The organism is Variovorax rhizosphaerae, from assembly GCF_037889975.1.
Lineage (GTDB): Bacteria > Pseudomonadota > Gammaproteobacteria > Burkholderiales > Burkholderiaceae_C > Variovorax > Variovorax rhizosphaerae.
Genome location: NZ_JBBKZT010000012.1, coordinates 1 through 113558 on the forward strand (window position 1 = coordinate 1; position 113558 = coordinate 113558).

Consider the following 113558-nt stretch of genomic DNA (forward strand, 5'->3'; position numbering starts at 1 on the left):
CGAGACCGGTCGCATGGCGCGCTCGCTGGTGTTGTTGTCCGCTTCCAGCATCCCGTGCTCCAGGAATGTCGTCAACGCTGCCCAGTTGCTCATCGTGTAGCCGAAGGCCTGGCCCAGAGGCGACTTCGGCAGCAGCGTCGGCGCGTGATGGTCCAGCCAGCGCCGCATGTCCTGGAGCAGCGGAAGCGTTCTGGCTTGCCGCTGCCTGCATCGCTCATCGGGATCGTCGTCGCGTATCTCTTCCTCGATGCGGTACACCTCGCCGAAGAAGCGCATGGCCTCGTGTGCCAAGCCCGGGGACGTCCCGCGCGGTGCGTCCTTGACGATCTTCGCAAAGCGCCGCCTCGCATGCACCAGGCAGGCTGCGTGCGTGACGCCCGAGCGGAAGCTCTCGGCGTAGCCCGAGAAGTCATCGGCTTGCAGCAGCCCGCGCCAGGCGCCGAGAATGCGCCTTGGATGAGTGCCCGAGCGGTCGGTCGTGAAGTCGTACAGGGCTGCCGGCGCGATCTTCTGCCATCGACCCTCCTCGTTTGGCAGCCAGCCGCCCGAGAGATAGACCCACAGCCTGGCGGTGATGGTCCGCCCGCGTGGCGGACCATCGCGCGGGGCCTTCAACGCGAGCGTCGTGTCGTCGGTGAAGATCACCGGACTGGCCAGCACATGACGGTGCAGCGGCGCCATCAGGCGCTGCAGCAGTTCAGCCCCCGACAGCGCCCAGTCGCACAGCGTCTGGCGAGCGATGCGCGCACCGTGCCGCGCGAAGATGCGCTCCTGGCGGGCCAGGGGGCAATGGTCCTGGTACTTGGAGACCATCACCTGCGCGAGCAGGCCAGCGCCGGCGTTGCTCCTGGGCAGCGGCGAGGCCTGGGCCGACGCCGTGCGAACGGTGCTCATGCCGCGCTCGTCCTCGCAGCGGTACTTCATGCGCGCATGCTGGATCACCACGAGCCTGGCCGGCGTGTACTCCAGCATCTCGCTGAGTTCCTCGCCGATGCACTCCACGCGTCGGAACTGGGTCTTCTCCTGATCGCTCAGGTCGTGTTCGACGCGCTGTCGAGGAACATCGGCATCGATGGCCGGACGGCCGTTGCGGCGTCTCTTGTGGCCGGCGACATCACGATGCTCCTCGGGTGGCACAGGGACTTCGACCGTGTCCTGCCAGAGCTCGGGCTGCAAGGCCTGCAGCACTTCCGCGCGCGGGCCGAACAGGCGGCGCTTGAACTCGGCCAGTTGGGCTGCCAGCGAGGCCATCTGCGCATCGGCTTGGGCACGCACGGCAACGAGCGCCTGCGCGAACTCCACCACCAGATCCTTCAGCGGCTCCACCGCATCGGGCAGTGCAGCGCGGTCGATGGGGGTGGCCAGAAGCATGGGCCAATGATCGCAGCCCGCGCTCTTGCGGGCATTCGGTGAAGTGCCGATTGCCTCGCGGCAACGCTCCCACGCCGTCAGATCACGGCACTGGCCTCAACGCTTCTCAGTCGTCTTGTTCGGCTTAGGTCGATGCCTTCGAGCCACGCGATCAACTCGCTCATCGCGATGCCCGAGGTTGCCAGATGCGAGGGGTCCGTGAAGCGGCCCGCCTCGAGACGCTTGTAGAGGACCCAAAATCCGTGGCGATCCCACACGAGCAATTTCGCGCGGTCGCGGCGTCGCCCGATGAAGACGAAGACCTGGCCCGACAACGGGTTCATGCCCATCGCCGAGGCAACCATCTGCGACAGGCCGTCGATCGACTTCCTCATATCCACCGCCTCGCTGCAGACGTAGGCGCGGATCGCTGAGGACAGGATCACGCCAGCCTCGCCATCACGCGCTCGAGCACTCGATCGGCGGCCTTGCCGTTCAGGCGCAAGGTCATTCCACCCAACGAGATCTCCAGCGACTCGGCCTCTTGCGCGACTGACGCCGCCGCCTTGGGTGCCGCTGGTGCGCGCAGGGCAACGAAGGAGATCGGCTGCTTGGTTGTGGCAGTTGTCGCCGTCGTCCCTGTCGCGACAGCATTACCTCCGCGTCGTCGACCGCTGACGCGATGGCGGTATGTCGACAGCGCAAGCTCATGCGCCTCGCAATACTGCGGCACGCTCATCCCCGACTCAAGGCGCAGCCTCTCGTGCTCCTGCCAGAACGCGTCGCCGCGCTCCACCATCGTCTTGCCAGTGCGCCAGTCCACGCGATGCTTCCTTGCCCGTGCACCGCCATCCTTGTCCAGTTCCATCGTCAACATCCTCAATGTGAAGACGTCGACCTTCCTTCATCAAGGATCCATTCGCAAGAACGGGGACGCTCGGACATTTACGCATCACGAGCATGCCTTTCAAGGAAGGCGATCGCTTTCCGAAGGGCGCCACGCTGGTCGCCTTCGACTGCGCCCGCCTCGGTGCCGAACTCAATGCGGCACGTGCCGGCCAGAAGGCCGAAGCGCGCAATGCCGAAGTGCAGAACGCCCTGCTCGGCATGGAGGCCACGGGCCGCGCCGAAGCCGAGATCGCCGGCCTCAAGCAGAAGGAACGCGAAGCGCAGTCGCAAGTCATCGAGGCCCGCATGTCGGGCTGCAAGGTGGTCGCGCCTTTCGCTGGCCGTGTCGTGGAAACGATGGCCCGCGTGCATGAAGCACCGCAAGCCAACGACAAGCTGATGCGCGTCGTGAGCGACGGCCCGGTCGAGCTTCACATGGTGGTGCCGTCGAAGTGGTTGTCCTGGCTCAAGTCCGGCTCCGACTTCGCCTTCAAGGTCGATGAAACGGGTGATGTCGTGCAGGCCAGGGTGCAACGCATCTCGGGTGGCGTGGATGCGGTGAGCCAGACGGTCAAGGTGATTGCCGCGGTGCCGAAGGAGCCTGCGCAAGTCCTGCCCGGGATGAGCGGTCGCGCGACGCTCGGCGGCGCAGCCGCCACGGGTGCGGCGCCCATTGCCGCCGCGCCGGCTGTCGCTGTCGCACCTGTGGCGTCCGCCGTGCCGGTCGCAGCCGCTCCGGCCCCCGCTGCGGCCCCTGCGGCTGCCATGTCCAACAGCACGAAGGCCACCGCCGTCGCGCAATCCACGGCAGCGGTTCGCGCCCGCTGAAGACGTCATGACGAATACACAGAAGATCGAGCCGGCCGTGGCCGCCACGCCCGCCAAACCCTTGCTGCGGCCCCGCCTCGTGGTCCGTGAGAACCGCAGTGCCGAATCGCAACCGGCTGCGCAGAAGAGCGCGGCCATGAAGGCTCCCACGAGCCCCGCCGCGAGCCCGACCGCAGAAGCACCCAGGGCTGTTGCAGGCACCATCGCGCCGGCGCAAGCCAATGCCGCGATGAGCCCCAGCATCGCCCACCTGATCCGCATCGAAGGCGAACTGCGCCGCATCGCCACGCGTGAAGCGCTGTGGCAACACCTGGCCAACGAAGCCGTGGCGCTGCTGCCCTTCGGCCAGGCGCTGGTGCTCGAATCGCGCGAGTCGCTCGCGAAGGTCGCCCAGTCGAAGTACATGGCGAAGTTCAAGGCGCAGCCGCGCACCGAATCGGACGCCACGGCATGGGCCGTCGCCGCCGTCTCCGGCCTGGCCAAGGTCAACCGCGACGCGCCAATGCTGCGCTGGTACGAGAACCTCACCGCCACCCTGTGGCGCCAGGGTGAAGTCGCGCGCATGTCGCACATCTTCAGCCTGCCTTCGTATGCCGACCCTGCGGACCCCTGCACCGAAGAAGCGGCCCTGCGCCACATGCTGTGGGTGCCCCTGGTCGATGGCGAGCAAGCCATCCGGACCGGCTGGCTGCTGGCCCGCGACACCGAATGGGACGAGTCGCACCAGAAGCTGGCCGAGCGCCTGGCCCAGGCCTACGCACATGGCGCCAGCGCCATCGCCGGCCGCGCCAAGCCCGTGCGCAACTGGCGCCAGCATTACCGCAAGGCCGCCATCGGTTCGGCCGTGGCCGCGCTGCTGTTGGCCTTCGTGCCGGTGCCGCTGACGACGCTGGCCCCGGTCGAAGTCACGCCGCAGGATCCGTTCGTCGTGGCTGCACCGGTGGCCGGCGTGGTCGAGCGGATCCTGGTCGCCCCCGGCGCCCAGGTGAAGGAAGGCACACCGCTGGTCCAGCTCGTGGACACCACGCTGCGCAGCGAATTCGATGTCGCGACGCAAAAGCTGGAAGTCGCGCGCGCCAAGATGCTGCGCTTCCAGCAAGCCGCGGTGGACGACCAGAGCGCCAAGCGCGAACTCGCGGTGGCTCAGAGCGAAGAATCCGTGGCCAGCGCCGAACTCGAATTCGCCCGTGCGCAGTTCGACAAGTCGATCATCAAGGCCAGGGAAGCCGGCGTCGCCCTCTATGGCGATCCGCGCGACTGGGTCGGCCGCCCGGTGGCGGTGGGCGAAGCGATCATGCGCGTCGCCAACCCGAAGGAAGTCGAGTTCCAGATCAAGATGCCGGTGGCCGATGCGGTCAACCTGCGCGACGGCGCCGAAGCCAAGGTCTTCCTCGACGCTGCGCCCCTGTCGCCGATCAAGGCGACCGTGGTCCGCGCAGCCTACAAGGCCGAGGCCGATGCGGCCGGCGTGGCCAGCTTCACGGTCACGGCCCGCGGCACGGACCTCCAGGCACCGGCCGAACGCCTTGGCCTGCGCGGCACGGCCCGCGTCTATGGCGAGCCCGTCTCGCTGTTCTATTACCTGATGCGTCGCCCGCTGACGGCACTGCGCCAATGGACCGGAGTCTGATGCCATGGAACACGCAAACGCACTTCACGGTATGCAAGCCGGCATGCCACCCGGCCTGCAAGCCGCCGCGGCACAGAAGCCCAAGCTCGACGACCAGGTGCTGCCGCCGTTGCGGCAAGACCTGCGCCTGATCGAAGGCGGCGCCGGTGGCGCCAAGGCCGGCCATGAAGGACAGTGGAAGATCCACGACCCGATGGCCCAGCGCTTCTTCGAGATCGAACGCGATGCGGTCGACCTGCTGTCCTGCTGGGACGCGAGCACCGTCGGCGCGATGCGCGCGCAGGTGGTCGCCAACACCGGTCGCGAAGTCTCCGACGAGTCGATCGCCGCACTGCTGGAATTCCTGCAACGCCATGAGCTGGTGCGCCCCGCCGCCCAGCAGACCTTTGCGCGCGTGCGCCGCCAGGCCGAGGGCGCCAAGCGCTCCTTCGGCAACAAGCTGCTGCACAGCTACCTGTTCTTCAAGGTGCCTCTGGCTCGGCCCGACGCTTTCCTGCGCAAGACCCAGCATCTGGTGCGCGTGTGCTTCCAGCCGATGTTCTGGTACGTGCTGGCCGGCATGGGGCTCATCAGCCTCTACCTCGTCTCGCGCCAGTGGGACACCTTCCTGCACACTTTCCCCGACATGTTCTCGGTGGCCGGCGTGGCGACCTTCGGCATCAGCCTGGCGCTGGTCAAGACGCTGCATGAACTCGGCCATGGCTACGCGACGGTGCGCATGGGCTCACGCGTCACGACCATGGGTGTGGCCTTCGTCGTGATGACGCCGATCCTCTACACCGACACCACCGACGCGTGGCGCCTGCCGAACCGTCGGCAGCGCGTGCTGATCGATGCGGCCGGCATGGCAGTGGAACTGATCATCGCGGTGATCGCCACCTACCTCTGGATCTTCCTGCCCGAAGGCGCGCTGCGCCATGCGGCCTTCGCGCTGGCGACGACCAGCTGGATCATGAGCATCGCGGTCAACTGCAACCCGCTGATGCGCTTCGACGGCTACTACCTGTTCAGCGACCTGATCGGCGAGCCCAACCTGCAGGAGCGTGCGTTCGCGATGGGCCGCTGGTTCCTGCGCGAGCAACTGTTCGGCTACGGCGACGAGCAACCCGAGCCCGCGGAAGGCCGCCAACGCCTGCTGCTGATCGGCTTTGCGTATGCGACCTGGGTCTACCGCTTCTTCCTGTTCATGGGGATCGCATTCCTAGTCTATCACTTCTTCTTCAAGGTGCTCGGCATCTTCATGTTCGCTGTGGAAATGGGCTGGTTCATCGTGATGCCGATCTGGCGTGAAGTGCAGGTGTGGCTCAAGCGCCGCGCGGAAACGGGTGCGCGCGTGCGTGTCACCGCGGTGGTCACACTGGGCCTGGTGTTCGCCTTCCTCGTGCCCTTCCCGTACATGGTGCGCATTCCCGCCGTGCTGACGGCCGCCGAGCAGGCGCCTTCGTTCGCACCGCGCCCGGCGCGCATCGAGCAGATCCTGGTGAAGACCGGCGACCCGGTGAAGGCCGGACAGGTGATGATGAAACTCTCGGCGCCCGAGATCGAGCAACAGTTGCAAGCCGCCTTCGACCGCGCCGCGCTGCTGGAAGAACGCATGGGCCGCCGCGCCGCGGACTCGCGCGACCTCTCCGACAGCCTGGTGCTGGCGCGTGAACTGCGCCTGGAGCGCGACCGCATCGAAGGGCTGCAACGCGAGAAGGCACGCCTGGTCGTGCAGGCGCCGATGGACGGCGTCGTCATGGAAATCGCACCCGAGTTGCATTCGGGCCGGTGGATCAACGCGACGACCATGCTCGTGCTGGTCGGCAAGCCCGGCACGCTGGAAGCGCGCGGCTACATCGACTCGGAAGACCTGGAACGCATTCAGGACGGCGACAAGGGCACCTTCGTCGACGAGCACCATGTTGCCGCCACGCGTGACATCCAGGTCAAGCGCATCGGCGCCGCGGCCTCGGACACGCTGGACAACTGGCTGCTGGCTTCCACCTTCGGCGGCCCGATCGACGCGCGCGCTGAAGGCAAGAAAGCGCGCTCGGAGCATGCGATGTTCGAGATTGCTGCCTCGGTGAGCAATGCCGATGGTTCCGGACCGCGCACCGAGCTGCGCGGCGAGATGCATGTGCGCGGCGACTTCCAGAGCATGGCCTGGCGCGTGTTCAAGCGCGTGACGCACGTGCTGGTGCGTGAGGGCGCGGCGTAACGCCCGGCCCCCGCCTTTCCCGCTCGACATCAACGGCCACCGCTTCCGGTGGCCGTTTTCATTTTTCCGCTTGGGAAATTTTTGAAGTGTTTTGCAGGAGGTGTAGCCGCAAACACGCCGGATGTCGGAAATTTCCGGGGAGGCAAGGGGACTGAACCCGCAGCCACTGGGCGGGTGTTTCGGTATATTCAGGGTTAACCCTTAAGGGTGTTGGCGCAAAGTGATTTGCGAATTCGAAGCGGCTTTCAGGAGCCGCCGTCGAGGCACCTCCCGAATGCGACTGTGGAGTTTCAAGCGTAGTAAGAGAGCAGCGGCTGATTGGGGATTTCCAGAAGGAAATCGGGTTGTTTTGAATTGAATCGAACGGAAGAAATTGAATTCGACGAAATCTGCGTCGCAATTCATTTCCAGCAGATTCAATTGCCCTCAACGAACGGAGTCCCCATGTTCAAGCGCTATTCGAACCGCCAATCCTCTTCCACCACGCCGGCCCGCAAGCCCGTCCCGAAGATCCGGTTGCAGGCACTCGAATCGCGCGTTTTGCTGGATGCGGCCGCAGCCGCCACCGTCGAGGCGATGGCCGACCAGGGCCATGCCCCGGTCGATGCGCAACCCGATGCTTCCAATGCCGAACTCATGCAGGCGCTGGCCCATGCCAACACGCACCTGGCGCCCGTCGATTCCGGCGATGCCCATCCCGCCGATTCCGCCGACACCGCTGCCCACGCGGCCAACGTCTATTTCATCGATCACTCCCTCGCCGACGTCGACACCCTGGTCAAGGACCTGGGACCGAACGCCGAGATCCACTTCATCGAGCCCGGCCAGGACGGCGTTCAGCTCATCGCCGACACGCTCGCCGGTCGCAGCGACATCGGCGCCATCCACCTCGTGAGCCACGGCGGCGAGGGCCAGCTGCACCTGGGCAGCGCCACGCTCACCCTGGAGAGCATGCAGGGCGAGTACCGCGACGAACTGGCTGCCATCGGCCGCAGCCTCTCCGCCGACGGCGACATCCTCATCTACGGCTGCGACTTTGCTGAAGGCACGGAAGGCCAGCACGCGAGCGAACTGCTCGCCAGCATCACCGGCGCCGACGTCGCCGCATCGACCGATGCCACCGGCGCCGCGGGCCTGGGCGGCAACTGGACGCTGGAAAGCCACACCGGCGCCGTCGAAGCCCGCGCCATCGAGGCGCGCGACTGGAACCACCTGATGGCCGCGCCCACGCTGACGCTGGACGCCAACGGCTCCTCGGGCGGCACGGGCGGCAACTACCGCATCACCTCCGGTCCGGGCGGCTCGGAGCCGACGCACCTGGCCGACGTGGATGCGCTCGTCTCCGATGCCGACAACGACATCCAGTCGCTCACGCTCTCGCTCGGCGGCTTCGCCAACGGCGCGAAGGAAAGCATCACTTTCGGCAGCGGCAACGCCATGCAGTTCGTGCGCATGGACGGCGTGGCGCACGACCCGATGAAAGTGACGGTCGGCGGCACGCAGTTCGACATCCAGTACAACGGCTCCGCCATCACCGTCTCGCGCAGCGGTGGCGGCAACATCAGTGCGGCCGAACTCAACAGCCTGCTGCGCACGGTCGGCTACCTCAACGACGCGACCACCGCGAGCGTGGTCACCGGCAACCGCACCGTGGGCTTCACGGTGAGCGATGGCGCCAGCACTTCGGCCGCCCGCTTCACCACCGTCAACGTGGTTGCGCAACAGCGCTTCGACGACCAGGGCAATGCCTACGTCGTCATCGCCAACACCGCGCCGGTGGTCGGCAGCGACGGCAACACCTACGCGGCCAACCGTTCCAGCCAGCTGGTGACCATCGCCTTCGGCGACGCTGAACTGCAACGCTCCGAATGGTCGGCCGGCATCAACGTCAACGCGATGGGCTTCAACACGGCCGATGGCTTTTCCTACGGCATCAGCGGCAGCAACGTCGTGCGCATCGGCGGCGACGGCTCGATGGTCATCCTCGGCACGGTCGACGGCACCGGCGCGCCCGCATCCTTCGCGGCCGGCGGCTTCACTTCGGGCGACTTCGGCCCGGACGGCCTGCTCTATGTCTACAGCAGCAGCTATCGCACCCTGCAAGCCATCAACGTGCAGACGATGAAGTGGGACCATTCGGTCGACTTCACCGTGCCGACGGCCGGCGCCAACATCGCCGACATCGCCTACAACGCCAAGGACGACAAGTTCTACGGCGTGCTGCCCGCGGCCTCCGGCGGCGGCCTGCTGAGCATCGACCGGACCACGGGCGCGACCCGAGTCATCGGCGCCACCGGCGTCGGTCCGACCGTGGCCTTCGGCGGCATGTTCTCCGACGTCACCGGCAACATCTACGGCTTTGCGAACAGCACCGGACAGGTCTACAAGTTCGACGTGAACACTGGCGCGGGAACGGCGCTGCCGAACTCGTCCGTGGGTATCGTCACCGGCGCGGACGGCTTTTCGAGCCGCGAGTTGCGACTCGTCAACACCGATCCCGTGGCACACGACGACGGGGTCTATCCGGTCACCGTCGACGGCGACGGCGGCTACAGCTTCGACCCGGTCGTGGACTACCACGGCCCTGTGCCCGGCATCACCTACACGGTCGATGATGGCAACGGTGGCACCGCCACTGGCAAGCTCACGATCGTCGTGACGCCGGTCAACGATGCGCCCGTTGCTGTGGACGACACGTTCTCCACGAAGGAAGACACCGCACTGGTGCTGGACCTCGTCGGCAACGACAAGGATGTGGACGGCGACACGCTGCGCGTGGCGTCGATCAATGGCACGGATCTGACCTCGGGCACAGCTCAAGTCATCGATGTGCCGAACGGCAAGGTCAATGTGGCTGCCGACGGCACGATCACCTTCGCGCCGAACCAGGACTACAAGGGCCCGGTGAGCTTCGACTACGAAGTCACCGACCCGTCAGGTGCCCGCGACACGGGCAGCGTCAGCATCACCGTGACCCCGGTGAACGACGCCCCGGTCAAGAGTGGCGACACCCTGGGTGAGCTGACCTTGTCGGTCAAGTCGGTCAACGATGCCCCGGTGACCGGTGACGACACGGTCACGACCGACGAAGACAAGCCTGTCGTGCTGGACCTGCTGGCCAACGACCGCGATGCCGACGGCGACGCGCTGAAGATCACCTCGATCAACGGCACCGCCGTGACGGGTGGCGCGCAGACCATCGACGTGCCGAACGGCAAGGTCAGCATTGCTGCCGACGGCACGATGACCTTCACGCCCAATCGCGACTACAACGGCCCGGTGAGCTTCGCCTATGTGGTCGAAGACACGTCCGGTGCCAAGGGCACGGGCACGGTGAACGTCTCGGTGGCCTCGGTCAATGACGCGCCTGTCATCAAGGGCCCGGCCCAGCCGGGCAACCCGGGTGCGGGCAAGCCAGGCACCCCCGACCAGGGCAAGCCCGGTGAATCCGGCAACGGGACCGACATCGTCACCGAAGACACGCCCCTGGTGGTGCAGCCCGCCGAGGGCCTGCTGAGCAACGTCGTCGATCCCGACGGCGACACGCTGGCCATCAAGGACTTCACGGTCGATGGCGTCAAGGGTCCGATCCTGGCCGGCCGGCCGGCCGACATCCCCGGCGTGGGCGTACTCGTCATCAACGCTGATGGCGGCTATACCTTCACCCCGGCGCCGGACTACAACGGCCCGGTGCCCATGGCCCACTACACGGTGGCTGATGGCCACGGCGGCGAAGTGACTGGCGAGCTGGCCTTGACGGTCAAAGCGGTCAATGACGAACCGGTTGCCAACGACGACGCAGCCACGACCGATGAAGACAAGCCCGTCGTGCTCGACCTGCTCGGCAACGACAACGACCTGGACGGCGATGCCCTGCGCATCAGCTCGATCAATGGCACGGCGCTCACCGGCGGCGTGCAGGACATCGCCGTGCCCCATGGCATGGTCCACATCGCGGCAGACGGCACGATCAGCTTCATGCCGGCACCCGACTACAACGGCCCGGTCCGCATCGCATACGTGGTGGCCGATTCGTCAGGCGGCACGGGCACTGGTACCGTCCGCATCGATGTGGCCGCGGTGAACGACGCGCCGGCGGTGATCGGCGAAACGGTGCCGGGCACGAACGATCGCCCGATCGTTGTCGGTCCGGAAGGCGGCCTGCTGACCAACGACGGTGACCTGGACGGCGACTCGCTGACCATCAAGAGCTTCACGGTTTCCGGCGTGGAAGGCCCGATCGATGCTGGCAAGCCGGTCGAGATCCCCGGTGTCGGCTCCTTGAACATCAACGCCGACGGCAGCTACAGCTTCACACCGGACCGCCACTATTCGGGCACCCTGGTGATCAGCTACACCGTGAGCGACGGCAAGGGTGGCTTGGTCACTGCGGCCCTGACGCTCGACATACGCCAGGCCAACGACACATACCACGACGACTATCCCTTCGTGTTCGAACCCTCTGACGATCTGTTCGGTCGCCACGAAAGCGAACGGCGCCCGGTCGTGGACGCAGTCGGCCCGCGCACTGGCACGCCCCTCGTGCATGCCGAGGGCGCGGTGCTCGACGCCATCAATGGGTTGCAGGGCCTGGGTGGCACGCAGGACCTGAGCGCACGCGGCGCGGTGCTGCAAGCAGTCAATGGCGTGGCGTCGCTGCATGGCAGCTCGCTGGACAGCGCGCATCGCGTGCTGGGTGCGGAGCAGGGCAGCCAGGTCGTCGGCCACGTCGCCAGCGACAACGCGCTGCACGCGCAAGTCGAGGCGATGGCTGGCGTTGACGTGGAAACGCGCTCGATGACTTCGCTGCGCGTCGATTCGGACGTGCACCTGGCGCTGTACTCACGCGGCCAGCAAACCTGGATCGACGTGAGCGACCAGGCGGCACCCGCCCAGTCGACCATCACGAAGATCAGCGCCACGCTGGCCGACGGCAAGGCGTTGCCGAGCTGGATCCGCGTGGATGGCCACGGCCACATCGCGATCGAGCGCCCGGTCGGCGCGGACCTGCAGACCCTGCAGATCACCGTCACGCGCAAGAACGGCGACACCCGCACGCACGTGATCGAGATCGACAGCAACGCCGGCGAGATGCGCCAGATCGGCAAGAGCACGGAGCAGAAGGCAACCGGCAAGGACAAGGCCGCTAAGGACAACAAGACGGCCGCCTCGCTCTTCTCCGCGCAACTGGCGAGCGCCAGCCACCAGGCCACCCGCACGGTCGATGCCGACCTCCTGGCCGCGCTGGGCTGATCGGAACCCACAACAAGAAGCAAGACTGCTGAAGTAAAGACCGGACCACCCGGCCCTGACCCGCCCATCGCACGCCCCACGGCCGCGCGACGGGCGGGTATTTTTTTGCCCCGAAAGTACGCCCAGGCCAGCGCCCGATAATCGATCGATGCTCTTCCTGCTGTCCCCCGCCAAGTCGCTCGATTACGAAACCCCGGTTCCCGCCAGCCTTCCCGCCACGCAACCGGTGTTCGAGGGCGCGAAGGGCCCCTCCGACGAACTGATCGCGCTGATGCGCAAGAAGTCCCCGCAGCAGATCGCCGAGCTGATGCACCTGTCGGACAACCTGTCCGCGCTCAATTTCGCGCGCTATGCCGCCTGGTCCAGCAAGTCCACCGCGAAGAACGCGAAACAGGCCGCGCTGGCCTTCGACGGCGACGTCTACGGCGGCCTCGATGCCAAGACCCTCAAGCCGAAGCAACTCGAATGGGCGCAGGAGCACGTCGTCATCCTCAGCGGCCTCTACGGCGTGCTCCGCCCGCTCGACCGGCTGCAGCCGTACCGCCTGGAAATGGGCACGCCGTTGGCCAACCGACACGGGCACAATCTCTACGACTTCTGGGGCACGCGCATCTCGGAGTACCTCAACGAGCGCGCCGCTGCGGATCGCACGCCGGTGGTCATCAACCTGGCGTCCAACGAATACTTTCGTGCGGTCGATCGCAAGGCGCTGAAGGCGCGCATCGTCGAATGCGTGTTCGAGGAGTGGAAGGGAGACCGTTACAAGGTCATCAGTTTCTTCGCCAAGCGTGCGCGCGGCCTCATGGCGCGCTGGGCGATCCTGCACAAGGCCGCGACGCCGAAGGCCCTCGAGAAGTTCGATCTCGAAGGTTACTCGTTTGACGCCAGCGCATCGAAGCCCGATCGCCTGGTCTTTCGGAGGAAAACGCAATGAGCAATGGGCAAACCATCAGCCCGGAGTTGCGCCAATGGATGGTGGCGCAACTGGCGGCTGGCCATTCGATCCCGGCCCTGCGCATCTCGATGCGCGAGGCCGGCTGGCACGACGACGTGGCCGATGCGGCGCTGTCTGAACTCGGACCTCTGGCGCCGATTGGCGCGGCCGCGGCGCCGGAGCCCCCGCGTGCGATGCCCGGTCCGGACCTCACCAATTCGCCGCTCGAAATCGAGGCCGACGGCCGCATGATCAAGGTGCTGCAGACCATGCAGAACCCGCGCGTGGTCGTGTTCGGCAACCTGCTCACGGACGAGGAATGCGAAGGCCTGATCGCCGCCGCACGTGTGCGCCTGGCGCGCTCGCTCACCGTCGAGACCAAGACCGGCGGCGAGGTGCTCAACGTCGACCGCACCAGCGACGGCATGTTCTTCGAGCGTGGCGAGAACGAGATCGTCAAGTCGCTGGAATCGCGCCTGGCCGCATTGCTGCACTGGCCCATCGAATTCGGCGAAGGCCTGCAGATCCTGCGCTATGCGCCGGGGGCCCAATACCGCCCGCACTACGACTACTTCGACCCCGTCGAGCCCGGCACGCCCACCATCCTCAAGCGCGGCGGCCAGCGCGTCGCCACGCTGGTGATGTACCTGCAGTCGCCGGAGCAGGGCGGCGCCACCACCTTCCCCGATGTCGGGCTGGAAGTCGGTCCGGTGCGCGGCACCGGCGTCTTCTTCAGCTACGACCGTCCCCACCCGGCCACCAAGACGCTGCACGGCGGCGCCCCTGTCCTTGCAGGAGAGAAATGGGTGGCCACCAAATGGTTGCGTGAAAGAGAGTTCAAATGAAAGTGAAAGCGAACGGCCTGCAGATCGAGGTCGACGACAGCGGCGCCGACGGCAGCCAGAACGAGCGGCCGGTGGTGCTGCTCATCATGGGCCTGGGCATGCAGCTCATCGGCTGGCCCGACTATTTCGTGCGGCCGCTGGTCGATGCGGGCTTCCGGGTGATTCGCCATGACAACCGCGACATCGGACTGAGCCAGGGCTTCGAGCATGCGGGCCAGCGCAGCGTCGTGTGGCAGAGCATCCGCCAGCGCATCGGCCTGCGCGTGCAGTCGGCCTATACGCTGCAGGACATGGCCGACGATGCGCTCGGCGTGCTCGATGCGTTGGGCGTGCAGCAGGCCCACATCATCGGTGCGTCGATGGGCGGCATGATCGCGCAGCGCGTCGCGGCCACCGCGCCGCAGCGTGTGCTGAGTCTCACCAGCATCATGAGTTCCAGCGGCGCGCGCGGACTGCCCGGGCCGCGCCCCGAGGTGGCGCGCGGCCTGTTCAACCGGCCCACCAGTCGCGACGAGGACGCGCTGGTCGACTTCAGCGTCAAGTTCGTGAACCTGATCGGCAGCCCGGCCTACCCCAATGACCCGACTGCATTGGCCACGCGTGTGCGCACCGGCATCCGGCGCGCCTATCGCCCGGACGGCCTGGTGCGCCAGATGCTCGCCATCGGCGCTGACAGCCAGCGGCCCACCGTGCTCGCCAAGATCAAGAGCCCGACCCTGGTCGTGCACGGTGACGCCGACAAGCTGGTGCCGATCGAGTGCGGCCACGACACCGCCCGGCGCATCCCGGGAGCGCGCTTCGTCTCCGTGCCGGGGATGGGGCACGACCTGTCGCCGCAGCTGTCGGACATCCTGATGCGGCACATCATTCCGTTCCTGCGGGAGCCGGGGAAGGCGGCATGAGCGACGCCGGGACGCCCTGCGCCTGGACGCCCGCAGGCGCTCGCACCGCAGCGCGAAGCGCGGAGGTTGGAGGATGACCTTGCTGAACACGCCGCAGCAATCGCAACTCGGCAAAAACTCCGCCTACATCGATCAGTACGACGCCAGCCTGCTGTTCCCCATCGCACGCGCGACACAGCGCGAAGCCATGGGCATCAGGGACGGCGCGTTGCCCTTCTTCGGCGCCGACCTCTGGACCGGCTTCGAGCTGAGCTGGCTCAATCCGCGCGGCAAGCCGCAACTGGCCATCGTGCATTTCACGATCCCCTGCGAGACGGCCAACATCATCGAGAGCAAGTCCTTCAAGCTCTACCTCAACAGCTTCAACAGCACCGTGTTCGCGAGCCCTGACGCGGTGCGCGACCGCCTGCGCGCCGACCTGTCCGAAGCCACATGGCGAGGCAGCGAGCGCACAGGAACCATTGGCGTGCGGCTGGTGCTGCCCGATGCCTTCGACCAGGAGCCGGTGCATGAACTCGACGGCCTCAACCTCGACCGGCTCGAGATCGAATGCACGCACTACCAGCCCGCGCCCGAACTGCTGAGTGCCGACCAGGACGAAGTGCATGTCAACGAAACACTGACAAGCCGCCTGCTCAAGAGCAACTGCCTCGTCACCGGCCAGCCCGACTGGGGCAGCGTACAAATTCGCTACAGCGGCGCCCCCATCGACCAGGCCGGGCTGCTGGCGTACATCGTCAGTTTTCGCAATCACAACGAATTCCACGAGCCTTGCGCCGAGCGCATCTTCAATGACATCTGGCAGCGCTGCAAACCGAGCAAGCTGGCGGTGCATGCGCGCTACACCCGGCGCGGCGGCCTGGACATCAACCCCTTTCGCACCAGCTGGCCACAGGCCCTGCCGGCCAACATCCGCACGGCGCGACAGTAGGCACGCTCCTACAGCCGCGCGGCGCCGCTGGGACCATACTTACCGCTTCGATAAATTTCGCTTGGAGGGCCGCCCTTGAACGTCTTGATCGTTGACGACAACGAGTCTGCGGCCGACCTGCTGCAGGAGTTGCTCTCGTTGCAGGACCACACCGCCCGCTGCTGCTACAACGCGCGGCAGGCGCTCGACGCATCGGCCGCCGAACAATTCGACGCGGCGCTCATCGACCTCTCGCTGCCCGATCTTCCCGGCAGCGAGGTCGCCCGCTTCCTGCGCAGAAATGGCGGCGAACAGCCGCTGCTGGTCGCGATATCCGGCTATTCCGAGCAGGACGCCACCGGGGCCAAGGCACGCGACTTGTTCGACCACTACTTGCAGAAGCCGATTGATTTCGACGCGCTCGACCGCATCCTTGCGGCGCCGCGCGTGCGCGCTTCTGCATGAAGGCTTCGCCCAGCGCCAGGAGCTGGATTGCGGCGGGCGTGCGGCACGAGTTGCTGACGCGTGCGCTGCCCGCATTGCGCCACGACATGGTGGCCCCGGTGTCGGTGATCCGCATGGGGCTCCTGATGCTCAAGCGCAACGTTGCGGCCGACCCGATCGATGCCTCGACCTGCGCCCAGCGCCTGGAACTGGTCGAAAGCCAGGTCGGTGCGCTCGTTGCGGGCGTTCGATCGCTGCGCGACTGGGAACTGGCCACCACCGACGAGGGCATCACGCGCTCGGCCCTGGTGGCGCAGTGCGCGTCGCTGATGCGTGCAGCCTATGAGATGCAGGGTATCTCGCTTGAAATCGACCCCGCGCTGGAGCCCGTGGAGGGCGAGACGCATTGGCCGCAATCGGCGGCCTTGCGCTACCTGCTGCTCGGTGGGATGGGCCATCTGCATGACAGCATCCAGGGCCTCGGCGCGGTCCGCATCGCGCCGGAGGGTGAGCGTGCGTTGCGCCTGACCGCAGTCACGCACGACCCGGACAGCGCGCCGCGCGCCAGCGCCGATGCGCACCGCGCGCCACGCGCACTGGCCATCGATGCCATCGCCTTGCAGAGCCTTGCGGACGACCTCGGCTATGCCGTGACGCGGGACGATTCGACCTTGGTGCTGGAGTTCGGCGCGGCCTGACGCGCATTGCGTCGTTCGCGTGACTCCCGGCGCCGTTGCAGGCGCAGGAACGCCAGCAACCGGGTCTCCGCGGCAAGCAGCCGGCGCGCGCCGGATGCGGGGCCCGTGATCTTCTTCCATATCTCGTTCATCGCCCCCGCATCGGCCGCGAGGCTGCCGCCGAGCGCCAGTACTGCGGGATGCACGTAGGACTTCCTGCAGACCGCCGGCGTGTTGCCCAGCCGCGCGGCCACCGCCGCAAGAATCTCCTTGGCGCCCTGGCGTGTGTCGCCGGGTGTGCCGGAGGATGGCGCGCTGCAGGCCAGCCGCGTGAGTTCCAGCGCCTGCACGGTGCCATGCCAGGTGCGGAAATCCTTGGCGGTGAAATGGCCATCGGGTGCGGCTTCGCGCAGGTACTCGTTCACGTCGGTGGACGAGATGCTGCGCGGCGTGCCGTCCTCGTCTTCGTACTGGAAAAGCTCCTGCCCCGGCAGTTGCTGGCAGCGTCGCACCACCCCGGCCAGGCGCGGATCGTCGACGCGGGCCTCGTGCATGACGCCACCCTTGCCCCGAAAGCGCAGCGTCAAGGCGCCGCCACGCACGTCCGCATGCCGGTTGCGCAGGGTCGTCAGGCCGAAGGAGCCGTTGCTGCGGGCGTACTCGTCATTGCCGACGCGCAGGAAGGTGGTGTCCAGCAATCGCACCAGCGTGGCCAGCACCAGCGAGCGTTCCAGCGGCGCGCCGCGGCCAACGCGCAGGTCACGCGCGACGCGGGCACGGATGCGTGGCAACGCTTGGCCGAAGGCTTCGAGCCGGTCGAACTTGGCCTGGTCCTTCATTGCGCGCCAGCCGGCGTGATAGCGGTATTGCGTGCGGCCCCGCGCGTCCAGGCCGGTCGCCTGCAGGTGGCCGTTGGCGAGCGGGCAAATCCACACGCGCTGGTACGCCGGCGGGATGGCCAGTTGGTGGATGCGCGCAATTTGCGCTGCATCTTGCAGCCATGCGCCATGCGTATCCCTGTACCGGAATCGAGTGCCGGCCTTCACGCGCGAGAAGCCCGGCATGTCAGGCCTGACGTAGATCAGGCCCGGACCATCCTCTGTTCGAAGCCTGGAGTCGTCGCGCGTTGCGGGCATGCCGCAGATATTCCGCTGGACATCACCCACCCGTGTAGGACGCGTCAGACAGATGAAGTCCGCAATCTCTCTCCCCGATCCGGCGGTAACGCATAAAAACTAACGAACAATTTTTTTGAATTTTTGCAATAAGCCGTTCGTATTGCCCGTAGTACCAAGGACCCATACCATCGTCGTTCCGAGGTCTGCGGGTGTGTTGGATTTCACATGTTCGAAGATACTTTCAATAAGCATCGGATCAACGTCCGCCGGAGGCAGTAATAAATAATTGTTACTCAGTCGTGGCGTTTCCGTATAAAAATCTAGGGAGCGATTTCATGTCATTGCCAGTGTCACCGCCGCCGCACGCGCGCCTGGTCTCCTTTTGGCCTTGGTGCTGGTGAGGCGGGCGGCGTGCACGCAGCAGCAGACATGGCCAATTCGCCGGAGTCGTTCCGATTCAGTCAACATCCTGAGGGGCCAATGATCGGCATCGCGGGACAGTGTCAGTTGCCGGGCAGCGCAGGCGCGCGGGACGCGCGCCCGGGGGCGAGCCAAGCCGCCATCGCGCCCTCGAAGAACCCGCGGCGTCCCTCGGTAGGTCTGTTCCATTCGTTGAGGACCTGCAGGGCTGTCGCCGCCATCCTGCTGGTGTGCTGTCATCTTGCGGGCACCCTGGCCCTGCCCAAGTACTTCGGTCACGACGCGGAGTACTTGCGGCAGCTGTTCTCCCTGGGCGGGCCGGCGCGCGTGGCGTTCTTCTTCGTCCTCAGCGGTTTCATCATCACGTTCGTTCACCGCCAGGATTTCGGCGAGCCGCACCGGCTGCTGCGTTTCCTGCGCAAGCGAGCGGTGCGCATCTTCCCGATCTACCTGCTGATCTTCTTCAGCGTCTACCTGGTGGCCCTGGCCGTGCCGTCCCTGCGCGATGCCATGCCGAGCGACCTGATGGTGCTGTTGAAGGCGGTGCTGTTGTTGCCGCAGGATCCGGCCCTGGTCGGTGGCACGGGAGCACCCGTCCTCGTCGTGGCCTGGTCGCTGCAGTATGAGATGGTTTTCTATGCGGCCGTGGGGTTGGCCATCCTGCACCGTATGCTTTTCGCAGGGGCGGCCTTGTTGTTCGTGCTGAACATGGCGTGGAGCCTGTACGCGGTTGACCCTGGCTTCCTGGCGAGTTTCTTCGGCCACGAACTGATGCTCCTCTTCGCATTTGGCGCGACGGCGGCACTGATGGTCGGGAATGATCGGTGGTGGGTGCGCAACCCCGTGGCCGTGGCTGTGTGGGCGGGTGTGGTCTTCTTCGCCATCGGGGCGGCGTCCGAAGTCTTGAAGACCTTGCCGGAAGCGCTGGTCAACATCGGCTTCGGGCTGGCAGCAACCGTCCTGATCGTTGCGCTGGTCGGCGTGGAGCGCCTCAAGCCGCAACTGTTCGGGAACAAGTTGCTCGCTGTGATCGGGGACGCGTCCTATGCGATGTTCCTGCTTCATTTCCCGCTGATTGCGGTGCTCTGCAAGCTGGTCACGGGTCTCGGATGGACCGGACCGATCGGCATGCTCGTTGCGTTCGTGGGCATCTCGGTCGCCTGCATCGCCACCTCGGTGGCTTTTCACCTCTGGGTCGAGCGACCGCTGCTCAAGCGCTTGTCGGGCCCCGCGAAGCGAGTGACCGCGCTGCCCGGTCCCGCTGGCCGAGACTCAGGGCTGAGCGGGTTGCAGGTGCCGCACCACGTTGAAGTCGAACGGCGTCCATCGGCTCATCGTGACGCCGGCCAGGCGCAGGCCACGGCCGGTCCAGTTGTTGCAGGTCTCGATCATGCTGTATCGGCCTTCGGCCTCGTAGAAGGCGTCGGTGGCCCCGTAGCGCACGCCAGCGACCAGCGTGGCGCGGCCTTGCGGCAAGGCCGCGCGCACGTAGTCGCCCAGAATGGCGTACTGGCGCTGCGAGAGCGGCAGGCGATGGGCCCGCTTCGCGAATTCGGCGCGGCGCAGGTAGGTGACGTGCAGCACCGACTTGTGGAGGCCCGCGATGGCGCCGAGCGCGCGCCTCACCGTCAGGTCGCCCCAGGTCGGCGTGTACAGGTAGAAGTCGCGGTCGCCCCAGCCGATGGCGATGTAGTCGGCGTCGGGCGGCACGGCGCGGAAATCGGCGGGCGGAAAGAGCCCTGACCAGTCCGTGCCATGGCCGCGCACCGGAAACACGAGGTCGGTGTGTACGCCATTGCTCAGCACCCAGGCGTCGATGCTGCGCTCTTCCGCGGGCGGTGTCGGGTTGGCCGGCCAGAACATCAGGGCGCTCGCCACTGCGACGTACACCAGCGCTGCAAGCACCAGTGCCAGCAGCATCAGCGCGAACCAGAGGAGCACGCGCCACATAGGTTCAGAACAGCGAAGCCGTGGTGGCCGTCGCATCGCTGTCGGCGCGCACCTTCGTGCCGGACGCCGCCGCGGCGCCGGCTGCAAGCGCTTCATCGGCGCGCAGCAACGTGCCAACGCGCACGCCCAGCAGGCGCAGCGGGCGCTCCAGCGGCACGCGCTTGAGGCATTGGCCGGCAACCTGGCGGATCGTCTGGCCGTCGGCGGTGAAGCGGCTCATGGTGTGGTCCCGCGTGGCGGTCTTGAAATCGTCGTAGCGCAGCTTGATGCCGATGGTCTTTCCGACGTAACCCTTGCGCTGCAGGTCCTCGCCGACTTTCTCGCAGAGGTGCGTGAAGATCGCGCCGAGTTCGGCCCGGTCGCGCACGGCATGCAGGTCGCGCTCGAAAGTGGTCTCGCGGCTCATCGACACGGGCTCGCTCTCGGTCACCACGGGTCGGTTGTCGCGGCCCCAGGAGATCTCGTGCATCCAAGCGCCGGAGGCCTTGCCGAAGTGGGCGATCAGCCAGTCGCGCTCCCTCGCGGCGATCTCCCCGACGGTGCGGATGCCGAGCGCCTTGAGCTTCTCGTCCGCCTTCGGGCCGATGCCGTTGACTTTGCGCGCGGCCAGCGGCCAGATCTTCGATTCGAGGTCGCTCTCGTAGACGATCGAGATGCCGTTGGGCTTGTTGAATTCGCTGGCCAGCTTGGCGATGAGCTTGTTGGGCGCCACGCCGATGGAGCAGGTGAGACCGGTGGCCTGCAGGATCGATTTCTGGATCAGCCGCGCCAGCACGCGGCCGCCTTCGCGCTGGCCGCCAGGCACGTCGGTGAAGTCGATGTAGACCTCGTCCACGCCGCGGTCTTCCACCACGGGCGCGATCTCGCGGATGGTGTTCTTGAACAGGCGTGACAGGCGGCGCACCTCGTCGAAGTCCACCGGCAGCACGACGGCCTGCGGACACAGCTTGGCCGCCTTCATCATGCCCATTGCGGAGCCCACGCCGAATTGCCGCGCGGCATAGGTGGCCGTGGTGATGACGCCGCGACCGACGTAGTCCTTCAGCAGCGGAAAGGCTGCGACCGGCACCTCGTGCAAGGGCAGTTCGGCATGGTCGCGCGACAGGATCTCGTCCACCTTTCGCCGGCCGCCGCCAATCACCATCGGCAGGCCCTTCAATTGCGGATAGCGCAACAATTCGACCGACGCGAAGAACGCGTCCATGTCGAGATGGGCGATGCGGCGGATGGGCGGCGTTGATGTATCGGGCGGGGGCACTGCGGGCATTTTCGCGCGATGCCTGGTGTTCCGGATCAGCGCTTCTCGACAGTGACGAGCAAGGGCGATTCGAACATCGCCACCGGGGAAATCACGGGCTCGTCCAGCGGTACCCGGTCGCCGTAGCGCTCGCTCATCTTGGCGCGCACCGTCGGATCGTCGAGCTTGAAGTCGCGGATCTTCGCCAGCTCCCCAATGCGCACGCCGGTGGCGCGCTGGTAGAGCTTCCAGACCAACTCCGAACAATAAATACGCTGATCCGACCATTCGAAAGTGAGGTCGTACCGGCGGCCCGCGAAGGCACTCGTTCCCGCGCGCAGGCGTGCCAGCGCGGCCGGTGTCAGCACCGCGTCGGCGTCGCCCAGGCGCTTGACCACGTAGTGCCCGCCGTTGCCGCGTGCGGTCCATTGCGCCAGCGGGGTGTAACGCACCGTGTCGACCGCTTCGAACACGAAGGGCTTGCCGTCGCGGTACAGCACCATGCCCATGTGGCTGTAGCGAGAGCCGGTGGCGCGTTGCACCGCCAGGCTCTGGGCCGAGCGCGAGGTGTGGAAGATGATGTCGCCGTCCATCAACACGGCCGCGTGGAGGGCGCCGCCGCCGGCGAGAAGCGCCGCAGCGAGCGCAACGGCAGCGGGAATTTGCGATTTCGACATGGGGGATGAATTGTGCGCCGGGTGTCTTGCGCTGCGCGGTGGCTGCGGTCATCATCAACGCATGCAACCCGTTGCCTCCACGCTCTGGCACCGACTCGACCTTCCAGGCCATGATGCCTGCCGGCTCGATCGCCAGGGCGACGCGTGGCAACTCGACGGAACGTCCCTGTTCCGCCAGTCCGACGGGCGCATCGCGCAACTGCACTACCGGGTGCGCTGCGACAAGAATTGGCACACCCAATGGGGCACCGTGCGGGGCTGGATGGGCGGCAGCGCGATCGACTTCTCGGTGGCGCGGGGCGCGCATGGCGAGTGGAAGCTCAACGACGTGCCGGCGCACGACCTGGCGCATTGCGTCGACCTGGACCTGGGCTTCACCCCGGCCACCAACTTGATCCAGTTGCGGCGCCTCAACCTCCAGCCCGGCGAGGCTGCCGACGCGCCGGCGGCCTGGCTGGACGTGGAAGACGGTGGTTTGACCTTGCTGGCGCAACGCTATGAGCGCCGCGACAACAACAGCTACTGGTACCAGGCGCCGCGTTTCGACTACGCCGACCTGCTGCACGTGACGAACGAAGGTTTCGTGCGGGAGTACCCTCGGCTGTGGATGGCCGAGCGCTGACCCTGGCAATTCGCGCTGGCCCTCGCCGCTCCCTCCCCGAATCGCCGCGAGGAACCGTGTCGGCGGCATGGATACTGCGTGCGGCCTTTGTCCAGTGTGCTTGCTGTCCTACGAACAACTGCGCATGAAATCGCGCCTTCCTTGCCATGGCGGCGTTGCAAATTGTCGATACCTGCGGGTAGCGCTCTGGTTTGCGCTTGGCCCTGGCACGGATTGCATCCATTGCATCCAGCGTTCCAGTGCGCGCCCCAACAAGAACGGAATCCATGAAACGAACCGGACCCAGTCTCACCGCACGCGGCGTTGCCGCCAGCCGTGCAGCCCATCAACTGCTCGATCGGCCCGTGGTCATGGACGACCCGATCGCGGTGCCGATCATCGGCCGCGAGGATGCCGACCGCATTGCGCTCGGCGGGCGCTTCTTCGACAACGAGGCGGCGCGCGCGCTGCGGGCCTTCGTGGTGGCCCGCGCACGGTTTGCGGAGACTGAACTCCAGGCGGCGGTCGAGCGGGGTGTCGACCAGTTCGTCGTGCTCGGTGCCGGACTCGACACCTTCGCCTATCGCAACCCGTACAAGGCGGCGCAACTGCGCGTGTTCGAGGTCGACCATCCGAACACGCAGGCCTGGAAGCGCGAGCGCCTTGCGGAGGCCGGCATCGAGGCACCGGCCGCGTTGCGCTATGTGAGCTGCGACTTCGAACACCAGGACCTCGCGACGGAACTGGGCGCCGCGGGCTTCGAGCGCGACAAGCCAGCCTTCTTCTCGTGGCTCGGCGTCTCGATGTACCTGGCGCACGAAGTGGTCATGGACATGATGCGCTTCTTCAGGTCCTTGCCGGCGGGCAGCGGGGTGGTGTTCGACTACCTGGCGCCGGCGGAGAGCCTGGGCCTCGTGCGCCAGATCCTCATGAGCATGCTGACGGTGCAACTCGCGTGGATGGGCGAACCGTGGAAGTCCTACTTCGACCCGGCCCGGTTTGCCGAATCCCTGGAGGCGCTGGACTTCGCCCACGTGAGTGACCTGGGTCCGAACGAACTCAATGCGATGTACTTCCCGGATCGCCCCGACCAGCTCATGGCCGGCGGGCTGGGCCACATGATGACTGTGCGCGTCTGATACCACTTCGCCTTGGAGCGCATCACTGCGTCGGATTCCCTTGCGTGGGACGGCACGGCCTGCGGCGCGCTGCCTTGTCGAGCGCTTGATGGCAGTGGCCCGTGAACGAAATCGTGGCAGGCCGGCGCTTCGTGCATCGCTGCCCACTGTAGCGTGACAGCGGGCGTTTGCGAGCTTAGAACGTCCCGGGCACCAGGATGCTCGAATCCACCTGGTCGATCTGCGTCCGGCCGCAGAAGGCCATCGTGATGTCAAGTTCCTTGTGCAGGATCTGCAGCGCGCGCGTCACGCCTGCCTCGCCGAAGGCACCGAGCGCATAGAGGAAGGTGCGGCCGATCAGCGTGCCCCTTGCGCCGAGGGCGCGGGCCTTCAGCACGTCCTGGCCGCTGCGGATGCCGCCATCCATCCAGACCTCGATCTCGCGGCCCACGGCGTCCGCGATGGCCGGCAGAGCCTCGATGGAGGATTGCGCGCCGTCGAGTTGGCGCCCGCCGTGGTTCGACACGATCAGCGCATCGGCACCGCTCGCGACGGCCAGGCGCGCGTCTTCCACGTCCATGATGCCCTTGAGGATGATCTTGCCGCCCCAGCGCTTCTTGATCCATTCGACGTCCGCCCAGCTCAGGGCCGGGTCGAATTGCTCGGCCGTCCATGACGACAGCGAGGACACGTCGCCCACGTTCTTCGCATGCCCGACGATGTTGCCGAAGGTGCGGCGCTGGGTGCCCAGCATGCCCATGCACCAGCGCGGCTTGGTCGCCAGGTTGATGAGGTTGGCGATGGTCGGCTTGGGCGGCGCGGTGAGGCCGTTCTTGATGTCCTTGTGGCGCTGGCCGAGCACCTGCAGGTCCAGGGTGATCTGCAGGGCCGAGCAGTTGGCCGCCTTGGCGCGGTCGATCAACCGCTCGATGAAGTCGCGGTCCTTCATCACGTAGAGCTGGAACCAGAACGGATGGCCATTGGTGGCCGCCGCGATGTCTTCCAGCGAGCAGATGCTCATGGTCGACAGCGTGAACGGAATGCCGAAGGCCTTGGCGGCCTTGGCGCCGAGGATCTCGCCATCGGCATGCTGCATGCCGGTCATGCCGGTGGGCGCGATGGCCACGGGCATGGCCACTTCCTGGCCGAGCATGGTGGTGCGGGTCGAGCGGCCTTCCATGTTGACCGCCACGCGCTGGCGCAACTTGATCTTCTGGAAGTCGCTTTCGTTGGCGCGGTAGGTGCCCTCGGTCCAGGCGCCCGAGTCGGCGTAGTCGTAGAACATGCGCGGCACGCGGCGTTTGGCGATCACTCGCAGGTCTTCGATGCAGGTGATCTTGGAGAGGTCGGGCACTTCGCGGTTCCTGGCTGGTGTAACGATGCGGCGGGCCATTATCGGCACAGGAGGCAAGTCATGTGCAACCTTGGTCTTATGCGGGTTCAGGCGACTTTGCAATCAAAGCGCAGCGAAAGCCGGCGCGCCCAGGCAGTGCTGTAGCACGACAGGGCGACCCAACGCTGGGGTGCGCTTGAAGAAGAAGCCGTATCAGCGCGCAAGCAGCGACTGCGCCGCCTGCTGCAGCGGCGCGAGCTGGCCGTGGATCAGGCGCAGTTGCTCGGCCACCAGGCTTTGCGGCGCGTCGGCGGTACTGGTGTTCGTGGCTTTCGCCGCCAGCGCTGGGGCGACGTTGCTGGAAGTGGGCGACGCGCCCTGCACCAGGCTGCCGCCCAGCGCCTGCAGGAAGTTCGCGACCTGTTCGGCATCCGCCAGCAGCGCGCTCGACCGCTCGCCCGCAGCCAGTGCCTCGCGGTGCGCGCCCAGGCCCGAGAGGTAGTTGAGCACAGTGTGCGAATGCACCAGGAAGCGCAGGCCGCGTTCGCCTTCCTCCGCGCGTCTCCCGGGCTCGGTCATGAGGTTGTTCAAGGCCGTGGACAGCGCGGCATCGGCGTTGTGCGCATTGCGCCGTGCGAGGCGGTAGGCCAGGTCGTCGACGCGCCCGTCGCGGAACTGCCGGGCCAGCGCGCGCAGGTAGTTGGCCAGCGCCGCCAGCGAGCGGCCAGCCAATGCGTCGAGCCGGCGGCCTTGCCAATCCGGCAGCACCAGGAACACGGCCACACCCGCGAGCGCGCTGCCGATCAGCGTGTCCACCATGCGCGGCACGATCAGCACCTGGCCGTTGCCGGTCTGGTTGAAGCACATCAGCACCACAAGGGTCATCGACGCCGTGGCGATGGTGTAGCGCGTGGTGCGGGTGCTGAAGAAAAGCACCCCGGCCACCACGGTGAACATGGCCTGCAGCAACAGGCTCGGGAACAGGTCGAACAGCGCCCAGCCGATGGCAAGGCCGGCGATGGTGCCCGCCACGCGCTGCAGCATGCGCTGCCGCGTCGCGTTGAAGCTGGGCTGGCACACGAAGATGGTGGTCAGCAGGATCCAGTAGCCCTGGTGGGCGTGGATCGCGCGCATCACGCCATAGCCGGCGGCCAGTGCGAGGCTGAGCCGCAACGCATGCCGCAGCAGCGGCGACGAGAGCCGGAACTGTTCGCGCACGCGGCCCCAGGCATCGCTCCAGGAGCGCGGCGTGCGGTCATAGAGCGCGCCGTCGTTGGCGCCGAGTTGCAGGGCCGGATGGCTCGCGCCGGCGAGTTGCGCGTCGAGCGTGGACAGGTTGTCGGCCAGGGCCAGCAGCGAGGCGAGCAGTTCGGCCTGATGTGCTTCCTGATGCGCCTTCAGATGTGCGATGGCACTGCGCAGGTCGAGGAGTGCCGCGATGCTCTCGCTTCCCTTGGCGAAGGGCACGCGCAGCAGGATCGCACGCCCCAGCTCGCCGCAGGCGCGTCCTTGCACGCGCAGCAGGCGCTGGCATCGGAACAGCACGTCGCTGTGGAAGAAGGCGTCGATCAGCGCGTCGTAGGGCGTGTGCGAGGAGCTGGCCCGCTCATGGATGTCCTGCGCGATGAAGTAGAGGCCCAGGTACTCTTCCATGCGGTGGCTGGCGCGTTCGGCGTCGATGCGATTGAAGATGCCTTCCTTGGCCTGGTTGAGCGCCATGACGACGCGGCCGCTTTGCTGCGCAAGTCGCAGCCGGCGCACCTCGCCCTGGTCGTCGCGCACCGGCTCGAACAGGGTGGACTTGAGCCGCAGGTAGGCTTCGAGCTCGCGCATCACCAGTGCCAGGTACTGCTGCACGGGCTGGTGTACAAACAGCGCGCACCAGATCACCGACAGCAACCCATACCAGCTCGCGCCGGCCAGCAGCAACGCAGGCTCCAGCCAGAAGGCCTGGCCCACGTCGCCGCGCTGGTCCATGCCGATGGCGGTGTACAGCGCCAGGATCAGCGTGGCAAATCCCATGGCCTGGTAGCGCCGGCTGATGGCGCCCAGCATCGTGAGCGTGAAGGTGACCCCCATCAGGCCCAGGACGAACACGAGGCGATGCGCAAACGCGGCCTGCACCGCGAATGCCACCACCGCGAAACACACCAGCGTCCGCAGCAGCGCGCGGGCTCGGCCGCGCCAGTTGTCGTCGGTCTCGGCCAGCGCACTGGCCACCACGCCGAGGAACAAGGGCACGAGCAGCGGCATCTGGTCCAGCGACCAGCAGCCCGCCACCAGCACCGCCAGCGCGATTGCCACGCGAACGCTGTAGGCCAGGCTGTTGAGTGCCCAGAGGCGGCGCAGCGTGGAGGAAAGATTCAGGGAGAACATGGTGGCCTTCTGCCGCAACGATCATGCCGGCCCCGTCGCCGCGTCACAACGTTTCTTCATGCACGCCGCGCGGCGCGCAAGGCCCGGCTGCGCGACTCCAGGCCGCGCAGCACCACGTCGACCCAGGCCTCGAAGCCGCTGTCGAGCGGTTGCGTCTTGCCGCTCGACCAACGCAGCAGGAAAGCGCGGTTGCGCAGCGCGTCGAGATTGCGGCCGAGGTGGGGATGTTGCGCACGGTCCACCGCGTCGATCTGCGCGCGGCAGGCCGCTTCCCAATGGGCCGTGTCGTCCGTGGGCGCGCTCGACAGTTCCAGCGTGGCAAAGCCGCACATCGCGGCGATGACGACGTTGAAGGCGTCGACCAGCGTGTCGCCTTCGAAGCGTGCGTCCTCGAGGGCGGCGACCACGTGCTGCAGCAGGGGCGCATCGAAGGCCGCGTTGAAGGCCAGTTCGCTGGCCACCGCTGGCGCCAGGTTGGGATGCTGCCGCAAGGCCTCGCGAAAGCGCTGCAATACCGCGCGCAGGCGGGCTTGCCAGGTGCCATCGGACAGGCCGTCCGCAACGTCGGCAAGGGCGATCGCGATGGCGCCGGAGACCAGTGCATCGCGGCTCGGAACGTGCCAGTAGATCGCCGCCGGGAACACGCCGAGGTCGGTCGCGAGTTCGCGGATGCTGAAGGCCGCGAGGCCCTTGCGATCGATGAGCGCGAGGGCGGCCTGCAGGATGCGCTCGCGGCCCAGCGCCGGGCTCCCGCCGGCCGCCGCATCCTGCTTGCGCGGACGGCCGGGACGCGGTTTTGCGGGGACCGGCGTCTTCCTGGACGCGGCAGTTTTGCGCGGACTTGGCATCGGCGGATTGTAGTTGCGTTGATCGGTGTTCAATTTTAATTGAACGACGTACAATTATTTTTCGTCACCGTCGTTCCAACGCTTTCAAGGAGATCCACCGTGCCCATTCCCGCTACCCCGCCCGTCGGCCAGTTCGACGGTGGCTGCGTCTTCATCGATGGCGCGTATGCGCCGCTGTCCGAGGCCAAGGTCTCCTTGTTCGACTGGGGCTTCACCCGCTCCGACGTGACCTATGACGTGGCCACGACGTGGAAGGGCAGCTTCTTCCGGCTCGACGCGCACATGGACCGCTTCTTCAACAGCCTGCAGAAGATGCACCTGGCGATCCCGTATTCGCGCGCCGAGTTGCGCGAGATCCTGCACGGCTGCGTGCGTGCGGGCGGCCTGCAGGACGGCTATGTCGCGATGGTTTGCACGCGCGGCGTGCCACCGCGCGGCGCGCGCGATCCGCGCCTGGCGCAGAACCGTTTCTATGCCTACGCGTTGCCCTATGTGTGGATCGCCTCGCGCGAAAAGCAACTTGCCGGGATCGACCTGCACATCAGCGAGCGCCAGCGCATCTCGCCGGCCTCGGTCGATCCAACGGTCAAGAACTACCACTGGATCGACCTGGTGCAATCGATGTTCGACGCCTACGACCGCGGGCACGACACCAGTTGCGTGGTCGATGCGGAGGGCAACGTGACCGAGGGACCGGGCTTCAATGTGTTCGCGGTGAAGGATGGGCAGGTGTTCACGGCGGACTGGGGTGTGCTCGAAGGGATCTCGCGCCGTACGGTGCTGGAGCTGTGCGGGACGCTGGGGATTCCGTTGCGCGTGGGGCCGTTGTCGGTGGATGCCTTGCGTGGTGCGGACGAGGTGTTCCTCACGTCGAGTGGCGGCGGTGTGCTGCCCATCGGCAAGATCGACGGGCAAGCGCTGCCGCCGTTTCCTGGGCTGGTGACGACGCGGCTCCATGACGGGTACTGGGCGCTGCACGATGATCCCGCGTACAAGGATCCGGTCGATTACGGCAGCGGGGCTTGAGTCCGCGGGTGTCGTTTCAGTTCGTTCGGCGTGCTGCGGAGTCCGCCCGGCATGCGGTGCGCGCCGGCTGCCTTCACTGTGCCGGTCGCTTCGCGACTCCCTTGCAGTGCTCGCGTTTGGCGGGGTCCACATGAACTCGCTTCGCTCAAACAGCATGTGGCCCTGATCCGCCAAACGCTGCGCGCTTCAGCGGCACAGAGGCGGCATCCGACGCGCACCGCATACCGGGCTCCGGGGTCGATCAACGGGCGGTGACGTTGCGGGGCGGCACCGCCACGCGCGGCATCACGGCATCACGGCACCACGGCACCACGGCACCACGGCTCCACGGCACTACGGCTCCACGGCTCCACGACAGGCGACAGGCGACAGGTGGCAGGACGGCTGCGGCTGCTGCGGGCTGCAACGGCCACTCAGACCCAAAGCCATTGCAAGGAGCTTTCGGCCTTCGAGACGCTCCAACATCCGATCATCCCCAAGCCCGGTAGACCATGCCCTCCGGTTGCCGCCTCTGTGGCGCCGAGGAGCGCAGCGTTTCGCGGATCAGGGCCACATGCTGTTTGAGCGAAGCGAGTTCATGTGGACCCCGCGAAATGCGAGCACCGGAGGGGAGTCGCGCAGCGACCGCCACAGTGAAGGCGACCGGAGGGCATGGTCTGCCGGGCGCTCCCCGCGAAGTAAAGGAAAGGCCGCTTCAAAGCAGCAGGGCAAGTTCACGCCCGCAGATCCACCGATGCCGCCGGTCAGGATGCCTTCGGCACTTCCCGCATGCTTCCGATCACGCCGCCCTTGGGCAGCATCAGCGACAGCACGATGGTGCCAACGCTGGTCAGCAGCAAGGCGATGAAGGTGAGATGCAGTGCGCCGCCGAGTGCCAAGCGCGTCCCCGCATCGGCAGCCGCCTGCACCGTCGAATCACGAAGCAGATGCCGAAGCTGTTCCTCCGGAATCGCCTGCCCGCCATGCAGCCGTGCCAGCCCGAAGTTGAACACCGCGCCGAAGAACGCCGCACCCAAAGCGCTGCCGAGGTTGCGCGAGAACACGTTCGATGCCGTCGCGATGCCGCGCTGCGCCGGGTCGACGGACTCCTGGATGATGATCAACGAAGAGAGGCTCAACAGCCCCATGCCCAGGCCCAGCACGAACGAACCCACGCCAGCCACCATTGGCGGATGGCCCGGGCCCAGCAGCGCAAACATCGCCGTGCCCAGCGGCAACAGCATGCCGCCCACCAGCATCAAGCGCCAGAGCCCGACGCGCAGGAACATGCGTGAAGCCAGCGTCGCGCCGATCGGCCAGCCCAGCGTCACCATCGTCAGCATCAGCCCAGCGACCACCGGCGTCTGGCCCAGCACCACCTGCACGTACATCGGCACGAAGCTGGTCGCGCCCATCAGCGCCATGCCGCCGAGCAGGGCAGACCCGTTGAGCGTGGCCATGATGCGCGTGCCCCACAGCCGCAGCGACACCATCGGGTCGGCCGCGCGCCGCTCCTGCGCGATGAACAGCAGCGCCACGACAGCGAACAGGGCGGCCCAGGCCCAGCCCGCGCTCGCGTGCCCCAGCCCGAACTCGGTCAGGCCGATCATCAGCGCCGCGATGCCGACCGTGAACAGGATCGCGCCGACGATGTCGATCGATGCACGCCGGACCGTGGGCGCCTCGTGCAGGAAGAACCAGAAACCGGCCGCGGCCGCGATGCCGACGGGCACGTTCATCCAGAAGATCCAGCCCCAGTCGATGTTGGCCACGATCAGCCCGCCCACCAGCGGTCCCAGCACCGACGACGCGGCCCACACGCTGGCCAGGTAGCCCTGCACCTTGCCGCGTTCACGCGCCGAGTACAGGTCGCCGACGATCGTCAGCGCCATCGGCTGGACGGCGCCGGCGCCGATGCCCTGGAGCAGGCGGAAGGCGATCATGGCCGGCATCGACCAGGCGAAGCCGGCGAGCAGCGAGCCTGCCAGGAAGATCGCAATGCCGGCCAACATCACCGGCTTGCGCCCGTACAGGTCGGACAGCTTGCCGAACACCACGGTCATCGCAGTCTGTGCGAGCAGGAAGGACGCGAACACCCAGCTGTAGAGGCTCAGGCCGCCGAGGTCGGAAGCGATGCGGGGCATCACGGTGGAGACGACGGTGGCCTCGATCGCGACCATGGCCATCGAAGCCATGACCGCGGCGATGACCAGCGGGCGGTGGGTGTTCTTGTTCATGAGGTGGGTGTGGCGCCGCGCTGCAATTCCTGGTGTCCCGATGTGCGTCGATTTCCCGGCAGGATGGTTCAGGGAACATCCGATGCGGGGCTCGGATGATCCGCCAACGGCGCCACCTTCGCCGGGGTGGGGCTACTGTCTTGGCGTATTGCTGGCGTTTCCGCCCTTGACACCGGCGCCGCGAACCTCCAGCCGAATCTCGTCCAGCACCGTGCCTTGCGCATCGGTCAACTGGACGACGTGGCGGCCGGGCCAGGGCAGCCACTGGACGCTGTTCTCGCGCGAGAAGGGCTTGCCGTCCATGCGCCAGCGCACTGCGCGGCCGGTGGCTTCGAAGCGCACGCGTTGGCGCTCGGGCGGGATGTCCGGATCAAGCGCGAGGATGGTGCCGTCGGCGGGCGCGGTGATGCGCGCGGATGCCATGCCGCTGGCAAGAGGCTCGATGGCGAACAGCGCCTGCTCGGTGCCCGCCAGGAACCACTCGTTGCGCGCTGCCTCGAGCGGGCCGCCGTCGATGCCCGCACCGAACGTGACCTTTGCCTGAATAAGGCCCGGCGGCGGCGACGGCGCGCGACTGGCTTCGTGCCGGTGCAGGAAGCCCATCACCTCGGCCCACACTGGCGCCCCGCCGCTGGTACCGCTCACGTCCCGCATCGGCGCGCCGCTGGCGTTGCCGACCCACACGCCGACGGTGTAGCGCTGCGACCAGCCAATGGCCCAGTTGTCTCTCATGTCCTTGCTCGTGCCGGTCTTGACCGCTGTCCAGAAGCGCGTGCCCAGCACGCTGTCGAGCCCGAAGGTGCGCGCACGTGCGTTGGGGTCGCTGAGGATGTCGCCAACGATAAAGGCAGCGCCCGCGTCGATGGCCTGCCGGGTACTGCCATTGCCGCCTGCGCTTCCGCTGCCTTGCTGTGCGTGCGTTACGTCCCGAGTCGGACCGTAGCGCCCGCCATTCGCCAGCGTCCGATACCCGTTGGTCAACGACAGCAAGGACACCTCCGCGCTGCCCAGCGCCAGGCTGTAGCCGTAGTAGTCGCCGCTCTCCCGCAGCGAGACGCCCGCGGCCCGCAACTGCCGCGCGAAGGCCTCGGGCGAGACCATCACCAGCGTGCGCACGGCGGGCACGTTGAGCGAGGAGGCCAGCGCGGTGCGCACAGAAACGTAGCCCTTGAACTGCCGGTCGTAGTTCTGCGGGATGTAGAGCCCACTGGCTGTGCTGATCTGCGCGGAGGAATCGTCCAGCAGCGATGCGGCGGTGAGCCTTCGTTCGGCAATCGCCTCGGCATAGAGCAGGGGCTTCAGCGTGGAACCGGGTTGACGCTGCGCCAGCACGCCATCGACTTCGGCGGCCTGGCTCAGCGGCCCCGACGAGCCGACCCATGCCAGTACTTCGCCGGAGGCGTTGTCGAGCACGACCAGCGCGCCGTCTTCCACCTCGCGCCCGCGCAGCTCGCGCAGGTGGCGTCGCAAGGTGCCGAGCGCAAAGCGTTGCAGCGGCGCGCGCAAGGTCGTGCGGATGCTCTCCGCGCCGTCCGCGTTGCGCGCCACGCGACGCCCGAGGTGCGGCGCAATGCCTTCGCTCGGGTCGAACACGCGTCGCTGCAAGGCTGCGCTGGCGAACATATCCATCGCATCGCAATCGGCCTTGCTGATTCCCCAGCCCCCAGGGCCGGGCTGCGCCGGGCCCGTCCTCCGAGGCGTATCCAGTCGCGCTGGCAAAGCCACATCGACTTGCGTCGTTTCCATCGTTCGCAACACCTCGCAGGCCCGCTGCGCCACCTGCGCCGGCTTGGCGTTGGGCGCACGAACCAGCGCAGCAGCGAGCGCGGCCTCACGCGTGTCGAGCCCGCTCGGCGCCTTGCCGAACAGCGTGCGCGACAAGGCGTCGATGCCGACCACCTCGCCGCGAAATGGCACCGTGTTGAGGTAGGCCTCGAGGATCTGGTCCTTGCGCCATGTGCGTTCCAGCCGCTGCGCATCGACGGTCTGCCCGACCTTCTGCGACAGGCTGCGACCACCGGCGCCCTGGCGCAAGTCCTCGTCGAGCAGGCCGGCGAGTTGCATGGTGATGGTCGAGGCGCCGCGCGTGCGCGTGTTCCAGAGGTTGCCCCACGCCGCCGCCGACACCGCGCGCCAGTCCACGCCGCTGTGTTCGTAGAAGCGCTTGTCCTCCGACAGCAGCATGGCGTTTCGCAAGGCCGGCGACACGTCGGGCAGCGCGATCCATTGCCCGCGCCGCACGGTGGCGTCGGTGCGTACGCGTTGAAGCAGTTCGCCGTCGCGATCGAGCACGCGCACGTCGGAGGGATGGAAGTTGCGCCGCACCTCATCGAAGGCCGGCACCGCTTGCGCGCGGGGCAGCGCCGCCGCCCACAGGAGGGCGATCGCAAGGCATGGCAACGCGCGGCGGCGGGGGACAGGGCGCATGGGTCTGGGCCTACTCGAAAAGGGGCATTCGCGGCGCTGTCGGCCGCGGGCCCGCCGGCCATTGTGAAGGCTGTGAAAGAAAAGGAAACACCATGAAGAAAACAGTTCTCTTGCTCGCCGCCGCGGCCGTCACCGCCTTGTCGGGTTGTGTCGCGGTGCCCTACGACGCGGGCTACTCGCGCGCCGAACAGCCGCCACCCCATGCCCGCGACCGCGGTTACCGGGATCGCGACGGCGACGGCGTGCCCAATCGCTACGACCGGGCGCCGAACAACCCGGCCTATCGCTGAAGGTATCAATCTTTCTACTGCGGCCACCGATCTCGGGCCTGCGCTGCTCACCGCACTCAAGTACGGCTGGGCTACGCATAACGGGCCTCCTGGCTGGCGCCCTCGCTGCGACATCTTCACGCCTTCAGGTCCTGTGGTGGAGGTGATCAGTACGCCCTTTCGAGAGTGGAGAAATCGCCCTTCCGCATGCGCTGCGACGCTCGTAGCATTCGACGCAGCGGGAAACCGCTTCGGAAGGAGCAGCCATGTCGTGGAACGAACTCTTCCTTGCCTTGGGCGGCGTTGCGGGCGTCGCCGCAGGGCTCACGCTGTTTGCCAAGCTGGTCGCCGAGAAGAGCGCCGACGCGGCGCTGCGGCGCTTCGAGCACACGCTGAAGCTCGCGGAGGAAAACCACCGCGTGGCGTTGACCCTGGCCAGTACGGTCGACACCGAACTGCGCACGCAACGCAGGGCCGCCTACATCCTCCTGTGGTCCCTGACCGGCAAGCTGCCGCAGTGGCCGCGCAATGACGAACTGCAATACAGCGACCTGCGCAAGCTCTCCGGAGACTTGCGCGACTGGTATTTCCAGACGGGCGGCATCTACCTGTCGGAGTCGGCGCGGAAGGTCTACGGCACGGCGCAGGAGCGCATCCACGCGGTGCTCGCCGAGGGCCGCACGGGCCCGGTCGGCAAGGCCCACTACGAAACTTTGCGCAAGGCCTGCAGCGCATTGCGCACCGAGCTGACCGAAGACCTGCTCTCGCGGCGCGAATCGCCGGCATTGCCCGTGTCCGGACTTGCCACGCCCGGGCGCTGAACGTATCGTGCGGATCCCCCCAACACACCTCACTGATCGGAGCATCCATGCCCAAGGGTTACTGGATCGCGCGCGTCGACGTTTCCGACCCGGAGCAGTACAAGGCCTACATCGCGGCCAATGCCGAGCCATTCCGCAAGTACGGCGCGCACTTCCTGGTGCGGGCGGGTGCGTTCGAGAACCCCGAAGGCATCAGCCGCTCGCGCAACGTGGTGATCGAGTTCCCTTCGCACCAGGCTGCGCTCGACTGCTGGAAGTCACCCGAATACCAGGCGGCCATGAAGCTGCGCACGTCAGTGTCGACCATCGACCTCGTGATCATCGAAGGCTACGAGGGGCCGCAGCCAGCGGATGCGAAGGCATAGGCCAAGGTGCGGAGCCCGCGAACTTTGAAGGTGTGACCGAGGCTTGCCGGGAGTTGTCGACTCGAACCGCCGGTTCTAGCCATCGTCGCCTCCTCCATTGCCTGAAGCACGCCAAGTCCGGGCAGTAAGCGCATCAATGGCTTCATGCAAGTGACGCTGAGCCGCATCGGAATCAGCGTGCTTTGCATTCAAGAGTTCGTAGGCATGGCGAGCCACGATGGACCCGATGGCGTGTATTGCTTCATGACGTGACAAGCCCTCAACTTGCAGGCGCTCAACTGCGTGGCAACTGGGTCCGAACCCCATGGCGATCTGATTTTCCACGATGGCGTGAAATGCAGCGTGGGCTTTCGCATTCGGCATATTGATGCGCGCGGACGTGTGATACCTCTGTACCAGACGAATGCGCTCGCTTTCACTGAGCGCGAGCCATTCGCTCGCAACCGGTGACTTGTCCGGGTTGTAGTACTTGGCTGTCATGTCTTCTCTGGCGTCGCAAGTACTTCGTACCGTCAGGCGCGTGGGCTGTTGCCAAACCTCGCGGCTGACCGCGCCTTGGCTCGCTGCGCCTCGACTTCCCTGTCACGCGGTTCGGCCGTGGTCACCAGCGACGCGATCAGCGTCCGCGCCGTGGCGGCCACTTCCTCCACCGCGCGCTCGAAGGCCTCTGTGTTGCTCTTGGAAGGCACGGTGAAGCCGCTGAGCTTGCGGACGAACTGCAACGAGGCGTCGCGGATCTCCTGTTCAGTGGCCGGCGGCTCGAAGTTGAAGAGGGTGCGGATGTTCCTGCACATGGGCGTGCTCCGGGTGCGTTGGGCGTCTACTGGACGCGCGTCGAGCAATCCGGGCCGGTGAAGCCCGCCTTGCATTCGGTGAGGACCGCTGGCCGCTTGACGGCCGATGGCGTTGACAGGCCGGTGCCGGCCGAACCGGCGGCCGGCACGTAGAGGATCTTGCTCTTGCCGTTGCCGCAGGTGCCGACCACGCGGCCGGGCTCGGTCGATGCGGCATCGGCAATGGTCAAGGTGAAGCTGGCAATGCCGCCCGCCTTGATCTTCTGGTCGATCTCGGCCTTGAGTTCGTCGCATGTCAGTGCGTGGCTGGCCGTCGATGCGGCGAGGAGGGCGATGAGGAGTGCAATCAGCCTGGTCATGGCTTTCCCTGTGGAGTGGTCTGGATGTCATGCACCACGGCGGCGAGACGATCCAGATTCTGCTCGTTCGCCTCCGGCACGACGTGGGCGATGCGATCGCGTTCTTCCGGCGTGTCGAAGACTTGTCGCCAGGTGACCAGCGTGCGCTGGCCCTGGTCGGCCAGTTCGATCGTCAGCAGGAAGTGATGCGGGGAGGCGACGTGCTCGATCACGACGCGCTGCTGCGGCACGATGTCGGCGAAGGTGTTCTCGTTCGGATAGTCGGTGCCGTCCGGGCCATGCAGCGTGAAGCGCCACGCGCCGCCCTTGCGAAAGTCGAAGCCGCGGAAGGTGCTGGAGAAGCCTCGCGGGCCCCACCAGCGCGCGAGATGCTCGGGATGGCTGATCGCGCTGAACACCACCTCGCGCGGCGCGTCGATCAGGCGCGTGTGCAGGAAATAGTTGGGTGCTGGGCGTGCATAGCTGGCCGTCAGCATCTCCCACTGGTGGCCATCGGGCACGTTCCAATAGATCATCCGGCCGCCGTACTCGGTGTTGATCTGGTTGTTCATCGGGCCGGTCACGGTGTTGCGGTACGGGATGCCCGCGGCCTGGATGCGGCCGAGGATCGCGTCGAACTGCGCCTCGCTCACGCGGAAGCAGAAGTGGTAGATGGGGAAGTCTTCATCGGTGTCGATGAAGTCCAGCGTCAGGCCGTCGTTGACGAAGACCGGGGAGAACGGGCCGAGGGATGTTTCCGACCACGGCACGCCGAGCAGGTCGGCGAGTTGCTTCGCCGATGCGAGCTTGTGGTGTGTGGGGACGATGGTGTGGTCGAGTTCGATGGGCATCGTGGGTCTCCTTGGGCGTTGCGGGCCTGCTCAGACCCGTGACCTAGCTTCGTGCGCTCCCGTGACCGGGCCTTCGACGCGGAGGACGTACAAGGAAGGCCTGGGTCACTTGGCAAGTCTTGCCCGAAGTCGCGTCATCGCTTCGTCTGCAGCAACCTCGGACGCAGCGCCCGACGCCAAGGACGCTTCACGACGATCGGCTTCGACTTCGGGGTCGGCGTCAAGGCTGGCGATCAGTCGCTCCAGCAGGTGCGATCTGTCCGCGGGCGCGAGTTTCAGGGCTGCCGCTTCAAGGGCTTCGAGGTGGGGGCTCATTGGGTTCTCCGACGCGAGTGCACTGGACTATTGGTAGCTTGCCACAACACGGGAATCTCGATGAGCCAACGGTGCACTCGGAGGTCTGTGTCAGCCCGCGCCGTCAAGCACCAACTGCGTCTGCGTGATCACCGCGCACAGCTTGCCATCGGCATTCTTGATCGTGGTCTGCCACACCATCGTCGTGCGCCCTCGGTGCAGCGCCAGGCTCTCGCCGGTGACCACTGTTCCGACACGCGCCCCGGCGATGAACTTGGTGCTTGAATCGGTGGTCGTCGTCTTCTTGCCGGGCGCAAGGTTCAACACCGTGCCGACGGCGCCCAGCGTGTCTGCGAAGGCCATGTAGGCGCCGCCGTGCAGGATGCCGCCGGAGGTGCAGAGGTCCGGCCGGACTTCCATCGTCGCGAGCACGCGCTCGGGCGCGACCTCCACGAGCTTGACGCCCATGAGGCCGGGGAACACCGGGTCCAGGAATTTCTGTAGCGTGGCGAGGTCGAGCATCAAGTCTCCTGGGTGGTTGTGAGCAGTCGGGTCATGTAGGCGCTGTGCGGGTCTTCGACATAGTCGCCGAAGGGCGGGCAGTAGGCAAAGCCGAAGCTGGCGTAGAGCTTGTGCGCGGGCTGGAAGGTCGCGATGGGGCCGGTCTCCAGGCTCAGGCGGACATAGCCGCGTCGGCGGGCTTCTTCGATGATGTGCGCGAGGATTGCGCGGCCGGCGCCCTTGCGTCGGCGGCCTTCAGGCGTGCGCATGGACTTGACCTCGCCGTGCGTCGGGCTCAGTTCCTTGAGCGCGCCGCAGCCCACCAGTTCGCCGTCCGACCAGGCGGTCCAGAAGGTGATGTCGGGCTGGCGCAGCGCATCGAGATCCAGCGCGTGCACGCTTTCCGGTGGCGAGAGGGCGCGCATGTTGCGCAGGTGTTCGTCCAGCAGGGCGTGGATCTTCGGGCCGCGAAGGTCGTCGATTTGGATGTGCATGGTTCAGGTGGCGCGCGCTTGCAATCGCTCTTCCAGGTTGCGCCGGACAGCCGGCCATTCGTCGTCGATGATGCTGAAGCGCACCGAGTTGCGCTTGCGTCCATTGGGCATGATCCGCTCGTTGCGCACGATGCCTTCCTGCTTCGCGCCCAGGCGCAGGATTGCGGCGCGCGATGCCTGGTTGGTCTCGTCGGTCGTCAGTTGCACGCGCACGCAGTGCAGTTCCTCGAAGGCGTAGCGCAGCATGAGGAACTTGGCCTCGGTGTTGACGAAGCTCTTTTGCCATGTTGCCGACAGCCAGGTGCTGCCGATCTCCAGCTTGCGGTTCACGCGGTCCACCTTCCAGAAGCGGGTCGAGCCGATGACCTCGCCGGTCGCGATGATCTCGATGGCGAAGGGCAGCACGGTGCCGGCATCGCGGCCCGCGAGTGCGGTGGCGATCCAGGCGTCGACTGTTGCCGCGGAAGGCACCACGGTGAAGAGAAGGTTCCACAGTTCGCCATCTGATGCGGCGCGGACCAGCGCATCGGCATCCGATGCCTGCAAGGGCCGCAAGCGGACGCGCGGGCCAACGAGAGCATGCAAGTCAGTTGTCATCTTCCAGGTAGCCGCGCCGCGACGCCTGCCCTTGGTCCTCGAAGATCGCCATCGCCGTCGTCATGCGCCGGAAGCCAAGCGATCGGTAGAACGGTTCCTTGCCCGGCACCGCGTACAGGATGATCTTCCGATGACCTCTTGAAAGCTCTACCAGCGTCGACATGATCTCCCGCCCGAGGCCCAGGCCCTGGTGGCTCGGCAGCAACGCGACGTCGCAGATGTACGAGCAGTCCGCGCCATCCGCGAGCGCCCGACCCGCGCCGACCAGCCGGCCGTCGTCGCGCACGAAGCAGCGGAACATGCTGTGCGTGAAGACGCCCTTCAGCCACTCGGGCCGTTTGTCGCCGAGCGGTGCGGCGCGGTAGAGCGCCGAGAGTTCATCCCAGTCGATGTCGTCGATCGAATGCGACCATTGCAGTGCCACGAATTGCCTCGATTGAAAGCGTGAGCCAGTTGCGTTTATAGCAACCCGGCTCGCGCGCCGCAGCGAGGCGGCAGCGCGCTACGGTAAGGCCAAGTCCACGCTGAGTTCGTTGGCCGCAATGATGCCCGCCGCCCCCGGGATGCGCGGCGTCGCGACGGGCGATCAGGACGAGCGTGGCCTTGCCGTTTCGGACAGTGGCACAGCCAACTGCCGCAGCCAGCGAACCGGCTCCTCGAAGTCGATGCAGTCCTTGACGGCCTGGAGCATGCTCCCGATCAGCGGACGGTGATCGTCCTTGCGCCAATGAAACGCGTAGCGCAGGGGCTGCATCGGATGCTCGATCTTCAACAGGCGCAGGTCGCCGGAGCGTGTCATGGGAATGGCCCAGCTCGCGGGGAGTATCCCGATGCCCAGGCCTTCAGCCAACAAGCCTGCGACGCCCGCCCAACTGTTGCAACTCAGGCGCTGGCCAATCGTCATGTTGGTGGCGTCCAGCCAGTCGTTCAAGACACGCGTACTGCCGGTCCCCGGGGGAGAGGAAATGACCGGTATGTCAGCGAGCATCTCGGCTGTCACCGTGACCGCCTTGCCTGTCAGCGACCTGGACGCAACCCACTTGAAATGCGCCTCGCCAATGTGTTCGGAAAGGATGGCCGAGCGCGTGGGGCGGCCCGCAATGACCGCGAAATCGAGCACCCCTTCAAACACCTTTTGTTCCAGCGAACCGAGTGAACTGCCCGCATCGACGGAAGGTTCCAGCTTCAGCTCCGGGTAGCGCTCCCGCGCAACGCGAATCACCTTGGGAAGCCAAGTCAACGCAGAGATCTCGCCCACGCCAAAACGACAGACGCCGCGCAGGCTGACGTCCTTGATCACTGCACTTCGCGCTTCTTCCGCCTGCGCCAGCAATGCCTTCGCGCGTGGCAGCAGCAACTGCCCCGCATCGGTGAGGATGGCCTTGTGGCCATCGCGATTGAACAGGGGCTTGCCCAGGTCCAGCTCCAGTTCAGAGATCCGCTTGGACAAGGACGATACCGACAGGTGCACACGCTCCGCCGCCTGGACGAAGCTCGCGCAGTTGGCCGCCCAGTAGAACGCCTCCAATTGCTTGAGCGTCATGTCTTTGAAAAAAAAGAAAAGAGAGCTTCTATTTTATTCGCTTTATTTCCGAACGTACTCCTCCGATGATCCGTTACCGACAACGCAGGAGACACCCGATGACCCCTCACTTCACCAGCAACATCGCAGAGATTCCGTGGCAGGAATACCCCGGCCACTTCGGTGGCGCGCTTTCCAAGGCGCTGGTGCAACCCAAGACCTGCGGGTCGCGCCACATCGACTTCCGGATTTCCTGCTACCAGCCGATGGCCTACGTGGCCGAGCACGTGCACAAGGTGCAGGAGCAGGTCTACCACGTGCTGGAAGGAGAGGGCCTGCTGACGTTGGGCGACGAGCGCCGCGTGATGCGCCGCCATGACTACGCCTTCATGCCGCCGGGCGTGCGCCACAGCTTCACCAACACGGGTCTGGTACCGCTGGTCTTCCTGGTCATTACCACGCCGGTGGATGACGAAGAAGTGCCCTTGTAACGCGCACTTCCGCCCCGCCCAGTCGTCAGATCCTCAAGAAACACCGGAGTCGAACATGAAGCCGAGAACCATTGCCATCGTGGCAGGCGCAGCCGTGAGTGCCGTCTTGTCCACGCCGCTGCTTGCAGCGGACTTCCCAGTCAGGCCCATCACCATGGTCGTGCCCTATCCGGCGGGCGGGCCCAGCGACAACATCGCAAGAGCGCTTGCCACATCCATGGGCAAGACGCTCAAGCAGCCTGTGGTGATCGACAACACCAGCGGCGCCGGCGGCACGGTGGGCACGGCCAAGGTCGCACGCTCACCCAATGACGGCTACTGGATCCTGCTTCAGAACATCGGCGCGGCGACGACACCGTCGCTCTACCGTTCCCTCTCCTACAAGCCCGACGACCTGACGCCCATCGGCCTGGTCGCCACCGCGCCATCCGTGATCATTGCCCGCAAGGACTTGCCCGCCAGCAACCTGACCGAGCTGATGGCGTACATCAAGAAGGACCCTGCCAAGGTCAACATGGGCCACTCGGGCATCGGCTCGGCCTCGCATCTGTGCGGCCTGCTGTTCCAGTCTGCAATCAAGCAGCGCGTCACGTCGATCGCCTACAAGGGCGCGGCGCCGGCGATGAACGACATCATGGGCGGGCAGTTCGACTTCATGTGCGAACAGACTTCGGTTGCATTGCCCTTCATCCAGAGCGGCAGCGTGAAGGCCATGGCTGTCACCTCCAAGAAACGCCTTTCGCAACTTCCCAACGTGCCGAGCACCGTGGAGGGTGGCCTGCCTGCGGTCGACATCGGCGTGTGGCACGGCGTCTATGCGCCCAAGGGCACGCCGAAGGAGGTGATCGACAAGTTGTCTGGCGCCATCGCCGTCGCACTGCGCGACGCCGAAGTGCACAAGCGCTATGCCGACCTGGGTGTCGAGACCGCTCCACCGGAGGACGGTCAGCCTGCACCGCTTGCGAAGTTGCAGGAGGCCGAGTTGGCGCGCTGGACGCCGATCATCAAGGCGGCAGCAGAGTACGCGGATTGAGTCGCATGCAGTGCCGTGCGGATGCGTCATTGCATGCATCCACGCGATCCGGCGCAACGACCGCCGAACCCGATTCCAAAAAGGATAATCATGACCATTCGTCGACATGCTTTGATGGCGCTGGCAGCAGCTTGCTGCGGTGCTGTCCCTCACGCCTTTGCGCAGGCGCCCGCGTTTCCCAGCAAGCCGATTCGTGTGCTCGTATCCGCGGCGCCCGGAGGAATCTCGGACGTGTTGGGCCGGCTGGTCGCGCAACGCTTGGGCCAGATCTACAGCCAACCGGTCATCGTGGAAAACAAGACGGGGGCTGGCGGTCATGTCGCTGGCGCAGAGGTGGCCAAGGCGCCTGCCGACGGCTACACCTTGCTGGTCGGCACGATCGCGCATAACGGCGTGACGTCGCTCTATCCGCATCTCACTTACAGCCCATCCAAGGACCTTCAGCCTGTCATCCTGATCGCTGAGAGCGCGGGCGTGCTGGCGGTCAACCCGGCATTCCAGGCGCGGACTACCGCCGAACTCATTGCGCTCGCAAAAGCGCAACCGGGGACCATTGCGTACGGCTCTGCTGGCAGCGGCTCGGCGGTCCACATGGCAGCCGCTCTCTTCGAGTACATGGCGAACGTCAAGTTGAGCCACGTTCCCTACAAAGGAAGCGGGCCGGCGCTCACCGATTTGATAGGCGGCCAGATACCCGTCATGTTCGACAACCTGTCGAGTGTCTTGCCGTACATCAAGTCCGGGAAGCTGCGCGCCTTGGGCGTGACCAGCCCGCAGCGCCAGCCGAGCCTGCCGGACGTTCCGACGATCGCCGAATCGGGCGTTCCTGGCTATGCGTCGGTGCCCTGGTACACGATCTCGGTCTCGCGCAACGTTCCGCCGGAGATCGTTCGCAAGCTCAATGCCGACCTCAACACGGCCATCCGTGCGCCTGAACTCAAGGCGCGATGGGATTCCATCGGAGTGACGCCGCTGGGTGGCAGCGTGGAAGACGCGCTGAAACGCAACGCCATTGAGACCGAAAGATGGACCAAGGTCATCAAGGCCGCAAACATCGTGGTCGACTGAGGCAACAAGAATGGTCAATCCAGACACGCCAAGGATTGCGGTTTTCACCAAGAACCGCAGCAATCCGGCCTACGAGGCCGCCCGTATCGGTGCCGAGCGAGCCGCGGCCCGCTTGGGCGCCCGGATCGAACACTACGTCCCGGAGATCGCCGACGATCCGGACCAGCAGATTGCGCTGGTGGCGCAAGCCCTTGAGACCCGGCCCGATGCCTTTGTCTTCACCGCGGTACACCTGACGAGGCTAGAGCAGGCGCTCGATTCGATCAAGGAGGCCGGCATCCCTGTTTTCAGTTTCATCGGGCGCCTGAATCCCGGTCGCGCCGTGAGCCACGTCGGTGCGATGGACTACCAGCTGGCCACCGACGTTGCCAACCGCCTGTTCGACCACCTCGGGGGCCGGGGCAAGATCGCCATCATCGAAGGCCCCGCGTCGACGGCGACGAACGTACGGCGATTGCAAGGGTATCTGGACGCCGCTGCGCTGCGTCCGGAGATCGAGATCGTCGCGCGGTGCAGCGGTGCCAACTTGCGCGGGCCTGGCCGGGAAGCGTTTGCCAAGGTGCTTCAACAGCAACCGTGCGTCGACGGGGTCCTGGCCGCCAACGACGACATGGCGATCGGCGCGCTTGCCGCACTGGACGAGGTCGGCCGCCGCTCGGCAATCGTTGGTGTCAATGCGATTCCGGAAGCCATCGCTGCGATACGCGATGGGCGCATGCTCGCCACCGCCGATTTCAACGCGATGCTGCTTTGCCATCTGGCCACTGAGTGCGCGATTCGCCATCTTCGTGGCGAGGCGGTGCCGGCGGAGGTCGAACTCCCGGCGCCGATCGTCGACGCCCAAAACTACAGCGCCTGGGACAGGCCTTACCTGGAGCAACGGCTCCCAACCCTCAACGAGGTCACTCAATGAAGAACCAACACGCGGAAGTCACTTTGGATGTCACGGGCCGTCTGGCGAACTACATGGCGGCTGCGGCAACCACTGCGCTGCCGGAGGAAGTCGCACTGGCGTCCAAGCATCGGATCCTGGACACCATCGCTGCGATCGTCTCCGGCGCCAGAATGAACCCGGGAACGATGGCGATCGACTATGTGCGCGGGTTGGGCGGTGCGCCGCAGGCCAGCGTGCTGGCGTCGTCGATCATGACCACGGCCGCCGACGCCGCGTTGGCCAATGCGATGTGCGCTCATGCGGATGAGACGGACGATTTCGAGCCTGTCACCAAGGCCCATCCCGGATCCTCCAGCGTGCCGGCCGCACTCGCCATGGCCGAAAAGAACGGCGCTTCGGGAGAAGCGGTCATCCGCTCCGTTGCGCTCGGCTATGACCTTGGATGCCGGCTTCTCATGGCCCTTGGCCCCAACCACGTACGAGCCACGCACAGGAGTGCCGAGGGCACGAGTTCCACCTTCTGCGCACTTGGCGCGGCGGCGCCTCTGGCGCGCCTGGACGCCCAGCGCATGCGCTACGCGATTTCCTACGCAGCGCAGCAGGTGTCCGGCCTCTGGAGCTGGGTCAAGGACGAGGACCACGTCGAGAAGGCGTTCGACTTTGCCGGCATGGGTGCGCGCAACGGCGTGATGGCGGTGACCATGGTCGAGTCGGGGATGACCGGTGTTCACGACGTTCTTGACGGCACGCACAACCTGTTCATCGCCTTGTCGACGCAGCCCAACCCGGAGGCGATGGTCGAGGCGCTTGGGAGCAGGTTCTTCGTCGCTGAATCGTCCATCAAGACCTTCTCTGTCGGCTATCCGAATCAGTCGGCGCTCGACGCTTTGCTGTTTCTGCGCCGGGAACATGGACTGCAGGCCGACAACGTCCAGGCCATCCGCGTCAAGCTTCCGACAGACGCGATCGGCATCGTCGGCAACAGCGCCATGGCAGATGTCAGCTGCCAGCATCTCGTCTCACTTGCGCTGCTCAGGGGTCAGATGTCCTTCGAGGACAGCCACGACATGTCGCTCATGAAAGATCCGGCCGTTCTTGCGATCCGCCAGAAGCTGACCCTGACAGGCGATCCCGATCTGATGGATCCGGCCGCACCGCGCGGCGCCATCGTCGAGGTGGACCTGACAGATGGGCGCCGGGTCGCGCATCACACGCGATTCGCGCCGGGAACCAAGGAGCGGCCGCTGAGTACCGAGCAGGTGAACGCGAAGGCGCGCAACCTGATGGCGCCGGTCCTGGGCGAGGGCAAGGCCGAAGAGCTGATCCTCCAGATCAACAACCTCGAGAAGGTGGCCGACATCCGCCAACTCAGGGCGCTCTGGACAGCCTAGGCATCAGCGCACGAGGAGCACACCATGAAATTCGAAGGCTTTCTCCACATCAACGTCCGGTGCTCTCCGGAGGACCTGCCAGCGATCGAGCGGTTCTACGCCGACGTGCTCGGCTTGAAGTCGGGCTTCCGTCCCAACTTCAGTTTCCCGGGCATCTGGCTTTACGACGGTGCGGACCCGATCGTCCACGTGCAGGCCCGGTATCCACAAGGCTCGTTCGTGAGGGACGGGCACAGCGCCAGCTTTGACCACATCGCCTGGCGTGCCTCGGGTGCCGTCGAATTTCGCAAGCACCTGAAGAAGCTGGCGATCGACTTCCAGGAGCAGAACATCGAGGCGGCGGGCTACCAGGTCTTTCTTTACGACCCCGTGGGAACAAAGCTCGAGTTCAACTTCCTCAACGAGCATGTTGCAGATGCTGTTCCGGTGGGCACGACTGCAGGGATGGCCACCCGATGAAGCTCTTCATGAACGAAGGGTCGCCCTTCGCTCGCAAGGCGCGCATCTTCGCGCGTGAGAAGGGGCTGTCCGACCGCATCCAGGAGGTCGTGACGGCGGTTTCGCCCGTCGATGCCAACAGTGCATTGGCGCGCGAGAACCCCTTGATCAAGATACCTGTCCTGGTCACGGACGACGGTGCGCGCCTCTACGACTCGGGTGTGATCTGCGAATACCTCGATACCCTGCATGAACGCGCGAGAGCCTTCCCATCCTCCGGGCCGGCCCGCTTCGAGACGCTGGGGCAACAGGCACTGTGCGATGGCGCTCTCGATGCCGCGATCCTGTGCCGGTACGAACTGGCGCTCAGGCCCGTCGGCCTGCGATGGAACGAATGGATCGAGGGGCAGAGGCTGAAGATCGGCGGTGCGCTGTCGGTCCTCGAAACGGAAGCGCAGTCGTGGCCGGACGAATTCGAGATGGCGCAGATTGGCGCGGTTTGTGTTCTCGGGTATCTGGACTTCAGGTTTCCAGAATGGGAATGGCGCCGCACGCATCCGCAGCTTGCCGGTTGGTACCGTGCCGCGTCGATCCGGCCGTCGGTGGTTGCGACTGCACCTGCATGAGATCGCAGCGGGCCGGGCGCAGCCCGGCCCTGATGCTCAGTACGCCTGCCCCAACTGTTCCAGGATCGCCGGATTCTCCAACGTCGACGTGTCCTGCGTCGATGTCTCCCCCTTGGCCACAGAGCGCAGCAGCCGTCGCATGATCTTGCCGCTGCGCGTCTTCGGCAGGTTCTCCGCGAAGCGGATGTCCTTCGGCTTGGCGATGGGGCCGATCTCCCTGGCGATCCAGCTGCGCAGTTCGCCCGCGATGGCGGCGGCGTCGGGTCCGGCTGGCAGCGTGCCCTTGAGCACGACGAAGGCGCAGATCGCCTCGCCGGTGGTGTCATCAGGCCGGCCCACCACGGCCGCTTCGGCCACGAGCCGGGTGCACGACACCAGCGCCGATTCGATCTCCATCGTGCCCATGCGGTGGCCGCTGACGTTCAGCACGTCGTCGATGCGGCCGGTGATGGTGAAGTTGCCCGTCACCGCATCGCGGATCGCGCCGTCGCCCGCCAGGTAGTAGCGGCCCTGAAAGTCCTGCGGGTAGTAGCTGGACTTGTAGCGCTCCGGGTCGCCCCAGACGTTGCGGATCATCGCGGGCCAGGGTTTCTTCACGACCAGGATGCCGCCCTGGCCCCAGGGGACCGGGTTGCCGGCTTCGTCGACCACGTCGGCGGCGATGCCGGGGAAGGGCAGGCTGCAGGAGCCGGGCACCAGGTCGTGCGCACCGGGCAGCGGCGTGATCATGTGGCCGCCGGTCTCGGTCTGCCAGAAGGTGTCGACGATGGGGCAACGGCCGCCGCCGATGTGCTGGTGGTACCACTCCCAGGCGGCCGGGTTGATGGGCTCGCCGACCGAGCCAAGGATGCGCAGGCTGGACAGGTCGTAGTTGCGCGGATGCGCGGTCGGCGTACTTTCCGCGGCCTTGATGAGCGAGCGGATGGCCGTGGGCGCGGTGTAGAACACGGTGACCAGGTGGTCCTGGATCATCTTCCAGAAGCGGCCGGCGTCGGGGTACGTCGGCACGCCTTCAAACACCACCTCGGTCGCGCCGAGCGCCAGCGGGCCGTAGGCGATGTAGGTGTGGCCCGTGACCCAGCCGATGTCGGCGGTGCACCAGAACACGTCCTCGGGCTTGAGGTCGAAGGTCCATTTGCAGGTGAGCGCCGCATGCAACAGGTACCCGCCGGTCGAATGCTGCACGCCCTTGGGCTTGCCGGTCGATCCCGAGGTGTAGAGCAGGAACAGCGGATGCTCCGCGCTGACCCATTCGGGCTCGCAGGTCGTCGGCTGCACGGCCAGCAGGTCCGCCATCCACAGGTCACGTGGCGCCGTGAAGGGCACCGCGCCACCGGTGCGCCGCGTGACCAGCACGTTTCGCACGCTCTCGCAGCCGCCGAGCGCCAGCGCATCGTCGACCACGGCCTTGAGCGGCAGGTGCTTGCCGCCGCGCACTTGCTGGTCGGCCGTGAGCACCACCACCGCGCCGGTGTCGGCGATGCGGTCGCGCAGCGCCTGCGAGGAGAAGCCGCCAAACACCACCGAATGGATTGCGCCGATGCGCGCGCAGGCCTGCATCGCCACCACGCCGTCGACCGACATCGACATGTAGATGACCACGCGGTCGCCCTTCTGCACGCCGAGCGAGCGCAGCGCGTTGGCGGTGCGGCACACGCGTTCCAGCAGTTCCTCGTAGGTCACGTGTGTCACCGCGCCGTCGTCGGCCTCGAAGATCAGCGCCGTCTTCTGCCCGAGGCCGCGTTCGATGTTGCGGTCCAGGCAGTTGTAGGAGGCGTTGAGCGTGCCGTCCTCGAACCACTTGAAGAAGGGCGCGTTGCGCTCGTCCAGCACCTTCGTGAACGGTGTCTTCCAGGTGATGAACTCGCGCGCCAGCCGCGCCCAGTAGGCCTCGTGGTCAGCTTCGGCCTCGGCGACCAGGCGGTCGTAGGCGGCGCGGCCGGAGATGTGCGCGTTGCGCACGGTTTCCTTCGAGGGCGAGTAAGCCGAGGGCGATGTGACGGGGGGCGTTGCGAGGTCCATGATGTGTTCCTTGAAGCGTTCAACAATGGAACTGGAGCATCCGCCATCAACATTGCAGCAGTCGGGTCGAAATATGACGAATGTTTGCAGGGCAACGCTGAACAAGTCCCCGTGATGGCGCGCAAATGCGCGACGCACGAGGACTTGTTCAGCGTTGCCCAACCTCCGCTATAAATCGAAGCTTGGCGACCGCGTCACCGACGCACGGCTGGGAGACAACTTGAGAGACAACGAATTCGCCGCCGCCGCTGTTGAGGACGCGGCCCCGCTGGCCCGCTACCAGACCCTGCAGGCCGGGCTGGACCGGCTCGACCAGGGGCTGTCGATCTTCGACGCCAACCTGCGGCTGGTCGCGTGGAACCGCGCCTACGAGCGGCTGCTGGACTTCCCCCCGGGCATGGCGAGCATCGGCACGCCCTTCGAGACCTTCATCCTCTACAACGCCCGGCGCGGCGAATACGGCCCCGGCGACCCCGACGCGCTGGTGGCCGAGCGCGTGGCCGCCGCCCGCACCTTCAAGGCGCATGACCTGGAGCGCACCCGGCCCGACGGCTGCGTGCTCCACATCCACGGCGAGCCGCTGCCCGGCCACGGCTTCGTCACGCTGTACTCCGACGTCACGGCGCAGCGCAACGCGGAGCGCACGATCCGCCAGCAGAACGCCGAACTGGAAAGCCGCGTGGTCGCCCGCACCGCCGAGCTGGTCAGCAGCGAGCAGCGCATGCGGCTGGTGATGGACTCCATCCCGGCCTTGGTCGCGTACTTCGACAAGCGCCGGGGGTATGGCTATCTCAACCGCGGTTACCACGAGTGGTTCCGCATCGACACCACGCGACCGGAAACCGTCAGCGCCCGGGCCTTCCTCGGCGACGAGGTCTACGCGCTGGTCAAGCCGAATGTCCTGCGCGCGGTGGCGGGCGAATCCGTCACCTTCGAGTACGAGTTGGTCATCCACACCGGCGAGCGCCGGGCCGTGCGCACCTCGCTGGTCCCTGAGTTCGCGAGCGACGGCACCGTGGCCGGCTGCTTCGAGCTGACCTTCGACATCACCGAGCAGAAGCGCGCGCAGGAGTTGCTGGCGCGCACCCAGAAGTTGGAGTCGCTCGGCCACCTGACCGGCGGGCTCGCGCACGATTTCAACAACATCCTCACCGTCGTGATCGGCAACCTCGCGGCGCTGAAGGACGCGCACCCGGACGATCCCAACGTGCCCGAATACATCCAGCCCGCGCTGGATGCCTCGCGGCGCGGTGCCGACCTGGTGAAGGGGCTGATGCGCTTTGCGCGCCGACAGCCGCTGCAGGCGGGGGCGGTGGACGCGGCGGCGCTGCTGCGTTCGGTCGAGGGGCTGGTCCGGCACTCGCTGCCCGAGCGCATCCACCTGGGCGTGGACGTGGAGGCACAACCACTGGGCATCTGGATCGACGCGGCCCAGCTCGAACAGGCCATCCTCAACATGGTGCTGAACGCACGCGATGCCATGCCTTCCGGCGGCAAGGTCACGCTGCGCGCGCGGCCGGCGCACCTGGATGCCGATGCGGCCGCCGCACTGCAGACCACGTCAGGCGACTGCGTCCGCATCGACGTGCAGGACAACGGCTGCGGCATGGACGCCCGCACCATGGCCCACATGTTCGAGCCCTTCTTCACCACCAAGCAGCCGGGCAGCGGCACTGGCCTTGGCATGGCCATGGTCTACGGCTTCATCAAGCAGTCGGGCGGCGCGATCGATGTGCGCAGCCAGCCTGGCGGCGGCACCACCATCTCGCTCTGGCTGCCGGCGAGCGAGCGCACCGGCGCCGATCGCCAAGTGCCGGCTGCCGCGCCCGAGGCACCAGGCCGCCGCGGTTTGGCGTTGCTGGTAGACGACGACGCGCAGGTCCGCCGCGTGGTGCGGCGCACGCTGCTCGACATGGGCTATGCCGTGCTGGAGGCCGACAGCGGTGTCGAGGCACTGGCCCTGTTGCAACAGACCTCCGACATCGCGCTGCTGTTGTCCGACGTGGCCATGCCGGGCGGCGTCGACGGACGCGAAGTCGCTGCCACCGCGCGCCAGCTGCACCTGGCGCACGCCGTGGTGCTGATGAGCGGCAACGCCGCCGGCGATCGCGCCGTGGCCGGCGTGCCATGGCTCGTCAAACCTTTCACCCCCGCGCAACTGGCCGACGCCATCGAGGCATGCCGCGCATGAGCGATTCCTTATGAGCACCAACGCAGCCCATCCACGGCGCGACGAGAGCGCACCGCGATCCCTGATCTTCGTGGTCGAGGACGATCCGGCCGTGACAAAGCTCGTGCTCAATGCCTTGGTCGAATTCGGCTTCAACGCCGAAGGCTTCCATACCGGCACCAGCATGCTGCGCCGCCTGCAGGCGGAAAAGCCCGACCTCTGCATCGTCGACCTCGGCCTGCCCGACATGGACGGCATCGACCTGGTGCGCCGAATCACCGCGCAGACCAGCGCGGGCGTGCTGATCCTCACCGGGCGTGGCCACACGGCCGACCGCGTGATGGGCCTGGAGCTGGGCGGCGACGACTACATGACCAAGCCCTTCGAGTCGCGCGAGCTGGTGGCGCGCGTGCGCAGCATCCTGCGGCGACGCATGGCAGCAAACGGGGCGCCCGGCGCGCAGCAGCGCCGCTATGCCAGCTTCCTGGGCTGGCGCATCGATTGCGCGGCCAACATCCTGCGTGCGCCCGATGGGAGCGAGCACCTGCTGGGCACGGCGGAGACGCAGGTGCTGCGCTGTTTCGTCGAACGCCCGCATCAGATCCTCACGCGCGAGCAGCTGATGGGAGCGCGCGACCTGCTGCCCACCGACCGCAGCATCGATGTGCGCATCTCGCGCCTGCGCCGCAAGATCGAGGTCGATCCGCATGACCCGGTGATCATCAAGACTGTGTACGGCGCGGGGTACATGTTCGCCGCAGCCGTGACTTGGGCTTGATAGCCCGCATGCAGTTCAGGCGAACAGGCCGCCGCGCAGCGCGTGATTTCGCGCGAGAAGTAGCAGCAATGTGACGAATCTTTGCGTCTACTCCTTGGAGTGGAAGCGTCGACCCAGAATCGCGCCGTCGTCCACATCCACCTGAGGAACAACGCATGCTCGATCCCGCTGTCCAGAAGATCCAGTCGAATCCCAAGTACCTCGAGCTGCGACGAAAACGAAACGCCTTCGGCTGGCTGCTGGCAGCGCTGATGATGATCGTCTACTACGGCTACATCGCGCTCATCGCCTTCAACAAGCCCTTCCTGGCACAGCCGCTGGGTGCGGGGGTTACCAGCATCGGCATCCCGATCGGCCTCGGCGTGATCGTCTTCACCATCGTCATCACGGCGATCTACATCCGTCGCGCCAACGGCGAGTTCGACCGCCTGACCTCGGAAATCATCGAGGAATCCAAGCCATGAGCCGCCATTTCGTCAAGTCATTCGCGACCGCGGCGGTGCTGCTGCTCGGCGTCGGCGCGGCCATGGCCGCGGGCGGCGATGTCGGCCAAGCGGACAAGCAACCGACCAACTGGATCGCCATCGGCATGTTCTCGGCCTTCGTGCTGCTCACGCTCTACATCACCAAGTGGGCGGCAGGCAGGACCAAGTCGGCCTCCGACTTCTACACGGCCGGCGGCGGTATCACGGGCTTCCAGAACGGGTTGGCGATCGCGGGCGACTACATGTCGGCGGCGTCCTTCCTCGGCATCTCGGCGGCGGTGATGGCGACCGGTTATGACGGGCTGATCTACTCGATCGGCTTCCTGGTCGGCTGGCCGGTCATCACCTTCCTGATGGCGGAGCGCCTGCGCAACCTCGGCAAGTTCACCTTCGCCGACGTGGCGGGCTACCGCTTCCAGCCCGGGCCGATTCGCGCTTTTGCGGCCTCCGGCACGCTGGTGGTGGTGGCCTTCTACCTGATCGCGCAGATGGTCGGCGCGGGGCAACTCATCAAGCTGCTGTTCGGGCTCGACTACATCGTGGCCGTCGTGATTGTCGGCGTGCTGATGATGGTGTATGTGCTCTTCGGCGGCATGACCGCGACCACCTGGGTGCAGATCATCAAGGCGGTCATGCTGCTGGCCGGCGTGACCTTCATGGCCATCATGGTGCTGGCGCAATTCGGCTTCAGCCCCGAGGCGTTGTTCGCCAGGTCGGTGGAAGTGCGCACGCAGATCGCGGCCAATGGCGGCAAGAGCCCGGAGGAGGCGGCGGCGATCGGGCTCAGCATCATGGGGCCGGGCGGCTTCGTGAAAGACCCGATCTCGGCCATCTCCTTCGGCATGGCGCTGATGTTCGGCACGGCCGGGCTGCCGCACATCCTGATGCGCTTCTTCACCGTGCCCGATGCCAAGCAGGCCCGCAAGTCGGTGTTCTGGGCGACCACCTGGATCGGCTACTTCTACCTGCTTATCTTCATCATCGGCTTCGGCGCGATCACGCTGGTGCTGACCAACCCCGAGTTCGCGGACACAGCCACAGGCACCATCAAGGGCGGCGGCGGCGCGGCCAACATGGCGGCGGTGCTGGTGGCCAAGTCCGTGGGCGGCAACGTGTTCTACGGCTTCATCTCTGCCGTGGCCTTTGCGACCATCCTCGCGGTGGTGGCGGGCCTGACGCTGTCGGGCGCCTCGGCGGTGTCACACGACATCTACGCCACGCTGGTGAAGAAGGGCAAGGCTGACAGCGCGTCCGAACTGCGGGTGTCGCGCATCACCACGATCTGCCTGGGTGTCGTGGCCGTGCTGCTGGGCATTGCGTTCGAGAAGCAGAACATCGCCTTCATGGTGTCGCTGGCCTTTGCGGTGGCCGCGTCGGCCAACTTCCCGGTGCTGTTCATGTCAGTGCTGTGGAAGGACTGCACGACGCGGGGTGCGGTGATCGGCGGGTTCCTGGGGCTGATCTCGTCGGTGGCGCTGACGGTGGTCTCGCCTTCGGTGTGGGAAGCGACGCTGGGGTATCCGAAGGGCTCGGCGCTGTTCCCGTATGCGTCGCCGGCACTGTTCTCGATGACCATCGGGTTCGTGGGCATCTGGCTGTTCTCGGTGCTGGATCGCAGCAAGCAGGCCCAGCAGGAGCGCGAGGCGTTTCCGGCGCAACAGGTCAGGTCGGAGACGGGGCTGGGGGCTTCGTCTGCGTCGGGGCACTGAGGGCAGCGAGTGCGGGTGGGCGGGGGCCGGCGGGCCTGCCTCGGCGATCAGCCGGAGGTGAACCCGAAGTTGATCGCGCGCCCACCCGTCTGCACGCAGCGCTGGTAGTAGGCCAGGATGTCGCGGGTCAGCGGGTTCACTTTCGTGTTCCGCAGCAGTACCGGCAATTCCGTCGCCGCGAAGACCTTTTCGTCCTTTGTCACTTTCGAGCCGATGGCGAAGGACACGCTTCCCACCGCGTTGGCCGCGAAGATGCCGGACAACGCGCGCCACGCGATGAATCCGTTTTCCTTGCACGGCGTCAGTGCGTCGAGCGCCTTGGCCCATGCCAGCAGGTTCGGATGCGGCTGGCCGGTGCACACGATGCGTGCCAGCACATCCGGCAGCATCTGCTTCGAGGCAAAAGCCGGATTCGTCCTATTGAGTGCCTCGAGGTCTTTCCACATCGGTCGTATGAACTCGCCGGCATAGAGCACTGTCGCGTCCGGCGGCGCGGCGATCCGCGCACGGACGGATGGATTCCTCTCCAGGTAGCTCAGGAGCTCGCGCGTGGGGGGAAGCAGGGACATGAAACCTCCATGGGGCGTGGCCGAGCATGCGCGGGAAACGCCTCCCTGGGATCACCCGGACGAGGGAGGCCGGGTAGGCGGATAGTGATCCTGTCTTGACCTTGGCTTGCAGTTGATCGAATCTGGTCTCCCGAAGGGTTCGATCTGCTCTCTGATGTCTCGGAAGGAACATGCCATGCAGGACTATTTGGCAACTGACCCCTTGCCGCAGTGCGAACCGAACGAACACTTCACAACGGAATTCGCGCCGTTCCTGTCCTTGCCTGGATTCTTCCCAGGCGCGGGCGGCTTTTTTCACGGCCATTCCAAGCCAACCAGGAAGGTTCTGATCTTCGGAACTGACTTCGGACCGCTTGGGTATCAGCAACAGCTGGGCCGCACGGGTGGTGAGCCTGCCAACAACCCGACCATCGCCAATCTGGCCAAAGTTCTGGGCGAAGCGAATGTCTCGCTGAAGGACTGTTTTCTCACAAACGCGGTGTTATGCATGTGGCGCACGGACAGTACGGTCGGCAACCACGGGATCTGGCGCAGTTATTCGAGATACATCGAACAGTGCGCTACCTGGCATCAACGCTTCATCGCGAGTGTCAAACCCCGCGGAGTGATCCTGATGGGAACCCCAGCCTTGGAGACGACTGGCAAACTCCTGTTTCCTGCGCTCGCCGAGCATTGGGCGAACCTCAAGACGATGACCCAGGTCTATGCGGCTGGCAAGGAGGTCTACCACGAGCCCGATGGTCCGACAGTCCTTGTGATGCCACACACCTCTTATTGGCACGTCAACGGACGACGTCACGCGGTTGCAGTCCATCAGCATCTGAAGCTCATGGGCTAGCACACAGTGTGTGATTCCTGCGCTCTGATCGCGAAGCAGAATCAGGCATCGAAGCGAATCGCTTCGCTGGTGAACGTTCGCACCCTGGGGCCGAAGCTCGAGATGTTGGTGAGCGTCGCGTTGTGGTGCTGGATGACTTGCCGGGCTGTCACGAAGGCATTGCCCTCGGTCGTGTGCGCGTCCTCGATCAGGATGACCTGATAGCCCAGCGCCAGCGCGCGGCGCGTGGTCGTGTCGACACAGAACTCGGTGTGCATGCCGCAGATGACCAGTTCCCTGATGTTGCGCTCCTTCATCGCGGCCTCCAGCCCGGTGCGCAGGAAAGCGTCGGGCGTCGTTTTCCGAATGCGCAGGTCGGTGGGTTCCGCTCGGAGCCCGTGCGCGAGTTGCCATTCACGGGTTTCGTGTTTCAGCAGGCCGTCGTCTTCATGCTGGATCAAGACCACCGGAATGCCCGCCGCACGGGCCTTCGCGGACACCGTGTTGATTCGGCCGATGACGAGCTTCGATTCGTAAGCGTCATGCGCGCCTTCGCACAGGCCCTGTTGCACGTCGATGATGAGGAGTGCCTTGTCGTTCATGGTGAGGACGTGAAGAGGGCGGGGTAGCTTGCCTTGTACTTTGCGGGAACCTCGACGGGTTGGATCTTGCCGGCGAGGGAGAGCACGAGCAACGACGAGACGACCGTGCCAACCAGCATCGGCAAGACGAGGGCCAGCTGCCGGGCACGCAAGGACGCGCTTTGCATGTGCCAGAAGACCGCGCAAGCGATGTGCGTGAACAGCGCCAGCACGGCGAAGAAGTAGTAGGGCACGAAGAAGAACGGATACAGCGGAATGTGGAAACCCGCCGCGGAAAAATAGAAAGTCGTGTCCAGGTCCAGCACGCCGCGCGCATACAGCACCGCACCCACATGGATAAGCAGGAAGCCCGCCAGGACGGCGCCCGACAGCGCCTGCAACCACGCGACCGCGCCCCGCCGGTTCATCCAGCCGCGAAGCAAGAGCCAGAACCCGCTGCCGATCTGGAACGCGACGCAAAAGAGCAGGATCGCTTCCACCGCGGGCTGCCGGTAGATGCCTCGCGCGCGCTCCATGAATGCGATGTGCTCTTGCACGCCCGCCAGCGAGACGAGGTGATTTGCGAGATGCAGGCATGCGAAGGCACCGACGATGATCGCCGAGGTCTTGTGCAGAGTGCGAAGGTTCATGGGATTTCGTTGGCGGAAGGGCGGGAAACGCGCTCTGCCGGCGAGCGCGCTCAGGAGATGTGCATGATGCTCCGCCGCGGCCTGCCGCGCACGCGGGCGATACGTCTGCGACTGCCGTTGTCGTTCATCGTGCGCGACCGCACACGTCGCTGCGACAGAGCCCGTCCTTGTCGTTCTGGAAGAACGTCCGCACGTCCTCGCCTTGCAGAAGGTTCAGGACCCCGTTTTTTGCTGGACGCATGGATAACCAGGAAGCCCGCAGCACAACGCCCACCCGCTGCGAAGTATGCATGTTGGCCGAATTGCGCCGGGCCGTTCCCTCGGGTAAAAAACCTTCACGACCCGTGATCCCGGCGAACCCGCCCGTGACACGTGGCCCGAAAGGCCGACATGAAAACCCGACTGCGGCAACGCCGCGAGTTCCTTGGCGCCTGTGCGGCCTTCGGGCTCGTGGGATGTGGCGGCGGCGGAAGCGGTGGGCGCCGTCAGGAATTCATTGCGGCCGCCTACGCCGATGAAGCCAGGCTCCAGGCTGCCGTCGACCAGGTCGACGGCATGGCCACCGCCTTGATGCAGAAGTCGGGCCTGCCCGGCATGGCCGTTGCGGTGGTGCGCGGGGAACGGACGATCTATGCCAAGGGCTTCGGAACCCGGCAAGCTGGCACGCAGGCACCGGTGGACGCCGACACGGTGTTCCAGCTCGCGTCGATGTCCAAGTCGCTGGGCGCCTCCACCGTGGCGCACCAGGTCGGGTTGGGCGGCATCGGGTGGGACACGCCTGTTCGGCGCCACCTGCCGTGGTTCGAGCTGAAGGACCCGGCCGTGAGCACGCAGCTCACCATCGGCGACCTCTACTCGCACCGCTCCGGCCTGCCCGAATTTGCCGGCGATCGGTTGGAGGACATGGGCTATGAACAGCGGCAGGTGCTCGAGCGCCTGCGCTACCTGCCGCTCGACCCGTTCCGCAAGACTTACCACTACACCAACTTCGGGCTCACCGCCGGAGCCGTTGCAGTGGCGGCCGCCGCCGGTACGGACTGGGCGACCTTGTGCGAGCGAACGATCTACGCGCCGCTGGGCATGACCCGGACCAGTTCGCGCTTCGCCGACTTCCAGACGCGAACGAACCGCGTCGTGGGCCACGTCAAGGCCAATGGCGTCTATGTGCCCGGCCCGGTGCGCATGCCGGACGCGCAGGCGCCCGCCGCGAGCGTGACCTCGTCAGTGAACGACGTCGCACGATGGCTGTCGATGATGGTGGGGCTGGGGGTCTATGCCGGCAAGACGATCGTCGACAGCGCGGCACTGGCGGCCGCGCTTTCTCCACAGATAGAGAGTTCGGCTGCCAGCGCCGAGCGTCCGGCGGGGCACTACGGTTTCGGCTTCAACGTCGGCACGACGGCGGCGGGCCATGCCTCGTTCAGCCACTCGGGCGCATTTGCGCTCGGGACGGGGACGGCCTTCACGGTGGTCCCGGCCATCGGCGTCGGAATGGTCGCGTTGACCAATGCCACGCCCATCGGCATCCCCGAGACGCTGGTGGCGCAGTTCTTCGACCTGGTGCAGTTCGGCTCGATCCAGCGGCCCTGGGCAGACATCTTCACCAACGCGTTCGCGCCATTTGCCGACCCGGAAGGCTCGTTGGTGGGCGTCGCCCGACCGATCCAGCCTGCGCCGGCGAAAGGCCTGTCAGCCTATGCCGGCACCTATGGCAACGCTTACCACGGGCCGGCGCAGGTGGTCCAGGAGGGAGGCGGCCTGGTGCTGGTGCTCGGCCCGACGCCGCTGCGGCTGCCGCTGACGCATTGGGACGGCGACGTCTTCACCTTCACGCTGTTCAACGAGAACGCCGTGCCCGGCACGATTTCGAAAGCCACCTTTGCGGGCGACCGGGTGACCTTGGAGTACTACGACCGCCAAGGGCTCGGGACCTTCGTGCGCGGCAGCGCATAGCACGCCGCGCAATCGCTCAACTGAAGAATTCCTTCGCACGATCGAACCAGCCCTTGTCCGTCGGGCTGTGCTTGTTCCCGCCCTTCTTGAGTGACTCGTCCAGTTCCTTCACGAGCTTGCGTTGGTGTTCGGTCAGCTTCACCGGCGTCTCGACGCGCACATGGCAATACAGGTCGCCCGGATAGGATGCGCGCACGCCCTTGATGCCCTTGCCGCGCAGGCGGAATTGTTTGCCGCTCTGCGTGCCTTCCGGAATGTCGATCGCCGCCGCGCCCTTCAGCGTCGGCACGTTGATCTCGCCACCCAGCGCCGCCGTCGTCATGCTCACCGGCACCACGCAGTGCAGGTCGTCGCCTTCGCGCTCGAACATGTCGTGCTTCTTCAGGCGGATCTCGATGTAGAGGTCGCCCGGCGGCCCGCCGTTGGTGCCCGGCTCGCCGTTGCCGGTGCTGCGGATGCGCATGCCGTCGTCGATGCCGGCGGGGATCTTCACTTCCAGCGTCTTGTTGTTCTTCAGCTTGCCGGCGCCGTGGCAGGTCACGCAGGGCTCGGGGATGATCTTGCCGCTGCCGTGGCATTGCGGGCAGGTCTGCTGCACGCTGAAGAAGCCCTGGCGCATCTGCACCGCGCCTTGCCCGTGGCAGGTGGTGCAGGTGATGGGCTTGGTGCCGGGCTTGGCGCCGCTGCCGTGGCAGGTGCCGCATTCGTCCCAGCTCGGGATGCGGATCTGCGAGTCCTTGCCCTCGGCCGCTTCCTCGAGCGTGATCTCCATCGCGTAGCTCAGGTCGCTGCCGCGGAACACCTGGCGCCCGCCGCCGGCACGTCCGCGACCCGCACCGCCGCCGAACACGTCGCCGAAGATGTCGCCAAAGGCCTCGGCAAAGCCGCCGAAGCCTTCCGCGCCCGGGCCGCCGCGCATGTTGGGGTCGACGCCGGCATGGCCGTACTGGTCGTAGGCCGCGCGCTTCTGGCTGTCCGACAGCATTTCATAGGCTTCCTTCACCTCCTTGAACTTGATCTCGGCGTCCTTGCTGTCGCCGTGATTGCGGTCAGGGTGGTGCTTCATCGCGAGCTTGCGATAAGCCTTCTTGATTTCTTCCTCGCTCGCGTTCTTCGGGACGCCGAGGGTTTCGTAATAGTCGCGTTTGGTGGCCATGTTCTGTCCGTGCGGGCTGCTCTACAAGCGGAAAAGGCTGGACCACCTTGGAGGGTGTTCCAGCCTTGATTCGGGGCTGCGGAATCAGCCCTTCTTGACTTCCTTGACTTCAGCGTCCACGACGTTGTCGTCGGCGGGCGCGCTGTTCGCGGCGTGCTGTTCTGTACCAGCGCCCGGGCCGCCGGCGGCACCGCCAGCAGCGGCTTGCGCGTCCGCGTACATCTTTTCGCCGAGCTTCTGGCTCGCGGTCATCAGCGTGGCGGTCTTTTCCTCGATCGCGGCCTTGTCGTCACCCTTGAGGGCTTCTTCCACGTCCTTGATCGCGGCTTCGATCTTTTCCTTCTCGCCGGCTTCCAGCTTGTCGCCGTGCTCGCCCAGCGACTTCTTCACGCTGTGCACCATGGCTTCGCCCTGGTTGCGGGCCTGCACCACTTCGACCTTCTTCTTGTCTTCCGCGGCGTTCAGTTCGGCGTCCTTCACCATCTTCTGGATCTCGTCTTCCGACAGGCCCGTGTTCGCCTTGATGGTGATCTTGTTTTCCTTGCCGGTGCCCTTGTCCTTGGCGCCGACGTGCAGGATGCCGTTGGCGTCGATGTCGAAGCTCACCTCGATCTGCGGCGTGCCGCGCGATGCTGGCGGGATGCCTTCGAGGTTGAACTCGCCGAGCAGCTTGTTGCCGGTGGCGATCTCGCGTTCGCCCTGGAACACCTTGATCGTCACGGCCGGCTGGTTGTCTTCCGCGGTCGAGAAGGTCTGCGCGAACTTGGTCGGGATCGTGGTGTTCTTCGTGATCATCTTGGTCATCACGCCGCCCATCGTCTCGATGCCGAGCGACAGCGGGGTCACGTCCAGCAGCAGCACGTCCTTGCGGTCGCCCGACAGCACCTGGCCTTGAATGGCGGCGCCGACGGCCACGGCTTCGTCAGGGTTCACGTCCTTGCGCGGTTCCTTGCCGAAGAATTCCTTCACCTTTTCCTGCACCTTGGGCATGCGGGTCATGCCGCCGACCAGGATCACGTCGCTGATGTCGTTCACGCTCACGCCGGCATCCTTGATGGCGGTGCGGCAGGGGGCGATGGTGCGCTCGATGAGTTCTTCGACCAGCGATTCGAACTTGGCGCGCGTCAGCTTGATGTTCAGGTGCTTCGGACCGGAGGCGTCGGCCGTGATGTAGGGCAGGTTGACGTCCGTGGCCGGGCTGTTCGACAGCTCGATCTTGGCCTTTTCCGCGGCTTCCTTCAGGCGTTGCAGCGCGAGCACGTCCTTGCTCAGGTCGACGCCTTGTTCCTTCTTGAACTCGCCGATGATGTAGTCGATGACGCGCTGGTCGAAGTCCTCGCCCCCGAGGAAGGTGTCGCCGTTGGTCGACAGCACTTCGAACTGCTTCTCGCCGTCGACGTCGGCGATCTCGATGATCGACACGTCGAAGGTGCCGCCGCCCAAGTCATACACGGCGATCTTGCGGTCGCGCTTGTCCTGCTTGTCCAGGCCGAAGGCCAGCGCCGCGGCGGTGGGCTCGTTGATGATGCGCTTGACGTCCAGGCCGGCGATGCGGCCGGCGTCCTTGGTGGCCTGGCGCTGGCTGTCGTTGAAGTAGGCCGGCACCGTGATCACGGCTTCGGTCACGGTTTCGCCGAGGTAGTCTTCGGCGGTCTTCTTCATCTTGCGCAGGATCTCGGCGCTGACCTGCTGGGGCGCCAGCTTCTTGTTGCGGGCTTCGACCCAGGCGTCGCCGTTGTCGGCCTTGATGATGGCGTAGGGCATCAGGTCGATGTCCTTCTGCACTTCCTTCTCGTCGAACTTGCGGCCGATCAGGCGCTTGACGGCATACAGCGTGTTCTTCGGGTTCGTCACGGCCTGGCGCTTGGCCGAGGCGCCGACCAGCACTTCGCCGTCTTCCTGGTAGGCGACGATCGACGGCGTGGTGCGCGCACCTTCCGAGTTCTCGATCACACGCGTGGTGTTGCCTTCCATGATCGACACGCACGAATTGGTGGTGCCGAGGTCGATGCCGATGATTCTGCCCATGGTGATAGCTCCTGAAATCTTAAAAAGTGAGGTTGTGTAGAACGTGTGGATAACCGCGCGGGATTCAAGGGAGAAAGCGGGGGTTTCCTGTGGATTCGTGTGTATGGATACGGGTCAGCCCGCCTGGCTGACGGTGACGAGCGCGGGGCGCAGCACGCGCTCGGCGATCGTGTAGCCCTTCTGCAGCACCGTGACCACGGTGTTGGCTTCCTGCTCCGGCGCCGGCACGACCGAGATGGCCTGGTGCTGGTGCGGATCGAACTTGCTGCCGGCAGCCGGTGCGATCTCGATGACCTTGTTGCGCTCCAGCGCGCTCTTGAGCTGGCGCAGCGTGGCTTCGGCGCCTTCGCGCATCTGCTCCGGGGTGGCGTCCGCATGGGACAGGCCGGCTTCGAGGCTGTCGGTCACGGGCAGCAGGCTTTCGGCGAAAGCCTCGACCGCGAACTTGCGCGCCTTGGTGATCTCTTCGTCGGCACGGCGGCGCGCGTTCTGCACGTCGGCCTGGGCCCGCAGCACCTGGTCCTTCAGCGTCGCGTTTTCGGCTTGCAGCGTGGCCAGTTCGGCTTGCGCGACGGTCAGGGCGTCTTGCGCCTCGGCAGCGGTCGCGGCCTGGGCGGCTTCAATCTCTTCGGGACTGGGTTCGCCCGTGAGCTGATAGGGGTCGATGGGGGTTGTTTCTGCGGACATGGTCTAAAAACAGTGGATTCCGCCCGAAGTGGGGCCGCTTTGGGCGGTTTCAAGCGAAAAAATGCGTCCTGAGGCCGCTATTTGGTTGGCGGGCTGGCGCTCCAGAAACACCGCGCAACCGGCTTGGCAGGCTCGTGTTGCCGCTGCAAAGCGGCTCTCGCGCGAGCACGTTGCCGTTGGTGAGCGATACGAAGTGGCGCGGAGCCTGGGGCGAGCGATGCCGCCGGTGCTGCCTCGGGCGGGAGGAGGCGCGGCTCGGGGAGCCGCGCAGCCCGGGGCGACCTGGGCTCAGTGAGCGTCGAGCAGTTCGACGTCGAACTTCAGCGTGGCGTTCGGCGGGATCACGCCACCGGCGCCGCGGGCACCGTAGCCCAGCGATGCCGGGATGATCAGCGTGCGCTGGCCGCCGATCTTCATGCCGGCCACGCCTTCGTCCCAGCCCTTGATGACCTGGCCGGCGCCCAGCGAGAAGGCGAAGGGGTCGTTGCGGTCACGGCTGGAGTCGAACTTGGCGCCTTGCACGCCGTCGTTGTAGAGCCAGCCGGTGTAGTGCACGTGCACGTGGTGGCCAGCCTTGGCTTCGGCGCCGTCGCCGGTCTTGGTGTCTTCGAATTGAAGGCCGGAAGGGGTGGTGGGCATGGAGGTCTCCTGGTCGGTCGGGAAAATGCGAGCCGCGCAGTTTAACGGCCCCGCAGGCGCGTCACGTTGCTTGCAACCTGGACCCCATGCGCGGGTCTGGCCGCGCTTGTGGCTATTTGAGGAGGGGTGTGCTGGTGGCCGCAGCGGCGGCGGCCTTCCTGGCCGGCCCGCCCTGCCATTTGCCGGCAAAGGCCTGCAGGTCCGACAGGCGCTTGAGGAGATCCTGCCCGCTGAGGGTGAGGCTGTACCCGTCGCTGCCGTGGTGCACGATGCCGGCCTCGCGCAGTTCCTTGATCCGGGTATTGAGCGTGTTGGGGGTGATGCCGCCGACGCTGTCCTGCAGCAGGCGGAAGGTTTGCGCATGGCCGTCGCGCAAGGCCCAGAGCACGCGCAGCGCGTATCGGGCCTCGAGCAGTGCCAGCAACTGGCTGACGGCTGCGTTTTCCTTCATGCTCATCGGCATTTGTCTCCTTGGGGGAAGGCGGTCTGCTGGCGCTGGACCACGCGTTTCCGCTGCCCGGGCCGGTCGGGGACTATATCCCGGAAGGAAATTGGCTGCTACAAGTTTTATAGCTGGCAAAGCCCGCTGCATGCGGGCTGTGGCGCCGATGCATCAGCGTGCGTCGGACAGTGCCGGGCGATTGGCCATGACTTCGCCAAGCCGGACCGGGCGTGTCGGAACCCACACCGGGTTGAACGCCAGCTGCGGGGCGGGGAACAGCATGACGACCGTCGAGCCCAGCAGGAAGCGACCCATTTCCTCGCCTTGCTGGAGCACGATCTGCTTGTCTTCATACCGCCATTCGCGCACCGTGCCGTGACGCGGCGGGTTGACTACGCCGTGCCAGGCCGTCTGCATGCTGCCGACGATGGTGGCGCCGACCAGCACCAGCGCGAAAGGACCAAGCTCGGACTCGAACAGGCAGACCACGCGCTCGTTGCGCGCGAACAAGCCGGGTACGCCGCGCGCCGTGGTCGGGTTGACCGAGAACAGGTCGCCCGGCACATAGGTCATGCGCAGCAGGCGGCCGGTGCAGGGCATGTGGATGCGGTGGTAGTCCTTGGGACTCAGGTAGATGGTCGCGAAGCTGCCGTTGGTGAACTGCCCGGCCAATGCGGCGTCGCTGGCGAGCAGCGCGGCGCAACTGTAGTGATGGCTCTTGGCCTGGAAGATCTGGTCGCCCTCGATGCGCCCGAACTGGCTGATGGCGCCGTCCACCGGGCAGACCAGGTCGGCCTTGGCGAGCGGTCGCGCGCCTGGCTTGAGCGCGCGCGTGAAAAAGGCGTTGAAGGTCTTGTAGGCGCGGATGTCGCTGTCGAGCGCCTCGCTCATGTTCACGCCGTACTTGGCGACGAAGCGTTTGATGATCCAGGTCGTGACCTTGCCGCGCTCCTTGCTCGCGACCCAGCCCGCGAAATTCGTCAGCGCCTGCTTGGGGATCAGGTACTGGGGCAGGACGGCGGTGCGGTCGGACACGGTGGGTTGCCTTGAATGCGAAGGGAGGGGCGCATTCTAAGTAAAGGCGCGCGATGAACCCTTCCTTCGTAACGCGCGTTTTCTCGTTCTTCGGAGGGAGCCGCACCGCGTGCCGAGGGCTTCTGCGGCCCTGGCCTCCGGGTCGTGCCGGCGGCGGGGACTCGGCTACTCAGGCTTGATGTTCGCGGCCTTGATGACCGCGGCCCACTTGTCGACCTCGGCCTTCTGGAAGGTGGAGATCTGCGCGGTCGTCATGTCGGCCGGGGCCATGCCGAAGCTGGTGAGCTTCTCCTGCATGTCGGTCTTGGCCAGGATCTTGCGAATCTCGGTGTGCAGGCGGTCGACGATCGGCGCGGGCGTTCCGGTCGGCACGAAGATGGCCTGCCACGACACCACCTCGAAATCCTTGAGGCCGTTGATGCCGGACTCGGCCACGGTCGGCACGTCGGGCATGGAGGCGAGTCGCTTGGCCGAGGTGACGGCGATGGCGCGCAGCTTGCCGCTCTGGATGTGCGGGCCGGCCACGACGGTGGTGTCGAACATCATGTCGACCTGGCCGCCGATCACGTCCTGGATGGCCGGGCCGCTGCCCTTGTACGGGATGTGCGTGAACTTGACGCCCGACTTGTAGGCCAGCAGTTCCATGGCCAGGTGTTGCGAGGTGCCGGTGCCGGCGGAGGCCGACGAGAGCCCGCCGGAAGACGCCTTGGCCTTGCTAGCGTCGATCACGTCCTTCAGCGTCTTGTAGGGACTGGCCTGGTTCACCACCAGCACCACCGGGTTGGTGCCGATGAGCGTGACCGGCGCGAAGGATTTTTGCGGGTCGTAGCCGAGCTTGGGATACAGGCTCACGTTGATCGCATGCGAGCTGATGGTGCCGCCCAGCATCGTGTAGCCATCGGGCGCCGCGCGCGCCGCGATCTCGGAGCCGACGCTGCCACCCGCGCCGCCCTTGTTGTCGATGATGACCGAGGTGCCCAGCGCGGTGCCGAGCTGTTGCGCGATCAGGCGGGCCAGCACGTCGGTGGTGCCGCCGGCCGGGAAGGGCACGATGTAGGTGATGGTCTTGCCGGTGGGCCATGCGCCTTGCGCGAAGGCGGGGAGGGCGCCCGCGGCGAGCGTGGCGATGGCGGACTGGACCAGGGTGCGGCGTTGCATGGGATTTGTCTCCGGGAAAGGGTGGCCTCTGTTGGCGGACGATGGTATGTCCGTTTGGTGCGCGCTATCCGCGCTCGACGAACCTGGCGAGCATTGCGAAGTCTTTCGGGGGCACCCGCGGAACCGGCTTCGCCGGGCCGCTGGGTGCGCCCCCTTGAGGGGCTGAGGGCCGCGGCTCCAAGCCTGCCAGCGCAGGCTTGGACGGCCCGCAAGAGCAGCCGCCTCTGGCGGCCGCCCGAGGCGCCGCAGGCGCTGCGGGGGTGGGCCATGTCTAGGGCATGTACTGGCCGCCGTTGACTTCCAAGATCTGCCCGGTGACGTACCCGGACAAGCTTTCCGAGGCCAGGTACAAGAAAGCGCCGACGCATTCCTCCGGCTCGCCGATGCGGCCCAGCGGGATGGCGGCCTTGAAGGATTCGAGCATCGCCGCGGTCGAGAAGCGGTCGTGGAACGGCGTCTGGATCACGCCCGGCGCGACGGCGTTGACGCGGATGTTGTCGGGCGCGAGTTCCCTCGCCAGGCCGTGCGTGGCGGTGCTGACGAAACCCTTGGCGCCGGCATAGAGGTAGGCGCCCGGTCCGCCGCCGGTGCGTGCGGCCACCGACGACACGTTGATGATGCTGCCGCCCTTCTTGCGTGCGCGCATGAGCGGCACCACCTCGCGGCAGAAGGCTAGCACCGAGCGGGCATTGATGTGCATGACCTCGTCGAACAGTGCGTCGTCGAGTTCGGCGATCGGCACGCGCTTGACCAGGCTGCCCGCGTTGTTGATCAGCACGTCGATGCCGCCGAGCTTGTCGTCGGCTTCCTGCGTGGCGGCCTTGATGGCGGCGGTGTCGCGGACGTCGGCGCGCAGAGTGAAGGCTTCGCCGCCGGCGGCCTTGATGGTGGCGACCACCTTCTCGGCCGCATCGGCCGAGCTGTTGTAGTGCACCGCCACGCGCATGCCGCGTGCCGCGTAGGCGATGGCCACCGCCGCGCCGATGCCGGTGCTGGCGCCGGTGATGAGGGCGGTCTTGCCTTTCAGGTCTTCCATGTCGATTCCTTTGAAAAACTTTCACTCGGTCCCAGGCTTCGGGCACGTCTCCTGCCCCCGCCGGGAGGCAGAACCAGCGTGCTCAAAGGGATTGTTGCGCGCCCCCACATGGCATTTCGTTCAGTCCACCCCCTGCCAGGTGCAACACCAGTGACCCTGCGAAGCCGGTTCTGCCGAGGTTCTGGAAGTGATTGGGGCGTTGGTTCAGTGCGCATAGGGGGTCAGCAGGTGGGCGGTGCGGATGGAGACATCACCAATGCGTTGCGCAGCTTCCAGCGGCGCACGCTTTCGGCATCGTGCATGGTGACGCACTGCGTGTCCATCAGCAGTTGCCTGTCGCTTACTTCACCACCATGTACAGGCTCGGCAGCCAGGTCGAGAACGCCGGCACGAAAGTCACCACGCCCAGCGCGAAGATCAGCGCGCCGTAGAACGGCCAGATCGTCTTCATCACCGTGCCCACCGACACGCCGCCGATCGCGCAACCCACGAACTGCGTGGTGCCCACGGGGGGCGTGTTCAGGCCCAGCGCGCAGTTGATCAGCATCACCACGCCGAACTGCACCGAGGTCATGCCGTACTGCTGCGCGATCGGCAGGAAGATCGGCGTGCACAGCAGGATGGTCGCTGCCATGTCCAGGAAGGTGCCCAGGACGAACAGGATGATGTTGATCAGCAGGAAGATCTTCCACGGCGTCGTCGTGATCTGCGACAGCATCTGGCCCGTGAGTTCGGCCACGCCGTACAGGCTGATGAGGTAGCCGAAGGTGCTCGAGATGCCGATCAGCAGCAGGATCACGCCCGTGGTGCGCACCGCCTTGGCGGCGGCCTTGATGAAGTGTTCCCACTTCAGCGTGCGATAGACCAGGATCGTGAGCGCGAGCGCATACAGCACTGCCACCGCAGCCGATTCCGTCGCAGTGAACACGCCCGACAGGATGCCGCCGAGGATCAGTACGACGATGAACAGGCCCGGCAATGCTGCCGCGAACGAACGCGCCACGATGCTCCAGCCCGGGAAGCTCCCGGCCGGATAGCCGCGCTTCACCGCGACCAGGTAGGCGGCTGCCAGGTTGCTGATGGTCAGCACCGCTGCCGGCAGCAGGCAGGCCAGGATCAGCGCTGCGATCGACACCTTGCCGCCCGCTGCGAGCGAATAGATGATGAGGTTGTGGCTGGTCGGCATCAGCGCGCCGACGAGGGCCGCATGGGTCGTCACGTTGACGGCGTAGTCGGCGTGGTAGCCCTCTTTCTTCATCATCGGGATCATCACGGCGCCCATGGCCGAGACGTCCGCCACGGGCGAGCCCGAGACGCCGCCGAACAACGTGCAGGCCACCACGTTCGACATGCCCAGGCCGCCGCGCACATGGCCGACCAGCGCACGCGCGAAGTTGACGATGCGGTCCGCGATGCCGCCATACAGCATCAGCTCGCCGGCAAAGATGAAGAAGGGAATCGCCAGGAACGAGAAGATGCCCATGCCGGAGGTCATCTGCTGGAAGCCCACCGCGAGCGGCAGGCCTTCATACAGCAGCGTGGCCAGCGCAGACAGCCCGATCGAAAAGGCCACCGGCACGCCGAGCAGCAGGAACAGCGTGAAGGACACGCACAGGATCAACAGAGGAATGGTCATGGCTTCAGCCCCAGGCAGGTTCGACTTCTTGGCCTTTGGCCAGGGCGATGATGTGTTCGATCGAGAACATCACGATGAGGACGCCGGCGATCGTGGCGGGCACGTATTTCCAGCCCTCCGAGATCCACAGCGTGGGCAGGCGGTAGTCCCAGACGGAGATCGCCAGTTCGCCGCAGCCCATGGCCATCGCGACGCCGAACAGCAGGATCAGCGCATGGATGAGGTATTCCATCTTCAGGCGCAGCCAGTCGGGCGCGAGGACCAGGAAGGATTCGAGGCCGATGTGGCCCGCGTCACGCACGCCGACGGCCACGCCGAACATCGTGACGTAGAGCACCAGCAGCAGGGCCAGGCTTTCGGCCCAGGTGGGCGTGTTGTTGAGGACGTAGCGGCCGAAGACCTGCCAGCTCACGGCGCAGATCACTGCGACGAGACCGAAGATGCCGAGCCACATGCAGGCACGCGCGAGCGTGCGGCAGAGTTTGGTGTACATGGTTTTTTCTCTTTTCCCTCCCGCGCTGGGAGAGGGTAGGGTGGGGCATCGCGTCGTTGAGGCGCTTGCGTGTCTCCGTCCCGGCCGCCGGGCCCGCAGCCAGGGGCTGCGGCGCTTCGGATGGTCCTGTCCCACGCTTGTGGGACAGGAGCCGCAATCCTCAGGCCAGGGCGGGAAGGCGCAGGGTCAGGTTACTTCGTGTCCTGGACGCGCTTGACGAGGTCCTTGAGCTTGGCGTCGACGATGAACTTGTCGTACACCGGCTTCATCGCCGCCTGGAACGGGGCCTTGTCGATCTCGATGATCTCGGCGCCGCCGGCCTTGACGGTGGCGAGCGACTTGACTTCACGTTCTTCCCACTGCTTGCGCATGTAGGGCACCGATTCCTTGGCGGCCTGGCGCAGCCAGCCTTGCTCCTCCGGCGAGAGCTTGTCCCATGCGCGCTTGGAGAACAGCAGCATCTCGGGGGCCATCGAGTGTTCGGTCTTCGAGTAGTACTTGGCCACTTCGAAGGCGCGTGCGCTTTCATAGGTGGGGTAGTTGTTCTCGGCGGCGTCGATCAGGCCGGTCTTCAGGCCGGTGTAGACCTCACCCATCGGCATCGGCGTGGCGTTGGCGCCCATGGCTTCGATCATCGACACCCACAGGTCGGACTGCTGCACGCGGACCTTCAGGCCCTTCATGTCGGCAAAGCTCTTGACCGGCTTCTTGGCCGTGAACATCGAGCGTGCGCCGCTGTCGTAGTAGGCCAGGCCGACGAAGCCTTGCTTCTCGCAGGACTTCAGGATTTCCTCGCCGATCGGGCCGTCCAGCACCTTGTGCAGGTGGTCGACCGAGCGGAACAGGAAGGGCATCGTCGGGACTTGCGTCTCGGGGCAGATGTTGTTCATCGGCGCGATGTTCACGCGCACCATCTGCAGGGCGCCGATCTTGGTCTGCTCGATGGTGTCCTTCTCCTGGCCCAGCGCGCTGTTGTTGAAGACCTTGATGGTGTGCTTGCCACCGGACAGCGCCTTGAGCCGCTCGCTCATGAACTTCACCGCGGTGACGGTCGGGTAGTCATCGGGATGGATGTCGGCCGAGCGGAACTCCGTGGCTTGCGCGGAAACGCCGGCCAGTGCGGCGAATACGCCGACAGCCAGGGCGATCAGGGATTGCTTCAATTTCATGTTGTCGTCCTCGGGTTGGTGGTATCAAAAACTATCAGGGTCAAAAAACGCATTCGGGCTCGGGCAGGCCTCGCACGCCGGGGCGCAGTGCGAAGAGGCCGCCGGCCAGGGGTTGGTCGCTCAGGTCGCCGCCGGGGCGGATCGAGGTGACGTAGAGGGTGTCGAGCTGCGCGCCGCCAAAGGCGCACATCGCGGGCTTCTTGGCGGGCACGGCGAGGGAGCGGTCCAACTTGCCCTCGGGCGTGAAGCGGTGCACCAGGCCGGCATCGTTGCCGCAGATCCAGTAGCAGCCGTCGACGTCGACGGCGGCGCCATCGGGGCGGCCGGGCAGGGGCTTCATGTCGACGAACAGGCGCTGGTTGTGCGGCGTGCCGCTGGCGGTGTCGTAGTCGAAGGCCCAGATGGCCTGCACGTTGGGGTGCGAGTCCGACAGGTACATGGTCTTGCCGTCGGGGCTGAAGGCCATGCCGTTGGGCACGATCAGGTGGTCGAGCTGCAGGCGCAGCGCAACTTCGGCGTTGACGTCGCGCTGGTAGCGGTAGACGCGGCCGACATCGCGCGCCGCGGCCATGTCCATCAGCATGGTGCCGGCCCAGAAGCGGCCATGGCGGTCGCAGCGGCCGTCGTTGAAACGCATGCCGTGCTGCGCGTGCGCCACGCCGGCGATCGACGAGGCGGCCAGCGTGCCGTCGTCGCGCGTGGCGATGGCGAAGATGCCGCTTTCCATGCCGGCGATCCACTGGCCCGGATGGCCCTTGCGAGGGGCGATGCAGGCCAGCATTTCGTCGCCGGTCCACGTCGTGTGCGTGCCAGCCTCGTCGATGCGGTGAAGTTGCCTCGCCGGAATATCGACCCAATAGAGCGCCTGTTCGCCGGCGCGCCACACCGGGCTTTCACCGGTGCCGTTGCGGGCGTCGAGGACGAGTTCTGCTTGCATCGACTGCCTGCTCAATCGCCGAACGGGCCTTGCGCCGTGAACGCGCCGCCCTGGTAGATGGCGTTCGGGTCGGTCGGCGCGACCGGCGGTTGCGCCTCGACCTTGTCGCGGAACGGTTCCGAGCTGTCCTGCGGCACAAAGCCCAAGTGCGCAGCGGCGCCGTTGTCCCACCACACGACCTTGTTGTCGGACATGCCGTAGACGACGGTGTGCTTCACGTCTGGGGTAAAGAGGCACTTCTCGATCAGCGTCGTCAGGTCGCGGTAGCTGAGCCAGGAACTCATCATCCGGCGGTTGAGCGGCTCGGGAAAGGACGAGCCGATGCGGATGCTGACCGTCTCGATGCCGTAGCGGTCGAAGTAGAACTGCGCCATGTCTTCGCCGAAGGATTTCGACAGGCCGTAGTAGCCGTCGGGCCGACGCTTGGCATGGGCGTCGATGTGCTCGTCCTGCTTGTAAAAGCCGATGACGTGGTTGGAACTGGCGAACACCACGCGCTTGACGCCGTGGCGACGGGCGGCTTCGTAGACGTTGAAGATGCCGCGGATGTTGGCTTCGAGGATTTCCTCGAACGGCCGTTCGACCGACACGCCGCCCAGGTGGACGATGGCGTCGCAACCGGCCAGCAGCGCGTCGACCGCCTGTTTGTCCGAGAGGTCGCAGGGCACCACTTCCTCGTGCGGGCCGGCGGCGGGTGCCATGCCGGCGATGTCCGAGAGGCGCAGCACGTCCGCGTACGGTTGCAGGCGCTCGCGCAGCACCTTGCCGAGTCCGCCGGCAGCGCCGGTCAGGAGGATTCGGTGGAGCTTGTTCGGGGTCGGAGAATTCGGCATAGGGATGTAACTTAACTGTTGTCGTACAACGAGTGGCGGATTATGATCGTTGCATGGTCGTCAGTGTTACGGGTAATTACCTAGTCAATGAGCCTCCTGCGACAGCGCCGCAGGAGGCCCCAGTTGCTGTTGCCGCCACCGAATTCGTCGGGCAGCCGCGGCGGCGCGCGCGCGGGCTGGCGCATGGCCTGGTCGAGGACCTGGGCGACAAGATCCGCAACCAGGTGCTGCGCCCCGGCGACAAGCTGCCGACCGAATCCGAAATCATGCAGGCCTACAGCGTGAGCCGCACCGTGGTGCGGGAGGCACTGTCCAAGCTGCAGGCGGCGGGGCTGGTCGAGACGCACCATGGCGTGGGCACCTTCGTGCTGCAGCCGCGGGCGGGTGGGGTGTTCCGGCTCGACCCGGGCGAGATCGCCGCCTCGGTCGACGTGCTGGCGGTGCTCGAACTGCGCATCAGCCTGGAAACCGAGTCCGCCGGCCTGGCCGCGAGCCGCCACACCGAAGAACAGCTCGTCGCCATGCGGCAGGCGCTGGAAGACTTCCAGCGCAACGTGGCCACGGCCGGCGACACGGTGTCGCCCGATTTCCGCTTCCACCTGCAGATCGCGCAGGCCACGGGCAACCCGTACTTCGCGGACATCATGAGCCACCTGGGCACCACGATCATTCCGCGCACCCGCATCAGCGCGATCCGCAACATCGACCGCGGCGGCGCCTACCTGAGCCGGGTCAATCGCGAGCACGAAGAGATCTACGCCGCCATCGCGCGGCGCGACCCCGAGTCGGCCCGGGCCGCCATGCGCATCCACCTGACCAACAGCCGCGAGCGCCTGCGCGTCGCGCAGGAAGAGGCGCAGAAGGCCGCCGCGCCGGCCGTGCCTCCCGCAGAAGCCTGAATAATTTTTGGGGCAACCCGCTAGACGGGTTGTATTTTTAGTTGTACGATGACTGACAACGTAGGATCACGCTGAAATCCACCGGCGTTTGGACTCACTTTCAAGGAGACATTCATGAACACTTCCCGTCGCACCCTTCTTGCCGCTGGCCTCCTGGCCGCAGTACCGTTCGCGGCCCTGGCGCAGACGCCGGCCTGGCAGCCCACCAAGCCCATCAAGATCGTCGTGCCGTACCCGGCGGGTGGCTCGTCGGACATCATTGCGCGCGCCATCAGCCAGCCGCTGTCGGTGGCGCTGGGCCAGCCAGTGATCGTCGAGAACAAGGCCGGCGCGAACGGCAACCTCGGCGCCGACTTCGTCGCCAAGTCCACGCCCGACGGCTACACGATCCTGCTGTGCGACGTGGGCGCGCTGGCGATCAGCCCGTCGGTCTTCAAGCTGTCCTTCGACCCGTCGACTGACTTGCGCGGCGTGACCATGCTGGCGTACTCGCCGCACCTGCTGGTCGTGCATCCGTCGGTGAAGGCCAATAACCTGAAGGAACTGGTCGCGTTGTCGAAGAGCAGCGACATGAACTTTGCCGTGACCGCGACCGGCAGCGCGCCGCACCTGGCGGGTGTTGCGCTGCAGCGGGCCGTCGGCGCCAAGTGGACCTACGTGCCCTACAAGGGCGGCGTGCAGGCGATCCAGGACACCGTCGCCGGCCAGACCCAGATCCTCATGAACGGCATGCTCGCTACGCTGCCGCAAGTGCAGGGCGGCAAGCTCAAGGTGCTGGGCGTGTCGAAGGCCACGCGCATGCCGCTGCTGGGCGACGTGCCCACCATCGCCGAGCAGGGCGTGCCCGGATACGAGACCGGCACCTGGCAAGGCGTTCGCGTCGCCAAGGGCACGCCGGACGCGATCATCCAGCGCCTGAACAAGGAACTGATCACGATCATCCGCTCCGCCGACATCCGCTCGCGCCTGGCTGCGCAGGGCGCGGAGGTCGTGACGATGGCTCCCGCCGAAGAAGAAGCGTTCTTCAACAAGGAACGCGCGCGCTGGGCCAAGGTCGTGAAAGAAGCCGACATCAAGCTGGACTGAGCCGAAGCCGCGAATCTTCCTGCTGCGAGAAGTCGCGAATCTTCCTGCTGCGGCCAACGATCTCGGGCCTGCGGTGTTGGCTCCGGCATGACAAGCGCTTCGCGCAATTGTCAGCCTCTGCCGCAACTGCGCTGTCGCCGCACGGGAGTGCGGCTGCGCTCCGCGACCCAACCTCGGCGCCCTCGCTACGGAATCTTTCGCCAACTTCTTCCAACCCTTTTCCTGTCAACACCACCACTGAACGCTCTCAACAATGAACCCGCAAGAACTCAAGACAATCATGGGCTCCGGCCTGCTCTCGTTCCCGTTGACCGACTTCGACGCGAACGGCGACTTCAACAAGCAAAGCTATGAAAAGCGCCTCGAATGGCTGGCGCCCTATGGTGCGAGCGCATTGTTCGCAGCGGGCGGCACCGGCGAGTTCTTCTCGCTGACCGGCGCGGAATATCCCGGGATCATCAAGACGGCCGTGGACACCTGCAAGGGTGTGGTGCCGATCATCGCCGGCGCCGGCGGCCCGACGCGCTTTGCCATCGAATGCGCCCAAGCCGCCGAGAAGGCCGGCGCACACGGCATCCTGCTGCTGCCTCACTACCTCACCGAAGCCGGCCAGGAAGGCCTGGCCGCGCACGTGGAAGCCGTGTGCAAGAGCGTGAACTTCGGCGTGATCATCTACAACCGCGGCTCGACGCGCTTCAAGCCCGAGACGCTGGCGAAGCTGGCCGAACGCAACCCGAACCTGGTCGGCTTCAAGGACGGCATCGGCGACATCGAGACGATGGTCGCGATCTACCAGCGCATGGGCGATCGCTTCGCCTACCTGGGTGGCCTGCCCACCGCCGAGGTCTACGCCGCCGCCTACAAGGCGATGGGCACGCCGGTGTATTCGTCGGCTGTCTTCAACTTCATCCCGAAGACGGCGATGGACTTCTACCACGCGGTAGCCAACGACGACATGGCCACGCAGCACCGCCTGCTGAAGGACTTCTTCATGCCGTACCTCGACCTGCGCAATCGCACGCAGGGCTACGCGGTCAGCATCATCAAGGCCGGCGCCAAGATCGTCGGCCACGATGCAGGCCCGGTGCGCACGCCGCTGACCGACCTGAAGGCTGATGAGATGGAGATGCTGAAGGTTCTGATCGACAAGGTCGGTCCGCAAGGCCTGTAAGCAGTCCGGCGGCAGCCCGGCGCTGCGGACCCGGCCATGCCGGCGTCGCAGGATGTTGCTCCCCCAGGTTGGCCTTGCGCTGTGCAGGCCACCTTTGCCCCGGGGCAACATCCGCGGCCCGGCACCACTGGCCCTGTGGCGTCCCATACGAAGAGATCCGCGAAGAATTGACAACAACCGAAGGAGACTCGAGATGCTGAAGAAACTGATCCTCATCGCCGCCGCCACCCTGGCCCTCGCTGGTTGCGCCGGCATGTCCGGCGGGAGTGCCTCGCCGAACGATGCGCAGGCCGTGGCGGCCGCAGCCGAGAAGCTGCGCGTGGGCATGATCGACCCGACGCCCGACGCGCTCAACCCACTGCTGGCCGACGACCTCAGCTACGGCCATTCGGGCGGAAAGGTCGACAGCAAGACCACCTTCGTCGCCGATCTGATGAGCAAGGCCTCGGACTTCGTCAGCATCGCGATCACCGACCAGACCATCAAGATCGTCGGCAACGTCGCGATCGTGCGGCACACGCTCACCGCCGACACCCTCGACGCCGGCAAGCCGGGCAAGGTCAGCATCAAGATCCTCGGCGTCTGGCAGAAGCAGGGCAGCGATTGGAAGCTGCTGGCCCGGCAGGCTGTGCGCCCACCGGCACCGTGAACGCTCTTCGATCGTCATGACACCTGGCCTGCAGGAGCCGATTCGCGACTCAAGGTTCGCGAGGCACTTGCGAATGGGCTGACACAGGTCACCAGGGCCGACGCGGCATACGCTTCGGCCTTCCCGTTTTCCACAACAAGGACACGCACACATGCAACAACACGACAACCTCATTGGCGGCCAGTGGACCCGAGGCAATGCCTACAGCCCGAACCTGAACCCGTCGAACCTGGGCGACACCATCGCCGAGTACACGCAGGGCGATGCCTCTCACGTCGAAGCCGCCGTGGCCGCTGCCACCGCCGCCTTCCCGGCCTGGGCCACGGGCAGCATCCAGGCGCGCAGCGATGCACTCGACAAGATCGGCACCGAGATCCTCGCGCGCCGCGAGGAACTCGGCACGCTGCTCTCGCGCGAAGAGGGCAAGACCAAGGCCGAAGGCATCGGCGAGGCCACGCGCGCCGGCCAGATCTTCAAGTTCTTCGCGGGTGAATGCCTGCGCTTGTCGGGCGAGACGCTGCCTTCGGTGCGGCCGAACATCGGCGTGGAGATCACGCGCGAGCCGGTCGGCGTCGTCGGCCTGATCACGCCGTGGAACTTCCCGATCGCGATTCCCGCATGGAAGATCGCGCCGGCCCTGGCCTTTGGCAATTGCGTGGTGCTGAAGCCGGCCGACCTGGTGCCGGGCTCCTCCTGGGCGCTGGCCGAGATCATCAGCCGCTCGGGCATTCCGGCCGGCGTGTTCAACCTGGTGATGGGCCGCGGCAGCGTCATCGGCAATGCGCTGGTGAACCACCCCGGCATCCATGCGATCAGCTTCACCGGCTCGGTCGGCGTGGGCCGCAACATCGCGATCCAGTGCGTGACCAACCACAAGAAGGTGCAACTGGAGATGGGCGGCAAGAACCCGCAAGTCATCCTCGACGACGCCGACTTGAACCAGGCCGTCGAACTCAGCGTGCAGAGCGCCTTCTATTCGACCGGCCAGCGCTGCACCGCATCCAGCCGCCTGATCGTCACCGAAGGCATCTACCCCAAGTTCATCGCCGCGATGCAGGAACGCATGGCGAAGATCAAAGTCGGCGACGCGCTCGCCGCCGGCACCGACATCGGGCCGGTGTCGAGCCAGTCGCAGCTGGACCAGGACTTGGAATACATCGCCATCGGAAAGGGCGAGGGCGCCACGCTGGCCGCGGGCGGTGAACGCCTGAAGCTGGGCACCGAGGGCTACTACATGTCGCCCGCGCTGTTCAGCGAATCGATCGCCTCGATGCGCATCAACAAGGAAGAGATCTTCGGCCCGGTGGCGAGTGTCATCCGCGTGAAGAACTACGAGGAAGCACTGGCCACGGCCAACGACACGGAGTTCGGCCTGTCAGCCGGCATCGCCACCACGAGCCTGAAGTACGCCACGCACTTCAAGCGCCACAGCCAGGCCGGCATGGTGATGGTCAACCTGCCGACGGCGGGCGTGGACTATCACGTGCCCTTCGGTGGCCGCAAGGGTTCGAGCTACGGCCCGCGTGAACAGGGCAAGTACGCGCAGGAATTCTTCACCACGGTGAAGACGGCCTACACGCTGGCCTGAGGAGACTCCGGTCAAGCCTTCCGCGGACCGCGCATCCCTCTGCGCGGGCGGTCTGCGGCGTTGCAAATCCTCGCCACAGCTTTGGCCATGGCGAGGATTTGCGCCTTGCATCCCATCCCGCGCCGAGGCGCGCGTCCTCGCGGCGGACTTGACCGGAGTCTCCGTAAGACGCTTCCGCATCGGCGCCGGGAAAGCGCCGATCCAACGAAGGCACGGTCTGCTGCGAGGCGGGCCGTGCCTTTGTTCCTCGCCGAAAGAGGGCGCGGAAAACACAATTCCTGCATTGCGAGGCTTCACTCGCGCCCAGGAGTCCTCGCGATGTTTTCCCAGATCAATCTTCCTGTCTGCACGATGCAGGCCTTTGCCGCCGCTTTGCTCCTGTGGGTGGCCATGCCGGATGCGCACGCCGAGCTGCCGTCATCGATGGCGAAGCCCTTCATGGTCGAGCTGCACCAGCAGCAGCGCAGCGACGGGGGGACGAGTCCCTGGTCGTACAAGCGCGTTGCGAATGTGCAAGCCCTGCGTGACACCTTCCCCGGGTTGAAGTCATTGCAGATCGATGGGAAGTTCGTTCCCGCGGCCGCGGCGCCACGTGCGCGCTCGGCTTTTGCCAACTCGCCAGCCGTGTTCTGAGCTTGTTCGGTGCAAACGGTCGAACGCTGCAGGGGCCTGCGCGGTCGCCACGCTGCCGCCTCCCTCGACCATGGGTTGACCGCGTCGAGATGAGGTCAAGCTGTCAGGGCAGGGCGGGTGCGGCATCGGCCTGGACGGTGGCACTGTCGGCCCGCATGTGCCGCGCAGTGATCCACCAGATGCCGCTGGCCAGCAGGCCGAAGATGCCGGTCGCTGCCAGTCCGGCGCCGATGCCCAGGTAGTCGCTGCCCATTTCGTCGGACAGCGTCCCGACGAGCAGCGGGCCCCAGGCGCCACCCAGCAGGAAGAGTGCGGCGATCGAGGCGCCCCACGCCAGGCTCCTGGACCGTGCGGGGACCATGTCCTGCACGGTGGCCGCCGCGGCCGGAAAGGCCATGCCGACGCAGATGCTGTGCAAGGACATCATGGCCACGGAAAAATACATCAGCGCCCGGTTGTGCAGATCGAGGCCCGCCGCCAACGACAACCAGAGGAACACTGCTGCCATGCCCGCGGCAACCGCCGCCAGCCGCATGCGACCACCCGCGCACCGGCGCTGCCACCGGTCCGCGGCAATGCCGCCGAGGATCGGGCCGACCAGGCCGACGATGGTGAAGGCGCCCACCAGGTAGCCTGCCTTGTCTTCGTGGATGTCGTAGGCACGCATGAGCAGCGCGGGAAGCCAGGTGCTTACCGAAACCTGCATCACCGCGTTCATCCCCAGCCCGACGCAGAGCCAGCGCAGCGTCCTGATTCCAGCCAACTCACGGAGGTTCGCAAGCAGGCTGCCGTGCACGAAGCGGCCGTCTTCTTTCTGGAGGCTGTAGTCCTGCATGAAGAAGGCGAGGATGCCGAGCCCGATGCCCGCGATGCCCAGCACCTGGAACGACGTGCGCCAGCCGTAGTGCGTCGAGACGTAGCCGCCGATGGCCAGGCCCAGGACAACACCCACGGTGATGAATGCGTTCAGGATGCCAAGCTTTCTTGCGCGCCGATCCTCGGGATAGGAGGCGGAAACGAGCGCCGTGCTGCCGGGACCGAATCCCGCCTCGCCGATGCCCACGCCCAAGCGCGCCACCAGCAGGAATACAAAGCCGCTGGCCGCGCCGGTGAGCATGGTGCAGGTACTCCAGAAGATGGCCATCAGGCCCAGCATGTTCTTGCGACTCCACACGTCGACAAGGTAGGACAGCGGTATCACGAACAGGATGACGCCAAGGAAGTAGACCGAGCTGACGAGGCCCACCTGCGTGTCGTTCAGGCCCATGTCTCGCCGCATCGGCTCGATCAGCACGGCCAGGATCTGCCAGTCTGCGCTGCACATCGCATGGAGCATCGCGCAGATGAACAGTACATAGGATGCTCTTTTCCCGCCCACCTCGAAGCGGCCCGATCCCTGCTGGTGCATGCCCATGTTCCTCCCTCGGACGCCAAGCCGGAATTCTGGCGCACGCCGGGCGCTGGCACAACGCGGCGTGCAATCCTGCGGGCAGCCGCGCAGCTTCAGCCGATGGCCTTGGCCGGCCAGAATGTCGAAAGAGGTGCCTGCGTTGCCGTGGCCAGCAGCATGTCGGCTGCTTTCTCGGCCAGCATGTAGACGGCTGCCGCGATGAAGAAGCCAGGGATCCTGGGAAAGGCCGAGGCGTCCACCACGCGCAGCCGGGACACGCCATGCACCGCCAGCGTGCTGTCGAGTACGCCGCCATGCTCGCGCTCGCCGATGGGGCAGGAGCAGGAGGCGTGGTGGCCCCATGCGGTGTCACGCACGTATTGCGCGAGTGCCCCGTCGCTGTCGCAGTCGGCGCCGGGCAGGCACTCCTTTGTGACGAAGCCGCTTGCATGCAGCGGCGCGGTCAACTCGCGCACCGAGCGGATCGCCTGCACCACCGCGCTGAGGTCGTCGTCGGCATCGTCCTCGTCGCCTTCGTCGAAGTAGTGGAAGTTCACCGTCGGCGTGTCGAGCGGGTTGGCCGAGCGCAGCCGCACGCGGCCGGCGCGATTGCGCGTGTGCGCCTTCAAGATGGCCCAGGTGAGGCGGTCCGGCTCGTCGCGGATGAGGTCGGAGAACTGCGGAAAGTAGCCCTCGAAGCGGGCCGGCAGGGCCATGCAGAAGATGTCTGGCTCATTGCCCGCGCGGTCGCTGCGGGTCACCACGCCGATGGCCGCGCCGTTGGAGCCGTACATGCCGTCGCCCGATGACTTCCAGCGCTGCCACAGCGGATCGTCCTTGGTCCAGCGCGCGCCGTCGAGCACCTGCCAAGGCTGGCGGGTCTCGTGCGTCACCGTGACCTCGTAACGGTCCTGCAGGTTGCGGCCGACGCCTTGCAGGTCCACGCGCGTGTCGATGCCGTGTGCCTGCAGATCTTCCGTCGGGCCGATGCCCGAGAGCATCAGCAGTTGCGGCGAGTTGAACGCGCCGCCGCAGAGGATGACCTCGCGCCGCGCGAACACCTGCCGCACTTCGCCCGGCGAATCGCTTGGCTCCGCGTGGGCGCGGTAGAGGCGCGCGCCCTTGCGGTATTCGATGCCGATGGCGCCGCCCTGGGCGTCGAACAGCACGCGCGTGGCCAGCGCGTGCAACTCGACATGGATGTTGTCGGGATGGCGCCGGGCCACGTCGCGCAGGCGCTCCCGCACGCCGTAGCGGCGATGGCGCGCGGTCGCCAGCGGCGTGTAGCAGAGGCCTTCGAAGCTGTCGCCGGAGGCGCGGCGTGAATTCGGGTCGCCCCAGCCGCCGCGCATCCAGTGCCATGCGCTCGCGAGCGGTGCCGGCAGGTTGCGGGTGAGGGTGCCGTTGGTGTCGCGCAGGGCGCGCATCAGGCCGTCGTCATGCAGCACCGACAGCGGCATCGCCTTCTCGGTGCGCAGCCAGCCACCCCAGCCGTGGCCGGTCGGGTCGATACCAAGGTGGCGGATGGCGCGCCACACCGGGCGGTGCCGGCAGTTCTCGATGCGCTGGGCATAGCGCCGCATGCGCGAGGCCTGCCAGGACACATCGCCGGTGATTCGCGCGATCTCGTCCCAGTCGGAATCGTGCGGCGGCATGTAGATCATCGCGCCGTGCACGGTGCAGCCGCCCAGCGCCGCGGCGCGCGGATACAGCACGCCCCGGCCGGCGCGGTACTTGGGATCGCGTGCCTGGCGTTGCTCGTCCTCGTAGTGCCTCACATGGAAGTTCCAGGCCAGCGCGGGGTTCTCGCAGGCGAAGGCATGGAAGGCCGGCACGTCGTAGTCGTCGGGCAGGCGCTCGGCTTCGGCGCGCGGGTCACCGCCGGCTTCGAGCACGAACACCCGCATGCCCGACTCGGCCAATCGCGCCGCCAGCACGCCGCCGCCCGCACCGGTGCCGACGATCACGTAGTCCCATTCGGAGGCTTGATCGTCGGTCATGTGCGGTGGGCAGCCGGTGTCAGAAGGTCTTGAGGAACGCGATCAGTGCCCGCTTGTCGTCGTCACTCAAGACCGGCTCTTCGCCGAAGGAGCGTTCATCCCCACTCAGGCCGGCCTGGTTGTTGAATTCGGCCGTGCCGAAATAGTGGCCGCGGTTGACCACGAAATCGGGGCATTTGCTGAGTTCCAGCAGGGATCCGCGCAGGGCCGAGAAGTGGCTGCGCAGCTGCTCGTCGGTGGCGTTGGCCGGCGCCGTGCGCAGTTCACCCCTGACCTTGACCGCGAGCTTGCGGAGCTTGGCGGCGTGCTCGGCCTTGCGGGTCGAACCGGCGAGCTCGGCCCGCAGGCGCAGGTTGGCCAGCAGGTTGATCGGCGTGCCCTTGGGAATGGGGCCGAGGTTCACTTCGCCCTCGCCAGGCACCAGCCACGGCAGCCAGCGGTGCGGCCAGGACTGCAGCGGCCGCAGGGACTCGGGCACGAAGGCAGCCGGGATCGACAGACTGCTGCGCTCGGTGGTGCGGTCGATCAGGCCGTCGACCTTGTTGCCGAGCACCGGATCGCGCTCGCGCTTCTCGGGCCACAGCATCTGCTCGATGGACGCGTCGAAGACTTTCATGCGTGCCGCCACCGAGGGGTTGCCGTCGAAGGGGCCGACCGTGTTGTTGAGCAGGAAGGGCGCGGTCGACCAGAGGCCGATGAGCGAGGGCACGCGGGTGTAGCCGCGTCCGCCGGCCGGCATCACGTAGGTCCGCGGGTCGCCGGTGAAAGGGTCGGCGACGGTGACGGTGCCGATGGAGGGCAGCGACTTGTAGGTGCTCGACGAGAAGTTGTCCCAGATGTTGCCGTCCAGCGCATTCGTTGCGAGCGGACTGCAGATGTTGGTGCGCAGCAGCGTGGCCGGGATGCGCGCCTCGGTCGAGAGATAGTTGTTCTCGAGGAAGTCCGGCGCCTGCACGATGGTGCGCATCTTGGCCTTGTAGTCCTCGCTCTGCGTCCAGGCCCAGTACTTCTTGAAGCAGTCGAGGTAGCCGGGGCCGGTGCACTCGGCGGGCGGGAGGTCCACTTCCAGCGGTGGCGCCTTGCTGGAGTGGCAACGCGCACAGGTGTTGGCAAAGGCGACCTTGCCCTTGTCGAGCGTGGCCGCATCGGTGCCGAGGTACTGGTTGCCGCCGGGTGCATCCCGCAAATGGTCGGGACGGGCGGCTTTCAGCAGGAACAGGGCCGTGAGGGGCGTGCCGAGTTCGGTCGCCTGCCAGTAGCTGGAGTTCTTCCGGGCGTCGGCGATCCGGATCGGGGTGATGACCTTGCCGCCGACCCCCTCGTTGAAGTGCAGCAACCACTCCTCGCTGAACACGCCGATGTTCAGGTACATGCGGTTCAGCGAGCCGAGCAGGCCCACGGAGTCCGCGCCGTCCTTGAGCAGGAGGGGGGTCTTCACGGTCTGGTCGGCCTTCGAATAGAACTCGGTCAGCGGGCCGTTGTCGAGGAAGTCATTGAACTGCTTGTTGTCGCGCTCCCCGTGGGCGAGCTTTTCCTGACCGAGGCGCCTGGCCATGTCCATGCGGGCGGGGAAGTCATACACCGCGTTCATCGTGCGCGGGTTGTGGATGCCGTCGGTGGAGACCAGCGAGGTGTCCATTGCGCCGGGCCGGAAGGTGTGCGCCAACTGGTACAGGAAGTTCCTGCGGCCTTCGGGCTTGTTCGCGTCGTGGACGAGGAGGCGATCCACCCGCATGTACTGCGCGCCGACGGAAGAACTGAGGTTCTCCCACTTCGGATTGTCGGGATCGACCGGTGGCTTCACCGGGCTCGGCCCCAGGTGGCAGAAGCCGCAGGACATGCCGACGCGGTAGGGGCGCACCAGGTCCGCGCGGTTGTAGTAGTCGGGGTCGGTGTAGTACTTCTCCGCGTCCCACGCCTTGGCGGCCTTGGCGTCGAAGTCCGGGTTGGGAAAGAGCCGCAGGCCGGCGATGCCGGTGGCGTAGCCGTAGTAGGAGCCGATCGGCAAGGTGGTGCCGTCGCCCAGCGGCTTGCCGCGAGCGCCGATGGCCACGCCGGGGTACTTGCTCTCGTTCTCGAAGGGGTCGGGCGCGCAGCCCTTGTCACGCACGTCGAGCCACAGGCCGCGCCGGGCCGGGTCGGGGGCGGCGGCCTTGTTGAAACAGGGCTCGTTCACCAGGCCGAAGTATTCCCAGCGGTTGGCGCGCGAATAGCCCTGCGCGGGATGGGAACCGAGGATCTTCAACAGGTCGAAGGCGCCGGAGGTGTCGTCGGTCATCTTGTTCCAGAAGCGGTCGTTGCCGCCGCTCCAGACCAACCACATGTTGCGGCCCTTGACCTCCTCTGGCGAGAGCGCGATGCCGCCGTCCACCTCCTTGAAATAGTCCTCGTCGGCATGCGGGAAGGACCTGGCGTCGCGGTTCGCGAGCCGCGCCTCGTCGAGCACGGTGCCGGGTTCCGGCGTGTTCCTCGAGCAACCGGCAAGGAACAGTGCGCAAACCACCAGCGGGAGCAGCCTCGCTGTGGCCCGGCAATCCTTGTCCATTGCCTCTCCTCCTGCACGGTCGAGTCAACGCGCAAAAGCACAACGCCATCGCATCGCCGGCAAAGTTTGTTCGCGCGCCTGGAGTGCGTCTATCCGCCATGCGCGGTAACGCAAACGAGGTAAGGCGCGGTGGATGCTTGTCGCTGGTTGATGCGCTGCGCCATTCATCGGCGGGGCCTGCGTCGATGCATGCATCGAGCAGTCGGGCGTCAGCATGAAGCCTTGACAGGGTCCGCCTGGCAGGCAGCGCCGCGCGGGTGTTCAGGCCTCTCGCCGCCCGAGCCAGTACTCGATGCCCTCGAATACGACCTCGCTCAGCAGCGCCAGCGCCGCCGCCGGCAGCGCGCCGGCGATCAGCAGGCCGCTGTCGTTCAGCGCGAGCCCCGTCACGATGCGCTCACCGAAGCCGCCCGCGCCGATGAAGGCCGCAATCGTCGCGGTGCCGATGGCGATCGTCGTCGCGGTGCGCACGCCCGCGATGATGGTCGGCAGTGCCAGCGGCAGCAGCACCACACGCATGCTCTGCGGATGCGTCATGCCCAGTGCGGTGCCGGCCTGGCGCAAACCGGCGGGCACTTCGGTCAGGCCGGTGACGGTGTTGCGCATGATCGGCAGCAGCGCATAGAGCGTGAGCGCAACCAGCGCCGGCAGTGTGCCGATGGCGCCCATCCACGAGATCAGCAAGGCCAGCAGGGCCAGCGAGGGCACCGTCTGCAGCAGGCCGGTAACGCCCAGCACCACGGCGCGCACGCGCGCATGCGGGAACACCAGCACGCCCAGCGGCACCGCGATCAGGATGGCGCAGCCGACCGACACCGCCACCAGCAGCAGATGCTGGCGTGCCAGCCGCCCGAGGTCGTCGCCGAACAGCTTGGCGATCCAGCCGCGCTGCGCACCCTGCGCGCCGGCCTTCGCGCTGCCGGCGATGAAGTCCCTGGCGATCACGTCGAAGGGCACGCTCTGCAACTCGGCCCGCGCATTCATGGCGATCATGGCGCGCTCGTCGATGCGGCCTTCGAGCTTCTGCAATGCGGCCCAGGCCTGGGGCAGCCGCTGCGGCAGGTCGCGCTTGTAGAGAAGCACCGCGTCGTAGCGGGGGAAGTACTGCTTGTCGTCCTGCAGCACGCGCAGGCCGAGATGGTCGATCTTGGCGTCGGTGGTGTAGATGTCCATCACGTCGATCTGCCTGGCCGCGATGGCGTCGTAAGCCAGCCCATGGTCCAGGCCCGTGGGCTGCTGGGTGAAGCCGTAGCGCGTCGACAGGCCCTTCCAGCCGTCGGCCCGGCCGATGAATTCATTGGACAGGCCGAGCTTCAGTTCCGGGTGCCTCGCCAGGTCGCTGAGGGATTGGATGCCGAGCTTGTCGGCGTCGGCGGCGCGCATGGCCAGCGCATAGCCATCGTTGAAGCCCAGCGGCACGGCGACGCCCAGGCCCCTGGAAGCGAGCGCGGTGTTCATTTCGTCGCGCGTCATCGGGCCGCTGTGCTGCAGGATCTCCAGTGCGATGGTGCCGGTGTATTCGGCATACAGGTCGATGCCGCCGGAGCGCAGCGCCTCGTAGACGATGGCCGTGTTGCCCAGGCCCTGCCGCACCACGGGCGGTTGCTTCAGTTGCGGCGCCGCGGTCTGCGCGATGACCTCGGCCAGGATGTACGACTCGGTGAAGCGCTTTGAGCCGACGCGCAACGTGTCCGTGCCTTGCCCGTGTGCGGCCAGCGCAAGGTACAGCAGGCCCCAGGCCAGCGCGGCGGCGCGCCATGTTCGGATCGACATCCAGTGCGGCATCGGGGCAGTGTATAGATTCAGCGCGTTTCAGGCGTCTTTCCTACACGGTGCGGCGCGGCACACCGATGGTGCTGCGGTACGCCCCGCGTGCACAGTGCGAGACCCATGAAAAATTCCAGACGCCGCGCTGCTTCGGAAGCACAACCGCCCGCCGCTGCCGTGCCAGCGCATGGCGCCACCGAATTGCCTTCCCTGGTGGTGCAAAGCTACAGCCTCGAGCTGCGCGACGCCGATGGCTTCGTTGGCGACAACGCCAGCCAGACCGCGTTCCGGGAACTGCTCGACAAGTGGCGCAAGCGGGTCTCGCGGCGTGGCGACGATCCGCTCGGCGATGAGCCCTCGGCTGAATTGAGCAAGGCGGAAATCGACGGCAAGTTGAACAGCAAGACCGACGACGCCGCCTCGGACATCGTGCAGGCCGCGATCGAGGAATTTGCGGTGGAACTGGCGCATGTGATCCGGCGACATCTGCGGCAGAAGACCTGGAAGGGCGTGCGGCGCATCGTGATCGGCGGCGGCTTTCCCGAAAGCGACGTGGGCGAGCGGGCCATCCTGCAGGCGGCCGCGATGCTGCACATCGAAGGCAGGAAGATCGAACTCGCGCGCCTGCGCCATGAGCCCGATGACGGTGGCGTCCTGGGCTGGCTGCACCTGGCGCCGCCGGAGATGCTGAGGGACTACGACGCCATCCTCGCCGTCGACATCGGCGGCACCAATGTGCGTTGCGGCATCGTCAAGCCGCGGCTGGGCAAGGCAGCCGACCTGTCGAAGGCGAAGGTCATCAAGCTCGACAAGTGGCGCCATGCGGACGACGACCCGAAGCAGAAGGACCTGCTCGCCGGCATCGTCGAGATGCTGGAGCGCAACATGCGGCGGGCCCGGCGCAAGGGCCTGCGCCTGGCGCCTTTCATCGGCATCGGCTGCCCGGGCCTGATCCGCGGCGATGGCTCGATCGCGCGCGGCGCGCAGAACCTGCCGGGCGATTGGGAGCGCGAGACCTTTCATCTGCCGCGCCATGTGCAGGAGAAGATCCCGGTCATCGACGGGCGCCCGACCACGGTGATGCTGCACAACGATGCGGTGGTGCAGGGCCTGAGCGAGCTGCCTTTCATGCAGGACGTCGAACGCTGGGGCGTGCTGACCATCGGCACCGGCTTGGGCAACGCGAGCTTTTGCAACCGCCATGTGGGTTGAAACTACACTCCAGCAAACAAGAACTTGCAGCACAGTGGCCCTCATCACCTTCCTCGTCGAAGACAACCCGACCATCCGGGACAACCTCATTCCAGCCTTGGAGGACATGGTGAACGCGAGCATCGTCGGTGTCGCGGAAACCGAGGCCGATGCCGCCGAATGGCTGGCCGCGCATGGTGACGAATGGCAACTGGCGATCGTCGACCTGTTCCTCAAGGAAGGGTCCGGCCTGGGGGTGCTGGCCAGTTGCCGCCAGCGCCGCCCGCAACAGCGGGTGGTGGTGCTGACCAACTACGCCACCGTCGACATTCGCGAGCGCTGCCTCAAGCTGGGCGCCGATGCGGTGTTCGACAAGTCGAATGAGCTGGATGCGTTCCTGGATTTCTGCAATCGGGACCGGCCGTCGAGCTTCGCCGTTTTGTAGCCCGCCCCCGAATGCGCCTGCGGCGCCAGTGCTGCCGGCAGAGGCGGCTGGTCTTGCGGCCCGTCCAAGCCCGCGCAGGCTGGCCTGGAGGCGCGGCCCTCAGCCCCTCGAGGGGCGCACCCAGCGGCCCGGCAAAGGTTCTATGGTTGTTGTCCAGCACTTGAGCTGAACCGATGATCCAAAAAGGGTTTCTCAGAGCGCCGGTTCCGCGGGTGCCCGCGAACAGAGCTCATAACTGGAACGCCACAGTCAGCAGCAAGCCCTCGGCCAAGTCGCGCGTGAGCCCGGGCCGGCGCGCGCGGTAGAGCTCCCCGGCGGACGCGGTGGTTTCGATCCATTGGGCCAGCCAGTCGATTTGCGCGTGCCCGTAGAACAGCACACTCGCCTCGTGGTTCAGCAGCAGGCTGCGCAGATCGAGATTGATCGAGCCGCACATGGCCATGTCGTCATCTACAACCACCGCCTTTGCATGCACCATGAACGGCAGCATGCGAAATGTGACGCCGGCACGCGCGAGGTCGCGCATGGCGCGGGCGCGCACGAAGTCCGCGAGCGGATGATTGGAGCGCGCGGGCATGGCGATCGTCACCTGCACGCCGCGGCGGGCCGCCAGCCGCAGTGCATCGCGCAGGCTGTCGCCGGGCACGAAGTAGGGCGTGATGGCCAGCACGCGATGCTCGGCCCGGAAGCAGGCGCCGACCAGCAGGGCCAAGGCCGTGTCTTCGGTCTGGTCGGGGCCGCTGGGCAAATATTGCGTCAACGGGCCGTCGACGGGTCCAGCGGTGGGCGCCGGCCCGCGCGCCTTGCGGTTGAGCGCGGAGGCCCAGTCATGGTCGAACTGCCGTGCGGCGGCGGCGGCGGTGCTGCCACGCAGGTCGAAGCTGAGGTCGAGCCAGGCCACAGGATGTGCCTCGTTGCCGAGGAAATACTCGCCAGCCAGGTTGCGTCCGCCGGACCAGAGCCACTGGTCGTCGGCAATGGTGGCCTTGCGGTGGTTGCGCAGGTTGCGCGGGCCGGTGCGCCGCAGGCTGAAGAAAGGGCGGAACACGGCGACCTCGCCACCGGCCGCGCGCAGCGCATTGAAGTGTCCGCGCGGCAGCGACAGTGCGCCAAAGCCATCGAGCAGCACGCGCACCGCCACGCCTTCGCGCGCGCGCTGCGTGAGGCGTTCGAGCACGTCGCGACCGAAGGCGTCGTTGCCGATGATGAAGGTGCCGACGTCCAGTTGCCGCCGTGCGCCCGCGATGACTTCGAACAGCGCATCGCGCGCCGCCGTGCCGTCGGCATGCATGCGCACTTCCGACGGGCCGGGGGCCGCGAGGCCGAAGCTTTCGACGAGGTCGGCGGCCCAGTGTTCGGTGCTGGCCGAACGCGGCAGTCGCGGAGAGCCCGCGGGTCGGAGCTTGCGCTGGCCGAACAGCAGGAAGGCCGGTAGCGCGAGGTAGGGGACGACCAGCATGCCCATGACCCATGCGATGGCGGTGGTCGGCGCGCGCTGGTCGCGGCGCAAGCGCGTGGTGAGCACATAGATCAGCAGCGCGGTCGACACCACCAGGAAGTGCTGGGACGGGCTCGGCAACCAGGGGAACAAGGCGCTGTGCATGCCGCGAAGTGTCGCGTAAGGCGTGGCCTGTGCGCTAGGTGCTTGTGCCTCTGTCGTTTGGGGGATATGGGGAGGGGGCGCGGGGCGTTGGGTTCGTTGGGGAGAGCGCCCGGTACGCGGTGCGGGCCGGACGACCCTACTGCGCCGGTCGCTTCGCGACTTCCCTGCAGTGCTCGCGTTTGGCGGGGTCCACATGAACTCGCTTCGCTCAGACAGCATGTGGCCCTGATCCGCCAAACGCTGCGCGCTTCGGCGGCGCAGAAGGGTCGTCCGGCCCGCACCGCGTACCGGGCTTGGGGGTGATCGAACGCCTCGCGTTTGGGGGAGGGGGCAGCCCTCACCCCGGCCCTCTCCCAGGGGGAGAGGGAGGAGGAAGTGGGCGCGGCGGCTGTGCGCGGGTGTCTTGGCCCTCAAAAAAGAGAACGCAATCCTCGGTTGCTGCAACTCAGTGGCAGACAGTCCCAAAGGAGTACGACATGGAAACCAATCTTCGACCCGTCAACGTCATTCGTGCAGAACTGGCCCGCGCGAAGGATCTGCTTTCCGCCTTGGGGCTCGACACGAAGGGCACCGCCTACGGCATGGCCCTTCACCGCGTCATGCGTCTGGCCGAGGAGCTGTACATCGCAGAGGACGAAGCGGAGCGCATGGCAGAGGCCGTCGCGTTGAAATGGATCTATCGGTACGTCGGCGGCAGGGTGCTGGCGATCGATGAGGGCAACGCGCGCAAGTGGCCGTGAGACGTCTCTGGCAGCAGTCCGCCACTGCCTTGAGGGACTCTGATCAAGTCCGCCGCGACTCGCGGAGGCCTTGACCAGAGTCTCCCTGGAGCAGCGCTTGCAGGAAGTCGGGCACGCCGCGCTGGTGCGCGTGGAGGAATTTCATCATCGGGCCGACCACCGCGCGCACGGCCGGGCGCTGGCCGACCCGGTCGCGCCAGGCCACGAGGCGCGGGGTGTCTGCGGTCATTCCCGCACCCTTGCGGTCGGCGAAGACATGGGCCATGTAGAAGGCAATGTCGGCATAGCCGTACTCGCCGGCGAGGTGGTCGGCTTGCGCCAGACGTTGTTCCATCAGCGCGTAGTGATGGGCGCATGCGGCGCAGGCGGCCACCGCGGGCGGGCTCTGCATGGCGTCCTGCAGGCCGAACAGCTCGACCACCTGGGGGAAGAAGACCTCGTCGGAGAGATGCTCCAAGAGCCGTGCATTGGCCCGTGCGGCGGCGCTGGCGGGCCACAGCGCGGGCTGAGGCTTCAGGTCTTCGAGGTACTCGAAGATCTGCGTCGAGTCGAAGATCTCGACCTCGCCGTCGATCAGCACCGGCACCTGCTGCTTCGGATTGATGCGCAGGACCTCGGGGTGCCTCGGCAGGTAGCGGTCGTCGGTGTCGAAGGGCACCATGACCAGGTCGAAGGCCAGCCCCTTTTCAAGGGCGGCGATCTGCGCCTTGGCGCCGAACATGCTGAGGGGGCCGGAGAACAACTGCATCGTCATTCCCCGACTTCACCAGAATCAGGCGCTCAGGTCGAGCCCCAGACCTCTTGCGCGGTCTCGACCACGAGGCGCAGCTTGTTGCGCTGCGCTTCCACGGCGATGTTGTTGCCGTGCACCGTGCTGGAGAACCCGCACTGCGGCGACAGTGCCAGCTGGTCCAGCGAGGCGTACTTGCTCGCGTCCTCGATGCGGCGCTTGAGTTCGTCCTTGTCTTCCATCTCGCCGAACTTGGTCGTCACCAGGCCGAGCACCACCGTCTTGCCCTTGGGCAGGTAGCGCAGCGGCTTGAAGTCGCCCGAGCGCGCGTCGTCGTACTCCATGAAGTATGCGTCCAGGTCCATTTCCTTCAGTAGCGCTTCGGCCACCGGCTCGTAGTTGCCGGCCGCGGCATGCGTGCTCTTGAAGTTGCCGCGGCACAGGTGCATGGCCAGCAGCATGCCCGGCGGCTTCTGCGCGACCACCTTGTTGATGAACTTGGCATAGCGGTGCGGCAGCTCGTTGGGGTCGTCGCCACGCTGGCGGGCGGCTTCGCGCATCTTCTCGTCGCAGAGGTAGGCGAGGTTGGTGTCGTCCATCTGGACGTAGGTGCAGCCGGCGGCGGCCAGCGAACGCAACTCGTCGCCGTAGGCCTTGGCCACGTCGTCATAGAACTCGGGGTCCAGCTCCGGGTATGCGGTCTTGCTGATGCCGGCACGGCCGCCGCGGAAGTGCAGCATCGTGGGCGAGGGGATCGTCACCTTGGGTGTGTTGCCGGCGGCGACCTGGCTCTTCAGGTACTGGAAGTCGGCCAGCTGGATCTGCTTGGCGTGCGTCACCTTGTCGATCACGCGCATCACCGGCGGCGCCAGTTCCTCGGTGCCGTCGGGCTTGCGGATGGTCACCGGGATGTCGGTCTTCACACCGCCCAGTTGCTCCAGGAAATCGATGTGGAAGTAGGTGCGGCGGAACTCGCCGTCGGTGATGCTCTTCAGGCCGATGTCTTCCTGGAACTTGACGATCTCGGTGATCGCCTTGTCCTCGACCAGCCGAAGCTGCTCGGGCGTGATTTGCCCGCTGGCCTTTTGCTCGCGCGCTTCGAGCAGGTATTTGGGGCGCAGGAAACTGCCGACGTGGTCGAAGCGCGCGGGCAGATGGGCGTGTTGGGACATGAATTTCTCCGTCTGTTCTGAAGCGTGAGCGATGGATGGTAGCGGCTTCCGAGTGACTTTCAATGAATACATTGAAGTCAGTATTTACCCTCGATTAGAGCGATTTGACTGGGAATTTGGCGCTTGAATGTATACATTGCGAATCCATGAACACCTCGCCCAGCTTCCCCCTGAACGCCTGGTATGCGGCGGCCTATGACGTCGAAGTCAAGCATGCGCTGCTGCCCCGCACCGTCTGCAACCAGAAGCTCGTGCTCTACCGCCAGTCGGGCGGGGAGGTCGCGGCGCTGGAAGATGCCTGCTGGCACCGCCTGCTGCCGCTGTCGATGGGGCGGCTCGAAGGCGACGAGGTGGTGTGCGGCTACCACGGCCTCGCCTACAACAGCCAAGGCCGCTGCACCTTCATGCCGAGCCAGGAAACCCTCAACCCTTCGGCCTGCGTGCGCGCCTATCCGGTGGTCGAGAAGCACCGCTTCGTCTGGATCTGGCCCGGCGATCCGGCCAAGGCCGACCCGGCGCTGGTGCCCGACATGCACTGGAACGACGACCCCGAATGGGCCGGGGACGGCAAGATGATCCGCGTGGCCTGCGACTACCGGCTGGTCGTCGACAACCTCATGGACCTGACGCATGAGGCCTTCGTGCATGGCTCGTCGATCGGCAATCGCGCCGTGGCGGAAGCGCCCTTCGTGGCCACGCACGGCGACCGCTCCGCCACCGTCACGCGCTGGATGGAAGACATCGATGCGCCGCCGTTCTGGGCCGGGCAAATCCGCCACGCCCGCGACTACGTCGGCAAGGTGGACCGCTGGCAGATCATCCGCTTCGAAGGGCCGTGCACCGTCAACATCGACGTCGGCGTGGCGGAGGCCGGCACCGGCGCCGTGCCAAAGGGGCAGGGCGAGAAGGGCGACCGCAGCCGTGGCGTCAACGGCTATGTGCTCAACACCATCACGCCAGAGACCGACAAGACCTGCCTCTACTTCTGGGCCTTCGCTCGCAACTATTGCACCGGTGAGCAGCGCCTGACGCATGAGCTGCGTGAAGGCGTAGCGAACATCTTCCGCGAGGACGAACACGTGCTCGAAGCGCAGCAGCGCGCCATCGACGAGCGGCCCGACTATGCCTTCTACAACCTCAACATCGACGCTGGTGCGATGTGGGCGCGGCGCCTGATCGATCGCATGGTGGAGCGAGAGCAGCCCAAGCGGCCGACGATTCCGATCCAGGCGGCGGCCTCGACCGGGGTGGCGCGGTGAGCGCAACGGACCTCGGCGAAGCCGGCGCCTCCCAGGCCGTCAAGGCCCAGTTGCGCTTGCGCGAGATGGTGCTGGCGGGCGAGTTGCCCGGCGGCTCGCGCATCGCGGAGGTCGCTATCTCCGAGCAACTCGGCGTCTCGCGCACGCCGGTGCGCTCGGCCCTGATGCGGCTCGAACAGGAAGGGCTGCTCGAAAGCCTGCCCAACGGCGGCTACGCGGTGCGAACCTTCTCCGAACGCGATGTGTCCGACGCCATCGAACTGCGCGGCACGCTTGAAGGGCTGTCGGCCCGGCTCGCGGCCGAGCGCGGCGCGGCGCCGGTGGTGCTGCGCGAGGCCCGCGCCTGCCTGCAGCGCATCGACGAACTTCTGCGCGAACCCGCGCTCGACGACGCGGCCTTCTCGCGCTACGTCCGCTTCAACGCGCAGTTCCACGCGCTGCTGTCCGAGCTGTCCGGGAGCCCGGTGATCGCGCAGCAACTGGAGCGCATCAGCAACCTGCCCTTCGCATCGCCCTCCGGATTCGTCGTGGTGCAGGCCAATTCGCCGGCCGCGCGCGACATGCTGCTGATCGCGCAGGACCAGCACTGGCAGGTGCTCGATGCGATCGAGTCGCGCGAGGGCTCGCGTGCGGAAGCGCTCATGCGCGAGCACAGCCGCATCGCGCAACGCAACCTGCGCGAGGCGCTGCATGGCGTGCACACCCACCCTTTGCCGGGCGTCCAACTGATCCGTCGCCGCAGCTGAAGAAGAAGCAATGAAGAGTTCCTCCAACTGGCGAGCCGCACGCATCGAGGCGTTGCGCGACATCACGCCCACCGTGCGCGAGTTCACCATCCGCCCGCAGGACGCGCACGACATCAGCGCCGACTGGTCCCCGGGCAGCCACATCGAAGTCGAACTGCTGCGCGAGGGCCGACCCATCAAGCGCTCGTACTCGCTCGTCGGCACGCCAGATGGCGAATGCTTTCGCATCGCCGTCAAGCGCCTGGAAGAAGGGCAGGGCGGCTCGCGCGCAATGTGGCAGCTCGCGGTGGGCGACCGACTGCAGGTGAACGGCCCGCGCAACCATTTCGGTCTGGACCTGAACGCACCGGCCTACCTGCTCGTGGCCGGTGGCATCGGCATCACGCCGATGCTGCACATGGCGCAGCACCTGCGTTCTCGCAAGGGCGCACAAGCACCGCTACGCATGGTCTACGGCGCGCATGAGGAAGTCGAACTGGCCTACCGCCCTGTGCTGGGCGAACTGCTGGGTGACTCATTCGCCGAATTCGTTGGATCGCACGGGAAGCACATCGACATCGCGGCGGAAATCGAATCACTGCCCCCAGGCGGCCAGATGTACGTTTGCGGCCCGGTGCCGATGCTCGATGCCGTGCGTCGCCAATGGACCGCATCGGGCCGCCCGATTGCCGACCTGCGCTACGAGACCTTCGGCAGCAGCGGTCGCTTCGCCCCGCAACCCTTCCGCGTCGAGGTGCCGCGGCAGGGCATCGACATCGTCGTGCCGGCGGACAGCAGCATGATGGATGCGCTCCACGCGGTGGGCGTGCAGACGCTGCACGACTGCAAGCGCGGTGAATGCGGTCTCTGCGCGGTCGACGTGCTGGCGCTGGACGGCGAGATCGATCACCGCGACGTGTTCCTCAGCGAGCACGAGAAGGCGAGCAACGAGCGCATCTGCACGTGCGTGTCGCGTGTCGTGGGCGCGATTTCGATCGACTCGGCGTACCGTCCGGATGACGACTGATTGCGCGATCATCGCGCAACTGGTTCGCGAATCGCACAGAATCGGGTTGCGCCGGACGCGTCTAGGGAATAGCCGCAGGCGCGGTGCCGAAACACTTATTCACAATAACGCACACTCTCAACTTTTCGCCAAAACTGGAGGACATCCGCCATGCATCGTCGCCATCTGATCCAAGCCGTCGGCCTGACTGCCGTCGCACTTGCCCTTCCACTGGCTGCGCAGGCCCAGGACAACGTGTTCAAGATCGGCCTGATCCTGCCGATGACGGGACAGCAAGCGTCGACGGGTCGCCAGATCGAGGCGGCGGCCAAGCTCTACATGGCGCAGAACGGCGACACGGTCGCGGGCAAGAAGATCCAGCTGATCGTCAAGGACGACACGGCCACGCCTGACGTGACCAAGCGCCTCGCCCAGGAACTCATCGTCAACGACAAGGTGAACGTGATCGCCGGCTTCGGCGTGACGCCGGCCGCGCTGGCCGCCGCGCCGCTGGCCACGCAATCGAAGACGCCGCAAGTCGTGATGGCCGCGGCCACGTCGAGCATCACCGAGGCCTCGCCGTACATCGTGCGCACCAGCTTCACGCTGCCGCAGGTGTCGGTGGCCATGGGCGACTGGGCGCCGAAGAACGGCATCAAGTCGGTCGTCACGCTGGTCAGCGACTACGGGCCGGGCAACGATGCCGAGAAGTACTTCAGCGAGCGTTTTGCCTTGAATGGCGGCAAGGTCATCGAGAAGCTTCGCGTGCCCCTGCGCAACCCGGACTTCGCGCCCTTCCTGCAGAAGGTGCGTGACGCCAAGCCCGATGCGCTGTTCGTCTTCGTGCCCTCGGGCGCGGGCTCGGCGGTGATGAAGCAGTTCCTGGAACGCGGCATGGACAAGGCCGGCATCAAGCTGATCGGCACCGGCGACGTGACCGATGACGATCAACTCAACGACATGGGCGACGGCGCGCTGGGCGTGGTGACCACGCACCACTACTCGGCGGCACACCCGTCGGCCGCGAACAAGAAGTTCGTCGAGGCCTTCATGAAAGCCAACAAGGGCATGCGCCCCAACTTCATGGCCGTCGGCGGCTATGACGGCATGCGCGTGATCTACGAAGCGCTCAAGCAGACCAAGGGCCAGGGCGGCGGCGACGCGCTGCTGGCCGCGATGAAGGGCCAGATCTTCGAAAGCCCGCGCGGCGAAGTGCTGATCGACGCGCAGACGCGCGACATCGTGCAGGACGTGTACCTGCGCAAGGTCGAGAAGAAGGACGGACAGCTCTACAACGTCGAATTCGACGTGCTGAAGGCTGTGAAGGATCCGGGCAAGGCCAAGTAAATACGGCCGCCGGAATGCGGACTTGACCGGCCGCGAAGGACGCGAAACCTTCGCGCACTTCGCGGCCGGTACTCCGCATTTCTTCAGCCTCGGATCCGAAGCATGCTCACCATTCTTTTCGACGGCATCGCCTACGGCATGTTGTTGTTCGTGCTGGCCGTCGGGTTGGCCGTGACGCTGGGATTGATGAACTTCATCAACCTGGCGCATGGCGCCTTTGCGATGGCGGGCGGTTATCTAACGGTCTTTGCGATGCAGAAGGCCGGCTTGCCGTTCCTGGCCTGCCTGCCGCTGGCCTTCATCGTGGTCGCGCTGCTCGGCGCGGTGCTGGAGCGCACGCTCTATCGGCCGATGTACGGCAAGCCGCACCTGGACCAGGTTCTTTTTTCCATCGGGCTGGCCTTCATGGCGGTGGCCGCGGTGGACTACTTCGTGGGGTCGTCGCAGCAGATCGTGCAGTTGCCCGAGTGGCTGCGTGGCCGCACAGAGATCGGCGACGGTGCGCTGATGCTCGGCATGGGCCACTACCGGCTCTTCATCATCGCGGTCTGCGCGGTGCTCACGGTGGTGCTGCAACTGATCCTGTCGAAGACGCGCTTCGGCAGCCGGCTGCGCGCGGCGGTCGATGACCCGCGCGTGGCGGCGGGGCTGGGCATCAACGTCAACGTGGTGTTCCTTGCGACCTTTGCCGTGGGCTCCGGCCTCGCCGGCCTGGGCGGTGCATTGGGCGCGGAGATCCTCGGGCTGGACCCGACCTTTCCGCTCAAGTACATGATCTATTTCCTGATCGTGGTGTCGGTCGGCGGCACCTCGTCGATCACCGGGCCGTTGGCTGCGGCACTGCTGCTGGGCATTGCCGACGTGGCCGGCAAATACTTCATTCCGAAGATGGGCGCGTTCACCGTGTACCTGTTGATGATCGCGATCCTCATGTGGCGGCCACAAGGCCTGTTCACCCGGAAGGGAGGCCGCTGATGGCCGACCCGAAAGGTGCTGTCGATTTCCAGGCGGCGCTGCTGCGCAAGGCGCGCTGGCGGCCGCTGGAGTTCGTGGTGTGGGTGGCGGCCTTCGCGCTGCCGCTGCTGATGCCGTCGCATGCGCTGATGGTCAACGAGATCGCCATCGTCGCGCTGTTCGCGATGTCGCTCGACCTGATCCTCGGCTACACGGGCATCGTGTCGCTCGGGCATGCGGCCTTCTTCGGCTTCGGCGCCTATGCGGCGGCGCTGTTCGCCAAGCTGGTGATGCCCGATCCGACGGTGGGCCTGCTGTTCGCGATCGTCGTGTCCGCTGCGCTGGGCGCGCTGGCGAGCGTGACGATCCTGCGCGGCACCGACCTCACGCGGCTCATGGTCACGCTGGGCACGGCCTTGCTGTTGCTCGAACTCGCCAACAAGCTCGACTGGCTCACCGGCGGCGCCGATGGCCTGCAGGGCGTGGTGATGGGGCCGGTGCTCGGCATGTTCGAGTTCGACCTGTTCGGTCGCACGGCGGCCTGGTACAGCCTGACGATCGTGCTGGTGCTGTTCCTTGTGATGCGCCGCATCGTGCAATCGCCTTTCGGCGCGACGCTGAAGGCGATCCGCGACAACCGCCTGCGCGCGATGGCGATCGGCATCCCGGTGGCTTCGCGCCTCGTGACGATCTACACCATCGCCGCCGCCATCGCCGGCGCCGCGGGTGCGTTGCTGGCGCAGACCACGGGCTTCGCGTCGCTGGACGTGCTGGCCTTCGACCGCTCGGCCGACGTGATGCTGATGCTGGTCATCGGCGGCGTGGGCTGGCTCTACGGCGGCATCGCCGGCGCGATCGTGTTCAAGCTCCTGCAGGACACGCTCTCGACGGTGACGCCGCAGTACTGGATGTTCTGGATCGGGTTGATTCTTGTGTTGCTCGTGCTGGTGGGACGTGATCGTCTGTTGAAACCGTGGACGTGGTTCGGGAGGCGCGCATGAGCAGTGCTGAAACGGTGCTGTCCGCCAGCGGCCTGGTCATGCGCTTCGGCGGCATCACCGCGACCAACAACGTCTCGCTGAACCTCAAGCGTGGCGCACGCCATGCCCTCATCGGCCCGAATGGCGCCGGCAAGACCACGCTCATCAACCTGCTGACGGGCGTGCTCACGCCGACCGAAGGCCGCATCGAACTGCTCGGCGAAGACATCACGAAGCTTGCGCCCCACAAGCGCGTGACGCGCGGCATGGTGCGCACCTTCCAGATCAACCAGTTGTTCGATTCGATGACGCCGCTGGAGACGCTGGCGCTGGTCGTGTCGCGGCACCAGGGTTTGTCGGCGCAGTGGTGGAAGCCGCTGGGCTCGGACAAGCGCGTGGTCGAGCGGGCTGGCGAACTGCTGGCGCATTTCCGCCTGGCCGAAGTGGCTGAACAGCCGGTCAAGCAGCTCGCCTACGGCAAGCGCCGCCTGCTCGAGATCGCGATTGCGCTGGCCTGCGAGCCCCGCGTGCTACTGCTCGACGAGCCCGTGGCCGGCGTGCCGGCGGGCGAACGCGAGGAGCTGCTGCAGACGGTTGCCGCATTGCCCGCCGATGTCTCGGTGCTGCTCATCGAACATGACATGGACCTGGTCTTCAGCTTCGCCGACCGCATGACGGTGCTGGTGAACGGCACGCTGCTGACCGAAGGCGATCCGGAGCAGATTGCCAACGACCCGAAGGTGAAAGAGGTATACCTCGGTCACGGAGCCGCGCATGTCTGAACTGCTCAAAGTCGAAACCTTGAGCGCCGGCTACGGCGAAGCCGTCGTGCTGCACGACGTGTCGCTCACGCTCGGCGTCGGCCAGACCCTCGCGCTGCTCGGCCGCAACGGCACCGGCAAGACCACCTTCATCAACACGCTGGCCGGCGCCACGCGCCAGCACGGCGGTCGCATCACGCTCGGTGGCGCGGCGCTGGACAAGCTCGCGCCGCACCAGCGTGCCGCGGCCGGCATCGGCTGGGTGCCGCAGGAGCGCAACATCTTCAAGTCGCTCACGGTGCACGAGAACCTGACGGCGGTGGAGCGGCCTGGCAAGTGGAACCCGCAGCGCGTCTACGAGATGTTCCCGCGCCTCGCGGAACGCAAGGGCAACCTCGGCACGCAACTGTCGGGTGGCGAGCAGCAGATGCTGGCGGTCGGCCGCGCGCTGGTGGTCAACCCCAAGCTGCTGCTGCTGGACGAACCGCTGGAAGGACTGGCGCCGATCATCGTGGAAGAACTGCTGCGCGCCATCCGCCGCATCACCCAGGACGAAGGCCTCGCGGCCATCATCGTGGAGCAGCACCCGCAGGCGATCCTGGCGATCTCCGACGCGGCCGTCGTGCTGGACCACGGTACGGTCGTCCACACCGACAGCGCCGCGGCCCTGCGCGCGCAACCGGAAGTGCTGGAGCGCTTGCTGGGCGTGGCGCGCTGAAGGCACATTGATTCGAATCGCAGCGAAGGCTGCGGCGTTGGAAAGGAGCAGCATCATGGTCTCTCCCGAAGACAACACCCTCGGCGCAGTGGTGCGCCGCTATGCCGCCGCCTGGGCGGCCAACGGCATGCGCGCCGTCGTGGACTGCTACCACGACGACATCGTGTTCCATTACTTCGGGCGCGGTCCGCTCGCCGGTGTGCACAGGGGCAAGGCCGCCTGCCTGGCCGTGCTCAAGCAGGTGCGCGAGAAAACACAACGCCGGCTCGTCGAGATCCGCGACGTGCTCGTGGGCGAAACCTTCGGCGTCGTCATCGCGGTCGAGCAGTTCGAGCGCGACGGCGCCACGCATGTGCTCGAGCGACTGCTGCGCTACACCGTGCGCGACGGCCGTCTGGCCGAGTGCTGGATCTACGACGAGGACCAGGGGCTGGTGGATCGATTGCTGGCTTGAAGAAGTTCTCCAGCAGGGTACTGCGAGCTTGTTGGCAAGCACCGGCGAAGTAACGCAAGGGACATCCGCTGCGCGGACGCGCTTCCTAGAATCTCCCGCGCAACCCCCGGCACCTGCGCCGGCCCGGGTTGCGAACAACAACCATCAGGGAGACACATGAAGAGACAGCTTGCAATCCTCGCCTGCGCGTTGGGCGCGGCCACCCCGTCGTTCGCGCTCAACATCCTCATCTCGAATGACGATGGCCTGACCAGCAACGTCAAGGCGCTCTACGACGCGCTCAAGGCCGAGGGCCACGACGTGGTGGCCTCGCTGCCCTGCACCAACCAGAGCAGCCGTGGCGCCGGCGCCATCATGTACAGCACCGACAAGATCGTGCCGGACAACGATGCCGCGCAGATCAATGCCGCCAGCGGTTGCCGCAGTGGCGCGGCCCCCATCGGCGCGCCTGCGGTCGGACGCACCACCCGGCCGGGCCTCGATACCGGCGACTTCCACTACGTGCACGGCACGCCGATCATGGCCACGCTTTACGGCCTGGACGTGGTCGCCAAGGCGCGCTGGGGCAAGGCACCCGACCTGCTGCTGTCGGGCCCGAACGAAGGCCCCAACCTGGGCAGCATCATCAACAGCTCGGGGACCGTGAGCAACGCGCAGTGGGCCGGTTCGCGCGGCATCCCGGCGATTGCGCTGAGCGCCGGCACCAACACGGTCGACGACACCACCCTGGCCAACCCGCTGTCGCCGGTCATCGCCAGGTTGTCCGTGCAATTGCTGAAGGGGTTGCAGGCCAAGGCTGGCGGCGGGGCGTTGCTGCCGCGCGGCATTGCGCTGAACGTGAACTTCCCGAAGGCGGTCGCGGTCGACACACCCTTCGCGTTCTCGCGCATCGGCACCTACGATGCCTTCAACGTCGGCTTCAAGAACACCGTGCCCTACGGGCTCACGCTGTCGCTGGGCGGCAACGGCCAGCCGCCCACCGCCGACCAGATGGAAGACGAGTCCGTCGTGTATCTCACCAAGACCGCCGTCTCGGCCATGCAGGTCGGCTTCGAGGCCCGCCCGGCCGGCCAGGAGTGGCTGCGCTTGCGTCTGCGTGACGTGTTTGCCAAATGAAGGGCCGCACCGTGAAACAAGCGATTCGATACACGCTGGGCTTTGCCGCACTGGCTGCAGTGGCCGCACTGACGGCTTGCGGCGGCGACAGCCGCTCCTGGTACTTCCCGGCTGTCGGTACGCCCCCTGAAGCCACGCAGCCCAAGGTCACGGTGGACGATCCCGGCAGCGGCGCCTGGACGGTGAGCAGTGGCGACGCCAACCAACCCACCATGGGCCGCTACTACGCCGCCGCCAACGGCAAGCGGTTGCTCGCGTTGGAAGACGATCCGGTCGAGCGCGTCAACCTGCTGCTGCGCCGCGCCGATGCAACGCAGAAGTGGGCTGCGATACCTGCACCAACGAGCGACTTGACGGTGAGCTTCCTGCGCACCGAAGCGCGCATGCTTGCGACGCCCGATGCGACGGCGCTGGCCGGCCGCTATGTGGTCCGGCTGTCCGACGGCAGCGCCGCCGATTTCCTCATCGGCAGCGATGGGCGCATCACCGCGGGCAGCCTGTCGGCTTGCCGACTGTCGGGTTCGCTCGTTGCCAGCAGCCTGCCCGGCACCTTGTCGCTCAACCTGGACAGCAGCGGTTGCGCCGGCTTGCCGGGCCATGCGACTGGCGTGCTGATCACCGACGCGCAGGACGCGCCGGCGCGCCTGCGTTTGCTGGCTGACGATGGCACCCGCACTGTGGACTTGCGCGGCTACGCGGAGAGGGCGTGAGTATTCCGACTGCGGAGCCCACCTCGGGTCCGCGGTACTGGCACGTATCGCTGACGTGCCAGGCGCCCGCTCGTTCCTGGTATTGAAGAGCAGGCTTCGACCGACATGGTGTGCTCCTGCGCTTTACTCGGCCGGGCCGATGGTGAGCGCGATCTCGCCCACGCCGGCAACACGGCCTTCGATGCGGTCGCCCGGTTGCAGCGGACCGACGCCTTCCGGCGTGCCGGTGAAGATCAGGTCGCCCGGTTGCAGGTGATAGAAGAGTGAGAGATCCGCAATGATCTCGCGGACGTTCCAGATGAGTTTGTCGAGGTCGGATTTCTGGCGGGGCTGTCCATTCACCGTCATCACAAGGTCGCCCTTCTCGAGCACCGTACCCTCCATCGGCACGACTTCGGAGACCACCGAGGACTCCTCGACGTCCTTGCCCAGATCCCACGGACGACCCTTGTCGCGCGCCACGAGTTGCAGGTCGCGCCGTGTCATGTCGAGGCCGCAGGCGTAGCCGTAGACCAGCTTGTGCGCATCCTCTTGCGACACACGGAAACCAGGTGCGCCGATGACCAGCACCAACTCCATCTCGTGATGATAGTTCTTCGTCTCCGGCGGATAGGCCACGGTCGCGCCCGACTGGACCAGCGTCTGCGGCGCCTTCGTGAAGTAGAACGGCCGCTCGACGCTCTTGTCGACCGGCTTGCCCATCTCGACCGCGTGCGCGTGATAGTTGCGCCCGACGAAGAACAGGCGATGGATGGGCAGGCGCTCCGACTTGCCGCGCACTGGCAGCGACTGGACGGCAGGCGGAGCCCAGAGATAGTTGTTTGTGGTCATGGTGTTCCTTGAGAAGGGGGTGGGTGGTTCTGGAAATCAGATCTTTGCAAGAGGGACCGACGTGTCTGCAAGACGCAATGGATCAACAGCGGTGCGACGCTCGATCAGGCGGCGCGCAAATCGCAGGTCCTTGGCCGAGTTGGGGCCCAAGGCCGCAACCACCTTGCCGTCGTCGAGGAAGAACATGACAAAGCTCTTCGAGGCCTGATCGCCGCGCACCACCAACTGATGTGAAAGCGCTGGCATGCCGAAGATCTGGAGGTTCACGTCGTATTGATCCGACCAGAACCACGGCAGCGGCTGATGGTTGACCTCGGTGCCGAGAGCAGACCGTGCGGCCGCAATGCCCTGCTCCTGCGCGTTCTGCCACGACTCGAGCCGCATGCGACGGCCTGCCCATTCGCAGTGCCATGCAGCCACGTCGCCCGCAGCGAGGATGTCCGGATCCGATGAGCGGCACTGCGCATCGACCAGCACGCCGCCATCGCATTCAAGACCTGCTTCGCGGGCGAGTTCGTCGTTGGCGACGAGGCCGACACCGACGAGAACCGAATCGCAAACGACTTCACGACCATCGCCGAGCGTTGCAGTCAGCGAGCCCTGCGCGTTGCGCGCCAACTGTTTCACTCCCGCGCCGAGCACGACGTCGACACCTTCGGAGGTATGCAACCGGAGCAGGAAGTCGGACATTGCGGGCGGGACGGTCCTTTCGCACAAGCGTTCCATCGCCTCCACGACAGTGACAGCCATTCCCTTCTTTCTCGCGGTGGCAGCCACTTCCAGTCCGATCCAGCCGCCGCCCACGACAAGCAGGCGCTTTCCAGCCTCCAATGTCTTGCCGAGCGCCGCCGCGTCCTCGATGCTGCGCAGCGTATGGACACCGGGCAGGTCTGCCCCCGGAATGTTCAACAGCCTCGCACGCCCCCCGTTGCACAGGATCAGCTTGTCATATCGAACCGGGGAGCCCAGCGACAGGTGAAGCTGCTTTGCCGTCCGGTCGATGGCGGTCGCGCTCACGTTCGGTCGCCAGTCGATGTTGAGGAGGTCGAAGGCATCGAGCTTGTGAAGCGCTGTGGTGTCTGCATGGGCGTCCCCTGACAGCACGGCCTTGGACAGGGGTGGGCGTTCGTAGGGGCGATGGGGCTCGTTGCCGATCAGCACGATGTGGCCCTTGAAGCCTTCGCTGCGCAGCGTTTGCGCCGCCCAGCCACCGGCCTGGCCGGCACCGACGATGACGATGGTCTCGGCGTTCATTTGGCTGGCACCGCGTCAGGAAGGGTTGCGCTGACGTCCTCGTGGCGCGAGGAAGCCGAACGGTCGTGGCGGATGAGCATCGTCGCGACGGCCGCCAACACCGCGGGGATGGAGATCGCCACGAAGTTCTGCTGCAAGGGCAGCGCCATGCCGACGAGCGTGCCGATCATGATCGGTGCCGCCAACGCCCCGATTCGTCCGACGCCAAGCGCCCAACCGATGCCGGTGCTTCGCACGGCCATTGGATAGAACTGCCCGACGTACGCAAGGTTCACGATCTGCGTACCGATGGTCGACGCGCCGGCGAGGCCCACCATCAGGAACAGGACAGCCGTCGGGAGCGGATAGCCCAGCGAGGTGATCGAGACCGCTGCCAGCAGATACATGCCGACCAGGACGTGCTTGATGTGGAAGCGGTCAGCCAGCCACCCGCCACCGATCGCACCGATCACCGCGCCGAAGTTCAGCACCAGCACAAAGGTCAGCGCCGACCCGAGGCTGTAGCCTGCGCTCGCCATCAGCTTCGTGAGCCATGAGCTGAGTGCATACACCATGAACAGGCACATCAGGAACGACATCCAGAACATGACGGTGCTGAAGCCGCGGCCATCCTGGAACAGGTGCTTGATGGGCGCACTGTCCGCCTTGTCTTCCTGCGGCAGCTCGAAGCGGTCGCTGGCCTGGGGCCTGTAGCTCGGCTCCAGGCGCGAAGCAATCTCACGCAACTGATCGAGTCGGCCGTTTCGAATGAGGAAAGGCATCGACTCGGGAAACGACCGGAAGATGAAAGGCACCAGGAGGACCGGCAGGCCCGCCACGAGGAATACCGACGGCCAGCCGTAGCTCTCGATCATTCCCTTGCCGATCAGCGCCGCGAGCATCCCGCCGATCGAGTAGCCGCTGAACATCACCGTGACCATCATGCTGCGGATGCGCAGCGGCGAGTATTCGGTCATCTGCGCGACGACGTTGGGCATCACACCACCGATGCCGACGCCGGCGACGAAGCGGAAGATGCTGAACCACACCGGATCGTTCGTCAGTCCGGCGGCGGCGGTGAAGATGCTGAACATCACGACGCAGATCGAGACGGCCCATCGCCGCCCGATCCGTTCGGCGACAGTCCCCAGGATGATGTTGCCGAACATCATGCCGAACAGCGCCGAGCTCACCATCAGGCCTGCATTGGCCGGGCTCACGTTCATGCTGTGCATGATCGAAGGCAGTGCAATGCCCACGACCGCGAGGTCGTAGCCATCGAAAACGATGATGAGCGCGCACCAGAGCAGCACGAGCCCGTGGAAGCGATTGAAGCGCGCCTTGTCGGCCAGCGCATGAACGTCTATCTGTCGCATTTCTTTGTCTCCTGATATTTGGGAATTCATTCAGGCACGCAGCTTGTCGGGCATGCGGCGGCGGCCCCCAGGGCATGGCCGGGGGCGTGGCATCTGGTGAGGGCGGATCAGTCCAGCGCGAGGAAGACTCGGCCGCCTTCGATCCTGACCGGGTAGGACCGGATCGCTTCGGTCACGGGCGCGCAAGTGGGCTTGCCGTTGCGCACATCGAACTTGCCCTGGTGCAGGGGGCATTCGATCTCATGGCCTTCGAGGAAGCCTTCGCACAGGCGCGCATGCCCATGCGTGCAGATGTTGTCGGTGGCGAAGATCTCGCCCTCGACGCTGTACAACGCGAGATCCTTCCCTGCGACGATCATGCCAATGACATCGTCGGTGGGCACGTCGTCGACGGGTGCGGCGTCGGTCCAGTTCAGTACGGTGGTCATGGCAGGCCTCAGATCGGATAGATGATGGAGTTGGGGATCATTTCGCTGTCGTAGATGACCTGGCGCGAAGAGAACCTGAGGCCCGCTTCGGTACGCACGACGACATCGATGTAGCGGCCGACGTTGAACACCGACGACAGCTCGGAGAGCTTGGTGCGAAACACCGCGTAGTTGGCCTCGCATTCGAAGCGGTCTGCCTGGGCTTTCCTGACGAGCGGCGCACCGACCACATGGCGCTGGTAGTACGGGTCGTGGAACAGGGTTTCGCGAATGCCGTACACGCGGTCCTTGAGCATGCCCTTGCTCTCGAACGAGAGCGTGGCCAACGGAAAGCCGCGCTCGAAATTCTCGCGGGGTTGCAGGCGGTAGCTGCAGTCCTCGGTGAAGAACTCCGGCCATGCATCCCACTCGCCTGCGCTGAGGGCGCTGGCATAGCTGGCGTAAAGCTGGCTCAGTTCGAAGTGGTCCTGGAAGTTCATGGTCTCAAGCCTCCATGACCTTGCGCCAGTATTCGTACATGCCGCGTATCAGGGTTTCGGTCACCATGTGATCGGTGTCGCCAACCTCGCGGCCGCCGAGTTCGGCCAGCGTGCGATGGAAGGGCTTTTGCTCGAATCCCTTTTGCGAGAGCTCGATCACTTCGCCGTCGTCCGCCGACACGAAGCCCGCGGGGCCGAAGAGGTTGGCCTGGCGCAGGCGACGCTGCGTCATCTCCTCGCTGTCGTCGTCGAAGCCGAAATGCGTCCACACGAAATCGAAGGCGCCGGGACCGCTGGGCTGGATGTGCCGGGTCGAGACGCTGTTGACCTGCTGCTGGAAGATCACGCTCGGGAACAGGGTCATCATCACCGCCGTCGGGCCGCCCCACCAGGGCTCGGGCACGATGTCCAGGAAGCGGTCGTCGTTGAGCTGCATGCTCTCCTTGAAGCTCGAGACCTGCGTGACCTGGTCGGCCTTGCCGCTGGTCCCGCGTGTCGAGACCATCGCGGCGTGGCGATGGTGATCGTCCATCTTCAACTGCGACTTGTTGTCCGCACGCCAGAGGCCGAAGGTCACGAACCAGGTGTGCAGCAGACCCGGGTGATACGGATCCTTGATGTTCTCCTGCATCAGCTTCCAGTTGCCCGGGATGCGCTGGCGGTTGTAGCCGAGGATCTTCAGCTTGCGACCGTTGAAGAGGCGATCGAAATAGCCCAGGATCGTCGGGCCCATGAAATCTTCCAGCGATTCGACGTCAGGGTCGAAGGACGCGAAAACGACGCCGCCGCGCACTGCGACCTTGAGCTTGTTGAGGCCGTGGTCGGCGGGCTTGAAGTCCGCCGGCATGCCGCCATTGACCTTGCCGTCCTGCTTGACACCGCGACGGAACGGCACGCCTTGCAGGTCGCCGCCGAGCGTGTAGTTCCACTGGTGATAGGGGCAGGTGAACCCTTCGGCCTTCTTGTTGCCATGGCGCTCACGGCAGAACTGCATGCCACGATGGGCGCATACGTTCTCGACGACGTTGATGCCGCCTTCGGCGTCGCGGATCATGATCACCGAGCGTTCGCCGACCACCGTTCGCTTGAAGTCGCCGGCTTCCGGAATCTCGGCTTCCAGGCCCACATAGCACCAGTGACTCTTGTAGAACAGACGCTCGAGTTCGCGTCGATGCTGGTCGGCCTCGGTGTAGGCCATGAAGGGTATGCGGCTCGTACCCTTGTCTGCCCAGTGGATTTGCTTCGGAAAGACTGCTGTTGCGTCATCCATGTTTGTCTCCTGTGTCGCGCTGTCTCACGACCGGTGTTGTGGGGTGACCGAATGATCCTCGCTGCGAGACTATCGTTCAATAGAATATGGTCAATAGACAGAATTGATTTGGCGAATGTGAAGAGGCCATGGAACTCAATGAAATCGACCTCAACCTGCTGGTTGTGTTCCAGCAGTTGCTGATCGACCGGAGCGTCTCGAAAACGGCGACCCATCTCGGGCTTTCACAACCCGGGGTGAGCAACGCGCTGGCGCGCCTTCGCAAACTCACGGACGACCCCCTGTTCCTGCGAACGCCCAAGGGCATGGAGCCAACGCCTTTCGCAGAGCAGCTTGCCGAGCCAACAGCCCGCGCACTCCAGGTCATCCATGAGGCCATCAACCAGCGTGCGACGTTCGACCCGGCAACGTCCAAGCGCGCCTTCACCGTGGGCATGACGGACATCGGCGAGGTTTACTTCCTGCCAAAGCTGATGAAGGAGCTTGCGCGCGTGGCGCCAGGCGTCTCGCTGAGCACGGTGCGCAACACCTCGGTCAATCTGCAGGATGAGATGGAAGCAGGCCACGTCAACCTGGCGATCGGGTTGCTGCCGCAATTGAAGGCGGGGTATTTCCAGCGCCGGCTTTTCAAGCAGCGATACGTTTGCATGTTCAGGCTCGGCCACCCGCTCGACAACTGCAAGGTTTCCTTGAGCGAGTTTTCTGCGGCTGAGCACGTCGTGGTGATTTCAGAGGGTACCGGCCATGGTCAGGCAGATGATTTGCTCCGACGCCAGGAGGTCACTCGCAAGGTCGTCCTGACAGTGCCGCACTACGTCGCGGTGGGGCACATCCTGCACGATTCCGACCTGGTAGCCACCGTGCCGGAGCGCCTCGCACAGGCGTTGGTGAAACCCTTCGGGTTGTCATACGTTCACCACCCCGCGAAGCTGCCCGAGATCGGGATCAACCTGTTCTGGCATGAGCGATACAACAAGGATCCTGCAAGTATCTGGCTGCGGTCGCTGGTCATTCAACTGCACGGAGAGAGCGCGGACAAATAGTCGGTCGTTGGTCGCCATTGCGGATGAGCGCAACGCCGCGTTGGCGGTCGCGGGCCTGCGGGTCAGTTGCAACTCAAACTGCGCGATCCGGCGTCGAGTGGCGTGCGTAGCGCTCGCTTAGTTGTTCAGTCGTAGACACGGCACCACTTCGTAGATACAATGGTATCAACCGAAAGGAGAGTTTCATGACAACTACCGTCAGCCAGATCAGCGTGTGGGGGAACGGCCTCGCGCTGCGCCTGACCAAGCCGATGGCGAAGGCTGCGGGCATCGCCGAAGGCACTGCCGTGCGTGTGATTGCAAAGCCGGGTCGGATCGTGATCGAGGCCGAGACGGAGCCCACGTTGGAAGACATGCTTGCCGCGTTCGACCCGAAGCGTCACGGTGGCGAACTGATGGCATTCGAGCCGGTCGGCGCCGAGGTGATCGGTTGATGGCAAGACAGTCCGCACTGTGGGTGCCCGAACGTGCCGAGATCATCTGGATCGCCCACAGCCCGCATGCAGGCAAGGAGATGAAGAACGAGCATCCCATGCTGGTGATCTCTCCAGCCGCATTCAACGCCAGGACGGGCATCGTGATTGGCTTGCCAATGACGCACGCCGAGTACAACGCGGACAACCCCTTTGCCTTGGCTGTGAAGGGCCCCAAAGGCGAAGTGGGTTACGTCCTGGCATTCCAGCCGAAGTCGTTCGACTGGAAGGAGCGTGGAGGCCGGCCGCACCCGTGGGGCGCCGGGCACACAAAGGTGCTAGGCGCTGCACTCAAGAGGCTTGACGCCATTTGCGGCATCTGCGAACACTGAAATCAAAGCCCACCCCCGAATGCGCCTGCGGCGCTCCCCCTCAAGGGGGCGCACCCAACGGCCCGGCAAAGCCGGTTCCGTGGGTGCCCACGAACTGGCATTGCTCGCACTGGTTTCATGCGTCGCGGGTCACGCGATTAGCGTGGTGGAAAACTGATATGAGACGGAAAAGTTGCCCCCATCCGATCGCCATTGCGTGCGGGCTGCATCGGCCTGATCCTTCAGGGACCGGCGCGGCACCGATCAGGGCCATCAACACTGGCACGGTGTAGCCGGGCAAAGGATCTACGGGGGGTCACGTCGGTCCACCCCCTCCATCGACGACCCATTGCTCTCCCAGTCTTCCAGCAAACCCATCGCCTCGTCGAAATCGAAGTCATTGACCTTGCCCGCGATCCGGCGCACTGCAGCCTTGTGACCGGGATGAGCGGCCAGGGTGCGCTCCAGTTCTGCGGCAAGTTCTACCGCGGCTGGATCGCTGTCGGCGAGTCGTTGCTTCAGCCGCGCCACCAGCGGGGCCAGCGCTTGCAGCGGCAGGTGCGGTGCTTCCGTCGCCGCTGGCGCCGTCGATGCTTCGAGTTGGCGCAGGCCCTCGATCACCGGCGTCAATTCGCCCACCACCGCAGCCAGTGGCTCGCTCAGCGCACCGTCGCGCAGGCCTTGCTGGCAAGCGCTTTCGAGCGCCGCAGCGGCCTGTGCCAGCGCGAGCGCGCCGACGTTGCCGGCGGTGCCACGCAAGGTATGCGCCACACGGGCCGGCGCCGAGGCGTCCTCGCCTTCCAGCGCCTGCGCAAAATCCTCGGCAAAGCCGGCCTGCGAGTCACGGAACTTGGCCAGGAGGCGTCGGTAGAGTTCGACCTTGCCCTGGCAGGTGGCCAGTCCCGCCGCCTGGTCGATGCCGGGCAGGAAGGGCAGCACGTCCGCAACGTGCGGCGCAGTCTTGCCGCGGTCCGCAACTTGCGGCATCGGAGAAGCCTTCCCCGGCCGAATCCACTTCGCCATCGTCGCGAACATCACCGCTACGTTCAGCGGCTTGGCGATGTGGTCGTTCATGCCGCTGGCCATCGCCTTTTCGCGATCACCGACCATCGCATTGGCCGTCATCGCAATGATTGGCAGCGCACTGAAGCAGGCCTGCTCGCGAAGCAGGCGTGTCGTCGCGTAGCCGTCGAGCACCGGCATCTGGCAGTCCATCAACACGCCGTCGAATGCGGCATCGCGGTCCAGCAGCGCCAGCGCCTGCGCACCATCGCCGGCAATCACCACCTGCATGCCAGCGCCCTCCAGCAGTTCCCGCGCCAGTTCCTGGTTCACGTCGTTGTCCTCGACCAGCAGCACGCGCGCGCCGGCCAGTTGCGCCATCGCGCTCGCGCCGGGCTGCGCGTCGGAAGCGGTACGGCGCTCTGTCCGCATCTCCTTGCCCAGCACCTGGCCAATCGCCTCCAGCAGCGTCGAAGACGTGACCGGCTTGGTCAGAACCAGCGGCAGCCGCACCGCGCGCAGCTCGGCCGCCTCTTGCGCCTCGTGCTGGGCGAGAGCGGTGACCATGATCACGGCGGGCGGTTGCCCGGGTTGCCCCGGCGCGCGCGCGTGGATGCGCGCCGTGGCCTCGATGCCGTCCATGCCCGGCATCTTCCAGTCCATCAGCACCAGGTCATAGGCTCGGGGCGCCTGTTCCGACGCGGCCACCCGCGAGAGCGCTTCCTGCCCGCTGCTGGCCACGTCCACCTCCAGCCCGAAGCCCCGTGCCATCGTCGACAGGATCTCGCGCGCGCTCGCGTTGTCGTCCACCACCAGCACGCGGTAGCCCTGCAATTCGTCCGCCCTGAACATCCTGCGCAGTTGCGATGGCGACAGCGCCTGCAAGCCGAACTGCGCAGTGAAGTGAAAGGTCGATCCCTTGCCCGCCACGCTCTCGACCCAGATCCGCCCGCCCATCATCTCGACGATGGTCTTGGAGATGGTCAGCCCCAGCCCGGTGCCGCCGTAGCGGCGCGTGATGGAGCTGTCGGCCTGGTTGAAGGGCTGGAACATGCGCAAGATCTGCTCGGGCGTCATGCCGATGCCGGTGTCGCGCACCCGGAAGTGAAGCACCACCTGGTCGTCATGCAGTTCTTCCACCTGCACGCCGACGACGATCTCTCCTTCATCGGTGAACTTGACCGCGTTGTTGCCCAGGTTGACGAGCACCTGGCCGAGCCGCAAGCGGTCGCCGAGCAGCGCCGTCGGCAGCTCGGCCGGTGTGCTGAACAGCAGCTCCAGGCCTTTGCCCTCGGCCTTCAGGCTCACCATGTTGGCAAAGTCGTCGAGCACCTCCTCAAGCTGGAACGGCGTCTCTTCCAGTCTCATCTTGCCGGCCTCGATCTTGGAGAAATCCAGGATGTCGTTGATGATGCCCAGCAGGCTTTCGGCGGCGCGGTTCACCTTCTCGATGTAGTTGCGCTGGCGCGTGTCCAGCGCCGTCTGCAGCGCCAGGTGGCTCATGCCGATGATGGCGTTCATCGGCGTGCGGATCTCGTGGCTCATGTTGGCCAGGAAGTCGCTCTTCACGCGCGTCGCCTCCTCGGCGATCTCCAGGGCGCGCTGCGCCTGCGCCTGGGCTGACTTGCGGTCGGTGATGTCGAAGTACCAGTTGCCCTGGATCGTTCGCCCCGCCGCGCGCACCCGGGTCGACGACAGCAGGATATGGCGCAGGCTGCCGTCGCGGCGCCGGTAGGTGACCTCGAAGTCGCGCACGGTGTCGTTGGAGGCGATGAGTTCGAGATAGCGCGCGAGCTCTCCGGGGTCGGCCCAGTAGCGGTCGCGGTCGGCCCTGCGTGCCACCTGCTCGAAGGGTTCGCCGAACACCTCCTCGAACTTGTGGTTGTGGAACAGCAGTTCCTCGGTGTCGTCGTCCGCGATCAGCAGTCCCGCCGGGGCCTGTTCGATGATGCGGCGGAAGCGCTCCTCGGTGTCGCGCAGGGCCTCCTGCATCGCGCGGCGCTCGGTGATGTCCCGCACCGACGCGCAGATGCACACGCCACGTGCGTCGATGGCCGGCAGTTGCGCCAGGCCGATCTCCAGCGAGAAGCGACTGCCATCCTTGCGCTCACCTTGCAGGTCCATCTGTGCAATGCCCATCTGGCGCGTCAGGCCCTGGGACATGAAGCCGGCACGAAGGGTGGGGTGGCCGGGCCGGCTGGTGGGCGGCACCAGGATCTCCATGGGCTGCCCGATCAGCTCGCCCTTTGGATAGCCGAACAGGCGGTGCAGCTCCGGGTTCGCCAGCAGGATGCGGCCGTCGGCGTCGACGATGAGCATGCCGTCGGGTGCCGCCTCGACGATGCCTTGGTACCAGGCACGGGTCGCGTCCAGCGAGGCTTGCTGGGCATGGAGGGCGGTGGCCTGGTCCTCCAGCCGATCAGCCTGGGCCCGGATCGACGCCGACTGCTCCTGCGTCTGGTTGAGCAGTTGCTGCACGGCCTGGTTGCGCTCGATGATCGCCATGCTCATGGAGACGCGCGGCAACAGGTCGTGCAGCAACGCAAGCTCCTTGTCGCCGGGCACGGCACCGGTGGCCAGCTCGATCACGCCCAGCAGGCGCTCGCCCTGGAAGATCGGCATCGCGGCATGCCAGCCGGGTGCGCTGACGGGCGAATCCGGGCCGGCGTGCCGCATGGGCTGCGCGACGTCGACCACGATCTCGCGGCCTTGCTCCGCGCACTGCCCGGCGAGCCCTTCGCCATAGGCGAGCCGCTCCACGGGCGTTCGGCGTGGATCGGCGCCTTCGGCGCCGGCCAGTTCCAGCACCCGGGCCGCCGCGTCGACGCGATAGATCGCGCCCTGCGCCGCGTCGAGGAGCGGGACGACGCCGCGCAGGAAGCGCCGTGCGAGTTCGGCCGGCGTGTCCGCCTGCTGCAGCTCGGCCTGCATCTGCGCCTGGTGGTGCTTGTTCCACCGCTGCTCGTCGAGTTGCCGAAGCTCGGATTGCAGCTTGGACACGGCGCGCGCCAGTTCGCCCACGTCATTGTTCATGTCGGTGTGCGGCACCACCTGGTGAAGCCGCCCGCGCGCCAGCGCATCGACCGCCCGCCGCACGCGCAAGCCGGGCCGGCGGATCGACAGCGCGATGATCCACGACCAGAGCAGCGTCAGCCCCAGGCCGCCGAGCAGGAGCAGCAGCGAGAACGTCGTGTTCCGCGCGGCGAAGGCCTGGATGTCATTGGCCGCCTGGTCGGCGCCGTGTTCCTTCACGGCCGCGATCTGGGCGAGCAGGTTGTCGGCCCGTGCGACAAGTTGCTTGATGCCATCGCTGTCGACCAGGGCCTGCGCCTGTGCACGCGACCCGCGCCGGATCAGGTCCCCGGCCTCGGCGCTGGCGACTTCCAGTTGCTCCAGCAACGACTCGAACTCGTCCAGCCGCTTCATGTTCTCGCCACGCACCAGCGTGGGACGGATCTGCGTGATGGCGGTGTGCAAGTCGGTGCGCCTGGCAT

At 66.1% G+C, this 113558-nt stretch carries 105 protein-coding genes and 1 pseudogene (1 of these 106 running past the window's edge); 53 read left to right on the top strand and 53 right to left on the bottom strand.

The window, feature by feature from the left end; genetic code table 11:
- The 3 genes from tnpC to WKW82_RS24065 form a co-directional block, all read right to left on the bottom strand.
- Positions 1-1371, bottom strand: a 1371-nt coding sequence (tnpC, locus tag WKW82_RS24055; protein WP_340344868.1) for an IS66 family transposase, incomplete at its 3' end; no start/stop codon positions are given.
- Between the two features lie 77 nt (positions 1372-1448).
- On the bottom strand, positions 1449-1796 hold the full coding sequence (gene tnpB / locus WKW82_RS24060; protein ID WP_340344869.1) for an IS66 family insertion sequence element accessory protein TnpB: 348 nt from the start codon (positions 1794-1796) through the stop codon (positions 1449-1451).
- On the bottom strand, positions 1793-2218 hold the full coding sequence (locus WKW82_RS24065) for a hypothetical protein (RefSeq protein ID WP_340344870.1): 426 nt from the start codon (positions 2216-2218) through the stop codon (positions 1793-1795). The genes tnpB and WKW82_RS24065 overlap by 4 nt, the downstream gene beginning before the upstream one ends.
- A gap of 92 nt (positions 2219-2310) precedes the next feature.
- Here WKW82_RS24065 and WKW82_RS24070 point away from each other — a divergent pair, with 92 nt between their 5' ends.
- The 10 genes from WKW82_RS24070 to WKW82_RS24115 all read left to right on the top strand — a co-directional run bounded on the left by WKW82_RS24070 (position 2311) and on the right by WKW82_RS24115 (position 16882).
- Positions 2311-3066 carry an efflux RND transporter periplasmic adaptor subunit gene (locus tag WKW82_RS24070; RefSeq protein ID WP_340344871.1) on the top strand — a complete coding sequence of 252 codons (756 nt, stop codon included), beginning with the start codon at positions 2311-2313 and terminating at the stop codon, positions 3064-3066.
- 7 nt (positions 3067-3073) lie between these two features.
- Positions 3074-4696, top strand: a complete 1623-nt coding sequence (locus tag WKW82_RS24075) for an efflux RND transporter periplasmic adaptor subunit (protein ID WP_340344872.1) — start codon at positions 3074-3076, stop codon at positions 4694-4696.
- Positions 4697-4700: 4 nt separating this feature from the next.
- On the top strand, positions 4701-6896 hold the full coding sequence (locus WKW82_RS24080; RefSeq protein WP_340344873.1) for a site-2 protease family protein: 2196 nt from the start codon (positions 4701-4703) through the stop codon (positions 6894-6896).
- Positions 6897-7340: 444 nt separating this feature from the next.
- Positions 7341-12149: a cadherin-like domain-containing protein gene (locus tag WKW82_RS24085; RefSeq protein WP_340344874.1), complete on the top strand. Its 4809-nt coding sequence runs from the start codon at positions 7341-7343 to the stop codon at positions 12147-12149.
- A gap of 148 nt (positions 12150-12297) precedes the next feature.
- A complete protein-coding gene (gene yaaA, locus WKW82_RS24090; RefSeq protein ID WP_340344875.1) occupies positions 12298-13083 on the top strand; it encodes a peroxide stress protein YaaA in 786 nt (261 codons plus the stop codon).
- On the top strand, positions 13080-13928 hold the full coding sequence (locus WKW82_RS24095) for a 2OG-Fe(II) oxygenase (protein WP_340344876.1): 849 nt from the start codon (positions 13080-13082) through the stop codon (positions 13926-13928). The genes yaaA and WKW82_RS24095 overlap by 4 nt, the downstream gene beginning before the upstream one ends.
- Positions 13925-14830, top strand: coding sequence for an alpha/beta fold hydrolase (locus WKW82_RS24100; RefSeq protein WP_340344877.1), 906 nt, complete (start codon positions 13925-13927; stop codon positions 14828-14830). The genes WKW82_RS24095 and WKW82_RS24100 overlap by 4 nt, the downstream gene beginning before the upstream one ends.
- An 82-nt stretch (positions 14831-14912) precedes the next feature.
- Entirely contained in the window at positions 14913-15761 is an 849-nt protein-coding gene (queF, locus tag WKW82_RS24105; RefSeq protein ID WP_340345188.1) for an NADPH-dependent 7-cyano-7-deazaguanine reductase QueF, read from the top strand.
- 75 nt (positions 15762-15836) lie between these two features.
- Positions 15837-16205, top strand: a complete 369-nt coding sequence (locus WKW82_RS24110) for a response regulator (RefSeq protein ID WP_340344878.1) — start codon at positions 15837-15839, stop codon at positions 16203-16205.
- Positions 16202-16882 carry a hypothetical protein gene (locus WKW82_RS24115; RefSeq protein ID WP_340344879.1) on the top strand — a complete coding sequence of 227 codons (681 nt, stop codon included), beginning with the start codon at positions 16202-16204 and terminating at the stop codon, positions 16880-16882. The genes WKW82_RS24110 and WKW82_RS24115 overlap by 4 nt, the downstream gene beginning before the upstream one ends.
- Here the strand turns inward: WKW82_RS24115 and WKW82_RS24120 are convergent.
- Complete coding sequence (locus tag WKW82_RS24120; RefSeq protein ID WP_340344880.1) at positions 16828-17997, bottom strand: DNA topoisomerase IB; 1170 nt, start codon at positions 17995-17997, stop codon at positions 16828-16830. The genes WKW82_RS24115 and WKW82_RS24120 overlap by 55 nt on opposite strands.
- 462 nt (positions 17998-18459) lie before the next feature.
- Between WKW82_RS24120 and WKW82_RS24125 the strand changes: the two are divergent.
- A pseudogene (locus WKW82_RS24125) lies at positions 18460-19572 on the top strand (acyltransferase family protein); the annotation flags it as partial.
- A gap of 99 nt (positions 19573-19671) precedes the next feature.
- On the opposite strand, the gene WKW82_RS24130 reads toward WKW82_RS24125, so the two are convergent.
- The 3 genes from WKW82_RS24130 to WKW82_RS24140 are packed head-to-tail and all read right to left on the bottom strand — an operon-like array spanning position 19672 to position 22263.
- Entirely contained in the window at positions 19672-20445 is a 774-nt protein-coding gene (locus tag WKW82_RS24130) for a TIGR02117 family protein (protein ID WP_340345189.1), read from the bottom strand.
- Positions 20354-21616: a Y-family DNA polymerase gene (locus WKW82_RS24135; protein WP_340344881.1), complete on the bottom strand. Its 1263-nt coding sequence runs from the start codon at positions 21614-21616 to the stop codon at positions 20354-20356. The genes WKW82_RS24130 and WKW82_RS24135 overlap by 92 nt, the downstream gene beginning before the upstream one ends.
- A gap of 26 nt (positions 21617-21642) precedes the next feature.
- A complete protein-coding gene (locus tag WKW82_RS24140; protein WP_340344882.1) occupies positions 21643-22263 on the bottom strand; it encodes a YiiX family permuted papain-like enzyme in 621 nt (206 codons plus the stop codon).
- 61 nt (positions 22264-22324) lie between these two features.
- Here WKW82_RS24140 and WKW82_RS24145 point away from each other — a divergent pair, with 61 nt between their 5' ends.
- Both WKW82_RS24145 and WKW82_RS24150 read left to right on the top strand, forming a co-directional pair.
- Complete coding sequence (locus WKW82_RS24145) at positions 22325-22885, top strand: putative glycolipid-binding domain-containing protein (RefSeq protein ID WP_340344883.1); 561 nt, start codon at positions 22325-22327, stop codon at positions 22883-22885.
- A gap of 266 nt (positions 22886-23151) precedes the next feature.
- On the top strand, positions 23152-24003 hold the full coding sequence (locus WKW82_RS24150) for a class I SAM-dependent methyltransferase (RefSeq protein WP_340344884.1): 852 nt from the start codon (positions 23152-23154) through the stop codon (positions 24001-24003).
- A gap of 175 nt (positions 24004-24178) precedes the next feature.
- On the opposite strand, the gene WKW82_RS24155 is transcribed toward WKW82_RS24150, so the two are convergent.
- From WKW82_RS24155 to WKW82_RS24165, 3 genes are all read right to left on the bottom strand, one after another.
- On the bottom strand, positions 24179-25336 hold the full coding sequence (locus tag WKW82_RS24155) for an alpha-hydroxy acid oxidase (protein WP_340344885.1): 1158 nt from the start codon (positions 25334-25336) through the stop codon (positions 24179-24181).
- A 192-nt stretch (positions 25337-25528) separates the two neighbouring features.
- Entirely contained in the window at positions 25529-27691 is a 2163-nt protein-coding gene (gene yccS / locus WKW82_RS24160) for a YccS family putative transporter (RefSeq protein ID WP_340344886.1), read from the bottom strand.
- 56 nt (positions 27692-27747) lie between these two features.
- Positions 27748-28539: a TetR/AcrR family transcriptional regulator gene (locus tag WKW82_RS24165; RefSeq protein WP_340344887.1), complete on the bottom strand. Its 792-nt coding sequence runs from the start codon at positions 28537-28539 to the stop codon at positions 27748-27750.
- A 99-nt stretch (positions 28540-28638) separates the two neighbouring features.
- Between WKW82_RS24165 and WKW82_RS24170 the strand changes: the two genes are divergently transcribed.
- Positions 28639-29565 carry an aminotransferase class IV gene (locus WKW82_RS24170; RefSeq protein ID WP_340344888.1) on the top strand — a complete coding sequence of 309 codons (927 nt, stop codon included), beginning with the start codon at positions 28639-28641 and terminating at the stop codon, positions 29563-29565.
- A gap of 743 nt (positions 29566-30308) precedes the next feature.
- Here the strand turns inward: WKW82_RS24170 and WKW82_RS24175 are convergent.
- Positions 30309-31781 carry an MFS transporter gene (locus tag WKW82_RS24175; protein WP_340344889.1) on the bottom strand — a complete coding sequence of 491 codons (1473 nt, stop codon included), beginning with the start codon at positions 31779-31781 and terminating at the stop codon, positions 30309-30311.
- A 132-nt stretch (positions 31782-31913) separates the two neighbouring features.
- Complete coding sequence (locus WKW82_RS24180; protein WP_340344890.1) at positions 31914-34208, bottom strand: transglycosylase domain-containing protein; 2295 nt, start codon at positions 34206-34208, stop codon at positions 31914-31916.
- 92 nt (positions 34209-34300) lie between these two features.
- Between WKW82_RS24180 and WKW82_RS24185 the strand changes: the two genes are divergently transcribed.
- From WKW82_RS24185 to WKW82_RS24195, 3 genes are all read left to right on the top strand, one after another.
- Complete coding sequence (locus WKW82_RS24185) at positions 34301-34498, top strand: hypothetical protein (protein ID WP_340344891.1); 198 nt, start codon at positions 34301-34303, stop codon at positions 34496-34498.
- A 245-nt stretch (positions 34499-34743) separates the two neighbouring features.
- Complete coding sequence (locus WKW82_RS24190; RefSeq protein WP_340344892.1) at positions 34744-35298, top strand: hypothetical protein; 555 nt, start codon at positions 34744-34746, stop codon at positions 35296-35298.
- Positions 35299-35345: 47 nt separating this feature from the next.
- Positions 35346-35663 carry a DUF1330 domain-containing protein gene (locus WKW82_RS24195; protein WP_340344893.1) on the top strand — a complete coding sequence of 106 codons (318 nt, stop codon included), beginning with the start codon at positions 35346-35348 and terminating at the stop codon, positions 35661-35663.
- Between the two features lie 75 nt (positions 35664-35738).
- Here the strand turns inward: WKW82_RS24195 and WKW82_RS24200 are convergent, their stop codons facing one another.
- The 10 genes from WKW82_RS24200 to WKW82_RS24245 all read right to left on the bottom strand — a co-directional run bounded on the left by WKW82_RS24200 (position 35739) and on the right by WKW82_RS24245 (position 41075).
- Entirely contained in the window at positions 35739-36143 is a 405-nt protein-coding gene (locus WKW82_RS24200; protein WP_340344894.1) for a hypothetical protein, read from the bottom strand.
- Between the two features lie 32 nt (positions 36144-36175).
- Positions 36176-36457 carry a DUF2277 domain-containing protein gene (locus WKW82_RS24205; RefSeq protein ID WP_340344895.1) on the bottom strand — a complete coding sequence of 94 codons (282 nt, stop codon included), beginning with the start codon at positions 36455-36457 and terminating at the stop codon, positions 36176-36178.
- A 26-nt stretch (positions 36458-36483) separates the two neighbouring features.
- Positions 36484-36816 carry a DUF1161 domain-containing protein gene (locus WKW82_RS24210; protein WP_340344896.1) on the bottom strand — a complete coding sequence of 111 codons (333 nt, stop codon included), beginning with the start codon at positions 36814-36816 and terminating at the stop codon, positions 36484-36486.
- Positions 36813-37646: an SRPBCC domain-containing protein gene (locus WKW82_RS24215; protein ID WP_340344897.1), complete on the bottom strand. Its 834-nt coding sequence runs from the start codon at positions 37644-37646 to the stop codon at positions 36813-36815. The genes WKW82_RS24210 and WKW82_RS24215 overlap by 4 nt, the downstream gene beginning before the upstream one ends.
- 105 nt (positions 37647-37751) lie before the next feature.
- A complete protein-coding gene (locus WKW82_RS24220) occupies positions 37752-37961 on the bottom strand; it encodes a hypothetical protein (RefSeq protein ID WP_340344898.1) in 210 nt (69 codons plus the stop codon).
- Between the two features lie 90 nt (positions 37962-38051).
- Positions 38052-38462, bottom strand: coding sequence for a PaaI family thioesterase (locus WKW82_RS24225; protein WP_340344899.1), 411 nt, complete (start codon positions 38460-38462; stop codon positions 38052-38054).
- Positions 38462-38935 carry a GNAT family N-acetyltransferase gene (locus WKW82_RS24230; RefSeq protein ID WP_340344900.1) on the bottom strand — a complete coding sequence of 158 codons (474 nt, stop codon included), beginning with the start codon at positions 38933-38935 and terminating at the stop codon, positions 38462-38464. Before WKW82_RS24230 ends, WKW82_RS24225 begins: the two co-directional genes overlap by 1 nt.
- A gap of 3 nt (positions 38936-38938) precedes the next feature.
- Positions 38939-39520 (bottom strand): GNAT family N-acetyltransferase, encoded by a 582-nt coding sequence (locus tag WKW82_RS24235; protein ID WP_340344901.1) that lies wholly within the window; start codon positions 39518-39520, stop codon positions 38939-38941.
- A 1-nt stretch (position 39521) separates the two neighbouring features.
- Complete coding sequence (locus WKW82_RS24240; RefSeq protein ID WP_340344902.1) at positions 39522-39956, bottom strand: GNAT family N-acetyltransferase; 435 nt, start codon at positions 39954-39956, stop codon at positions 39522-39524.
- A 162-nt stretch (positions 39957-40118) separates the two neighbouring features.
- Positions 40119-41075, bottom strand: coding sequence for a LysR family transcriptional regulator (locus tag WKW82_RS24245; RefSeq protein WP_340344903.1), 957 nt, complete (start codon positions 41073-41075; stop codon positions 40119-40121).
- A gap of 98 nt (positions 41076-41173) precedes the next feature.
- Here WKW82_RS24245 and WKW82_RS24250 point away from each other — a divergent pair, with 98 nt between their 5' ends.
- From WKW82_RS24250 to WKW82_RS24280, 7 genes are read left to right on the top strand one after another with little or no spacing between them, the layout of a single operon-like run.
- Positions 41174-41545, top strand: a complete 372-nt coding sequence (locus tag WKW82_RS24250; RefSeq protein WP_340344904.1) for a cupin domain-containing protein — start codon at positions 41174-41176, stop codon at positions 41543-41545.
- Between the two features lie 55 nt (positions 41546-41600).
- Positions 41601-42578 carry a tripartite tricarboxylate transporter substrate-binding protein gene (locus tag WKW82_RS24255; protein WP_340344905.1) on the top strand — a complete coding sequence of 326 codons (978 nt, stop codon included), beginning with the start codon at positions 41601-41603 and terminating at the stop codon, positions 42576-42578.
- A gap of 33 nt (positions 42579-42611) precedes the next feature.
- On the top strand, positions 42612-43646 hold the full coding sequence (locus WKW82_RS24260; protein ID WP_340344906.1) for a Bug family tripartite tricarboxylate transporter substrate binding protein: 1035 nt from the start codon (positions 42612-42614) through the stop codon (positions 43644-43646).
- Between the two features lie 10 nt (positions 43647-43656).
- Positions 43657-44559 (top strand): sugar ABC transporter substrate-binding protein, encoded by a 903-nt coding sequence (locus WKW82_RS24265; protein ID WP_340344907.1) that lies wholly within the window; start codon positions 43657-43659, stop codon positions 44557-44559.
- On the top strand, positions 44556-45932 hold the full coding sequence (locus WKW82_RS24270) for an MmgE/PrpD family protein (RefSeq protein WP_340345190.1): 1377 nt from the start codon (positions 44556-44558) through the stop codon (positions 45930-45932). The genes WKW82_RS24265 and WKW82_RS24270 overlap by 4 nt, the downstream gene beginning before the upstream one ends.
- Before the next feature lie 24 nt (positions 45933-45956).
- Complete coding sequence (locus tag WKW82_RS24275; protein WP_340344908.1) at positions 45957-46391, top strand: VOC family protein; 435 nt, start codon at positions 45957-45959, stop codon at positions 46389-46391.
- A complete protein-coding gene (locus WKW82_RS24280; protein ID WP_340344909.1) occupies positions 46388-46996 on the top strand; it encodes a glutathione S-transferase in 609 nt (202 codons plus the stop codon). The genes WKW82_RS24275 and WKW82_RS24280 overlap by 4 nt, the downstream gene beginning before the upstream one ends.
- A gap of 36 nt (positions 46997-47032) precedes the next feature.
- Here WKW82_RS24280 and acs read toward each other — a convergent pair whose 3' ends face one another.
- Complete coding sequence (acs, locus tag WKW82_RS24285; RefSeq protein WP_340344910.1) at positions 47033-49018, bottom strand: acetate--CoA ligase; 1986 nt, start codon at positions 49016-49018, stop codon at positions 47033-47035.
- Between the two features lie 220 nt (positions 49019-49238).
- Between acs and WKW82_RS24290 the strand changes: the two genes are divergently transcribed.
- The 4 genes from WKW82_RS24290 (at position 49239) to WKW82_RS24305 (ending at position 54160) form a co-directional block, all read left to right on the top strand.
- Positions 49239-51209 (top strand): PAS-domain containing protein, encoded by a 1971-nt coding sequence (locus WKW82_RS24290; RefSeq protein WP_340344911.1) that lies wholly within the window; start codon positions 49239-49241, stop codon positions 51207-51209.
- Positions 51210-51219: 10 nt separating this feature from the next.
- Positions 51220-51966, top strand: coding sequence for a response regulator (locus WKW82_RS24295; RefSeq protein WP_340344912.1), 747 nt, complete (start codon positions 51220-51222; stop codon positions 51964-51966).
- Between the two features lie 155 nt (positions 51967-52121).
- Positions 52122-52430, top strand: coding sequence for a DUF485 domain-containing protein (locus WKW82_RS24300; RefSeq protein WP_340344913.1), 309 nt, complete (start codon positions 52122-52124; stop codon positions 52428-52430).
- Positions 52427-54160 carry a cation acetate symporter gene (locus WKW82_RS24305; RefSeq protein ID WP_340344914.1) on the top strand — a complete coding sequence of 578 codons (1734 nt, stop codon included), beginning with the start codon at positions 52427-52429 and terminating at the stop codon, positions 54158-54160. The genes WKW82_RS24300 and WKW82_RS24305 overlap by 4 nt, the downstream gene beginning before the upstream one ends.
- Positions 54161-54207: 47 nt before the next feature.
- On the opposite strand, the gene WKW82_RS24310 is transcribed toward WKW82_RS24305, so the two are convergent.
- Positions 54208-54729 (bottom strand): hypothetical protein, encoded by a 522-nt coding sequence (locus WKW82_RS24310; protein WP_340344915.1) that lies wholly within the window; start codon positions 54727-54729, stop codon positions 54208-54210.
- Between the two features lie 175 nt (positions 54730-54904).
- On the opposite strand from WKW82_RS24310, the gene WKW82_RS24315 reads away from it, so the two are divergent.
- Entirely contained in the window at positions 54905-55567 is a 663-nt protein-coding gene (locus tag WKW82_RS24315) for a uracil-DNA glycosylase family protein (RefSeq protein WP_340344916.1), read from the top strand.
- A gap of 41 nt (positions 55568-55608) precedes the next feature.
- On the opposite strand, the gene WKW82_RS24320 is transcribed toward WKW82_RS24315, so the two are convergent.
- Both WKW82_RS24320 and WKW82_RS24325 read right to left on the bottom strand, forming a co-directional pair.
- Positions 55609-56148: a cysteine hydrolase family protein gene (locus WKW82_RS24320; RefSeq protein WP_340344917.1), complete on the bottom strand. Its 540-nt coding sequence runs from the start codon at positions 56146-56148 to the stop codon at positions 55609-55611.
- Positions 56145-56777, bottom strand: a complete 633-nt coding sequence (locus WKW82_RS24325; RefSeq protein WP_340344918.1) for a hypothetical protein — start codon at positions 56775-56777, stop codon at positions 56145-56147. Before WKW82_RS24325 ends, WKW82_RS24320 begins: the two co-directional genes overlap by 4 nt.
- Positions 56778-57167: 390 nt before the next feature.
- Here WKW82_RS24325 and WKW82_RS24330 point away from each other — a divergent pair, with 390 nt between their 5' ends.
- Positions 57168-58730, top strand: coding sequence for a serine hydrolase (locus WKW82_RS24330; protein ID WP_340344919.1), 1563 nt, complete (start codon positions 57168-57170; stop codon positions 58728-58730).
- 16 nt (positions 58731-58746) lie between these two features.
- Here the strand turns inward: WKW82_RS24330 and dnaJ are convergent, their stop codons facing one another.
- The 13 genes from dnaJ to WKW82_RS24395 form a co-directional block, all read right to left on the bottom strand.
- The gene (gene dnaJ / locus WKW82_RS24335) at positions 58747-59886 is read right to left on the bottom strand and encodes a molecular chaperone DnaJ (RefSeq protein WP_340344920.1); all 1140 of its coding nucleotides are present in this window, start codon (positions 59884-59886) and stop codon (positions 58747-58749) included.
- Between the two features lie 84 nt (positions 59887-59970).
- Positions 59971-61914 carry a molecular chaperone DnaK gene (gene dnaK / locus WKW82_RS24340; RefSeq protein WP_340344921.1) on the bottom strand — a complete coding sequence of 648 codons (1944 nt, stop codon included), beginning with the start codon at positions 61912-61914 and terminating at the stop codon, positions 59971-59973.
- A gap of 114 nt (positions 61915-62028) precedes the next feature.
- Positions 62029-62601: a nucleotide exchange factor GrpE gene (gene grpE, locus WKW82_RS24345; protein WP_340344922.1), complete on the bottom strand. Its 573-nt coding sequence runs from the start codon at positions 62599-62601 to the stop codon at positions 62029-62031.
- Positions 62602-62889: 288 nt separating this feature from the next.
- On the bottom strand, positions 62890-63240 hold the full coding sequence (locus WKW82_RS24350; RefSeq protein WP_340344923.1) for an FKBP-type peptidyl-prolyl cis-trans isomerase: 351 nt from the start codon (positions 63238-63240) through the stop codon (positions 62890-62892).
- A gap of 112 nt (positions 63241-63352) precedes the next feature.
- Positions 63353-63697, bottom strand: a complete 345-nt coding sequence (locus WKW82_RS24355; protein WP_340344924.1) for a winged helix-turn-helix transcriptional regulator — start codon at positions 63695-63697, stop codon at positions 63353-63355.
- Between the two features lie 156 nt (positions 63698-63853).
- The gene (gene asd, locus WKW82_RS24360; protein ID WP_340344925.1) at positions 63854-64717 is read right to left on the bottom strand and encodes an archaetidylserine decarboxylase; all 864 of its coding nucleotides are present in this window, start codon (positions 64715-64717) and stop codon (positions 63854-63856) included.
- A 165-nt stretch (positions 64718-64882) separates the two neighbouring features.
- Positions 64883-65875 carry a Bug family tripartite tricarboxylate transporter substrate binding protein gene (locus WKW82_RS24365; RefSeq protein ID WP_340344926.1) on the bottom strand — a complete coding sequence of 331 codons (993 nt, stop codon included), beginning with the start codon at positions 65873-65875 and terminating at the stop codon, positions 64883-64885.
- Positions 65876-66146: 271 nt separating this feature from the next.
- A complete protein-coding gene (locus WKW82_RS24370; RefSeq protein ID WP_340344927.1) occupies positions 66147-66911 on the bottom strand; it encodes an SDR family NAD(P)-dependent oxidoreductase in 765 nt (254 codons plus the stop codon).
- Between the two features lie 340 nt (positions 66912-67251).
- Positions 67252-68547 carry a TRAP transporter large permease gene (locus WKW82_RS24375; protein ID WP_340344928.1) on the bottom strand — a complete coding sequence of 432 codons (1296 nt, stop codon included), beginning with the start codon at positions 68545-68547 and terminating at the stop codon, positions 67252-67254.
- Between the two features lie 4 nt (positions 68548-68551).
- Positions 68552-69040 carry a TRAP transporter small permease gene (locus tag WKW82_RS24380; RefSeq protein WP_340344929.1) on the bottom strand — a complete coding sequence of 163 codons (489 nt, stop codon included), beginning with the start codon at positions 69038-69040 and terminating at the stop codon, positions 68552-68554.
- A 191-nt stretch (positions 69041-69231) separates the two neighbouring features.
- Positions 69232-70209, bottom strand: coding sequence for a TRAP transporter substrate-binding protein (locus WKW82_RS24385; protein WP_340344930.1), 978 nt, complete (start codon positions 70207-70209; stop codon positions 69232-69234).
- A gap of 40 nt (positions 70210-70249) precedes the next feature.
- Positions 70250-71146 (bottom strand): SMP-30/gluconolactonase/LRE family protein, encoded by an 897-nt coding sequence (locus WKW82_RS24390; RefSeq protein ID WP_340344931.1) that lies wholly within the window; start codon positions 71144-71146, stop codon positions 70250-70252.
- 11 nt (positions 71147-71157) lie between these two features.
- On the bottom strand, positions 71158-71979 hold the full coding sequence (locus WKW82_RS24395; protein WP_340344932.1) for an NAD-dependent epimerase/dehydratase family protein: 822 nt from the start codon (positions 71977-71979) through the stop codon (positions 71158-71160).
- Positions 71980-72032: 53 nt separating this feature from the next.
- On the opposite strand from WKW82_RS24395, the gene WKW82_RS24400 reads away from it, so the two are divergent.
- The 6 genes from WKW82_RS24400 to WKW82_RS24425 all read left to right on the top strand — a co-directional run bounded on the left by WKW82_RS24400 (position 72033) and on the right by WKW82_RS24425 (position 78005).
- Positions 72033-72878 (top strand): FadR/GntR family transcriptional regulator, encoded by an 846-nt coding sequence (locus WKW82_RS24400; RefSeq protein ID WP_340344933.1) that lies wholly within the window; start codon positions 72033-72035, stop codon positions 72876-72878.
- Positions 72879-72992: 114 nt separating this feature from the next.
- Positions 72993-73964, top strand: a complete 972-nt coding sequence (locus tag WKW82_RS24405) for a Bug family tripartite tricarboxylate transporter substrate binding protein (RefSeq protein WP_340344934.1) — start codon at positions 72993-72995, stop codon at positions 73962-73964.
- A gap of 253 nt (positions 73965-74217) precedes the next feature.
- Positions 74218-75135: a 5-dehydro-4-deoxyglucarate dehydratase gene (kdgD, locus tag WKW82_RS24410; protein WP_340344935.1), complete on the top strand. Its 918-nt coding sequence runs from the start codon at positions 74218-74220 to the stop codon at positions 75133-75135.
- Positions 75136-75328: 193 nt separating this feature from the next.
- The gene (locus WKW82_RS24415; RefSeq protein ID WP_340344936.1) at positions 75329-75784 is read left to right on the top strand and encodes a nuclear transport factor 2 family protein; all 456 of its coding nucleotides are present in this window, start codon (positions 75329-75331) and stop codon (positions 75782-75784) included.
- Between the two features lie 151 nt (positions 75785-75935).
- Positions 75936-77372: an aldehyde dehydrogenase family protein gene (locus tag WKW82_RS24420; protein WP_340344937.1), complete on the top strand. Its 1437-nt coding sequence runs from the start codon at positions 75936-75938 to the stop codon at positions 77370-77372.
- A gap of 318 nt (positions 77373-77690) precedes the next feature.
- Positions 77691-78005, top strand: coding sequence for a hypothetical protein (locus WKW82_RS24425; RefSeq protein WP_340344938.1), 315 nt, complete (start codon positions 77691-77693; stop codon positions 78003-78005).
- A 103-nt stretch (positions 78006-78108) separates the two neighbouring features.
- Here the strand turns inward: WKW82_RS24425 and WKW82_RS24430 are convergent, their stop codons facing one another.
- The 4 genes from WKW82_RS24430 to WKW82_RS24445 form a co-directional block, all read right to left on the bottom strand.
- Positions 78109-79413, bottom strand: a complete 1305-nt coding sequence (locus WKW82_RS24430) for an MFS transporter (RefSeq protein ID WP_340344939.1) — start codon at positions 79411-79413, stop codon at positions 78109-78111.
- 95 nt (positions 79414-79508) lie between these two features.
- Positions 79509-81395, bottom strand: a complete 1887-nt coding sequence (locus WKW82_RS24435) for a GMC family oxidoreductase (RefSeq protein ID WP_340344940.1) — start codon at positions 81393-81395, stop codon at positions 79509-79511.
- Positions 81396-81414: 19 nt separating this feature from the next.
- The gene (locus WKW82_RS24440) at positions 81415-83940 is read right to left on the bottom strand and encodes a hypothetical protein (RefSeq protein ID WP_340344941.1); all 2526 of its coding nucleotides are present in this window, start codon (positions 83938-83940) and stop codon (positions 81415-81417) included.
- 261 nt (positions 83941-84201) lie between these two features.
- Positions 84202-85713 carry an ABC transporter permease/substrate-binding protein gene (locus WKW82_RS24445; protein WP_340344942.1) on the bottom strand — a complete coding sequence of 504 codons (1512 nt, stop codon included), beginning with the start codon at positions 85711-85713 and terminating at the stop codon, positions 84202-84204.
- 117 nt (positions 85714-85830) lie between these two features.
- On the opposite strand from WKW82_RS24445, the gene WKW82_RS24450 reads away from it, so the two are divergent.
- Entirely contained in the window at positions 85831-86919 is a 1089-nt protein-coding gene (locus WKW82_RS24450) for an ROK family protein (RefSeq protein ID WP_340344944.1), read from the top strand.
- A gap of 34 nt (positions 86920-86953) precedes the next feature.
- Positions 86954-87343, top strand: a complete 390-nt coding sequence (locus WKW82_RS24455) for a response regulator (RefSeq protein ID WP_340344945.1) — start codon at positions 86954-86956, stop codon at positions 87341-87343.
- A gap of 229 nt (positions 87344-87572) precedes the next feature.
- Here WKW82_RS24455 and WKW82_RS24460 read toward each other — a convergent pair whose 3' ends face one another.
- Positions 87573-88946, bottom strand: a complete 1374-nt coding sequence (locus WKW82_RS24460) for a phospholipase D-like domain-containing protein (protein ID WP_340344946.1) — start codon at positions 88944-88946, stop codon at positions 87573-87575.
- 476 nt (positions 88947-89422) lie between these two features.
- Here WKW82_RS24460 and WKW82_RS24465 point away from each other — a divergent pair, with 476 nt between their 5' ends.
- On the top strand, positions 89423-89686 hold the full coding sequence (locus tag WKW82_RS24465; protein WP_340344947.1) for a hypothetical protein: 264 nt from the start codon (positions 89423-89425) through the stop codon (positions 89684-89686).
- Between the two features lie 43 nt (positions 89687-89729).
- Here the strand turns inward: WKW82_RS24465 and WKW82_RS24470 are convergent, their stop codons facing one another.
- Together WKW82_RS24470 and WKW82_RS24475 are read right to left on the bottom strand one after the other, a co-directional pair.
- Positions 89730-90440, bottom strand: a complete 711-nt coding sequence (locus tag WKW82_RS24470) for a glutathione S-transferase family protein (RefSeq protein ID WP_340344948.1) — start codon at positions 90438-90440, stop codon at positions 89730-89732.
- 26 nt (positions 90441-90466) lie between these two features.
- Positions 90467-91588 (bottom strand): 5-methyltetrahydropteroyltriglutamate--homocysteine S-methyltransferase, encoded by a 1122-nt coding sequence (locus WKW82_RS24475; protein ID WP_340344950.1) that lies wholly within the window; start codon positions 91586-91588, stop codon positions 90467-90469.
- Positions 91589-91734: 146 nt separating this feature from the next.
- On the opposite strand from WKW82_RS24475, the gene WKW82_RS24480 reads away from it, so the two are divergent.
- The 11 genes from WKW82_RS24480 (at position 91735) to WKW82_RS24530 (ending at position 101618) form a co-directional block, all read left to right on the top strand.
- Positions 91735-92847 carry an aromatic ring-hydroxylating dioxygenase subunit alpha gene (locus WKW82_RS24480; RefSeq protein ID WP_340344951.1) on the top strand — a complete coding sequence of 371 codons (1113 nt, stop codon included), beginning with the start codon at positions 91735-91737 and terminating at the stop codon, positions 92845-92847.
- Positions 92844-93593 (top strand): GntR family transcriptional regulator, encoded by a 750-nt coding sequence (locus tag WKW82_RS24485; protein ID WP_340344952.1) that lies wholly within the window; start codon positions 92844-92846, stop codon positions 93591-93593. Before WKW82_RS24480 ends, WKW82_RS24485 begins: the two co-directional genes overlap by 4 nt.
- Before the next feature lie 10 nt (positions 93594-93603).
- The gene (locus WKW82_RS24490; protein WP_340344953.1) at positions 93604-94599 is read left to right on the top strand and encodes a PDR/VanB family oxidoreductase; all 996 of its coding nucleotides are present in this window, start codon (positions 93604-93606) and stop codon (positions 94597-94599) included.
- A gap of 150 nt (positions 94600-94749) precedes the next feature.
- Entirely contained in the window at positions 94750-95925 is a 1176-nt protein-coding gene (locus WKW82_RS24495) for an ABC transporter substrate-binding protein (RefSeq protein ID WP_340344954.1), read from the top strand.
- Positions 95926-96027: 102 nt separating this feature from the next.
- Positions 96028-96900, top strand: a complete 873-nt coding sequence (locus tag WKW82_RS24500) for a branched-chain amino acid ABC transporter permease (RefSeq protein WP_340344955.1) — start codon at positions 96028-96030, stop codon at positions 96898-96900.
- Positions 96900-97880, top strand: coding sequence for a branched-chain amino acid ABC transporter permease (locus WKW82_RS24505; protein ID WP_340344956.1), 981 nt, complete (start codon positions 96900-96902; stop codon positions 97878-97880). Before WKW82_RS24500 ends, WKW82_RS24505 begins: the two co-directional genes overlap by 1 nt.
- Positions 97877-98641, top strand: coding sequence for an ABC transporter ATP-binding protein (locus tag WKW82_RS24510; protein WP_340344957.1), 765 nt, complete (start codon positions 97877-97879; stop codon positions 98639-98641). Before WKW82_RS24505 ends, WKW82_RS24510 begins: the two co-directional genes overlap by 4 nt.
- Positions 98634-99338 (top strand): ABC transporter ATP-binding protein, encoded by a 705-nt coding sequence (locus WKW82_RS24515; RefSeq protein WP_340344958.1) that lies wholly within the window; start codon positions 98634-98636, stop codon positions 99336-99338. Before WKW82_RS24510 ends, WKW82_RS24515 begins: the two co-directional genes overlap by 8 nt.
- Positions 99339-99393: 55 nt before the next feature.
- The gene (locus WKW82_RS24520; RefSeq protein ID WP_340344959.1) at positions 99394-99792 is read left to right on the top strand and encodes a nuclear transport factor 2 family protein; all 399 of its coding nucleotides are present in this window, start codon (positions 99394-99396) and stop codon (positions 99790-99792) included.
- A gap of 156 nt (positions 99793-99948) precedes the next feature.
- Entirely contained in the window at positions 99949-100908 is a 960-nt protein-coding gene (locus WKW82_RS24525) for a 5'/3'-nucleotidase SurE (RefSeq protein WP_340344961.1), read from the top strand.
- An 11-nt stretch (positions 100909-100919) separates the two neighbouring features.
- The gene (locus WKW82_RS24530; protein WP_340344963.1) at positions 100920-101618 is read left to right on the top strand and encodes a hypothetical protein; all 699 of its coding nucleotides are present in this window, start codon (positions 100920-100922) and stop codon (positions 101616-101618) included.
- 123 nt (positions 101619-101741) lie between these two features.
- Here the strand turns inward: WKW82_RS24530 and WKW82_RS24535 are convergent, their stop codons facing one another.
- From WKW82_RS24535 to WKW82_RS24560, 6 genes are all read right to left on the bottom strand, one after another.
- On the bottom strand, positions 101742-102449 hold the full coding sequence (locus WKW82_RS24535) for a fumarylacetoacetate hydrolase family protein (RefSeq protein ID WP_340344964.1): 708 nt from the start codon (positions 102447-102449) through the stop codon (positions 101742-101744).
- 36 nt (positions 102450-102485) lie between these two features.
- A complete protein-coding gene (locus tag WKW82_RS24540) occupies positions 102486-103703 on the bottom strand; it encodes an NAD(P)/FAD-dependent oxidoreductase (RefSeq protein WP_340344966.1) in 1218 nt (405 codons plus the stop codon).
- Positions 103700-105058: an MFS transporter gene (locus tag WKW82_RS24545; protein ID WP_340344968.1), complete on the bottom strand. Its 1359-nt coding sequence runs from the start codon at positions 105056-105058 to the stop codon at positions 103700-103702. The genes WKW82_RS24540 and WKW82_RS24545 overlap by 4 nt, the downstream gene beginning before the upstream one ends.
- 107 nt (positions 105059-105165) lie before the next feature.
- Positions 105166-105486, bottom strand: coding sequence for a non-heme iron oxygenase ferredoxin subunit (locus tag WKW82_RS24550; protein WP_340344970.1), 321 nt, complete (start codon positions 105484-105486; stop codon positions 105166-105168).
- Between the two features lie 8 nt (positions 105487-105494).
- Positions 105495-105965, bottom strand: a complete 471-nt coding sequence (locus WKW82_RS24555) for an aromatic-ring-hydroxylating dioxygenase subunit beta (protein WP_340344971.1) — start codon at positions 105963-105965, stop codon at positions 105495-105497.
- Between the two features lie 4 nt (positions 105966-105969).
- Entirely contained in the window at positions 105970-107235 is a 1266-nt protein-coding gene (locus WKW82_RS24560; protein WP_340344972.1) for an aromatic ring-hydroxylating dioxygenase subunit alpha, read from the bottom strand.
- 128 nt (positions 107236-107363) lie between these two features.
- Here WKW82_RS24560 and WKW82_RS24565 point away from each other — a divergent pair, with 128 nt between their 5' ends.
- The 3 genes from WKW82_RS24565 to WKW82_RS24575 all read left to right on the top strand — a co-directional run bounded on the left by WKW82_RS24565 (position 107364) and on the right by WKW82_RS24575 (position 109083).
- Entirely contained in the window at positions 107364-108278 is a 915-nt protein-coding gene (locus tag WKW82_RS24565) for a LysR family transcriptional regulator (RefSeq protein ID WP_340344973.1), read from the top strand.
- A gap of 185 nt (positions 108279-108463) precedes the next feature.
- The gene (locus WKW82_RS24570; protein ID WP_340344975.1) at positions 108464-108712 is read left to right on the top strand and encodes an AbrB/MazE/SpoVT family DNA-binding domain-containing protein; all 249 of its coding nucleotides are present in this window, start codon (positions 108464-108466) and stop codon (positions 108710-108712) included.
- On the top strand, positions 108712-109083 hold the full coding sequence (locus tag WKW82_RS24575; RefSeq protein WP_340344977.1) for a type II toxin-antitoxin system PemK/MazF family toxin: 372 nt from the start codon (positions 108712-108714) through the stop codon (positions 109081-109083). The genes WKW82_RS24570 and WKW82_RS24575 overlap by 1 nt, the downstream gene beginning before the upstream one ends.
- Before the next feature lie 285 nt (positions 109084-109368).
- Here WKW82_RS24575 and WKW82_RS24580 read toward each other — a convergent pair whose 3' ends face one another.
- On the bottom strand, positions 109369-113558 hold the 3' portion of the coding sequence (locus tag WKW82_RS24580; RefSeq protein ID WP_340344978.1) for a response regulator. 280 nt of this gene lie beyond the right edge of the window; the window shows 4190 of its 4470 coding nt (coding positions 281-4470); its start codon lies off the right edge, out of view; it ends in the stop codon at positions 109369-109371.

Coding starts and splice junctions, on each gene's coding strand:
- WKW82_RS24150 (WP_340344884.1), top strand. CDS start 23,152: ATGAAACGAACCGGACCCAGTCTCACCGCACGCGGCGTTGCCGCCAGC.
- WKW82_RS24230 (WP_340344900.1), bottom strand. CDS start 38,935: ATGCACATCCAAATCGACGACCTTCGCGGCCCGAAGATCCACGCCCTG.
- WKW82_RS24200 (WP_340344894.1), bottom strand. CDS start 36,143: ATGACAGCCAAGTACTACAACCCGGACAAGTCACCGGTTGCGAGCGAA.
- grpE (WP_340344922.1), bottom strand. CDS start 62,601: ATGTCCGCAGAAACAACCCCCATCGACCCCTATCAGCTCACGGGCGAA.
- WKW82_RS24135 (WP_340344881.1), bottom strand. CDS start 21,616: ATGCCCGCAGTGCCCCCGCCCGATACATCAACGCCGCCCATCCGCCGC.
- acs (WP_340344910.1), bottom strand. CDS start 49,018: ATGGACCTCGCAACGCCCCCCGTCACATCGCCCTCGGCTTACTCGCCC.
- WKW82_RS24205 (WP_340344895.1), bottom strand. CDS start 36,457: ATGTGCAGGAACATCCGCACCCTCTTCAACTTCGAGCCGCCGGCCACT.
- WKW82_RS24460 (WP_340344946.1), bottom strand. CDS start 88,946: ATGCACAGCGCCTTGTTCCCCTGGTTGCCGAGCCCGTCCCAGCACTTC.
- WKW82_RS24480 (WP_340344951.1), top strand. CDS start 91,735: ATGAACACCTCGCCCAGCTTCCCCCTGAACGCCTGGTATGCGGCGGCC.
- WKW82_RS24545 (WP_340344968.1), bottom strand. CDS start 105,058: ATGCGACAGATAGACGTTCATGCGCTGGCCGACAAGGCGCGCTTCAAT.
- WKW82_RS24525 (WP_340344961.1), top strand. CDS start 99,949: ATGAAGAGACAGCTTGCAATCCTCGCCTGCGCGTTGGGCGCGGCCACC.
- WKW82_RS24120 (WP_340344880.1), bottom strand. CDS start 17,997: ATGCCCGCAACGCGCGACGACTCCAGGCTTCGAACAGAGGATGGTCCG.
- WKW82_RS24475 (WP_340344950.1), bottom strand. CDS start 91,588: ATGTCCCAACACGCCCATCTGCCCGCGCGCTTCGACCACGTCGGCAGT.
- WKW82_RS24175 (WP_340344889.1), bottom strand. CDS start 31,781: ATGAACAAGAACACCCACCGCCCGCTGGTCATCGCCGCGGTCATGGCT.
- WKW82_RS24540 (WP_340344966.1), bottom strand. CDS start 103,703: ATGAACGCCGAGACCATCGTCATCGTCGGTGCCGGCCAGGCCGGTGGC.
- WKW82_RS24575 (WP_340344977.1), top strand. CDS start 108,712: ATGGCAAGACAGTCCGCACTGTGGGTGCCCGAACGTGCCGAGATCATC.
- yaaA (WP_340344875.1), top strand. CDS start 12,298: ATGCTCTTCCTGCTGTCCCCCGCCAAGTCGCTCGATTACGAAACCCCG.
- WKW82_RS24385 (WP_340344930.1), bottom strand. CDS start 70,209: ATGAAATTGAAGCAATCCCTGATCGCCCTGGCTGTCGGCGTATTCGCC.
- WKW82_RS24080 (WP_340344873.1), top strand. CDS start 4,701: ATGGAACACGCAAACGCACTTCACGGTATGCAAGCCGGCATGCCACCC.
- WKW82_RS24505 (WP_340344956.1), top strand. CDS start 96,900: ATGGCCGACCCGAAAGGTGCTGTCGATTTCCAGGCGGCGCTGCTGCGC.
- WKW82_RS24560 (WP_340344972.1), bottom strand. CDS start 107,235: ATGGATGACGCAACAGCAGTCTTTCCGAAGCAAATCCACTGGGCAGAC.
- WKW82_RS24100 (WP_340344877.1), top strand. CDS start 13,925: ATGAAAGTGAAAGCGAACGGCCTGCAGATCGAGGTCGACGACAGCGGC.
- WKW82_RS24375 (WP_340344928.1), bottom strand. CDS start 68,547: ATGACCATTCCTCTGTTGATCCTGTGCGTGTCCTTCACGCTGTTCCTG.
- WKW82_RS24490 (WP_340344953.1), top strand. CDS start 93,604: ATGAAGAGTTCCTCCAACTGGCGAGCCGCACGCATCGAGGCGTTGCGC.
- WKW82_RS24190 (WP_340344892.1), top strand. CDS start 34,744: ATGTCGTGGAACGAACTCTTCCTTGCCTTGGGCGGCGTTGCGGGCGTC.
- WKW82_RS24065 (WP_340344870.1), bottom strand. CDS start 2,218: ATGGAACTGGACAAGGATGGCGGTGCACGGGCAAGGAAGCATCGCGTG.
- WKW82_RS24370 (WP_340344927.1), bottom strand. CDS start 66,911: ATGGAAGACCTGAAAGGCAAGACCGCCCTCATCACCGGCGCCAGCACC.
- WKW82_RS24350 (WP_340344923.1), bottom strand. CDS start 63,240: ATGCCCACCACCCCTTCCGGCCTTCAATTCGAAGACACCAAGACCGGC.
- WKW82_RS24095 (WP_340344876.1), top strand. CDS start 13,080: ATGAGCAATGGGCAAACCATCAGCCCGGAGTTGCGCCAATGGATGGTG.
- WKW82_RS24220 (WP_340344898.1), bottom strand. CDS start 37,961: ATGAGCCCCCACCTCGAAGCCCTTGAAGCGGCAGCCCTGAAACTCGCG.
- WKW82_RS24075 (WP_340344872.1), top strand. CDS start 3,074: ATGACGAATACACAGAAGATCGAGCCGGCCGTGGCCGCCACGCCCGCC.
- WKW82_RS24535 (WP_340344964.1), bottom strand. CDS start 102,449: ATGACCACAAACAACTATCTCTGGGCTCCGCCTGCCGTCCAGTCGCTG.
- WKW82_RS24305 (WP_340344914.1), top strand. CDS start 52,427: ATGAGCCGCCATTTCGTCAAGTCATTCGCGACCGCGGCGGTGCTGCTG.
- WKW82_RS24165 (WP_340344887.1), bottom strand. CDS start 28,539: ATGCCAAGTCCGCGCAAAACTGCCGCGTCCAGGAAGACGCCGGTCCCC.
- WKW82_RS24440 (WP_340344941.1), bottom strand. CDS start 83,940: ATGGACAAGGATTGCCGGGCCACAGCGAGGCTGCTCCCGCTGGTGGTT.
- WKW82_RS24355 (WP_340344924.1), bottom strand. CDS start 63,697: ATGAGCATGAAGGAAAACGCAGCCGTCAGCCAGTTGCTGGCACTGCTC.
- WKW82_RS24300 (WP_340344913.1), top strand. CDS start 52,122: ATGCTCGATCCCGCTGTCCAGAAGATCCAGTCGAATCCCAAGTACCTC.
- WKW82_RS24425 (WP_340344938.1), top strand. CDS start 77,691: ATGTTTTCCCAGATCAATCTTCCTGTCTGCACGATGCAGGCCTTTGCC.
- WKW82_RS24270 (WP_340345190.1), top strand. CDS start 44,556: ATGAAGAACCAACACGCGGAAGTCACTTTGGATGTCACGGGCCGTCTG.
- dnaK (WP_340344921.1), bottom strand. CDS start 61,914: ATGGGCAGAATCATCGGCATCGACCTCGGCACCACCAATTCGTGCGTG.
- dnaJ (WP_340344920.1), bottom strand. CDS start 59,886: ATGGCCACCAAACGCGACTATTACGAAACCCTCGGCGTCCCGAAGAAC.
- WKW82_RS24210 (WP_340344896.1), bottom strand. CDS start 36,816: ATGACCAGGCTGATTGCACTCCTCATCGCCCTCCTCGCCGCATCGACG.
- WKW82_RS24115 (WP_340344879.1), top strand. CDS start 16,202: ATGAAGGCTTCGCCCAGCGCCAGGAGCTGGATTGCGGCGGGCGTGCGG.
- WKW82_RS24435 (WP_340344940.1), bottom strand. CDS start 81,395: ATGACCGACGATCAAGCCTCCGAATGGGACTACGTGATCGTCGGCACC.
- WKW82_RS24310 (WP_340344915.1), bottom strand. CDS start 54,729: ATGTCCCTGCTTCCCCCCACGCGCGAGCTCCTGAGCTACCTGGAGAGG.
- WKW82_RS24325 (WP_340344918.1), bottom strand. CDS start 56,777: ATGAACCTTCGCACTCTGCACAAGACCTCGGCGATCATCGTCGGTGCC.
- WKW82_RS24430 (WP_340344939.1), bottom strand. CDS start 79,413: ATGCACCAGCAGGGATCGGGCCGCTTCGAGGTGGGCGGGAAAAGAGCA.
- WKW82_RS24400 (WP_340344933.1), top strand. CDS start 72,033: ATGGTCGTCAGTGTTACGGGTAATTACCTAGTCAATGAGCCTCCTGCG.
- WKW82_RS24185 (WP_340344891.1), top strand. CDS start 34,301: ATGAAGAAAACAGTTCTCTTGCTCGCCGCCGCGGCCGTCACCGCCTTG.
- WKW82_RS24275 (WP_340344908.1), top strand. CDS start 45,957: ATGAAATTCGAAGGCTTTCTCCACATCAACGTCCGGTGCTCTCCGGAG.
- kdgD (WP_340344935.1), top strand. CDS start 74,218: ATGAACCCGCAAGAACTCAAGACAATCATGGGCTCCGGCCTGCTCTCG.
- WKW82_RS24225 (WP_340344899.1), bottom strand. CDS start 38,462: ATGCTCGACCTCGCCACGCTACAGAAATTCCTGGACCCGGTGTTCCCC.
- WKW82_RS24295 (WP_340344912.1), top strand. CDS start 51,220: ATGAGCACCAACGCAGCCCATCCACGGCGCGACGAGAGCGCACCGCGA.
- WKW82_RS24415 (WP_340344936.1), top strand. CDS start 75,329: ATGCTGAAGAAACTGATCCTCATCGCCGCCGCCACCCTGGCCCTCGCT.
- WKW82_RS24470 (WP_340344948.1), bottom strand. CDS start 90,440: ATGACGATGCAGTTGTTCTCCGGCCCCCTCAGCATGTTCGGCGCCAAG.
- WKW82_RS24445 (WP_340344942.1), bottom strand. CDS start 85,713: ATGTCGATCCGAACATGGCGCGCCGCCGCGCTGGCCTGGGGCCTGCTG.
- WKW82_RS24180 (WP_340344890.1), bottom strand. CDS start 34,208: ATGCGCCCTGTCCCCCGCCGCCGCGCGTTGCCATGCCTTGCGATCGCC.
- WKW82_RS24245 (WP_340344903.1), bottom strand. CDS start 41,075: ATGACGCTCAAGCAATTGGAGGCGTTCTACTGGGCGGCCAACTGCGCG.
- WKW82_RS24265 (WP_340344907.1), top strand. CDS start 43,657: ATGGTCAATCCAGACACGCCAAGGATTGCGGTTTTCACCAAGAACCGC.
- WKW82_RS24520 (WP_340344959.1), top strand. CDS start 99,394: ATGGTCTCTCCCGAAGACAACACCCTCGGCGCAGTGGTGCGCCGCTAT.
- WKW82_RS24260 (WP_340344906.1), top strand. CDS start 42,612: ATGCATCCACGCGATCCGGCGCAACGACCGCCGAACCCGATTCCAAAA.
- WKW82_RS24450 (WP_340344944.1), top strand. CDS start 85,831: ATGAAAAATTCCAGACGCCGCGCTGCTTCGGAAGCACAACCGCCCGCC.
- WKW82_RS24315 (WP_340344916.1), top strand. CDS start 54,905: ATGCAGGACTATTTGGCAACTGACCCCTTGCCGCAGTGCGAACCGAAC.
- WKW82_RS24465 (WP_340344947.1), top strand. CDS start 89,423: ATGGAAACCAATCTTCGACCCGTCAACGTCATTCGTGCAGAACTGGCC.
- WKW82_RS24565 (WP_340344973.1), top strand. CDS start 107,364: ATGGAACTCAATGAAATCGACCTCAACCTGCTGGTTGTGTTCCAGCAG.
- WKW82_RS24330 (WP_340344919.1), top strand. CDS start 57,168: ATGAAAACCCGACTGCGGCAACGCCGCGAGTTCCTTGGCGCCTGTGCG.
- WKW82_RS24495 (WP_340344954.1), top strand. CDS start 94,750: ATGCATCGTCGCCATCTGATCCAAGCCGTCGGCCTGACTGCCGTCGCA.
- WKW82_RS24570 (WP_340344975.1), top strand. CDS start 108,464: ATGACAACTACCGTCAGCCAGATCAGCGTGTGGGGGAACGGCCTCGCG.
- WKW82_RS24070 (WP_340344871.1), top strand. CDS start 2,311: ATGCCTTTCAAGGAAGGCGATCGCTTTCCGAAGGGCGCCACGCTGGTC.
- WKW82_RS24250 (WP_340344904.1), top strand. CDS start 41,174: ATGACCCCTCACTTCACCAGCAACATCGCAGAGATTCCGTGGCAGGAA.
- WKW82_RS24510 (WP_340344957.1), top strand. CDS start 97,877: ATGAGCAGTGCTGAAACGGTGCTGTCCGCCAGCGGCCTGGTCATGCGC.
- WKW82_RS24380 (WP_340344929.1), bottom strand. CDS start 69,040: ATGTACACCAAACTCTGCCGCACGCTCGCGCGTGCCTGCATGTGGCTC.
- WKW82_RS24500 (WP_340344955.1), top strand. CDS start 96,028: ATGCTCACCATTCTTTTCGACGGCATCGCCTACGGCATGTTGTTGTTC.
- WKW82_RS24195 (WP_340344893.1), top strand. CDS start 35,346: ATGCCCAAGGGTTACTGGATCGCGCGCGTCGACGTTTCCGACCCGGAG.
- WKW82_RS24555 (WP_340344971.1), bottom strand. CDS start 105,965: ATGAACTTCCAGGACCACTTCGAACTGAGCCAGCTTTACGCCAGCTAT.
- WKW82_RS24550 (WP_340344970.1), bottom strand. CDS start 105,486: ATGACCACCGTACTGAACTGGACCGACGCCGCACCCGTCGACGACGTG.
- WKW82_RS24320 (WP_340344917.1), bottom strand. CDS start 56,148: ATGAACGACAAGGCACTCCTCATCATCGACGTGCAACAGGGCCTGTGC.
- WKW82_RS24145 (WP_340344883.1), top strand. CDS start 22,325: ATGCAACCCGTTGCCTCCACGCTCTGGCACCGACTCGACCTTCCAGGC.
- WKW82_RS24390 (WP_340344931.1), bottom strand. CDS start 71,146: ATGCAAGCAGAACTCGTCCTCGACGCCCGCAACGGCACCGGTGAAAGC.
- WKW82_RS24085 (WP_340344874.1), top strand. CDS start 7,341: ATGTTCAAGCGCTATTCGAACCGCCAATCCTCTTCCACCACGCCGGCC.
- WKW82_RS24395 (WP_340344932.1), bottom strand. CDS start 71,979: ATGCCGAATTCTCCGACCCCGAACAAGCTCCACCGAATCCTCCTGACC.
- WKW82_RS24215 (WP_340344897.1), bottom strand. CDS start 37,646: ATGCCCATCGAACTCGACCACACCATCGTCCCCACACACCACAAGCTC.
- WKW82_RS24255 (WP_340344905.1), top strand. CDS start 41,601: ATGAAGCCGAGAACCATTGCCATCGTGGCAGGCGCAGCCGTGAGTGCC.
- WKW82_RS24420 (WP_340344937.1), top strand. CDS start 75,936: ATGCAACAACACGACAACCTCATTGGCGGCCAGTGGACCCGAGGCAAT.
- WKW82_RS24280 (WP_340344909.1), top strand. CDS start 46,388: ATGAAGCTCTTCATGAACGAAGGGTCGCCCTTCGCTCGCAAGGCGCGC.
- WKW82_RS24405 (WP_340344934.1), top strand. CDS start 72,993: ATGAACACTTCCCGTCGCACCCTTCTTGCCGCTGGCCTCCTGGCCGCA.
- WKW82_RS24130 (WP_340345189.1), bottom strand. CDS start 20,445: ATGAAGCGCTTGCAGCCGGCGCCGCGGCGGCGTCCGGCACGAAGGTGC.
- WKW82_RS24140 (WP_340344882.1), bottom strand. CDS start 22,263: ATGTCGAAATCGCAAATTCCCGCTGCCGTTGCGCTCGCTGCGGCGCTT.
- WKW82_RS24515 (WP_340344958.1), top strand. CDS start 98,634: ATGTCTGAACTGCTCAAAGTCGAAACCTTGAGCGCCGGCTACGGCGAA.
- yccS (WP_340344886.1), bottom strand. CDS start 27,691: ATGTTCTCCCTGAATCTTTCCTCCACGCTGCGCCGCCTCTGGGCACTC.
- WKW82_RS24365 (WP_340344926.1), bottom strand. CDS start 65,875: ATGCAACGCCGCACCCTGGTCCAGTCCGCCATCGCCACGCTCGCCGCG.